General features: G+C 58.2%; 114 protein-coding genes, 1 tRNA gene and 3 pseudogenes (2 of these 118 running past the window's edge). 63 read left to right on the top strand and 55 right to left on the bottom strand.

The features are described 5' to 3' along the window. The 4 genes in view from TRM7615_RS19930 to TRM7615_RS19915 are tightly spaced (at most 5 nt apart) and all read left to right on the top strand, a layout consistent with a single transcriptional unit that may run on beyond the window. A protein-coding gene (locus TRM7615_RS19930) for an enoyl-CoA hydratase/isomerase family protein (RefSeq protein WP_108790999.1) crosses the window boundary here: on the top strand, positions 1-410 show its 3' portion. The gene continues 358 nt to the left of window position 1, outside the view; only the last 410 of its 768 coding nucleotides appear in the window; its start codon lies off the left edge, out of view; its stop codon occupies positions 408-410. A gap of 5 nt (positions 411-415) precedes the next feature. Next, the gene (locus TRM7615_RS19925) at positions 416-1,906 is read left to right on the top strand and encodes an AMP-binding protein (protein ID WP_108790997.1); all 1,491 of its coding nucleotides are present in this window, start codon (positions 416-418) and stop codon (positions 1,904-1,906) included. Beyond that, positions 1,899-2,255 (top strand): MaoC family dehydratase, encoded by a 357-nt coding sequence (locus tag TRM7615_RS19920; protein ID WP_108790995.1) that lies wholly within the window; start codon positions 1,899-1,901, stop codon positions 2,253-2,255. The genes TRM7615_RS19925 and TRM7615_RS19920 overlap by 8 nt, the downstream gene beginning before the upstream one ends. After that, positions 2,249-2,623 (top strand): hotdog family protein, encoded by a 375-nt coding sequence (locus TRM7615_RS19915; protein ID WP_108790993.1) that lies wholly within the window; start codon positions 2,249-2,251, stop codon positions 2,621-2,623. Before TRM7615_RS19920 ends, TRM7615_RS19915 begins: the two co-directional genes overlap by 7 nt. Positions 2,624-2,770: 147 nt before the next feature. On the opposite strand, the gene TRM7615_RS19910 is transcribed toward TRM7615_RS19915, so the two are convergent. From TRM7615_RS19910 to TRM7615_RS19865, 10 genes and pseudogenes are all read right to left on the bottom strand, one after another. Next, a complete protein-coding gene (locus tag TRM7615_RS19910) occupies positions 2,771-4,441 on the bottom strand; it encodes an amidohydrolase (protein ID WP_108790991.1) in 1,671 nt (556 codons plus the stop codon). A 31-nt stretch (positions 4,442-4,472) separates the two neighbouring features. Next, positions 4,473-5,693 carry a serine hydrolase domain-containing protein gene (locus tag TRM7615_RS19905; RefSeq protein ID WP_108790989.1) on the bottom strand — a complete coding sequence of 407 codons (1,221 nt, stop codon included), beginning with the start codon at positions 5,691-5,693 and terminating at the stop codon, positions 4,473-4,475. Between the two features lie 108 nt (positions 5,694-5,801). Further along, on the bottom strand, positions 5,802-6,833 hold the full coding sequence (locus TRM7615_RS19900; RefSeq protein WP_108790987.1) for an ABC transporter substrate-binding protein: 1,032 nt from the start codon (positions 6,831-6,833) through the stop codon (positions 5,802-5,804). A gap of 50 nt (positions 6,834-6,883) precedes the next feature. Further along, a complete protein-coding gene (locus tag TRM7615_RS19895; RefSeq protein ID WP_108790985.1) occupies positions 6,884-7,714 on the bottom strand; it encodes an ABC transporter permease in 831 nt (276 codons plus the stop codon). Then, positions 7,707-8,663 (bottom strand): ABC transporter permease, encoded by a 957-nt coding sequence (locus TRM7615_RS19890; protein ID WP_108790983.1) that lies wholly within the window; start codon positions 8,661-8,663, stop codon positions 7,707-7,709. Before TRM7615_RS19890 ends, TRM7615_RS19895 begins: the two co-directional genes overlap by 8 nt. Then, the gene (locus TRM7615_RS19885) at positions 8,663-9,724 is read right to left on the bottom strand and encodes an ABC transporter ATP-binding protein (RefSeq protein ID WP_108790981.1); all 1,062 of its coding nucleotides are present in this window, start codon (positions 9,722-9,724) and stop codon (positions 8,663-8,665) included. Before TRM7615_RS19885 ends, TRM7615_RS19890 begins: the two co-directional genes overlap by 1 nt. A gap of 114 nt (positions 9,725-9,838) precedes the next feature. Beyond that, positions 9,839-10,540: a helix-turn-helix transcriptional regulator gene (locus TRM7615_RS19880; RefSeq protein ID WP_165821483.1), complete on the bottom strand. Its 702-nt coding sequence runs from the start codon at positions 10,538-10,540 to the stop codon at positions 9,839-9,841. A gap of 432 nt (positions 10,541-10,972) precedes the next feature. Next, positions 10,973-11,587 (bottom strand): ferric reductase-like transmembrane domain-containing protein, encoded by a 615-nt coding sequence (locus TRM7615_RS19875; RefSeq protein ID WP_108790977.1) that lies wholly within the window; start codon positions 11,585-11,587, stop codon positions 10,973-10,975. Between the two features lie 2 nt (positions 11,588-11,589). Next, a complete protein-coding gene (locus TRM7615_RS19870; protein ID WP_108790975.1) occupies positions 11,590-12,078 on the bottom strand; it encodes a twin-arginine translocation pathway signal in 489 nt (162 codons plus the stop codon). Positions 12,079-12,237: 159 nt separating this feature from the next. Then, positions 12,238-12,321 (bottom strand): annotated as a pseudogene (locus TRM7615_RS19865) (IS5/IS1182 family transposase); the annotation flags it as partial. Positions 12,322-12,378: 57 nt separating this feature from the next. On the opposite strand from TRM7615_RS19865, the pseudogene TRM7615_RS19860 reads away from it, so the two are divergent. After that, positions 12,379-12,832: pseudogene (locus tag TRM7615_RS19860) on the top strand (IS3 family transposase); the annotation flags it as partial. Between the two features lie 267 nt (positions 12,833-13,099). Here the strand turns inward: TRM7615_RS19860 and TRM7615_RS19855 are convergent. From TRM7615_RS19855 to TRM7615_RS19825, 7 genes and pseudogenes are all read right to left on the bottom strand, one after another. Further along, positions 13,100-13,978 (bottom strand): annotated as a pseudogene (locus tag TRM7615_RS19855) (Na/Pi cotransporter family protein); the annotation flags it as partial. 47 nt (positions 13,979-14,025) lie between these two features. Continuing rightward, positions 14,026-14,826: a phosphodiesterase gene (locus tag TRM7615_RS19850; protein WP_108790972.1), complete on the bottom strand. Its 801-nt coding sequence runs from the start codon at positions 14,824-14,826 to the stop codon at positions 14,026-14,028. Next, positions 14,823-15,632, bottom strand: a complete 810-nt coding sequence (locus tag TRM7615_RS19845; RefSeq protein WP_108790970.1) for a carbohydrate ABC transporter permease — start codon at positions 15,630-15,632, stop codon at positions 14,823-14,825. The genes TRM7615_RS19850 and TRM7615_RS19845 overlap by 4 nt, the downstream gene beginning before the upstream one ends. Next, a complete protein-coding gene (locus tag TRM7615_RS19840; protein ID WP_108790968.1) occupies positions 15,629-16,522 on the bottom strand; it encodes a carbohydrate ABC transporter permease in 894 nt (297 codons plus the stop codon). Before TRM7615_RS19840 ends, TRM7615_RS19845 begins: the two co-directional genes overlap by 4 nt. 66 nt (positions 16,523-16,588) lie before the next feature. Further along, positions 16,589-17,857, bottom strand: a complete 1,269-nt coding sequence (locus TRM7615_RS19835) for an ABC transporter substrate-binding protein (protein WP_108790966.1) — start codon at positions 17,855-17,857, stop codon at positions 16,589-16,591. A gap of 47 nt (positions 17,858-17,904) precedes the next feature. After that, entirely contained in the window at positions 17,905-18,924 is a 1,020-nt protein-coding gene (locus TRM7615_RS19830; protein ID WP_108790964.1) for an ABC transporter ATP-binding protein, read from the bottom strand. Continuing rightward, positions 18,921-19,700 carry a DeoR/GlpR family DNA-binding transcription regulator gene (locus TRM7615_RS19825; RefSeq protein ID WP_108790962.1) on the bottom strand — a complete coding sequence of 260 codons (780 nt, stop codon included), beginning with the start codon at positions 19,698-19,700 and terminating at the stop codon, positions 18,921-18,923. Before TRM7615_RS19825 ends, TRM7615_RS19830 begins: the two co-directional genes overlap by 4 nt. A 237-nt stretch (positions 19,701-19,937) precedes the next feature. On the opposite strand from TRM7615_RS19825, the gene TRM7615_RS19820 reads away from it, so the two are divergent. The 7 genes from TRM7615_RS19820 to TRM7615_RS19785 all read left to right on the top strand — a co-directional run bounded on the left by TRM7615_RS19820 (position 19,938) and on the right by TRM7615_RS19785 (position 27,436). After that, on the top strand, positions 19,938-20,822 hold the full coding sequence (locus TRM7615_RS19820) for an HAD-IIA family hydrolase (RefSeq protein ID WP_108790960.1): 885 nt from the start codon (positions 19,938-19,940) through the stop codon (positions 20,820-20,822). Between the two features lie 498 nt (positions 20,823-21,320). Then, complete coding sequence (locus TRM7615_RS19815; protein ID WP_108790958.1) at positions 21,321-23,123, top strand: GAF domain-containing protein; 1,803 nt, start codon at positions 21,321-21,323, stop codon at positions 23,121-23,123. Between the two features lie 147 nt (positions 23,124-23,270). Then, the gene (locus tag TRM7615_RS19810; RefSeq protein WP_108790956.1) at positions 23,271-23,864 is read left to right on the top strand and encodes a tyrosine-type recombinase/integrase; all 594 of its coding nucleotides are present in this window, start codon (positions 23,271-23,273) and stop codon (positions 23,862-23,864) included. Positions 23,865-24,115: 251 nt separating this feature from the next. Next, the gene (locus TRM7615_RS19805; RefSeq protein WP_108790954.1) at positions 24,116-24,628 is read left to right on the top strand and encodes a GNAT family N-acetyltransferase; all 513 of its coding nucleotides are present in this window, start codon (positions 24,116-24,118) and stop codon (positions 24,626-24,628) included. A 586-nt stretch (positions 24,629-25,214) separates the two neighbouring features. Further along, positions 25,215-25,541 carry a hypothetical protein gene (locus TRM7615_RS19800; RefSeq protein WP_125133717.1) on the top strand — a complete coding sequence of 109 codons (327 nt, stop codon included), beginning with the start codon at positions 25,215-25,217 and terminating at the stop codon, positions 25,539-25,541. 395 nt (positions 25,542-25,936) lie between these two features. Further along, positions 25,937-26,158 (top strand): hypothetical protein, encoded by a 222-nt coding sequence (locus TRM7615_RS19790; protein ID WP_125133716.1) that lies wholly within the window; start codon positions 25,937-25,939, stop codon positions 26,156-26,158. 54 nt (positions 26,159-26,212) lie between these two features. Then, positions 26,213-27,436, top strand: coding sequence for a tyrosine-type recombinase/integrase (locus tag TRM7615_RS19785; RefSeq protein WP_235824147.1), 1,224 nt, complete (start codon positions 26,213-26,215; stop codon positions 27,434-27,436). 70 nt (positions 27,437-27,506) lie between these two features. Here the strand turns inward: TRM7615_RS19785 and TRM7615_RS19780 are convergent. Continuing rightward, positions 27,507-27,583 (bottom strand) — tRNA-Pro (locus TRM7615_RS19780). 127 nt (positions 27,584-27,710) lie between these two features. Here TRM7615_RS19780 and TRM7615_RS19775 point away from each other — a divergent pair. Next, the gene (locus TRM7615_RS19775) at positions 27,711-29,303 is read left to right on the top strand and encodes a Na/Pi cotransporter family protein (protein ID WP_108790946.1); all 1,593 of its coding nucleotides are present in this window, start codon (positions 27,711-27,713) and stop codon (positions 29,301-29,303) included. Positions 29,304-29,310: 7 nt separating this feature from the next. On the opposite strand, the gene leuB is transcribed toward TRM7615_RS19775, so the two are convergent. Continuing rightward, positions 29,311-30,414, bottom strand: a complete 1,104-nt coding sequence (leuB, locus tag TRM7615_RS19770; protein ID WP_108790944.1) for a 3-isopropylmalate dehydrogenase — start codon at positions 30,412-30,414, stop codon at positions 29,311-29,313. Positions 30,415-30,507: 93 nt separating this feature from the next. Here leuB and TRM7615_RS19765 point away from each other — a divergent pair, with 93 nt between their 5' ends. Beyond that, a complete protein-coding gene (locus TRM7615_RS19765) occupies positions 30,508-31,041 on the top strand; it encodes a redoxin domain-containing protein (protein ID WP_108790942.1) in 534 nt (177 codons plus the stop codon). Here TRM7615_RS19765 and TRM7615_RS19760 read toward each other — a convergent pair. Further along, complete coding sequence (locus TRM7615_RS19760; RefSeq protein WP_108790940.1) at positions 31,017-31,928, bottom strand: LysR family transcriptional regulator; 912 nt, start codon at positions 31,926-31,928, stop codon at positions 31,017-31,019. The two genes, TRM7615_RS19765 and TRM7615_RS19760, sit on opposite strands and share 25 nt — an antisense overlap. Before the next feature lie 88 nt (positions 31,929-32,016). Here TRM7615_RS19760 and TRM7615_RS19755 point away from each other — a divergent pair, with 88 nt between their 5' ends. Further along, positions 32,017-32,925, top strand: coding sequence for a Rossmann-fold NAD(P)-binding domain-containing protein (locus tag TRM7615_RS19755; RefSeq protein WP_108790938.1), 909 nt, complete (start codon positions 32,017-32,019; stop codon positions 32,923-32,925). Here the strand turns inward: TRM7615_RS19755 and TRM7615_RS19750 are convergent. The 7 genes from TRM7615_RS19750 to TRM7615_RS19720 all read right to left on the bottom strand — a co-directional run bounded on the left by TRM7615_RS19750 (position 32,872) and on the right by TRM7615_RS19720 (position 38,735). Beyond that, positions 32,872-33,945, bottom strand: a complete 1,074-nt coding sequence (locus tag TRM7615_RS19750) for an endonuclease/exonuclease/phosphatase family protein (RefSeq protein WP_108790936.1) — start codon at positions 33,943-33,945, stop codon at positions 32,872-32,874. The genes TRM7615_RS19755 and TRM7615_RS19750 overlap by 54 nt on opposite strands. Beyond that, on the bottom strand, positions 33,942-34,775 hold the full coding sequence (locus TRM7615_RS19745) for a hypothetical protein (RefSeq protein ID WP_108790934.1): 834 nt from the start codon (positions 34,773-34,775) through the stop codon (positions 33,942-33,944). Before TRM7615_RS19745 ends, TRM7615_RS19750 begins: the two co-directional genes overlap by 4 nt. A gap of 332 nt (positions 34,776-35,107) precedes the next feature. After that, positions 35,108-35,713, bottom strand: a complete 606-nt coding sequence (gene leuD / locus TRM7615_RS19740) for a 3-isopropylmalate dehydratase small subunit (protein WP_108790932.1) — start codon at positions 35,711-35,713, stop codon at positions 35,108-35,110. Next, positions 35,713-36,540 (bottom strand): hypothetical protein, encoded by an 828-nt coding sequence (locus TRM7615_RS19735; protein WP_108790930.1) that lies wholly within the window; start codon positions 36,538-36,540, stop codon positions 35,713-35,715. The genes leuD and TRM7615_RS19735 overlap by 1 nt, the downstream gene beginning before the upstream one ends. Before the next feature lie 64 nt (positions 36,541-36,604). Further along, positions 36,605-37,138, bottom strand: a complete 534-nt coding sequence (locus TRM7615_RS19730) for an HdeD family acid-resistance protein (protein WP_108790928.1) — start codon at positions 37,136-37,138, stop codon at positions 36,605-36,607. 38 nt (positions 37,139-37,176) lie between these two features. Beyond that, positions 37,177-38,583: a 3-isopropylmalate dehydratase large subunit gene (gene leuC / locus TRM7615_RS19725; RefSeq protein WP_108790926.1), complete on the bottom strand. Its 1,407-nt coding sequence runs from the start codon at positions 38,581-38,583 to the stop codon at positions 37,177-37,179. Between the two features lie 53 nt (positions 38,584-38,636). After that, positions 38,637-38,735 (bottom strand): isopropylmalate isomerase, encoded by a 99-nt coding sequence (locus TRM7615_RS19720; protein ID WP_235820224.1) that lies wholly within the window; start codon positions 38,733-38,735, stop codon positions 38,637-38,639. Positions 38,736-38,974: 239 nt separating this feature from the next. On the opposite strand from TRM7615_RS19720, the gene rsfS reads away from it, so the two are divergent. Both rsfS and rlmH read left to right on the top strand, forming a co-directional pair. Further along, complete coding sequence (gene rsfS / locus TRM7615_RS19715; protein WP_108790924.1) at positions 38,975-39,337, top strand: ribosome silencing factor; 363 nt, start codon at positions 38,975-38,977, stop codon at positions 39,335-39,337. Between the two features lie 40 nt (positions 39,338-39,377). Next, entirely contained in the window at positions 39,378-39,848 is a 471-nt protein-coding gene (gene rlmH / locus TRM7615_RS19710) for a 23S rRNA (pseudouridine(1915)-N(3))-methyltransferase RlmH (RefSeq protein ID WP_108790921.1), read from the top strand. A gap of 1 nt (position 39,849) precedes the next feature. On the opposite strand, the gene TRM7615_RS19705 is transcribed toward rlmH, so the two are convergent. Both TRM7615_RS19705 and TRM7615_RS19700 read right to left on the bottom strand, forming a co-directional pair. Then, positions 39,850-40,197 carry a hypothetical protein gene (locus tag TRM7615_RS19705; RefSeq protein WP_108790919.1) on the bottom strand — a complete coding sequence of 116 codons (348 nt, stop codon included), beginning with the start codon at positions 40,195-40,197 and terminating at the stop codon, positions 39,850-39,852. A gap of 36 nt (positions 40,198-40,233) precedes the next feature. Further along, positions 40,234-40,944 carry a DUF599 domain-containing protein gene (locus tag TRM7615_RS19700; RefSeq protein ID WP_108790917.1) on the bottom strand — a complete coding sequence of 237 codons (711 nt, stop codon included), beginning with the start codon at positions 40,942-40,944 and terminating at the stop codon, positions 40,234-40,236. Between the two features lie 80 nt (positions 40,945-41,024). Here TRM7615_RS19700 and TRM7615_RS19695 point away from each other — a divergent pair, with 80 nt between their 5' ends. The 7 genes from TRM7615_RS19695 to TRM7615_RS19665 all read left to right on the top strand — a co-directional run bounded on the left by TRM7615_RS19695 (position 41,025) and on the right by TRM7615_RS19665 (position 48,524). After that, a complete protein-coding gene (locus tag TRM7615_RS19695) occupies positions 41,025-42,473 on the top strand; it encodes an FAD-linked oxidase C-terminal domain-containing protein (RefSeq protein ID WP_108790915.1) in 1,449 nt (482 codons plus the stop codon). 58 nt (positions 42,474-42,531) lie between these two features. Further along, positions 42,532-43,617 carry an FAD-binding protein gene (locus TRM7615_RS19690; RefSeq protein ID WP_108790913.1) on the top strand — a complete coding sequence of 362 codons (1,086 nt, stop codon included), beginning with the start codon at positions 42,532-42,534 and terminating at the stop codon, positions 43,615-43,617. A gap of 3 nt (positions 43,618-43,620) precedes the next feature. Then, a complete protein-coding gene (glcF, locus tag TRM7615_RS19685; RefSeq protein ID WP_108790911.1) occupies positions 43,621-44,943 on the top strand; it encodes a glycolate oxidase subunit GlcF in 1,323 nt (440 codons plus the stop codon). A gap of 63 nt (positions 44,944-45,006) precedes the next feature. After that, the gene (locus TRM7615_RS19680; protein WP_108790909.1) at positions 45,007-46,200 is read left to right on the top strand and encodes an iron-containing alcohol dehydrogenase; all 1,194 of its coding nucleotides are present in this window, start codon (positions 45,007-45,009) and stop codon (positions 46,198-46,200) included. Positions 46,201-46,329: 129 nt separating this feature from the next. Further along, positions 46,330-47,109, top strand: a complete 780-nt coding sequence (locus TRM7615_RS19675) for a trypsin-like serine peptidase (RefSeq protein WP_108790907.1) — start codon at positions 46,330-46,332, stop codon at positions 47,107-47,109. Next, positions 47,106-47,909: a trypsin-like serine peptidase gene (locus TRM7615_RS19670; protein WP_108790905.1), complete on the top strand. Its 804-nt coding sequence runs from the start codon at positions 47,106-47,108 to the stop codon at positions 47,907-47,909. Before TRM7615_RS19675 ends, TRM7615_RS19670 begins: the two co-directional genes overlap by 4 nt. Positions 47,910-48,056: 147 nt before the next feature. Beyond that, a complete protein-coding gene (locus TRM7615_RS19665; RefSeq protein ID WP_108790903.1) occupies positions 48,057-48,524 on the top strand; it encodes an Hsp20 family protein in 468 nt (155 codons plus the stop codon). 230 nt (positions 48,525-48,754) lie between these two features. On the opposite strand, the gene TRM7615_RS19660 is transcribed toward TRM7615_RS19665, so the two are convergent. Both TRM7615_RS19660 and TRM7615_RS19655 read right to left on the bottom strand, forming a co-directional pair. Then, a complete protein-coding gene (locus tag TRM7615_RS19660; RefSeq protein ID WP_108790901.1) occupies positions 48,755-50,002 on the bottom strand; it encodes an Hsp70 family protein in 1,248 nt (415 codons plus the stop codon). Positions 50,003-50,096: 94 nt separating this feature from the next. Beyond that, on the bottom strand, positions 50,097-52,277 hold the full coding sequence (locus tag TRM7615_RS19655; RefSeq protein WP_108790899.1) for an esterase-like activity of phytase family protein: 2,181 nt from the start codon (positions 52,275-52,277) through the stop codon (positions 50,097-50,099). 167 nt (positions 52,278-52,444) lie between these two features. Here TRM7615_RS19655 and TRM7615_RS19650 point away from each other — a divergent pair, with 167 nt between their 5' ends. Next, the gene (locus TRM7615_RS19650; protein WP_165821482.1) at positions 52,445-52,861 is read left to right on the top strand and encodes a globin domain-containing protein; all 417 of its coding nucleotides are present in this window, start codon (positions 52,445-52,447) and stop codon (positions 52,859-52,861) included. Here TRM7615_RS19650 and TRM7615_RS19645 read toward each other — a convergent pair. Then, positions 52,858-54,333: an NAD-dependent succinate-semialdehyde dehydrogenase gene (locus tag TRM7615_RS19645; RefSeq protein WP_108790895.1), complete on the bottom strand. Its 1,476-nt coding sequence runs from the start codon at positions 54,331-54,333 to the stop codon at positions 52,858-52,860. The genes TRM7615_RS19650 and TRM7615_RS19645 overlap by 4 nt on opposite strands. Before the next feature lie 271 nt (positions 54,334-54,604). Between TRM7615_RS19645 and TRM7615_RS19640 the strand changes: the two genes are divergently transcribed. Further along, positions 54,605-55,822 (top strand): aminopeptidase P family protein, encoded by a 1,218-nt coding sequence (locus tag TRM7615_RS19640; RefSeq protein ID WP_108790893.1) that lies wholly within the window; start codon positions 54,605-54,607, stop codon positions 55,820-55,822. 48 nt (positions 55,823-55,870) lie between these two features. On the opposite strand, the gene TRM7615_RS19635 is transcribed toward TRM7615_RS19640, so the two are convergent. Together TRM7615_RS19635 and TRM7615_RS19630 are read right to left on the bottom strand one after the other, a co-directional pair. Further along, a complete protein-coding gene (locus TRM7615_RS19635; RefSeq protein ID WP_108790891.1) occupies positions 55,871-57,040 on the bottom strand; it encodes an amidohydrolase family protein in 1,170 nt (389 codons plus the stop codon). 225 nt (positions 57,041-57,265) lie between these two features. Continuing rightward, positions 57,266-58,387, bottom strand: coding sequence for a serine/threonine protein kinase (locus TRM7615_RS19630; RefSeq protein WP_108791065.1), 1,122 nt, complete (start codon positions 58,385-58,387; stop codon positions 57,266-57,268). Between the two features lie 302 nt (positions 58,388-58,689). Here TRM7615_RS19630 and TRM7615_RS19625 point away from each other — a divergent pair, with 302 nt between their 5' ends. The 9 genes from TRM7615_RS19625 (at position 58,690) to TRM7615_RS19580 (ending at position 67,466) form a co-directional block, all read left to right on the top strand. Continuing rightward, positions 58,690-59,769: a coiled-coil domain-containing protein gene (locus TRM7615_RS19625; protein ID WP_108790889.1), complete on the top strand. Its 1,080-nt coding sequence runs from the start codon at positions 58,690-58,692 to the stop codon at positions 59,767-59,769. A gap of 273 nt (positions 59,770-60,042) precedes the next feature. Further along, entirely contained in the window at positions 60,043-61,161 is a 1,119-nt protein-coding gene (locus TRM7615_RS19615; protein ID WP_108790884.1) for a hypothetical protein, read from the top strand. A 54-nt stretch (positions 61,162-61,215) separates the two neighbouring features. Continuing rightward, positions 61,216-63,150, top strand: coding sequence for an AAA family ATPase (locus tag TRM7615_RS19610; RefSeq protein WP_108790882.1), 1,935 nt, complete (start codon positions 61,216-61,218; stop codon positions 63,148-63,150). A 1-nt stretch (position 63,151) separates the two neighbouring features. Beyond that, entirely contained in the window at positions 63,152-63,487 is a 336-nt protein-coding gene (locus TRM7615_RS19605) for a hypothetical protein (RefSeq protein ID WP_108790880.1), read from the top strand. 141 nt (positions 63,488-63,628) lie between these two features. After that, positions 63,629-64,567 (top strand): hypothetical protein, encoded by a 939-nt coding sequence (locus TRM7615_RS19600; RefSeq protein ID WP_125133715.1) that lies wholly within the window; start codon positions 63,629-63,631, stop codon positions 64,565-64,567. Next, positions 64,564-65,901, top strand: coding sequence for a DUF6638 family protein (locus TRM7615_RS19595; protein ID WP_108790876.1), 1,338 nt, complete (start codon positions 64,564-64,566; stop codon positions 65,899-65,901). The genes TRM7615_RS19600 and TRM7615_RS19595 overlap by 4 nt, the downstream gene beginning before the upstream one ends. Continuing rightward, positions 65,902-66,168 carry a hypothetical protein gene (locus tag TRM7615_RS19590; RefSeq protein WP_108790874.1) on the top strand — a complete coding sequence of 89 codons (267 nt, stop codon included), beginning with the start codon at positions 65,902-65,904 and terminating at the stop codon, positions 66,166-66,168. An 11-nt stretch (positions 66,169-66,179) separates the two neighbouring features. Then, a complete protein-coding gene (locus TRM7615_RS19585) occupies positions 66,180-66,821 on the top strand; it encodes a DUF1523 family protein (protein WP_108790872.1) in 642 nt (213 codons plus the stop codon). Positions 66,822-66,947: 126 nt separating this feature from the next. Continuing rightward, positions 66,948-67,466, top strand: a complete 519-nt coding sequence (locus TRM7615_RS19580) for a hypothetical protein (protein WP_108790870.1) — start codon at positions 66,948-66,950, stop codon at positions 67,464-67,466. A 9-nt stretch (positions 67,467-67,475) separates the two neighbouring features. Here TRM7615_RS19580 and TRM7615_RS19575 read toward each other — a convergent pair whose 3' ends face one another. Beyond that, on the bottom strand, positions 67,476-69,053 hold the full coding sequence (locus TRM7615_RS19575; RefSeq protein ID WP_108790868.1) for a DUF5928 domain-containing protein: 1,578 nt from the start codon (positions 69,051-69,053) through the stop codon (positions 67,476-67,478). A 146-nt stretch (positions 69,054-69,199) separates the two neighbouring features. Here TRM7615_RS19575 and TRM7615_RS19570 point away from each other — a divergent pair, with 146 nt between their 5' ends. After that, entirely contained in the window at positions 69,200-70,015 is an 816-nt protein-coding gene (locus TRM7615_RS19570; RefSeq protein ID WP_108790866.1) for a sulfotransferase family protein, read from the top strand. A gap of 15 nt (positions 70,016-70,030) precedes the next feature. Here TRM7615_RS19570 and TRM7615_RS19565 read toward each other — a convergent pair whose 3' ends face one another. Continuing rightward, positions 70,031-70,669: a class I SAM-dependent methyltransferase gene (locus tag TRM7615_RS19565; RefSeq protein WP_108790864.1), complete on the bottom strand. Its 639-nt coding sequence runs from the start codon at positions 70,667-70,669 to the stop codon at positions 70,031-70,033. 86 nt (positions 70,670-70,755) lie between these two features. Between TRM7615_RS19565 and TRM7615_RS19560 the strand changes: the two genes are divergently transcribed. The 5 genes from TRM7615_RS19560 (at position 70,756) to TRM7615_RS19540 (ending at position 74,686) form a co-directional block, all read left to right on the top strand. Further along, positions 70,756-71,652, top strand: a complete 897-nt coding sequence (locus TRM7615_RS19560) for a LysR family transcriptional regulator (protein WP_108790862.1) — start codon at positions 70,756-70,758, stop codon at positions 71,650-71,652. Between the two features lie 69 nt (positions 71,653-71,721). Continuing rightward, on the top strand, positions 71,722-71,991 hold the full coding sequence (locus TRM7615_RS19555; RefSeq protein WP_108790860.1) for a CBU_0592 family membrane protein: 270 nt from the start codon (positions 71,722-71,724) through the stop codon (positions 71,989-71,991). Between the two features lie 56 nt (positions 71,992-72,047). Further along, positions 72,048-72,524 carry an SsrA-binding protein SmpB gene (gene smpB / locus TRM7615_RS19550; protein ID WP_108790858.1) on the top strand — a complete coding sequence of 159 codons (477 nt, stop codon included), beginning with the start codon at positions 72,048-72,050 and terminating at the stop codon, positions 72,522-72,524. 83 nt (positions 72,525-72,607) lie between these two features. After that, complete coding sequence (locus tag TRM7615_RS19545; RefSeq protein WP_108790856.1) at positions 72,608-74,308, top strand: hypothetical protein; 1,701 nt, start codon at positions 72,608-72,610, stop codon at positions 74,306-74,308. Positions 74,309-74,383: 75 nt separating this feature from the next. Then, positions 74,384-74,686, top strand: a complete 303-nt coding sequence (locus TRM7615_RS19540) for a CBU_0592 family membrane protein (RefSeq protein WP_125133714.1) — start codon at positions 74,384-74,386, stop codon at positions 74,684-74,686. Positions 74,687-74,731: 45 nt separating this feature from the next. On the opposite strand, the gene TRM7615_RS19535 is transcribed toward TRM7615_RS19540, so the two are convergent. The 3 genes from TRM7615_RS19535 to TRM7615_RS19525 are packed head-to-tail and all read right to left on the bottom strand — an operon-like array spanning position 74,732 to position 76,469. Then, on the bottom strand, positions 74,732-75,337 hold the full coding sequence (locus TRM7615_RS19535; RefSeq protein ID WP_108790852.1) for a transmembrane anchor protein: 606 nt from the start codon (positions 75,335-75,337) through the stop codon (positions 74,732-74,734). 20 nt (positions 75,338-75,357) lie between these two features. Then, positions 75,358-76,080: a HupE/UreJ family protein gene (locus TRM7615_RS19530; RefSeq protein ID WP_108790850.1), complete on the bottom strand. Its 723-nt coding sequence runs from the start codon at positions 76,078-76,080 to the stop codon at positions 75,358-75,360. A gap of 44 nt (positions 76,081-76,124) precedes the next feature. Continuing rightward, positions 76,125-76,469 carry a hypothetical protein gene (locus TRM7615_RS19525; protein WP_108790848.1) on the bottom strand — a complete coding sequence of 115 codons (345 nt, stop codon included), beginning with the start codon at positions 76,467-76,469 and terminating at the stop codon, positions 76,125-76,127. Between the two features lie 187 nt (positions 76,470-76,656). Between TRM7615_RS19525 and sseA the strand changes: the two genes are divergently transcribed. From sseA to TRM7615_RS19510, 3 genes are all read left to right on the top strand, one after another. Next, positions 76,657-77,511 (top strand): 3-mercaptopyruvate sulfurtransferase, encoded by an 855-nt coding sequence (sseA, locus tag TRM7615_RS19520; RefSeq protein ID WP_108790846.1) that lies wholly within the window; start codon positions 76,657-76,659, stop codon positions 77,509-77,511. Then, entirely contained in the window at positions 77,511-78,695 is a 1,185-nt protein-coding gene (locus TRM7615_RS19515; RefSeq protein WP_108790844.1) for an amino acid aminotransferase, read from the top strand. The genes sseA and TRM7615_RS19515 overlap by 1 nt, the downstream gene beginning before the upstream one ends. Positions 78,696-78,828: 133 nt before the next feature. Continuing rightward, positions 78,829-80,022 (top strand): patatin-like phospholipase family protein, encoded by a 1,194-nt coding sequence (locus TRM7615_RS19510; protein ID WP_108790842.1) that lies wholly within the window; start codon positions 78,829-78,831, stop codon positions 80,020-80,022. A gap of 59 nt (positions 80,023-80,081) precedes the next feature. On the opposite strand, the gene TRM7615_RS19505 is transcribed toward TRM7615_RS19510, so the two are convergent. Both TRM7615_RS19505 and TRM7615_RS19500 read right to left on the bottom strand, forming a co-directional pair. Then, positions 80,082-81,398, bottom strand: a complete 1,317-nt coding sequence (locus tag TRM7615_RS19505) for an ammonium transporter AmtB (protein ID WP_108790840.1) — start codon at positions 81,396-81,398, stop codon at positions 80,082-80,084. A 34-nt stretch (positions 81,399-81,432) separates the two neighbouring features. After that, the gene (locus tag TRM7615_RS19500; protein ID WP_085793953.1) at positions 81,433-81,771 is read right to left on the bottom strand and encodes a P-II family nitrogen regulator; all 339 of its coding nucleotides are present in this window, start codon (positions 81,769-81,771) and stop codon (positions 81,433-81,435) included. Positions 81,772-82,029: 258 nt separating this feature from the next. Between TRM7615_RS19500 and TRM7615_RS19495 the strand changes: the two genes are divergently transcribed. After that, on the top strand, positions 82,030-84,213 hold the full coding sequence (locus TRM7615_RS19495; protein ID WP_108790838.1) for a transglycosylase domain-containing protein: 2,184 nt from the start codon (positions 82,030-82,032) through the stop codon (positions 84,211-84,213). 200 nt (positions 84,214-84,413) lie between these two features. Here TRM7615_RS19495 and TRM7615_RS19490 read toward each other — a convergent pair whose 3' ends face one another. Next, positions 84,414-85,022, bottom strand: coding sequence for an MlaC/ttg2D family ABC transporter substrate-binding protein (locus TRM7615_RS19490; RefSeq protein WP_108790836.1), 609 nt, complete (start codon positions 85,020-85,022; stop codon positions 84,414-84,416). After that, entirely contained in the window at positions 85,012-85,815 is an 804-nt protein-coding gene (locus TRM7615_RS19485; protein ID WP_108790834.1) for an MlaA family lipoprotein, read from the bottom strand. Before TRM7615_RS19485 ends, TRM7615_RS19490 begins: the two co-directional genes overlap by 11 nt. A gap of 317 nt (positions 85,816-86,132) precedes the next feature. On the opposite strand from TRM7615_RS19485, the gene TRM7615_RS19475 reads away from it, so the two are divergent. The 4 genes from TRM7615_RS19475 to TRM7615_RS19460 are packed head-to-tail and all read left to right on the top strand — an operon-like array spanning position 86,133 to position 88,882. Further along, positions 86,133-86,591: a RidA family protein gene (locus TRM7615_RS19475; RefSeq protein ID WP_108790830.1), complete on the top strand. Its 459-nt coding sequence runs from the start codon at positions 86,133-86,135 to the stop codon at positions 86,589-86,591. Further along, entirely contained in the window at positions 86,588-87,358 is a 771-nt protein-coding gene (locus TRM7615_RS19470; protein ID WP_108790828.1) for a glycerophosphodiester phosphodiesterase family protein, read from the top strand. The genes TRM7615_RS19475 and TRM7615_RS19470 overlap by 4 nt, the downstream gene beginning before the upstream one ends. Positions 87,359-87,404: 46 nt before the next feature. Further along, a complete protein-coding gene (locus TRM7615_RS19465) occupies positions 87,405-88,592 on the top strand; it encodes a GNAT family N-acetyltransferase (RefSeq protein WP_108790826.1) in 1,188 nt (395 codons plus the stop codon). After that, positions 88,589-88,882: a 4a-hydroxytetrahydrobiopterin dehydratase gene (locus tag TRM7615_RS19460; RefSeq protein ID WP_108790824.1), complete on the top strand. Its 294-nt coding sequence runs from the start codon at positions 88,589-88,591 to the stop codon at positions 88,880-88,882. Before TRM7615_RS19465 ends, TRM7615_RS19460 begins: the two co-directional genes overlap by 4 nt. 147 nt (positions 88,883-89,029) lie before the next feature. On the opposite strand, the gene TRM7615_RS19455 is transcribed toward TRM7615_RS19460, so the two are convergent. Further along, positions 89,030-89,515 carry a peroxiredoxin gene (locus TRM7615_RS19455; RefSeq protein ID WP_108790822.1) on the bottom strand — a complete coding sequence of 162 codons (486 nt, stop codon included), beginning with the start codon at positions 89,513-89,515 and terminating at the stop codon, positions 89,030-89,032. A 97-nt stretch (positions 89,516-89,612) separates the two neighbouring features. Between TRM7615_RS19455 and TRM7615_RS19450 the strand changes: the two genes are divergently transcribed. The 4 genes from TRM7615_RS19450 (at position 89,613) to TRM7615_RS19435 (ending at position 92,315) form a co-directional block, all read left to right on the top strand. Continuing rightward, the gene (locus TRM7615_RS19450; protein WP_108790820.1) at positions 89,613-90,824 is read left to right on the top strand and encodes an NAD(P)/FAD-dependent oxidoreductase; all 1,212 of its coding nucleotides are present in this window, start codon (positions 89,613-89,615) and stop codon (positions 90,822-90,824) included. After that, positions 90,821-91,381 carry a 16S rRNA (guanine(966)-N(2))-methyltransferase RsmD gene (gene rsmD, locus TRM7615_RS19445; protein ID WP_108790818.1) on the top strand — a complete coding sequence of 187 codons (561 nt, stop codon included), beginning with the start codon at positions 90,821-90,823 and terminating at the stop codon, positions 91,379-91,381. The genes TRM7615_RS19450 and rsmD overlap by 4 nt, the downstream gene beginning before the upstream one ends. 91 nt (positions 91,382-91,472) lie before the next feature. Further along, positions 91,473-92,108, top strand: a complete 636-nt coding sequence (locus tag TRM7615_RS19440) for an HAD family hydrolase (protein ID WP_108790816.1) — start codon at positions 91,473-91,475, stop codon at positions 92,106-92,108. 36 nt (positions 92,109-92,144) lie between these two features. Further along, positions 92,145-92,315, top strand: coding sequence for a hypothetical protein (locus TRM7615_RS19435; RefSeq protein ID WP_165821481.1), 171 nt, complete (start codon positions 92,145-92,147; stop codon positions 92,313-92,315). Here TRM7615_RS19435 and map read toward each other — a convergent pair. After that, positions 92,309-93,115, bottom strand: a complete 807-nt coding sequence (gene map, locus TRM7615_RS19430) for a type I methionyl aminopeptidase (protein ID WP_108790812.1) — start codon at positions 93,113-93,115, stop codon at positions 92,309-92,311. The genes TRM7615_RS19435 and map overlap by 7 nt on opposite strands. Before the next feature lie 219 nt (positions 93,116-93,334). Between map and TRM7615_RS19425 the strand changes: the two genes are divergently transcribed. Beyond that, on the top strand, positions 93,335-93,706 hold the full coding sequence (locus TRM7615_RS19425) for a VOC family protein (protein WP_108790810.1): 372 nt from the start codon (positions 93,335-93,337) through the stop codon (positions 93,704-93,706). A gap of 40 nt (positions 93,707-93,746) precedes the next feature. Here the strand turns inward: TRM7615_RS19425 and TRM7615_RS19420 are convergent, their stop codons facing one another. From TRM7615_RS19420 to TRM7615_RS19410, 3 genes are read right to left on the bottom strand one after another with little or no spacing between them, the layout of a single operon-like run. Continuing rightward, complete coding sequence (locus TRM7615_RS19420) at positions 93,747-94,226, bottom strand: GNAT family N-acetyltransferase (RefSeq protein ID WP_108790808.1); 480 nt, start codon at positions 94,224-94,226, stop codon at positions 93,747-93,749. A 5-nt stretch (positions 94,227-94,231) separates the two neighbouring features. Then, entirely contained in the window at positions 94,232-94,939 is a 708-nt protein-coding gene (gene sfsA / locus TRM7615_RS19415) for a DNA/RNA nuclease SfsA (protein ID WP_108790806.1), read from the bottom strand. 41 nt (positions 94,940-94,980) lie between these two features. Further along, a complete protein-coding gene (locus TRM7615_RS19410) occupies positions 94,981-95,736 on the bottom strand; it encodes an SDR family NAD(P)-dependent oxidoreductase (protein WP_108790804.1) in 756 nt (251 codons plus the stop codon). 98 nt (positions 95,737-95,834) lie between these two features. Here TRM7615_RS19410 and TRM7615_RS19405 point away from each other — a divergent pair, with 98 nt between their 5' ends. From TRM7615_RS19405 to TRM7615_RS19380, 6 genes are all read left to right on the top strand, one after another. Further along, complete coding sequence (locus TRM7615_RS19405) at positions 95,835-96,374, top strand: TetR/AcrR family transcriptional regulator (protein WP_108790802.1); 540 nt, start codon at positions 95,835-95,837, stop codon at positions 96,372-96,374. A gap of 69 nt (positions 96,375-96,443) precedes the next feature. Then, the gene (locus TRM7615_RS19400; protein ID WP_108790800.1) at positions 96,444-97,166 is read left to right on the top strand and encodes a competence/damage-inducible protein A; all 723 of its coding nucleotides are present in this window, start codon (positions 96,444-96,446) and stop codon (positions 97,164-97,166) included. Next, positions 97,163-97,873, top strand: coding sequence for a GNAT family N-acetyltransferase (locus TRM7615_RS19395; RefSeq protein ID WP_108790798.1), 711 nt, complete (start codon positions 97,163-97,165; stop codon positions 97,871-97,873). Before TRM7615_RS19400 ends, TRM7615_RS19395 begins: the two co-directional genes overlap by 4 nt. 15 nt (positions 97,874-97,888) lie before the next feature. Then, complete coding sequence (locus TRM7615_RS19390) at positions 97,889-98,461, top strand: peroxidase-related enzyme (RefSeq protein WP_108790796.1); 573 nt, start codon at positions 97,889-97,891, stop codon at positions 98,459-98,461. Further along, on the top strand, positions 98,458-99,366 hold the full coding sequence (locus TRM7615_RS19385) for an OmpA family protein (protein WP_108790794.1): 909 nt from the start codon (positions 98,458-98,460) through the stop codon (positions 99,364-99,366). The genes TRM7615_RS19390 and TRM7615_RS19385 overlap by 4 nt, the downstream gene beginning before the upstream one ends. A 90-nt stretch (positions 99,367-99,456) precedes the next feature. After that, a complete protein-coding gene (locus TRM7615_RS19380) occupies positions 99,457-100,053 on the top strand; it encodes a pyridoxamine 5'-phosphate oxidase family protein (protein ID WP_108790792.1) in 597 nt (198 codons plus the stop codon). A gap of 76 nt (positions 100,054-100,129) precedes the next feature. Here TRM7615_RS19380 and TRM7615_RS19375 read toward each other — a convergent pair whose 3' ends face one another. Together TRM7615_RS19375 and TRM7615_RS19370 are read right to left on the bottom strand one after the other, a co-directional pair. Beyond that, complete coding sequence (locus TRM7615_RS19375) at positions 100,130-101,035, bottom strand: LysR family transcriptional regulator (protein WP_108790790.1); 906 nt, start codon at positions 101,033-101,035, stop codon at positions 100,130-100,132. Between the two features lie 268 nt (positions 101,036-101,303). Continuing rightward, positions 101,304-101,984 carry an ArsR/SmtB family transcription factor gene (locus tag TRM7615_RS19370; RefSeq protein WP_108790788.1) on the bottom strand — a complete coding sequence of 227 codons (681 nt, stop codon included), beginning with the start codon at positions 101,982-101,984 and terminating at the stop codon, positions 101,304-101,306. Between the two features lie 71 nt (positions 101,985-102,055). On the opposite strand from TRM7615_RS19370, the gene TRM7615_RS19365 reads away from it, so the two are divergent. After that, positions 102,056-102,388, top strand: a complete 333-nt coding sequence (locus tag TRM7615_RS19365) for an NIPSNAP family protein (protein ID WP_108790786.1) — start codon at positions 102,056-102,058, stop codon at positions 102,386-102,388. A 97-nt stretch (positions 102,389-102,485) separates the two neighbouring features. Further along, positions 102,486-102,926, top strand: a complete 441-nt coding sequence (locus TRM7615_RS19360; RefSeq protein WP_108790784.1) for a DUF4399 domain-containing protein — start codon at positions 102,486-102,488, stop codon at positions 102,924-102,926. A 15-nt stretch (positions 102,927-102,941) separates the two neighbouring features. Here the strand turns inward: TRM7615_RS19360 and TRM7615_RS19355 are convergent, their stop codons facing one another. Next, the gene (locus TRM7615_RS19355; RefSeq protein ID WP_108790782.1) at positions 102,942-104,462 is read right to left on the bottom strand and encodes a trimethylamine methyltransferase family protein; all 1,521 of its coding nucleotides are present in this window, start codon (positions 104,460-104,462) and stop codon (positions 102,942-102,944) included. A 116-nt stretch (positions 104,463-104,578) separates the two neighbouring features. After that, positions 104,579-106,606 (bottom strand): NADPH-dependent 2,4-dienoyl-CoA reductase, encoded by a 2,028-nt coding sequence (locus TRM7615_RS19350; protein WP_108790780.1) that lies wholly within the window; start codon positions 106,604-106,606, stop codon positions 104,579-104,581. 254 nt (positions 106,607-106,860) lie between these two features. On the opposite strand from TRM7615_RS19350, the gene TRM7615_RS19345 reads away from it, so the two are divergent. Further along, the gene (locus tag TRM7615_RS19345) at positions 106,861-107,346 is read left to right on the top strand and encodes an RNA pyrophosphohydrolase (RefSeq protein ID WP_108790778.1); all 486 of its coding nucleotides are present in this window, start codon (positions 106,861-106,863) and stop codon (positions 107,344-107,346) included. Positions 107,347-108,281: 935 nt separating this feature from the next. Here TRM7615_RS19345 and TRM7615_RS19335 read toward each other — a convergent pair. The 3 genes from TRM7615_RS19335 to TRM7615_RS19325 all read right to left on the bottom strand — a co-directional run. Next, positions 108,282-109,271 carry an adenosine kinase gene (locus TRM7615_RS19335; protein WP_108790774.1) on the bottom strand — a complete coding sequence of 330 codons (990 nt, stop codon included), beginning with the start codon at positions 109,269-109,271 and terminating at the stop codon, positions 108,282-108,284. Beyond that, positions 109,268-109,912 carry an endonuclease III gene (gene nth, locus TRM7615_RS19330; RefSeq protein WP_108790772.1) on the bottom strand — a complete coding sequence of 215 codons (645 nt, stop codon included), beginning with the start codon at positions 109,910-109,912 and terminating at the stop codon, positions 109,268-109,270. The genes TRM7615_RS19335 and nth overlap by 4 nt, the downstream gene beginning before the upstream one ends. Before the next feature lie 164 nt (positions 109,913-110,076). Further along, positions 110,077-110,303, bottom strand: partial view of a cysteine hydrolase family protein gene (locus TRM7615_RS19325; RefSeq protein WP_108790770.1) — the final stretch only. It continues 406 nt past the right edge of the window; the window shows 227 of its 633 coding nt (coding positions 407-633); its start codon lies off the right edge, out of view; its stop codon occupies positions 110,077-110,079.

The following is a 110,303-nucleotide window of genomic DNA, read 5'->3' as shown; positions in this document are numbered from 1 at the left end:
TGGTTTTTGCCTCTGATCTGGTGGTTGCGGCGCCTGACGCCTTTGTTCAACCCTACTACGGTGTGGTGGGGTTTGCCCCTGATGGCGGATGGACCGCCCTGTTGCCGGAGCTGATTGGCGGCGCAAACGCCCGGGGTTGGGTGATGGCCAATCATCGGCATGGGGCAGAGCAACTAACAAGTCTTGGGCTGGTTCAGGCCGTTGATCAGAACCCTGAAATGCGCGCCATGGCTTTGCTGACCGACATTGATATTGGGACAGCGATATCGACCAAATCCCTGTTCTGGAGGGATGCGGGTCGGGCGCATGTGAAAACTCGGCTCGATGCAGAGACCGAGGCCTTTCGCGCGCTCATAGGACGACCAGAAACCCTGACCAAGATGCAAGATTTCCTTCAACCCAGTGGATGAGAGAGATGTTTGAGCAGATCCCTGATATGGCAGCGAAACGGGCGGAACTCTCGCCCAATTCAGTGGCGTTTCACGACACTGCATCAGAGCGTGATTGGAGCTTTGCCCAAATAAACAGCGCGGCCAATGCAGTTGCTGCCGGGCTAACAGGCCAGGGGCTTGTACAAGATGATCGGGTGGGCATTCTCTGCCAAAACTGTGCCGAGTTTTTCATCACCCTGTTTGCCTGCCAAAAGACAGGTATCATCCTGTGCCCCCTGAATTGGCGCCAACCCGCGTCCGAGTTGATAGAGACATTGGAGCAAGTTGGCGTCTCGCTTTTGCTCACGGATGCCGAATTCCAGGAGGTGGCGACCAAAACAGCAATTGGGGTCGGCGCACCGCTTTTGACGATAGAAACCGATCTTTCGGGTTGGATAAAGGCAGGTGGTCCGGATGTCGCAGATCCGATCCCATCTGATCGTCCGTGGTATCTCCTCTTTACCTCTGGCACGACGGGTCTGCCCAAATCGGTCATCCAAACCGCCGGAATGTCATGGGCGAACACCATTAACATAGGGCAAGCCATCGATGTCGCTTCGACCGACCGTACGGCATGCTTTTTACCCTTGTTCCATACGGCGGGGATCAACCTTTACACGCTTCCCGTTTTTCTGTCTGGCGGGACAACGACGATCTTGCCAAAGTTCGATCCGGAAGAGGTGCGCGACCTGCTGGCCTCGGGCCGGATCAACCAGTTTTTCGCCGTGCCAGCGGTCTATCAGGCGCTGTCGCTCGCCCCGTGGATTGACGACCTGGACTGGAGCAATATCCGCTGCGGGTGTGGTGGAGCACCACTCGCGGAACCTTTGATCCAGTTTTTTGCACAACGCGGTGTGAAAGTTCTGAACGGCATGGGCATGACGGAAACGGGCCCGACCGTGTTCCTTATGGATCCTGCTCACGCCGAGCAAAAGATCGGCTCGGTCGGCAAACCACAAAGCCTGACACAAGTACGACTGTGCGGTGTCCCTGATGGCACAAAGGGCGTCGGTGAATTGCAAATCAAAGGCCCCGGTGTGACACCGGGCTATTTCGGAAACCCGGAAGCAACCGCAAAGTCATTCAGTGCAGACGGTTGGCTCAAAACCGGTGACGTCGCGCGGCGTGATGCAGACGGGTACTATTTCATCGTCGACCGTATCAAGGACATGTATATCTCGGGTGGCGAAAACGTTTATCCTGCTGAAGTTGAAAGGGTTTTGCATTCACATCCCGCCATTCTCGAAGCAGCCGTTATTGGTGTGCATGACGAAAAGTGGGGCGAGGTTGGCGCTGCATTCATTCTGCCGCGACCCGAAGAAACGCTTGATGTTGAAAGCCTGCGTCCATGGTGTCGCGAGCGTTTGGCGGGGTACAAAGTCCCGGCCCATGTCAAACTGGTTCAAGACTTCTCACGCACTGCTGCGGGCAAAATCCGCAAGCCCGATCTGCTGGAGACATTTGGCAATGATTGATCTCCGGGAACGCTGGACACCGACGCAAACTGAATTTGACGCATTTGCGCAAGTGTCCGGTGATGACAACGCAATCCACGTGGACCCAGAGTTCTGCGCCAATACGGCCTTTGGACGGACAGTCTCTCACGGCATGCTGCTTTACACCAAGCTTTGGGGCATGCTGAAGCAACATGATCCTTCTTTGAACACGTCGTCGCAGAGTCTGATGTTCCCAAATCCGGCCTTTGCCGAAGAACCTCTGGATTTGTCCATCACACAAGATGGCCAAGGCCGCCTGAATATGCTCGTCGTTCGGGTTGACGGAGGCGCAGAGTGTTTGATCGGAAAGGCTGACGTACAATGCTGAAAGTAGGACAATCCGCACAAATCGCCCGAGGATACAGCGAAGAGGATATCTCTGCCTTCTCCGCGCTCAGTGGGGGCAAATCGCATGGCGTCCCTGAACCTTTGATCTCGGCTTTGTTCTCCTACCTCCTTGGTGTCGAACTACCAGGTTCTGGCACGAATTATCTGAAGCAAGACCTGCAGTTCAAGAAAGTGGCACCATTGAACACGCTGCTGACTGCGAAAGTGACGATTACCGAATTGCGCCGCGAAAAACACTTGGTTGATCTTTGGGCAATTTGTACGGCTCCCGATGGCACCGTGATTTGCGAAGGACGCAGTTTGGTGAAAGCAAAGGACGTGCCAGGAGCCTTTTGCACCCCGTCGTAGATCCGGATAGGCGTTCTCCCTATGGGTCGTTTGAAACTCACTTTCCAAAGAACGCCTTTACGTATGTCTGCTTTGATGGACAATGCCGACAGTCGCCGGGGTTTAAATGAAACTTCCTAGGCACTGATGAAATCGCTGCTGGGCGTTTCAAGATCCATGTGAGACGACGCCTCTACAAATGGTCGTGGCAACGCGCGCATTTGCCAATTGGTCTTCGTCAATCGAAAACAAGTCCTGTTCGAGAATGGCAATGTCCGCCATATATCCAGGCCGCAGACGACCCTTGCGATGCTCGTTGAACTCTATCCATGCATTGTCATGCGAATACGCGGACAGAGTGGCCGTAAGGCTTTGCCGGTTGTCCTGCCAGGGCGATGGCAGCTCAGTGCAGTTTACCGCGCCAGCAACCGTCATCATTGTATCGACCGGAACGACTGGCCAATCCGTTGAAAAACAAATTTTGGCACCGCTCTCGCGTATCTTGTTCCAGGCAAAGGCAAAAGGGATTTGCTCGGCCGTCAGAATGTCTCCGGCAGGATAGGGCGAAAACAATCCTCCGGCGGGTGAGTGCAGGGGCTGGAGAGAGGCAACGACGTCGAGGCCAGCGAGCCGCGGCAAATCCAAGGGGTCAATAAGCTCGATGTGTTCGATGCGGTGTCGGGAATCCCGGGCGCCATTGGCGTTGCGCGCTGCCTCGTAACCGTCCAGCGTGCGGCGAACGGCACCGTCGCCTATTGCGTGCGTGCTGAGTTGCAACCCCATTGCGTCAGCACGAATGCAGGCTTCGTTGAAGTGTTCGGCACTGAATACGGCATCCCCCAGGCTATCTGGCTTCCCAGGATAGGGCGCAAGCATCAGCGCCGTGTAGCTGTCCAGCACGCCATCCATGAACATCTTTACGCGACCGGACCAAACCATATCTGACGTAAAGCGACGGCGCATTTCATCGGCCTCTTCCAGTCGATCCAGAGAGTCGGTGTTCTTGAGGTGCATAGGCACCTGAACCCGTATCGGAAGACGACCCTCTGCCTCAAGTTCGCTGAGCAACTCAAGTTGATAGAAGTTGCCATCCATGTTGTGCAAGCCCGTGATCCCGTGGGATGCACAGTGGTTCAGGCCACGCAGGATGACTTCTTTGTCAAACGCGCGTTCCTTGGGCGTTGCTGGTGGTTCGGGATCTGCTCCGGTGACATAGCCCAGCAGATCGCGACCTCCCAGTTGCGACAGGCGGAGAACCGGGCCAAATGCCCCGGTTTCGTTCAGCTGACCTTGAGCAGTGCCATCCCCGGCCATCACGATTTCCGAACCTGGGGGTACAACGGCGCCGTTAAGAATGCCCGCCTTCTGCAAGGCGATTGTATTCGCCCAGACCGTGTGATGGTCCGCCGACATCAGCGCAACCGGACGCTCAGACAGAATGCGATCCAGATCTTGCCGAGTGGTTTTGACGCCTGGTCCGAGAATTTCGTAATCGGCCGCAACGCCCATCAGCAAAGGTTCATCTGGGTGCTCAGCAGCATAAGTCCGCAACGCCTTGGTCAGGGCATCAGCGCCCACCGTTTCGCGCAGATCCAACATACCCAACTCGGCCGCTCCGCCAAAAAGGTGGACATGGCTGTCAATGAAACCGGGCATGACGGTGCCGCCCGCGGCGTCGATGATTTTGGTCCCATTCCCGGCCTGCGAGCGAATGTCATCTGTGTCCCCAACAGCCACAATTGTGCCGTCTTGAATGGCCAGTGCCGTGGCCCTTGGCGTGGCGTCGTCAAAGGTTAGAAGAGAACCGTTGAGGATAATCAGATCAGGTGTTGGAGACATGCGACCTCGTTCGTTTGGGATGGGCTTTGACCTAACCAAGCACACGGCTGATAGCCTCGCAGGCGCGCACGGCGTCGTGGCTATAGGACTGGATTAGATAGTCAGGCCAGCTGGACAACTTGACGATAACGACGTCGGCAGTTTGGTCAATGAAGATCAGTTGACCAAAAACCCCACGCGCCATGAACATACCCCGACCGGGGTCGTGAACCCACCAGAACCTCCGATATGCCCCTTGGGGAGACAGCACGTCATACGGGTCTCCGTGCTTTGAGGGATCTGCGCCAGAACATATCCCCGAAACCCAGCTTGCTGGCACCACTTGTTGGCCCCCAACCTTGCCACCATCGGCCATCATCCGGCCAAACCGTGCATAGTCGCGCAGAGTTGCATTGAACCCGCCGTCCGCGAGAGCGGTCTTGGCGTCGTCCACGGTGAAAAAGCCGGAATGCGCGCAGCCAATTTTCTGCCAGATGCGATTGGACAAGAGCGAGGCAAGGTCCTCCCCGCTCACACGTTCCAAAGCCCAGGCAATGACATCGGTCTCGATTGAGCGATAAGAAAACGCCTGCCCGTGCGGTCTTTCTTGGCGCAGAGTGAGAATGACGTCCCGGATGGTCGGCTTGATTTCGCCCTTGCGAACAGGCCGCCAGCCCGACGCCACATCAACCCGTGTCATGTCGCTGCCCAGAAGGCCATAATCCTCGGTGAAACGCACGCCGGACAGCATATCAAGCGCCTGATCCACGGTGCATCCGGCATAGCCTGTCGCGGCAAGTTCCGGGACGATGTTTTCAAGCGGTTCCAAGAGGTCGAGCTTGCCCTCACCATGGAGCACACCGGCCAGAGAACCAATCAGGGACTTGGAGACAGATTGCCCCAAATGCGTAGCGTCTGGAGTGAAATCGTTGGCGTAAATCTCGGCAATTATCTGGTCACCCTTCAGCACCAGGAAACCATCTGTGTAGCTTTCAGTCAGCCAGGCCGCGACGGAAAGGTGGCCTTCGTCAAAAGTTTGAAACTCGATCTCCAACAGGTCGCGGTGTGCCTGTTTAAACTCTCGGGTATCCGGTCCTGGACGCACATCTACCGTGGGAAACAGGCTTCGCATGTTCTGGAAAGTCCAGCGATTGAACGGAGCAAGGTCCCAGTTCTCAAGCGAAGGACGCTTCTCAGGCGGGGGCGGGAAACCCTGCATGATGCCGATCTCACGCGCCGTCTTGGGCCTGGTGCCGGATTTGCTGTTGTGCATTTTCCACGCTCCCGCAGGGCGACCCAACAGGGGTCGCAGTCAGGTTAAGAAACTTGGGAAAGTGACGGCCCGACCAAGGACGGGCCGTCATTCAGGAGGCTTCGAGACTTATTGCTTAAGGCGGGTCCAAACCTTGTTGTAAAGGTCAACGACATCCTGATCGCAGGGCTTCACGAAGTCCGGAACCGGCGCATCGACGGGCATTACGATCTCGGGCGCGCTGAGCATTTCCGGGTCCATAAAGGCCTCCGACCCTTTGATACCGTTAGCATAGCGCGCAAAGTTCGAGGTCATCGCCGCGTTTTCAGGATCCATCATGAAGTTCACAAAGAGCTTTGCGTTTTCCATGTTGGGCGCGTCAGCAAGAACGGCAACGTTGTCCATCCAGCCAGTGAAGCCCTCTTTGGGATAGGCGTATTGCAGCGAGGGGCGATCCGCCCGAGCGCGCATAGCGGCGCCGTTCCAGCTTTGCGACAGGTCCACGTCTTTTGAGGTCAGTTTCTCGATCACTGCATAGTCCATGGTGCGCCAGTCGCCCTTGGCCTTGGCGAGAAGCGCCATCAGCTCTTTCATCTGTTCGGGGTTCGAGTTGCAGCGCGGATACCCCAGGTACCGCAGGCCGGCATTGATCACATCGTTCATGTCATTGAGCATGTTGATGCGACCTTTGAGTTCTTCAGGCGTGTCAAAGATCAGACCAAGCGTGTTGATGTCGCCGCTGTAGATTGCGCTGTCGACTGTAAAGCTGGTGGTACCCCACTGGTAGGGAACCGAATACTTGCGACCCGGATCCCAGTAGACATCGACCCAGTTCGGATCCATGTTCTTGAAGTTCTCCATTTCGGACGCGTTGATCTCGGCCAGCAAACCTTCGCCAACCATGATCGCGATCATGTAGTCGCCTGGCACAACGACGTCATAGCCGGTGTTACCTTCCTTGACCTTGGCCAACATGGTTTCATTGCTGTCGTAACCATCCAGAGTGACTTCGACACCATACTGGGCTTCGAATTTCTCGATCATCTCGGGGTTTGTGTAGTTGCCCCAGTTGTAGATGTTCAGCTTGCCTTCGGCATGCGCCCCCATCGCGCTGAGAGCCAGGGTGGAAACAGCTGCGGCTTTGAGTAGTGAGTGCTTCATTTTGTCCTCCGTTGAGATTGATTGTGTCCCGAAGCGGTTCGGGCTTCTTGTTATTTTCGTTTGCGTTGCAGAAAGAAGGTGAGTGTGACCATGGCCACGGTCAGCCCGATCAGGATTGTCGAAATGGCGTTGACCTCTGGCGTTACACCACGCCGGATCTGGCCGAGGATGTAGATGGGCAAAGTTGTTTCGCCCGGGCCAGCCACCAGAAGCGTGATGATCACGTCATCAAGCGATACGACAAAGGCCAGCATTGCTCCTGCCATGACTCCGGGCATCAAGAGCGGCAGCGTCACATGGCGGAACGTCTGCCAAGGCGTTGCGTACAAGTCGGCGGCTGCCGCCTCATAGGTCACGGACATATCTGATAAACGTGCCCGGATCGGCATGTAGGCAAAGGGCACACAAAAAACCGTGTGGGCGAGGATCAGCCAGCCGATCCCAGTTACACCCGTGAGCTGGCGCAGGATCGAAAAGAAGGCCAGCGTGGCAATCGCCGTGACAATCTCGGGGATCATCAGGGGTTGGTTAATGAGCGCGATGGCCGCAGAGCGGCCGCGATAGACGCCCCCGCGCGTTGTTGCCAGTGCCGCCATGGTGGCAATGATGGTGGAAAACACGGTTGCCGTGAACGCAACCTGAATAGAGATCATCGCCGAACGCCGGATGTCGTCGTTTTCCAAGGCTGCCGCGTACCAGCGCAAGCTGAACTCTGTCCACCGCACAACGGAGCGGTTGTCGTTGAACGAGAACACGACCAGTACGGCAATTGGTGCGTAGAGGAACAACAGAACCAGCCAGGACATGCCAGTAAACAGGGGTTGCCTGCGCAACTCGCGAGAACCAGTCGACGGGCGGAAGATCGACAACAGTTTATCCATGTCCACCCTCCTTCGAAGCACCTGCCCGCAAGCTGACAAGGAGCGCGATCAAAACAATTGCCATCAGGATCAGTGCTGCAGCGGCCCCAAAGGGCCAATTGCGCCCCGACCCGAATTGCAAGGCAATCAGGTTGCCGATCATCAGTTTCTTGCCACCACCTAACAGTTCCGGCGTGATGTAGGCCCCAAGCGCCGGGATCAGGACCAGCACGCAGCCTGCAACTATGCCTGGACGGGTTATCGGGATGATGATGTGACGGAACACCTGCGTGCGTGTCGCAAAGAGATCATGTCCGGCCTCAAGCAGCGAAAAATCGAATTTCTCCAGCGACGCATAGATCGGGAGGATCATGAATGGCAGGTAGCTGTAGACCAGCCCGGCCAGTACCGCACCGTCGGTGTACAACATCTCAAGCGGTTCGCTGATCAGGCCGATTTTCATCAGCATCAAGTTCACAAAGCCCTCGTCCCGTACGATCAGAAGCATCGAGTAGGTACGGATCAAGAGGTTGGTCCAGAACGGCAGTGTGATGGCGAAGAGCCAGAAATTGCGTTGCTCCGGTGGACGGGCCGCGATGAAGTAAGCCACGGGAAACCCGAGGATCAGGGTTCCAATCATCGTGGTGATGGCGAGACCAAAGGAGCGCCCAAAGATTTGCAGATAGGCGCTGTTGAAGGCCAGCGTGTCATCGAAGATGTCGCGTTCAAACAGGAACTGCACATAAGCGTCGTAAGAGAACACCCATTCAACGCCGCCATAGGTCCCGGGCTCAAGAAACGAGTAGACCAGTGCAATCGAGAGCGGGAACAGACCAAAGATACCAATGATCCCAAGCGCCGGGGCTAGCAATAAGAGCCGCGTTCTGCGTCTTTGGCGCGCGCGTTCCTCCTGGGCCGCGCGCAATCTCGTTGCGGCGTCCGGCTGAGAGATATTTGCAGCAACACCCATCAGTCTTCCAGCACGTGCAGCATGGAGGTGTCACATTCGAGACCAACCCGCGATCCGACTGGGCGCGGGGTGGAAACCTGGACATGAACGCTGACGCCATCTTCCAGCCGCACAAGCATCTGTGACCCGGCCCCGAAATAAGTGCTGTCCACGACCTCACCTCGCAAGAGCGCCGTCTCCGCACTCTCATCAACCACGCGGATGGTTTCAGGGCGCAGAGCCACATGCACGGGGCCGGGTGCGAGCGAGGTGCTGGCTGTATGAACCGCGAGTGGTGTGCCCTCGCCAAACTGGATTTTTGCGGCATCTCCGTCAAAGCCAAGCAAAGTCGCATTTACGATATTGGTGTCGCCAATAAAGTCTGCGACGAACCTGCTTCGCGGAGCTGTGTAAATCTCTTCCGGTGTGCCAACCTGGCGTACCGAGCCCGCTGACATCACTGCGATCTGATCCGACATTGCCAGCGCTTCACCTTGGTCATGGGTGACAAAGACAAAGGTAATGCCTGTCTCATGCTGCAGCCGCTTCAACTCGCTCTGCATCCCTTTGCGAAGCTTCAGGTCCAGGGCCGACAGTGGCTCATCCAGAAGAAGAACCTTGGGGCGCGGCGCCAGCGCGCGCGCCAAAGCCACGCGTTGCTGTTGACCGCCTGACAACTGATCTACGCGGCGCGTTGCAAACTCTCCGAGCTGTACCAGATCCAGCATCTCGTTGATGGTGCCGTCGATTTCGGCCTTGGGCCTCTTCAGCATCTCTAGGCCAAACCCAACGTTGCGGGCCACGCTCATGTGCGGAAACAACGCATAGCTCTGGAACACTGTATTCACGGGGCGGTCGTTTGGAGCCAAATGTCCGATCGACTGGCCATCCAGTGCAATTTCGCCTTCGGTCGGAAGCTCGAATCCGGCAATCAGCCGCAAAAGCGTCGTCTTGCCACAACCTGACGGGCCCAAAAGCGTGAAAAAACTTCCTTCGGGAATTGTCAGCGACACGTCTCCCAGAGCCGTTACGGCCGCTTGGCCTTGGCCAAAGCGTTTTGTCACATTCCTTACGTCGATCATGGTCTGATCCAGACACCTGCACTTGTTGGTATGCAGAATCAGCTTAGAGCCAGGAGGCCGAACCTGTGAATACCTCCAAAGGGCGGGGTGATTTATACCCCCAAAGGGGTAGGCCTAGTCGTTGGTCGAATGCAAAAACACCGAAAACAGGGCAGATTGAGAGGATATGCCCAGCTTCCGGTAGATGTTTTTGCGATGCACTTTGATTGTCGCCGGGGAAACACCCAACAAAAGCGCTATGGACCGCGTCGAGTGCCCGCGCAAAAGGAATTGCACCACCTCGATCTCTCGCTGTGTCAAACCCTTGCATACCTTGTCGATGACCCCGTCGAAATCGACCTCGCTCTTTTCGAGCTGGCCTGACGAGGGGCTACGATGGAAGTGCTGCTCGCATAGCGCCGATATGATCGGATGCAGTTCTGTAAGCTTTTTGACATCCCGCCGCGTAAACCGGGTTGCTCCCTCCGAAGGGCCAAGGGAAAGAAACAATGTGCCGTTTGCTATCGTAACGAACACTCCGATTTCATCCTTCAGAAACAGGGTTTTGTAGTAGATGCGAAAGTAATCGGAATTGGCAAACCTGTCCGGCGCAACGTCTCTAAGTACCATCACGGGTTCATGGCGTTCACCGATGAAACGAACAACAAATGGGTCCAACAACCAAGCGCGATCCAGCCATCGGTCAACAACGACCGAGCGGCGTTCCGCACGTACATTGTCATAGACATGTTCGGGCGCTTTTCCGGCGTTCAGAAGGCTGACGAACGCGCCCTTGAACGAAGCTGCTCCGCGCATCAAGTTCAACAACTCCGGCATGAAGTTGGACGTTCCTACGGCCCTGATAGCGACGGCTACGTCTTCCGCGAAAGTTGGTTTTTCGGACTTTCCCAAGTATCCCATCTAGCTCCGAGGCGGTTCCAAACCAATGTGGCCAGCTGTATTTGACTTGGCAACCCTTACACACTGCAACCACCCCGGAAGTGCGCCTTTCCGCATGAATTTGCTGGGTCAAGGCTCGAAACCTATCTCAAGTCGCGTCGCATTTCGGCATTTTGGCGTCCTGTGTGTTTACTCGCAGTCGGGAGTTGGCTGTGCAGCACGCGTGTCTCCACAATTGTAAATTTCTTTGAGAACAATGGCGAAGAAGGTGATCACGACCAACGCCAAGAGCACTCAGGGCGAGCGTTTCGACATCAGTGCCGTCGAGTGCCCAAGAGCGCGCTGAACGTTGCCTGTGAGCGCCCCAGCCTATTTTTCTGCAGCTCTCCATACGCCGACCCACGGTCGCAGGCGACGTACTGTCAGGGCAAGCGCCCCGACCAACACGGTGCACATCAAGTTTTTGGAAAGTGTTCCCATCGTACCTTCGATCATGATCACATGGGCCACAGTTCCTGAAACGACAGCGATTGCGGATGAGGTGTGTGCAAGGCGCCAGACCTGTGGGCGAAACCGTAGTTTCCCACGAAATCCGGCCAAGAAGGCCGAAGTGACCAGTGCCCACATCGCCACAACTCCAAAAACCGAGAATGCTGTGGGTGCACGGAAAGTCATCGCATCGACCATGTCGGGCGGGCTGGTAATCCAAAGGCCAGAAACATGCACAGTGACTGCGAGCAACAATGCCACACCGACGCAGCGATGCATTCGTCGCTCGGATGACATCGATAGCCCTGGGAGATATCCGGAGGCGAGTAAAGGTTGAAACAACAGCAATACCAGTGCCATCACTCCAGCAAAGCCGGCCACAACATAGACGGCACCGCGGTATTGCAAGTACTCGCTCCCTGCTGTTTCTATGACCGCCGCCACAACGATGCCTGCAAGTGCAAGCCAGACCAGTATTGCTCGAAAAACAATCACCTTTAGGCAGGTTGCAGCACAAAATGTGCGCTGAGACTCTTATCCCGCGAACTTGCCATAACAGGGCGAAGAAACACCGTTTTGAACTCGCCACTATCATAGGCCAGGTGCCCATGCGGCTGTCCGAATGCCGGTACAATTTGCGGCATTTCGAGTTGGAAGACACCCTTCGCGTTGGTAAGGGTCGCTCCGTGGCTCCAAGGGTCCCGTTCATGCCCCTCGGTCGTGTGCGCCCAGATCTGGATACGTATACCTTCGAGCGGCGCGCCGTCATCCGCGCGATGTACGCTGCCAGACATCAAAAAGCCGCCGCCACCGATGCGCTCAACGATGGGGGCGCGAGGCAGGTAATTGTTTGACCCACCTCGCATTGATTTTGTTGGAGCCAGGGCTTGGGCGCGGACGGGAGACAACTGGCCTGTCCCAGTTAATAGCGCTGTGGTTGCGGCCATTGTGACAAAGCTGCGGCGGCCAATTGGTACTTGGGTCATAGGTAGGCATCCCATTAATCAACTCGCTTCAATATAGGCTGATATAGTAAAAGCCGAGTCATTACATCGAGAATGCCGCGCGCCTCGCGCACTGAGCGCCCATCGGAAATAGCGCAGTCTCATTAGCTGAGTCTAGGTAGGCTCCAGCCTCATTGAATTTCAGAGCCCGAAGATGACTGCGGCAGCGAGCGCGATGGCTGATAGGAACACCTTCGGACATCTGTCGTAGCGTGTTGCGACGCGGTGAGCCTCCCCAACTGAACTGGTCCCCCGCTATGTTTAGGAAACGAAGGACCGAGAATGGCAAACAAGCGACCGAAGCCCGAGGAGATTGTCTCGAAGTTACGGCAGGTTGAAGTATTGATGGGGCAAGGCATGCCTCGTCTGGATGCGATCAGACAGATTGGCGTTGTTGAACAGACCTATTCCCCCTGGCGCAAGCACGGAGCCTTGTTGCGCCATTGGTCCGAGCGACAATGGCGACGGGTGGAATGGGCGTTGATCAGTTGAAGGAATAGAAGCGACTACAGAAGGAGAACGATCGGCTGAGACGAGCTGTATCGGACCTGAGGCTCGACAAGTTGACCCTCACGGAAGCAGCAAAGGGAAACTTCTGAGCCCCGCTCGTCGTCGTGCTTGCATCGACTTCGTCCGCAGCCAGGTCAAAGTGTCTGAGCGCCGGGCCTGCCGTGTGCTGGGGCAACGTCGCTCGACACAGAGACATGTCCCGAGAGGCTGCGCCGATCAAGGTCGGTGAGTTGCCGACATGATTGAACTGGCCAGGCAGTATGTCCTGATCCACGATCAAGCTGGCGGTGGCGGTGTTCCACTGGTCGTAAAGGGGTTCGACCGTGATCAGCATCTGTTCAATCTTTTGGCCCATCCCCAGAAGTTCGCGCGCCGCACTGTCAATGGCACGTTGAGGGCGGTCCAGCAAAGCCGGATCAAGGGCGCTGGCGACCTCCAGTCCGCCGGGTTGGTCGGGTCTTTCAGGTATGAAAAATGACACCACGGCAGTAATCGGCCCCACGAATGGAAGCGCCACGAGCGCTAAGCCTACGTTAAACGCAAGGTGCAAATTAATAGCTTGCCGAGCGGGCGTCGTACCGAGCCCGGTCAACAGTTCTGGCATCGCAACGATCAAGAGGAGGACCAGTGCAGCACCGCCACCTCGTAGGATCAGATTGGCCATAATCATCCGTCGCGACGCGATCGGTGCAGAATAAGTAAGAACGAATGCGATAAACCCGCCGCCGAGGTTGGCCCCAAGGATCATGGCGGCGGCAGCAGGGGTTGGAAGGATGGATTGCCCTGCCAGTGTGACAAACAGCAAAACTGCCGCGACGCTTGAATGGACGCCCCATGCAAACACAGCGCCAATCACGAAAGCGGTTAGCAGATCGCTGCCCAGATAGGCCATGATGGCCTGCGTGCCAGGGTGGGATATCATCGGTTCGGTGGCACCCCGGATCATGTCCAGCGACACAAAGATCAGGGCAAGCCCGATCAAAATTCGGCCAATCTGCCGCGTGTTGCTGCCTTCGCCGCGCAGAAACACGGTGACCCCGATCACCAGCAGTAGCGGGATCAGGAGGGGCTGACGCACCATCAAAAGCTGCGTAACCACAGCTGATCCGACATCGGCCCCCAATAGGATCGCCAGCCCTGTCGCTGTCGCCAGCCCGCCCTTTGAGACAAAATTGGACACCAGAACAGCAACCGCAGTCGCGCTTTGCAGCAGCACCGCAGCACCCATCCCAGTCCCGGCCGCCAGCAATCGGTTCTTGGCGGAATGACGCAACCAGCTGCGCATGGGGGCGGCAAACCCACGCTCGACGCCAGTGCGCACAAGGCGCACGGCCCAAATCAACAGGGCCGCGGCGCCTGCGATTTGTATCACGATTTGAAGGGCGTGCGGTTCACTCACCGGTCCTGCTCTCCTGCTCTTCAGTCAATCTTGAAGGGAAAGGGACCGGCACCGTCATTTGGGCCGATGCGGATCGACTGAAAACCCCCATCCCATCGGTGCAGCAGACATCCGTCCTCCTGAGTGTGAAACCCAACCGGCGCATCGGGGCGCCTGTCATAGGCAAAGGTGCTGTTGGGCGATGGTGCGGAGACCGCGACCTGGCCTGCAACAGTATGGATCATCATGGCGTGGATATGCCCGCAGACAATCCGAAGCTCACCTGCATAGCCGCCAACGGCATCTGCGAAATCCTGTTGATTGGTCAAGCCGATGTCATCCATGAACCTGATCCCGCATGAAAAAGGCGGGTGATGCAACGCCAGCAAGACCGGGGCGCCATCCGCGCGGACCAATGCGTCCCGCAGAAAGGTCAGGGTCTCAACGGTCAGGGTTCCGTGCTTTTGCCCTTCGACCAATGTGTCTAGACCGATAAGACAAATCTCTCCGGTCCTATGGTCCCAGTTGATGGGACCCGCGCCCGGAATCTGATCAGCAAAGGCTGCACGCATCGGCGCTCGTGCATCATGATTACCGGGGATGACATGCAGCGGCACTTCAAGGGGGGTGATCAGCGTTTTGAAGTGGTCATAGCTTTGCGCGCTGCCATCATCGCTGAGATCACCGCTGACAAGGACTGCATCCAGCACCCCGATCTGGTGACGGATTGCACCGATCCGGGCGACTAGGCGATCCAGGGCATCTGCAGTGTCGAGCCGACCCGCGACAAGCCCACCAGGTGCCACGATATGCGTGTCGGAGATTTGTAGGATTGTTGTCATTTGATCCCTGCGCGCAGGAAGGCCTGGACGAATTGACGTTGGAAGATCAGAAAAGCGATCAGCAATGGCGCGACGGACATCAGTGTAGCGGCCGAAATGACGCTGATATCAACGCCGTTTTCTGGCGCGCCAAAGATTGACAGACCAACCGTCAGGGGGCGTGTTTCAGGAGAATTGGTGACGATCAATGGCCACAGAAAATTGTTCCAATGGGTTGAAACGGACACCAGCGCGTAGGCCAGATATGTTGGTTTTGCCAAGGGCACATAGACTCGCCAAAGAATGCCCAGCAATCCACAGCCTTCAATCCGCGCGGCCTCGTGCAGCTCAATCGGGACCCCTTTGAAGGCTTGGCGCATAAGGAATATCCCAAACGCGCTGGCCATGTAGGGCATGCCGACGCCAAGGATCGTATCGAATAGCCCAAGCCGCGAGATCATCGCATAGTTTTCCACGATCAGGACTTCGGGCAGGATGAAAAGCTGCATCAGCACCAAAATGAAGACGAAGTCCTTTCCGGGGAACTGCAACTGCGCAAAGGCAAAGCCCGCCAGTGTGGTCAGAAAGAACTGTCCAATCAGGATCACGGTCACCAACATGAAGGTGTTGATAAAATACTTCAGCCATGGCGCCCCCGCCCAAGCGACGCGAAAGTTATCCAAGGTCCAAGGCGAGAACACGTTCAGATTGACCGCATCTGACGTGGAATGTGTCGCGGCCCAAAAGGCGAACAGCAGGGGGGAAATCCAGATGATTGCCAAAAGGATCGCGCCAAAGCTGTCCATGAATTTGGTCAAGCTCTTCATTGGTAATGCGTCCTTTTGTCAAGGTAGAGAAACTGCACAGCCGCGACGATCCCCAACACACCGATGACCATCATCGTCATAGCCGCCGCACTTGGCGCATCAAAGAAGGCAAAGGCCATCTCGTAAATGTAATAGAGGATGAGTTTGGAGGCATCTGACGGCCCCCCTTTGGTCAGGATGAACAGATGGTCGATCAGCTTGACCGAGTTGATCATGGCGTTCACAGCAATGAACAGCGTCGTCGGCATCAACAGAGGCAACACGATGCGGCGCGTATAGGTCCAGCGGCTGGCCCCTTCGATATCAGCGGCTTCCTTAAGGTCTGCCGGGATCGTCTGCAGCGCGGCGAGGTAGAAGATCATGAAAAACCCCGCCTCTTTCCAGATCGTCACAATGATGATGGCCCAAAGCGCCGTTTCCGGCTGGCCCAGCCAGTTCACGGACGGCAAGCCGAACAGGCTGCCGATTTGGTCCAGCACCCCAAGGCCGGGGGTATAGAAGAAAAGCCATAGATTTGCAGCAGCGATCATCGGCAGAACGGTTGGCGTGAAATAGGCAGTGCGCACAAAGCCACGGGCGCGGATTTTCCCATTGGCCCAAAGCGCCATCGACAGCGCGATAAAGATCGACACCGGGATTGTGATGCCTGCATAAAGCAGGTTGTTCTTGACCACGATCCAGAAGGTCGGATCGGCAAATAGCTCGGCGTAGTTTTCGGTGCCTACGAATTCGGTGGGTTTGCGGCGGGTGCCGCGGGAAAACAGGCTCGACCAAAGGGTCGCGACCGACGGATAGAACGCAAACAGCGTCAGCAGAACAGCGGCAGGCGACAGCAAGAGCCAGCCATAAATGGCCTGTCTGCGGCGTTCAAGATTGGCGTGGGCTGACATGGCGCGTCTCCGCTGCGTGACAAAAGATGGGCCGGCACAAACAGCGCGCCGACCCTAATGGTATCGTTATTGGTAGTCTTTGAGCAGGCGCACAGCGGCGGCTTGTGCCTCGGCCAGCGCTTCAGCTGGTTCTTTCGCTCCGGTCAAAGCTGATTGGATCGCATTGTTCAGACCATCACGCACGCGGGCTGTCTCGAAGGTCGAGAATTCAGCCACAGCGTTTTCCAGCTGGTTGCGCGCCACCAAGGCAGGTGGGAATTCAGCCGTGTAGGCCTTCAACGCATCTGTCTCGTAGGCAGCGGATGACACGCCCATGTAGCCTGTGCCGATGGACCATGCTGCGGCCTGTTCGGGCGAGGTCATGAATTGCATCAGCTTGAGTGCTGCGGCGCGTTCTTCGTCTGTTGTGTCTTTGAACAGGTAAAAGTTGCCGCCACCCGTGGGGGAGCCTTTGCGCACATTGGCGGGCAGTTCGGCCACCCCAAAGTCAAAGCTTGCGCCTTTTTTTACCGCAGTCAGGTTGCCGGTTGAATGCCACATCATTGCGGTTTGGCCTTCAAGGAATGCCTGACGCAGTGTACCCCATTCAACTGTGCCTGTCGGCATGATGCCATGTTCGGCCGAAAGCGATTTCCAGAACTCCAGAGTTTCCACAACGGTTGGGTCGTCGAAATAAGTGGTCAGACCATCGTTGGACATGACCTCTTTGCCATTCTGGATCGCAAGAGCCTGGAACATCCAATAAGGATATCCGGTGGAGGGGATCATCAGGCCGTAAGTGTCGCCCTGGGTCAGGGTTTTGCCCATCGAGATCATTTCGTCCCAAGTCGTGGGCGGTGCTTCCGGGTCCAGACCTGCGGCGCGGAACAAGTCCTTGTTGTAATAGGCCACGATAGTTGAGCGCTGGAACGGGATGCCCCATGTCTGGCCTTCGATCTTACCATTGGCCATGAGCGCGGGATAGAATCCGTCCAGCCATTCTTTGTCCGCGTCCGTTGTTGCGACCTCCTCGAACGGGATAACCAATTCCTGTTCGATCAGGTCATAGGCATCGATGGAAAACATCACCGCCAATTGGGCAGGCTCTCCAGAGGCAAGTGCGGACAAGGCACGCACGCGCGTGTCATCGTAGTTGCCCGAATAGATCGCGTTCACCTTGATGTCAGGGTTTGCGGCTTCAAAGTCGGCAACTATGCTGTCCACCACTTCGGTCAATGCACCCCCGACAGCAATCGGGTAATACATCGTCAGTTCGGTTTCAGCACTTGCTGGTACGGCAAGACCAACGGCCATAGCCGTCGCCAGACCCAATCCTGTTGTCGAAAATAGTTTCATCTCTCTCTCCCATTGTTTTCGTTCATTGTCGTGTCGGCAAGTGGTTTTCACCCCGCCAGTCGTTGGCCCGCAGCGTCGAAGACGTGCAGATTTTCGTCGTGAAAGGAAATGTCGATCTCGTTGCCTTCGGCCATCATCGAAAGACCCGGCTTAAGCACGCAGAGCCCCGCAGCGCCCGCGTGATCCAGACCAATCAGTGTCTCCGCGCCCAGAAATTCACTTTCATTGACAGTGCAGCGCATCCGTCCTTCGCCCTTTGGCACAATCTGGATGTTCTCGGCTCTGATCCCGATTGTCTTGTCGTCGCCAAACCCGTCCAAAACGGACGACTGCAGCAATGCCATCGGCGGCGCGCCGACAAATTCGGCGACAAAGGTGTTGTTGGGCCTGCTGTACAAGTCCTCGGGCGAACCAACCTGCTGGATATGCCCGTCCTTCATCAGCACAACCGTGTCGGCCATACTCATCGCTTCTGTCTGGTCGTGGGTCACATAGACGACCGTGATGCCCAGATCTCGTTGCAATTTCTTGATGTCCTTGCGCACGGCGTTGCGCAGCTTGGCATCAAGATTGGACAGCGGTTCATCCATCAAGCAAAGGCGTTGCCCCGCCACGATGGCGCGGGCCAGGGCGACACGCTGGCGCTGACCACCCGACAATTCGCCGGGCTTGCGATCTTCAAGACCGAGCAGGCCGGTGATTTCCAAAGCACGGTGCAGCTTTTCCAGCCGCTCCTTCTTTGGGACGCGCCGGACCTTGAGGCCAAACATGACATTTTCGGCAACCGACAGATGAGGAAAAAGCGCGTAGGACTGGAACACCATCGACAGGTTTCGGTCCGATGCAGCACTTGTCGTCACGTCCTTGCCGTCGATCAGAATCTTACCCTCGTCGGGCAATTCCAGCCCCGCCAACAGGCGCAGCGTGGTAGACTTCCCGCACCCGGACGGGCCCAGAAGTGCGGTGAAGCTGCCCTCGGGAATATCCAGCTTGATGCCTTCAACGCCCAATTGGCCGTTCCAGCGCTTTGCCACGCCGTCGAGCTTCACAAACGGTGTTGTTGTCATGTTGCATGTCCTTCAGCCACAAGCAGGCGATCTTTGATATTGTCCAGCAAAGGCGCAAACTGCGCCCCCGGCCGTCGGTCGATGATGATCCGGTCCATGTCCGCAATATTGCCGCCCAATGCAGGGGCTTGCCGCCCGAACTTTGACCCGTCGATGACCAGAAGAGATTGTTTGGCATTCTCACAAATCTTTTGTGTCGCGCTTACTTCGGTTGTGTGAAATTCCAGCAACCCGCCGTCTTCCGCGATCCCGGCAGCACCAAACACAGCAAAATCCGCTCGGAAACGCCCAAAAAAGTCCAGGACTTCATTGCCCAGAATGTCACGATCCGGCAAACGCACCTCACCACCGGGCAGGATGATCCGGTTCGAGACTTCCTCGCTCAGCGCCATTGCGGCACTCAGGTTGTTCGTGATGACGGTCAGTCCCTTCCGGCGTCGTAATGCCTGTGCAACGCTCAGCGGCGTCGAGCCGATGGAAACGAACAAGGTGGAACCGTCAGGGATCAGCTCTGCAGTGGCCTCGCCGATAGCGCGCTTACCCATCAGGTTCGTGCCAGCACGTTGATCGAAGGGTGTATTGAGAAATTCTTCGCTCAGTTCGATGCGGCCATGGACGCGGTGCAGCATGTCGCCCTCACATAGGGTATCCACATCGCGCCGGATCGTCTGCATGGAAACATCAAACCGGTCAGCAAGTGAACCAACGGTCACAGCACCCTGTTCAAGAACCAAAGCCGAGATCGCCTCGCGCCGTCTTTGTTTTTTTGATGACATCCCACCCCCACATCCTTGCGTCTCTCGCAACGTTAATCCGCAAAAAGCAACAAAACAACATTTTGTTCCACGACCCGGCCTATGCACTCGAATATTTTGATCGGAAAATTATGAAAATAGGGGTACAGGCTGTCAGTGGCTCTCAAAAAATGTTGTTTTGTTGTTTTACCTTTCGCTTATGGAATTTTTCTTTAAGGTAATCCCCAAGTGCGCGATCAGAAGACGAAATGGGGAAGCATGCTGACAACGCAGTCGATTTTTGATCGTTACGAGGAAGTGCGGGCACGGTTTCCGAACGTCATCGCCCGCGAAGCCTCGCTTGGGATCACGTCATTGCTGGACATTGCCGATCAGGTCGATGCCTTTGTTTTTGACGCGTTTGGCGTATTGAACGTGGGCGAAACGATGATCCCCGGTGCAGATATGCGGCTGGATCAGCTGCGGGCAAGGGGCTGCGCCATCCGCATCCTTACCAATGCCGCCAGCTACGACCGAGAGGGTGCAAGCGCCAAATTCAAACGTCTTGGATTGCGTGTCGAGGACGACGAAATCATCACCAGCCGGGAAGCCGCCCTTCAAAACCTGGGCGAAGGCCATTGGGGTGTTATCGCCGCCGACACGGATCAGCTGAACGACCTGCCCGGCAACGTGACGCGCCTGAAAGACAACGCCGACGACTATGACACAGTCAAACAATTCCTGTTTCTGTCGACAGCTGACTGGACCACCTCGCGTCAAGATTTGTTGGTGTCAGCGATGCAGCAGCGCCCGCGAAAAGTATTGATCGCAAACGCAGATCTGGCCGCGCCTCGCGACAACGGATTTTCCATTGAACCAGGGCACTATGGCCACCAGATCGCTGACCAATTCCCAGGCTATGTACATTTCTTTGGAAAGCCTTTCCCAGAAGTTTATGATCTGATCGAGGCGTCACTGGGATCGCTGACCCCTGAGCGGATTGCCATGTGCGGCGATACTCTCCATACGGATATTCTGGGTGCCGCGGCACGTGGGTGGCGCACTGTACTGGTCACGCAAGATGGTTTGTTTGCGGGCTACGATACGCAGCCATTTTCAAAGCAAGCGCACCTTTTTGCAGATTGGCGCCTCAGCCGAATCTGATCGAGTGGATTTCAAGATGTTTGTGAGTTGAAGATTGGGTTTGTTGATGAGTTCTCGCCTCTCCAGACGGGCAATGGCAGCAAAGAGATTCATATGGTCACTTTCAAATCGTCTTCTGCCAAAGTCGCAAAACGAAAATTAACCTCTGGCGTAACTAAGCAGGGGTTGGTTTGGTCCGCAAATTAGCCTTGAGTGTATTGTTCTTACTGCGGCTCGCATGAATGCCCGGTTTTTCTGCCGCTCCGCGGCGTAGAAAATTGCGCATTTGCAGCAATATTCGTGCTGCGAGCACATGCGACGGGAATACCGAAATCACACAATGGGCTCACACACGCCATTCGCAGCACTCGCGAGCGTCAAATCCGCCCGAAGGTCTGCCAAGCGGGACAAGGCCGACCTTCGAATTTCGACCAAGGCTCAACGGTCTGGCAAGTTACCGCTGACACGTATAGCCTACCGCAAACGACCAAATGAACCTCAAGGTAGGTTGTATCCGGCATGGAGAATGACACAACACGGGATAGTCTTCTGACCGAACTGCACCGTGGTCTTCGACGCGAAGAAGCGACCCGGACCATCCTCCAAGTCATTCAAAAGTCTCGCGATGACGAAGGACCTGTGTTCGAAGCCATCCTCACACAGGCGGCGGTGTTATGTGAGGCAAGCCAAGCCTCTCTGCAACTCGCCAACACAGAGCGCACACAGTTCGAAATAGCCGCCTACTGGGGGTTTGAGGAAACAGCCTTCAACGTCGGGGGAACAGCGCCCTTAGACAGCGGCAGGCCGATTCCAGAAGCTATTCGATCTGGTCTTACCGTCAACATTGCCGATCTGAGCGAAACCGATTTCTATCGCAAAAAAGACCCCATCATCAGCCATGTAGTTGATGTTGAAGGAGTACGTTCTTGGCTAGTGGTGCCATTGCTTTCCGGACCGCAGGCGATTGGTGCGATAGCACTCAGCCGCAAAGAAGTAAGGCCGTTCATCGAAACCGAAATCCATTTGGTCGAGAGCTTCGCAGCTCAGGCGGTCATTGCCATTGAGAATGGGCGCCAGTTTCGGGAAGTAAGAACTCGGCTGGAACGGGAGCAGGCTTCGGCAGAAATTCTTAAGATCATTAGCCAGTCTAGGGACAACGAGCAGCCGGTTCTGGATGCTATCGTGTCAAACGCCGGACACCTCACCAACGCCCATCTCGCCGGGATCAGTTTGGTCAATTCAGAAGGCACCCATTTGGCGTATGCAGCGGCATTCGGCCCGATGTCGGAGCACTTCCCCAAGGGTACGGAGTTTGACCTGACCGGACAGTTGCAGATTGCGGTAACGGTTCGAGAGTCCCGCACGATTCAAACGCCCGATATGGCAAATGATCCACTGTACTTTGAAGGTGATCCAGTGCGGCGCAAGATCGTCGATGAGGTCGGGATCCGCACCTTTTTGACTATACCGCTGGTAAAGAACGCAATTGCATTCGGATGCCTGAATCTAAGCCGCAGAGAGGTTCGCCCTTTCACGACGGATGAAATTCGAATGGTCGAAACCTTTGCGGCGCAGGCGGTCATCGCGATAGAAAACGTTCGCCAATTCCGTGCATTAGAAACACTCAATGCCGAGCTTGAGGACAGGGTTAAGGACCAGGTGGGCGAGATCGAACGCATGGGCAAGCTCAAGCGTTTTCTACCTGCCGCCGTCGCGGACACCGTAATCTCATCCGGCTCCGAAAAGATGTTGGCGAGCCACCGCGCACTACTAGGGGTACTGTTCTGTGACATCCGTGGTTTCACAGCTTTCTGCGAGATCGCCGAACCGGAAGAAACCATCGAGGTGTTGCAAACCTATCACGAGGAAATGGGCAAGTTGATCAACGCCCATGGCGCGGGTGTTGATCATCGCATGGGCGATGGAATCATGGTGCTGTTCAACGATCCGATCCCTTGCTCGGATCCAGCCGGAGATGCTGTCCGACTTGCTGTCGCGATGCGCTCTCGCATGGATGAGTTGGCAAAACACTGGAAGCGTATGGGATTCCGACTGGGGTTTGGGGTCGGCGTGTCGCTGGGCTATGCCACCGTTGGCATGGTGGGTTACGAAGGGCGGTCCGAGTACACTGCATCAGGCACAGCGATCAACGTCGCTTCGCGTCTTTGCGAACTGGCTGAGGACGGCGAAATCCTACTGAGTACACGAGCTGCCGTTGCCGTGGAGGACGACTGTCCTTCGATCTCTTCTGGCGAGTTCACGCTCAAGGGCATACGCGAACCCATCGAGGTATTCAGGTTGGACCGCAGAGAAAACTCGTAGTGGGAAGTCTCTGACGAGAGCAAGCGTTGTATTTGGTACTTTGGGCTCTCACCTGACCTTCTCCGCAGGTGCACGCGAGTTTGTTATCTTGAGTTGCTAAAGTCTGGTTGGCGCTGTGGTGGATCGTGGTGGATGGGAGGAACCATCATGACCATTGCAAACTTACCTGCTATTCGAGCCTGCTGCCCTGCATCGAACAAAGGCCGCATCGTCGGACAAAAACGCCCGCTGATCGCCGAGAACCACCGTGATCTGGCTTTGTTCGACCTTGCCATCGACAGCAAGCTTCGCGGGTGTGACCTAGTAAAGCTGAAGGTTGCCGACATCTACGCCTCTGGCCAGGTCAAGGAACGGGCTTCGATTATCCAAAGCAAAACGCAGCGATCTGTGGGGTTTGAAATCACCGAGGGCACGCGCAAATCTATTCTGCGATGGATGGAGGAGCCGCTGATGGTTGGTTCGGAATACCTGTGGCCCGGACGTTTTCACGAACGGTTGCACATTTCGACCCGTCAATACGCACGCTTGGTTCGCGATTGGGTCAAATCCATCGGGCTTGATCCAACATCATTTGGCACGCATTCGATGCGGAGAACCAAGGTCGCGCACATCTATCGCAAGACTGGAAATTTGCGAGCGGTGCAGCTTTTGCTCGGCCACACGAAGATGGATAGCACCGTTCGATATCTTGGTGTCGAGCTCGAAGACGCGTTGACTATTTCGGAACCCGTTGAAACCTAACCACAAGGGCCGTCTTCACGGACGGCCCACACCTGCCGTTGGCCAGATGTCCATGCGCTGCGTTGCAGCTTCCCCGAACCAGCCGTTCGACACATTGTGCAGCATTTTTGTTGACCAGAAGGCAGCACTGCGGACAAAGCTACCCTACCTTTCCTTTCAATAGATGTCCGCTTGTGAGGCGCGGTTTGATTTGACTCCGCTCTCTTATTGGAGGAGCGTTGTAGGAATGACAAAGCAGGCAGGATGGTACGATGACTGAAATAGCCGTACGTTTGGCCCTTGATGACAGCGAAATTGAAGATGTCCGTGCGCTCTGCGAAGAGTGGTTGGATTGGCATTGGAAAGCCTATCCCAACGATTGGCCGACCGAAGGCAATCCGATGGACCCTCAGAAATTCCAAATGATCCTAAAGGACCTGCCGGAACTGCACGCAAGGCCGCGCGGCGGTATCATCATTGCTTCAGTGGACGGAAAACCTGCCGGTTGCGTGATGTACAACGAGGCTGAAGCGGGTACAGCAGAATTCAACCGAATGTTCGTGAGCGAAGGTGGCAGGGGTCATGGTCTGGGTCGGCTCATGCTGGAGAGAATGTTCGAACAGATGATTTCGGATGGCTATAAAAAGGTGGTCTTCTCGTCGGCGAAATTTCTGACCCACGCAAGAGCAATGTATGATAGCGCCGGTTTTGTAGATATGCCGCACCCCCAAGGCTTCCCTGACGCGTGGCGTAACTATGTTTACTTCATGGAGCGGGCTCTCTAGCCGTCGGAGTGAAAGCTATGCCCGGTCCCCTCGGGTCGCCCGACATAACAGTCATTCGCTACCTCACAGAAAATTGTTGGTCGGGGCTCGAAGCCGCCTTGCGGCAGTGCAGAGATGAACCGAGTTTGCTGCACACTTAGATGTCTGCTTCGGTTGAGAAACCTGACCACCTCGCGGTTGCAGCTAAGGTCCGGTGTCCGCCCATTTTTGCTGCCGTCCCAACAAAATGTTAACTTTTCAGACTTGCACTTGCACACCCTGATAGGCGCTGTGCGGCCGGAATTTCATGCCGGGTACCCCTCTTTGGGTCCCTCCGGTAGCCCTTTCCAATCTGGCAAAAAGTACTCGTTCTCTTACCGATTGATAACATCATGATCAGATCCAGCGAATCCGCTTTTTTCCGACCCATTAGGAAAGAAGGTGCCCCCCCATGCGAGATGGTGGGGGCAGGGGAATGCTCGATTTCGGTTGTTGCAATATGGTGGATTCCGTGGTTATGGCTTGCGATCCAGCCACTATTCGGTGGATATGGGCCTCAGTGTCACAGCACCGGACGTGTCGAAACAGATCAGACGAAGAGGACCAGTTGGAACCAGATCGTATTTCGCTCCTGAATGTTGCTCGTTCCTTGATCGATGATAGGCCGTTTGAATGCGACGTTGTCCTACCCCTCCCGAGCAATAAGTTCATCGAAGCCACCGATGTGCTGAAATCCCTTTTGTCGGCACTGAGTAGAGGAGAACTCGAAGCGAAGGGCGAGTTTGCTCGCGTTCGGCTGGATCACCCTGAAGCGGACCACACGACCGGGAATCCTAAACTGGTCGAGCTTTCGATGAAGTTCCGGGGCAACGAGGGGAGTGTTCTCGGTATTGGGGCTGAGCAGGAACCATCGAAGATTCCGGCTTCGGCATGATGGCATGACGGCGCAATCTGGGAGCAGTCGACTCTTTGGGTTGCTCACCGCGACGACTTTGGTGAGCAACGTTGGCGTCGACTCAAGATACAGCCCTCGGTCCCATTCATGCCTGAGCGCCCTTACGAATTCGAAGAGCTAATCTGCTTCCAAGAGGTTTCGCTTGCTGTGCAGGACGTCCGACGTTGGGCTGACGCCCATAATACCGAGACCTCTAAGAAGACGATACGTAATGAACGTGGTGCCGGTCGGAAGTCTGCCGAAGATTGGCTGGAGGTCGAGAAATACCTGCGGAATGCAATCGAACACGGCAGGGTTTGGTCTAATTTTTTGATATTAAATGTGAAAATTTGAAATTACTCAGACCCCATCGTTAATCAACTATGGAGTCTGAAATGACACTCGGTTCTGAGAACCACACCCACCTGGAATCCACCGTCAGCACGTCGGCGCTCGCAAGTACCCTCGGCGGTGGTGTTGACATCGTAACGACAGCCAAATGGAATGATGCCACCATCTATGGCGACATCCATTCCGAAAAAGCCCAGAAGGTACTAGACAGCGAGCTGGTTACCGGCTTCTCTACTCGTGCACCAAGAGTTGCGGGGGACAAGTGAATCCAGAAGAGATTCCGCCTGCGGGACGGTCTGGAGGCGCTAACGTGCCATCCGGTGCAGAAAAGTAAAGAAGGCACGGCACTGTTCTTCAACGAGACTGAGCTGACCGGTCGCGTCCTGACAACGAACGGCGAGAAGCAGGTCTTCACGTATCGCGGCAAAGCGTACGCAAAGTCGGTGACAGAGTTCGTGGCTGATATTGATGGGACTGACTTCATCGACCGGGTCCGCGATCGCATCTGCGAGATGGGTCACTTCGCGGTTCTCTATACAACCCATAGCTATACGCGCAAAAGATCCGAAAACGGCGATTTCTTCCGCATCATCGTTCCTCTGGAACGCCCGTTTCTTGTCGAGGAGCATGGTGGAAACCCGGGAGTTGCCGCAAGGCACTGGCTATCTCGATACGTGGGCCTCTCGAAAGTGCTTGGCATCGAAGATCTAGATCTGAGCGCGGCCAAGTTCGTGCAGATGAAGTACATGCCGCGACGTGCCAGTTCAGATGCGCAGTTCAAACACTACATGGTAGCAGGCCGAGCACTTTCAGTCGAAGAAATGCCTGTCGAGGAAAACCTGCTGGAGTTCAAGGTTGCCGGATCGACGGAGCGCACGTGTCGCCGACAAACTGGCCTTCAGGACGGCACGATCTGGACACAGCTCGGTAAGTTGATGACTTGTTTGAATTGGGCAGAGAAGACCGGTTTGATCGACAGGGCGCCCTACATCGAACGCCCCAGTAAACCGGCTCCCAATGAAAGATATCTGAATCGGCAGGAGATCGCACAACTCCTTGCGGTCGAATGCGCTCCTCATACCAAGCTAGCGATCCGGCTTATGTTATCGACGGCGGCTAGGGTGACGGCAGTGCTGGAGCTCACCTGGGATCGGGTGGACTTTGAGCGTGGTCAGGTCAACCTCCGCACTGGCGAGGGACAGAGGAAGGGTCGCGCTATTGTTCCCATAACTGAAAGTCTGCGCGTGGCACTCGTAGAAGCGCGAAAGGCCGCGTTGTCCGACTACGTCATTGAATGGGCAGGTGGCCCGGTGAAGTCCATCAAGAAGGGCTTCAGGGCGGCCGCAGTCGATGCTGGATTGCTAGATGTCTCGCCTCACGTGCTCAGGCACACGGCCGCTGTCCACATGGCCGAGGCGGGCATAGCGATAGAGGAGATCGCTCAGTTTCTGGGCCATTCGGATTCGCGGATCACGGCGTCCGTCTATGCGTGTTACAGCCCAGAGCACCTCCGCAAGGCCGCTCGCGCGTTGGAGTTCGACTAGACTAAGGTTCAATGAACCTAGGATCACTGTTTTACACACAACAAGGGCGCCCGTGGGCGCCTTGTTTTGTTGGTCGGAGTGAGAGGATTCGAACCTCCGACCCCTGCCTCCCGAAGACAGTGCTCTACCAGGCTGAGCTACACTCCGACCGTGGCGCGTGATCTATACCTGCAATCTGGGTTCCGCAAGGGGATTCGTAAAAGCGCTGGCGAAATTCGCGCCTCTTGCTCTCTGGCCTGCTGTTCGCAATTGTAGAGTGAAATGCGGAGTGCACATGAGCGGAAACCTCTATTTTCTGATTGGCGGTATCGGCATGTTTCTGGTCGGTATGGAGATCATGACTGCCGCGTTGAAATCTGCCGCTGGCAGCAACCTGCGCGAGGTTTTGACACGCTTCACCACGACGCCATTTCGAGGGGTGTGTACCGGAGCGCTGATGACAGCCATCGTGCAGTCTTCGAGCGCAACAACCGTCATGATTGTTGGGTTTGTTGGGGCCGGGCTGCTCAGTATGGCTCAGGCGTTGGGTGTGATTTACGGCGCCAACATAGGGACCACGGCCACGGGATGGTTGGTGTCTCTGTTAGGGTTGAAACTACAGCTGGGAACCATCGCCATGGCGGTTCTATTCCCGGCAGCCCTGGCCGATCTCTTGGGGCATGGCACTGTGGCGCGCGTCGGGCGGATTGTGTCTGGCCTATGTCTGGTGCTGATCGGCATCGACCTGATGCAGGCGGGCATGGGCGATCTGACCAAGCATCTGACCCCGGATATGTTGCCCGGCGCGAGCCTGGGCGGTCTGCTGACTTTGGCCGCGATCGGGGCGGGGATCACCATCTTGATGCAATCGTCGAGCGCGGCGATGGCTTTGGCGCTGGTTATGCTGTCGGCACAGGCAATCACGCTGGCGCAGGCTGCGACGATTGTCATTGGCATGAACATCGGAACGACCTTTACCGCTTTACTGGCCGCCTTGAGTGGGTCGACGTCCATGCGCCAGACGGCGCTGGCCAATCTGATTTTCAACATCGTGACCTCGGTCGTGGCCTTTCCTTTGTTGTTGATTGTGCAGGGTGGGTTGGCGCAATTGGCCGTTCAGACGGATGAAATGACGGCGCTTTTGGTGTTTCACACGGGGTTCAATCTGGTCGGGGCGGCTCTGTTTCTGCCAGTGACACCGCAGTTTGCAGCCTGGATCGCACGGCTCTTGCCTGAAAAACACCCTGAGCGGTTGTTTGAGCTGGACCGGCGGCTGCTCAGCGACGGGCGATCTGCACTGTTGGCGGCGCGCAGTGCGATGGCACTGATTGCTGAGCGTCAGTTTCGCGCCTTGGGCGCAGCAATGGCACCCGAGCCGGATTACCGACCACTTGCGGCCTTGCAGCCCTGTGCCGACGGTCTGGCAGATCTGCGAGAGTTCCTGTCGGATGTTCGGTTGCCCGAGGACAGCACCGAAGACGAGCTGGCCTATGCCGCGTTGCTGCACCAGTTGGATCACCTGTCTCGGCTGTTGGAGCGTAGTGCACAGAGCGAGCGGATTGCTGATCTGTTGGGGGACCCGATCCTGCGCCGTCCGGCCTTGGCCTCGGGCGCTTTGCTACGTCGGACAGCAGACAACATGGGGACGCCGCGCAATGTGCTTCGAACGGAAAGGCTGGCTCACCAAGTGGAGCAGCGCCGCAAGCGCCATCGCCGGGCGATGATGCAGGGCGAACATGCAGGGCTTTTTTCGTTGGATCAGATGTTTGCGCATACCGACGCCTTGCGTTGGTTGCAGCGGGTGCTTCACCACGTCGAGCGTGTATCGCATCACCACATGGTCGCGACAAGGGAGCTGCCCGCGCCAGATCCATCCGGCGCGGGCTGATGCCAAATTACAGGCTGTCGTTCAGGGCTGCCACGATGGTATCGCCCATTTCCGAGGTCGACAGCGGGGTCACGCCTTCTTCGCCCAGTAGGTCACCGGTGCGGGCACCGTCGGCCAGAACTTTTTCAATGGCCGCTTCCAGGCGATCTGCCTCGGCGCCATTATCGAAGGAATAGCGCAGCGCCATGGCAAAGCTGAGGATACAGGCGATCGGGTTCGCCTTGCCTTCGCCCGCGATGTCGGGGGCCGAGCCGTGTACCGGCTCGTACAGCGCCTTGGGACGTCCGTTGGACATAGGCGCACCCAGTGAGGCCGAGGGCAGCATGCCCAGCGAACCGGTCAGCATGGCGGCACAATCGGACAGGATATCGCCGAATAGATTGTCGGTCAGGATGACATCGAACTGCTTGGGCGCGCGAACCAGCTGCATGGCGCCGTTGTCGGCGTACATGTGACTGAGTTCCACTTCGGGGTAGTCGGCGTGCACGCGGGTCACAACCTCGCGCCACAGGATGCCGGATTCCATCACGTTGGCCTTCTCCATCGAGCAGACCTTTTTGCCCCGGCGCATCGCCAGTTCAAACGCCGAGCGGGCGGCGCGTTCGATTTCGGATTCGGTGTATCGCTGGGTGTTGATGCCCACGCGCTCGTTGCCTTCTTCAAAGATGCCGCGCGGCTCGCCAAAGTAGACGCCCGAGGTAAGCTCGCGCACGATCATGATGTCCAGACCGGCGACGATGTCTTTTTTCAGCGACGAGAAGTCGGCCAACGCGTCAAAGCACTGTGCCGGGCGCAGGTTGGAAAAGAGGTCCATTTCCTTGCGCAGGCGCAGCAGGCCGCGCTCGGGCTTCAGCGAGAAGTCCAGATCGTCATATTTGGGGCCACCCACGGCACCCAGCAGGACGGCGTCGGCCTCTTGCGCCTTGGCCATCGTCTCGTCCGACAGGGGCGCGCCGTGCGCGTCATAGGCTGCACCGCCGACCAGATCCTCGCTCACGTCAAATTGAAGACCACGGTTGTCGCCAAACCAAGTGATGATTTTGCGCACTTCGGCCATGACTTCTGGGCCAATTCCATCACCAGGAAGGATGAGGAGCGAGGGGTTGGACATCGGGGCTCTCCTTGCGTTCTGTCGCAATGGGCCTAGCGTGTGCAGCCAGAGGGGTCAATGTGACGATCCCGGCAAAAACAAGGGAAAATGACGATGCTGACACCAGGAAAACAGGTTCCTGCGCTAACAATCGAAACTTTGGGTCAGGGGACCTTTGATCTGGACAAGAATCATGGCGAGAACGGCACCGTCGTAATTGTCTACCGGGGCCTGCATTGTCCCATCTGCATCCGCCAGATGGCCGAGGTCGAGGCGGCTCTGGATGACTTCGCCGCTCAAGGGTTGGAGGTGATCATGATCAGCACCGACACCAAGGATCGCGCCGAGCAGACGGTTGAAAAGGCGGGTACATCGAAACTGCGCGTGGGATACGAGCTATCGCTCAAAGCCGCACATGACGATTGGGGTTTGTGGATTTCATCCAAGCGACCGGACTCGGCTGAGGCGGACCTGTTTGCCGAGCCGGGACATTTCTACATCGCGCCGGACCGGACGCTGTATTTCGGCTGGCAGCAGACGACGCCTTTTGCGCGGCCGTCGACGGCGGACATGTTGGGCGGCATCAAATGGGCGTTGGAGAACAACTATCCGCCACGTGGGGCTTACACCGGCGACTTGCCGTCCTGAACGGCCAATAGCTCTGTCACCAACAAATCCCAGACCCTGCGAATGCGCGGGGTCTGGTGCATAGCCTGGGGGGCGGCAAGCCAAACCTCGAGCGGGGGAATGCGCAGATCCAAGTCTAGCTTTACGACCCTCGGGTCGGCGTCGGCCACTGATGCCTGGCAGAACCCGATGCCACAGCCTGCCCGCACCAACTGCCAATAGGCGCTTTGGTTGTCGCAGCGCACCGGGAATTGTGAGCGGGTCACCGAATAACCCATGTTTTGCATCGTCTGGATGATCAGATCGTTGGCGTCATAGCCGACAATCTCGTGGTCAAACAGATCCTCGATTTTTGCTGGGTGCCCTTTGCGTTCAAGATAGCTGTGCGCGGCATAGGCGCCGAGTTCGATACTACCCACGCGTTGCGCAACGATGTCGAGCTGTCGGGGGCGGTACATGCGGATGGCGATATCGGCCTCACGGTAGAGCAGGTTTTCGGTGGCATCTGTTGGGACGATTTCCAGTTGGATTTGCGGTTCCGTTTGTCGGATGCGGGCCAGAATGTCAGGCAGCACATGGTGAGACATGAAGACCGAGGCGGTCAGGCGCACTGTGCCGCTCAGGTCCTTGGACTGTCCGGCAGCCGTCAGGGTTAGCGCCTGCATGGCGTCGTGCATCTGGTGCGCCAGCGGGAGCAGGCGGCTGCCGGTGTCACTCAAGCTCAGGCCACGGGCGTGGCGATCGAAAAGGGACACGCCAAGTGACGTCTCAAGCGCCTGAATTTGCCGCCCCAAAGTGGGTTGGCTGCGGCCCAAGGCGCGGGCCGCACCAGAGAGAGAGCCGTGTTCTGCGACGGCAACGAAGCTTTGTATCAGGGTCCAGTCGGTTGAGGTGAACGTATTATCCATTCACCAATGAATACATGATCTGCATCTTGAGGCAATTCATACTGCCAAAGTGAATGGATACCTTCGCGCCAAGCAAAGGAGGATTTCCATGACCAGAACCGCACTTATCCTGGGCGCTACCGGCCGATTTGGCCGCAATGCTGCCGAGCAATTTTGGACCGCCGGGTGGACCGTCAAACCCTTTGATCGCAAAAGCGATAGCCTTAACCTGGCTGCTCAAGGTGTCGATGTGATCGTGAACGGCTGGAACCCGGCCTATCCCGACTGGGCCAAGAGCGTGCCGGGTTTGCATGCGCAAGTGATCGAGGCGGCCCGGCTGAGCAATGCCACGGTGATTGTACCAGGCAATGTCTATGTCTTTGGCGCCGACACGCCCGCGCCCTGGTCTGAGGCAAGGCCGCATAAGGCGCAGAACCCCCTGGGGCGCATTCGGATCGAGATGGAGCGCGCCTATGCCGCGTCCGGCGTGCGGACAATCATCCTGCGCGCGGGGGATTTCATCGACACCCAAGCCTCAGGCAATTGGTTCGACATGATCATGGCGAAAAAGCTGTCCAGCGGGCGGTTCGTTTATCCGGGCGATCCCAGCATTGATCACAGCTGGGCCTATCTGCCGGATCTGTGTCGCGCTGCCGTGCAACTTGCCGAAATGCGGTATGATCTGCCCCGGTTCTGCGATGTGCCGTTTCCGGGTTACAACGCAAGTGGTTTGGAGCTGGCGCAGCATCTGAGCGTCCTCCTGGGTCGCGATGTGGCGATCAAGCGGATGAACTGGTTGCCGATCAAAATATTACAGCCGGTCTGGCCGATGGCGCGGTGCTTGGTCGAGATGAGCTATTTGTGGCGCACGGCTCACAGTCTGGATGGGACGCGGTTTCACGAGTTGTTGCCGGAGTTTCAAGAGACGCCGGTGGAGCAAGCATTGGCTTCGGCCATTCCGGCCTCACTCTTGCGGGATCAGGTCAACCCAAACCAAGCGGTGGCGGCTGGCACCTAGAGCGGTTTCATGGCCTGCCTCACCCTTGGCGGGCCAATATACGCCCGAGGCTTGCACAACCCAATCGCGGGAGGGCAGGACGTAATCGACCCGCAGTCGCCCAACGCCGTCCCACTCCACCGTGTCAGTGGCATTGGGGCTGCGGTGTCCTTGATCCGGGGCGGTGGTGGCCCCGTTGCTGGTGGGGGCAGGGTCTTGCAGGCGCGGGTCGTCAAGCAAACCCTGCACCACCTCGCCATAACCGTCGCTGTCCCACGGATCCAGATTGGTGCCACCCAACAAAACAAAGCGGTTCTGCGGGGTAGGGCCAAGCGTGCCGTCAAGAAACAGCGTCCAAAAGCGGTTTTCGTCCCGGTTGCGCAGCCCGTTGCGATCTTCGGGTCCGTCAAACACAGGCGGCCCGGCTTGCGATGTCAGCAGGTGGATGCGGCCCAAAGGGGTTTCAATTGGAACGACCCAATGCCCGGCAGAGGACAGGCGTTGTATGGCTTGCGCGGCGTGCGACGGGAAGGGGGCACCATCGCGTTCCGGAAGTTGCGCGTCGGGGAGGTCTTTCCACAAGAGCGTCGAGAAGTTCTGAACCTCGGCGCGAACGATTGGATAGCGAGACATGATAGCCATGCCATTCTGACCGGTGAATTCACCATATCCTTGGGCGTCTCCCGGTCCGCCTAAGCGGCCGTCACCGTCCAGATCCAGATCGGTCATCGTCCCGCTGTTGGGTTTCAACGCCAGACGGTGCGGGTAGGGGGAACCGGCATCGGCCAGAGTCCTGGCCAAAGCTTCCAACGTCAGCCCGTCATGATCCCAATCCACGCCCTGTAGGGCCAGAACATCGGGTGAGGTTTCGCCGATGACCGCCACAAAATCGGCAATCTGCTTGTCCTTGCCCCTTTGCAAATCGCGCAGCATCAGGCCGGGACCATCGCGGGACAGTTCTGTGTTGAAACTTGCGATACGCAGGGGCTCGGCTGTAGCTATGCCCGGCAACAACGCCAGTGCAAGCAGCAGCCATCTCATGCGGTTTGCACGGCCTCGGCGTTGGCATAAGCGCGGCGGCGCTTTTCCTCGATCAGGTCTGAAACCCGCAGCATCGCCATTCCGCGCATGATCATCGAGGCAGGCAGGAAAGCCCAGGCACTCATGGTCCAGATCAGTGTTTGCGGGTTGTCCAGCATGATCGGGTTGACCAGATCCGCGGTCGCTTTGACGACTGCGGGGATAAAGAACGGGAGCAGCACACCCAGAACCACGTTGATCCGCCCATCTCTTTGCAGGCGGGATACGACATCGCCGCCGGTCGTTGGGTCGAACAGCGGCAAGTTGATCCAGACGTTGAACGCGCCGTTTCCAATGGGCCAACCGCGCACCCGTACGGCAATGTAAAAGGCACCGACGGTCGCCAGGGCCACCACATACGACACGCCAGCTGCGATGCGGACCGAATTTACGGTGTCCAGCGTCGCATGATTGGGCAACATCAGAACAACCAAACGCACAGGCGAGAACGGGAAATCGACGAGATGTGCGATCAGAACACCCATCCCCGCGAACAGTGTGGTGACATTGGTGGGTGCATATTTGTGTTTGCAGATCAATGTCAGCAAAACCACCATTGTCATCAGCGCAATAAACCGCAGGCGGTTGAGGGGCGGGGCGTCGCGGAATTCGATAAAGCTGGGAAAGGTCGAGTTGTACTCGGCAAAGGTCAGCACGAATGCAAGGATCGCGAGCAGAACCACGATCTCAGGAGAATTCGTTGTGTAGCCCGGCAGATACAGCGCAGGCGTGACCACCATCAAGGCCACCAATATCCCGCGCAAAGCCGCGCCTGTGATGCGTGCAATCACTGTCCGATCCCTTCAAACTGGACAGGCCGATGCGTTGCCGAGCCTTTGTTCCAACTTGATCAAACCCCGAAGGGTCTGTGCCTCATTTTGGCCCCATTTGTGCCGCCATTTGGTCACCCGCTCAAGTCACCGACCCACGAAATACCTGATTTCAGGCGAAAAGATGGCGAGACTGGTGCGTCTTTGCATCATTGGTGGTGCAGAAATTGGGCGAAGCACCGGCGAGACACTAAATGTTGTGGAATTTGTGGCGGGGACCGCAAAACGCAAAAGGGCCACATCGAAATGTGGCCCAAGTGCTTGGAATCATTGATCTTGATTTGAGACTTGGATCAGACCCAGGGACGGGCCTGCGCGGCCTGTGCCTCAAAGCTGTCGATCGAGCCGGCTTTCTCCATCGTCAGGCCGATGTCATCGAGACCTTCGAGCAGGCAGTGCTTTTTGAAGGCGTCCACGTCAAAGGAGAACACCTGACCATCCGAGGTGGTGATCTCTTGCGCTTCAAGATCCACGGTCATGCGTGCGTTCTCGCCCTTTTCCGCGTCAGCCATCAGCACGTCCACTTGCTCCTGGGGCAGGACGATGGGCAGGATGCCGTTCTTGAAGCAGTTGTTGAAGAAGATGTCGGCAAAGCTGGTCGAGATCACACATTTGATGCCGAAATCAGCAATCGCCCAAGGCGCGTGCTCGCGCGACGAGCCGCAGCCAAAGTTGTCGCCCGCCACCAGAATCTCGGCGTTGCGGTACTGCGGCTTGTTCAGCACGAAATCGGGGATTTCAGTGCCGTCGCGGTTATAACGCATCTCGTCAAACAGGTTCACACCAAAGCCGGTGCGCTGAATCGACTTGAGGAACACCTTGGGGATGATCATGTCGGTGTCGATGTTGACGAGAGGCATCGGGGCCGCGATGCCGTGGAGCTTTTCAAACTTTTCCATTAGCGTTTTCCTAGTCTTTGGTGCTTCAACCCGCCGAGATCGAAACCGATCTGTTTTACGGTGCGAGCAATGAAGCTGTTGTCTTCGGGTCTGTGGGTTGCGTGGTAGCGGCGGATCATTGACGCATAGAGATGCACCGCCAGCGTGTTTTCGGTGAGCCAGTTGTCTTCTGTGCAATAGCCGCTGAACAGGACGTCAGTCATGACACCGCGAAGCGGATAAAAAGCTTCGGGACCATGGGCGTGTTTCATCTCGCCGCATTTGCGCAAGGTGTAGGTCAAGGCACGTGGCCCAACCGCAGGTCGCCTGAGTTCAAAGGCTCGCAGCAATCGCTTGCCCGGCGGGGCCTTGGCGATTTCTGCTTGATCCTTTTCGCCCAGCCAAGGGGTGATCCATTCGGGATCCTCGAACCAATCGATCAGCTTGTTCAGTGTCTTGGATGTCTGCGGCAGACGCAGAACGGCACCGTTGATCGCTCCGGTTGGTTCGAATCCCACCCGATAGTCGGCGACCGGCATGGGGCGCACTGCCAACATGTCGGTGTCAATCCAGACCATGTCCGTCTTTTTCAGCAGATAAAGGCGAAACAAGTCCGACAGCATGGATGCAGGCGCGCCTGCGTGACCGGCCGGAGCCGGGTCCCAGACGTCGGTGATCGGTGCCGTGCGAACGCCGGGCGGAACCGATGGGGCCGTGTCCGCCATAAAGAACAGCACGACCTCATGCCCATGATAGGCATAGCTGGCCAAGCAGAGTTTGTGCAGCCAGTTCAGCTCACCTCCAACCCACAGGCTGGCGACGGGCGGCAAGGATTTACTGAATGACATTCATTACCTTTTGCTTGCGTCAGCCTGCGGGTCTGGCCGGTAAACCGGTGACAGATCAGGCCAATCAGGTGTTCTCTTCGGCGCTGCGCATAAAGAGCGCGGCAAAGAGCAGACCAAAACCGTTGAACAGCATCTCGATCCCAAGAAGGATCCCGACCAGGTTCAAGAGCCACGCGGGTTCCGCCGCCGCATTGGTCCAGATGATACCGGCCAGCACGATGGACAGAACGCCCGAGATGAGTGTCGGCCAGAAATACGCAGTTCCGCGCATCTGGAACGACAGGATGACCCGGGCAATACCGCCTGCCATGAACAGGATCAGGATCAGCATCGCGAGCGAGATTGTGCCCTGTAGCGGATGAGCCAGGAATGACCAGCCTAGAAAGAGCATGATCGCGCCCATCAGGATGGACAGGATCTTGTTCCCTGTACCTTCAACCGTAAAGCCGCCAACCAATTGCAAGCCGCCGCTGATGAGCAGCAGAATGCCGGTGATCGCAGTCACCGCGATCGAGGCCACGACCGGCGCGCCCAGGATGAACACGCCAAATACGATGGATAGGAGCCCCAGAAGGAGCATTTTCAGCCAGTCACTCATGTCTCTATTCCTCTCAAATATTCATATTTGATTGGAGCTTACACCAGTTCACGTACGTCTGTCAGCCGTCCTGTAAGTGCCGCTGCGGCAGCCATGGCCGGGCTGACCAGATGGGTGCGGCCCTTATAGCCCTGACGCCCCTCGAAATTGCGGTTCGAGGTGGCAGCGCAACGCTCGCCTTCGGACAGCTGGTCGGGGTTCATCGCAAGGCACATCGAGCAGCCTGCCAGGCGCCATTCAAAGCCGGCCTCGCGGAAGATGTCGGCCAGGCCTTCTTCTTCGGCTTGCAGGCGAACCAGTCCCGAACCCGGAACGATCATGGCGCGCATACCGTCCTTGATCTTTTTGCCTTTGACCACTTCGGCCACGGCGCGGAAGTCTTCGATCCGGCCGTTGGTGCACGAGCCGATGAATACGGTGTCGATCTCGATGTCGGTGAGCTTCTGACCGGGGGTCAGGCCCATGTATTCGATCGAGCGGCGCGCAGCTTCGACCTTGCCACCCTCGAAATCCTCAGGCGAGGGGACAACACCGGTGATTGGCAGCACGTCCTCAGGCGATGTGCCCCAGGTGACGACGGGCTGGATGTCTTCGCCTTTCAGCGTGACAACCTTGTCGAAATGCGCACCCTCGTCGGTGAAGAGTGTCTTCCACCAGTCAAGTGCGGCTTCCCATTGAGCGCCCTTGGGGGCGTGGGGGCGACCTTGGACATAGTCGTATGTGGTCTGGTCAGGCGCGATCAGGCCGGCGCGTGCGCCGCCTTCGATGGCCATGTTGCAGACGGTCATGCGGCCTTCCATCGACAGATCGCGGATCGCTTCACCGCAGTATTCGATGACATAGCCGGTGCCGCCGCCAGTGCCGGTTTCACCGATCACAGCCAGAGTGATGTCCTTGGCGGTCACGCCCGGCTTCAATTTGCCAGTGATTTCCACCTTCATGTTCTTGGATTTTTTCTGGATCAGCGTCTGTGTGGCCAGAACGTGTTCAACCTCGGATGTGCCGATGCCGTGCGCCAATGCGCCAAAGGCACCGTGAGTCGCGGTGTGGCTGTCGCCGCAGACAACGGTCATGCCGGGCAGGGTCCAGCCCTGTTCGGGGCCAACGATGTGCACGATGCCCTGGCGGACGTCGTTCATCGGGTAATAGTGGATGCCGAATTCCTTGGCGTTGGTGTCAAGCGCCTGCACCTGAATGCGGCTTTCCTCGGTCATCTGCGTCGGGTCTTCGCGGCCTGCTGTGGTGGGCACGTTGTGATCCGGGACAGCGATGGTCTTTTCCGGTGCGCGTACCTTGCGGCCGGTCATACGCAGACCTTCGAACGCCTGCGGGCTGGTCACTTCGTGCACCAGGTGGCGGTCGATATAGAGCAGGGTTGTGCCGTCTTCGGCCTCATGCGCGACATGCGCATCCCAGATTTTGTCATAGAGTGTCTTGGGGGACATCGGTCCTCTCCCGTGGTTTGGAAATAGCTGGCAATGTGGTGGCTGGTCGCCGCTTATAGGCGAGCCAGAACCGTGCGGGCAGCCCCAAAGAACCGCTCGCGCAGGCGGGCGCGGTCTTGCAGGTAGATGCATGAGGCGTAAACGGGTGTCATGGCCCCCAGATACAGACGCAAAGTGAGTCTATCAAGGTCTGCTGTTTTCAGGTTGGATTCCGCCAAGTGCCGTAAGGGCACAGCTGCGTGAGGTTACATTGGCGATTCATTGAATTGTCATCTAGCCGTTGTTACTTTAAAGGCACCCCAGCGTCGGGGGGCTGTCGACGCGCAAAAAGGAGGACAATGTCCTGTCAACGCATACAGAGGTGGCTAAGTCCACCGACGGACGGGCCGCAATGATGGCTCAGTCTCAACTCACCAGCGAAAAGCTGCTTGAGCGTATTCTATCTTCTCTCAACGACGATAAGGCCGAAGATGTTGTGCAGATCGATCTGCGCGGCAAGACCGAGATCGGTGATTACATGATCATCGCATCGGGTCGTTCGACGCGTCAGGTGTCGTCGATGGCTGAGAAGCTGACAGACCGCATCAAGCAAGAGTTCGGGTTCACCTCGAAGGTCGAAGGCAAGGATGCCGGCGACTGGGTTCTGATCGACACGGGTGATGTGGTTGTACACATCTTCCGCCCAGAGGTGCGCGAATTCTATCAGCTGGAAAAGATGTGGCTGCCACAAGGTAGCAGCGCCTCAGCAAACTGAGGCGTTTTCGCCCCCGCTTTTCGGGGGTGCGTGACACATCATGCGTATCAGCATTTGCGTGGTCGGCCGCTTGCGGGCCGGACCCGAGAAAACCCTCATTGACGATTATCTGACCCGGTTCGACCGGACAGGGCGGGCGCTTGGCCTTGGCCCTGCGCGCGTGATTGAGGTTGAGGATAAGAAGAACGCGGGCATGGGTGCCGAGGCCGCGCTGCTGCGAAAGGCGCTGCCCAAGGGGGCAGTGATCTGTACGCTCGATGAGCGCGGCAAAGTGCTGTCATCGCCCGATTTTGCCGGACAGCTTGGCAAATGGCGCGACGCAGGGCGGCAGGATCTGGCGCTGGTCATCGGGGGGGCGGATGGCATCGACCCATCGCTGCGCGCCGAGGCAGATTTTTCGATTTCCTTTGGGAAAATGGTCTGGCCACACCTGCTGGTGCGGGTGATGCTGACCGAGCAGCTGTATCGTGCCGCCAATATCCTGGCCGGCGGGCCATATCACCGGGTGTGATTTACTCTAAATCGACAACGTAAGTGTCTGCGTTCCAGCCGTGGACCGAATCGCGGGCGCGAATCTGGACCTGCTTGGTGCCTGCCGGGATCTGAACGCCGCCCAGAGACCTGGTAAATGGCTGCTCGTTCTCGTGGGGGTGATGCAGGACGCGCATTCCCAACTCGTTGCCCTGCATGTCCAGCACCTGCCAGCCATCGGCGTAGTGATCCCAACCGGTGTCCGGGTGGCGGATGGTGACGTCGAATCGCCAGGTGTCGCCGCTGGCGCGGGCAGTGGCTTTTTCGATCAGTGGGGCGTCGGCCAGCGCAGGGGCGGCGAGGAACAGGAAGGGGATCAGGTATCTCATGAGCGGAGCCTATCGTGAATTCGATGAGGGTTCAGGTCACGACTCTGTGTTCGGAGGGAGCTTCAGCAAAACCCTGCGCGAATGCGAGGCAAACTCGCGCCGATAGAGGATCGCGAGCGTGACGGCGGTGGCCAAGAGAAGGGGCACGGGCCCGAGCATCCATGCGGTCGAGGCGAGCGCGAAATAGATTGTTCTGAGCGCCTTATTGAAGCTACGCGCGGCGGTAATTGAAATCTCGGCCGACTGTGAGGCACGAGGCGCGCAATGCGGGTCATCGGGGTCGTTGGGCACGGCGGCCATCAGTACGGCACAATAGCCAAACAGGCGGTGGGACCAGACGAATTTCAGAAACGCATTTGATAAAAGAAGTATTACGATCAGGATCTTGATCTCCCAAACCATTGCGGGTGCGCTACCGATGGCAAGGTCTTCCGCGACACCGGCCAGCCTCTCCGTGTTGCCGAACAAGGCCAGTCCACCCCCGATTGCGATCATCGAAGTGGAAGCAAAAAACGTTGTGCTTTGACGCATGTTCCCAACCAGCTGGGCATCGAATACGCGCGGCTGTCGGGTGATCATTTGGGTCATCCAGTCGTGGCGAAACTCGTCCATCAACGCCGAGACCGAAGGTTTGTTTGGCGCAGGGTTTTCAATCCGCCACCCGATCCAGAGCCATCCGGCAATCAGGCAGGTCACCGCCACATAATCCAGCGGTGAAAACAACAAGGCGCGGTCGATCCAGGTCATGCCCGCACTCTACGATTTACCAGTTGGGCTTGCCAGATCGTAAAATTGGTAATATTATTTTACCAACTGGAGGATCCCGTATGGAAATGCCCACACCCAACGCGGCCGTTTTGGCGCGCAAGGCAAGGTTGGTCGAGCGTCTGCAACGTGTGTTGCCAGAAGACGCTGTCATTCATGACGAGGCAGAGACGCGCGCCTATGAGTGCGATGCGCTGACGGCCTACAAATGCCCGCCGATGTTGGCGGTGCTTCCGGCCTCGACCCAAGAGGTATCGGACGTGCTGCGCATCTGCCACGAAGAAGGCGTGCCTGTGGTGCCGCGTGGCTCGGGCACCTCGCTGGCCGGAGGGGCGTTGCCGACGGCGGATAGTGTGATCCTGGGCGTGGCGCGGATGAATGACGTTCTGGAAACCGACTATGCCAACCGCATCATCCGGGTGCAGTCAGGGCGTACCAATCTGAGCGTGACCGGCGCAGTTGAAGAAGAGGATTTCTTTTACGCCCCCGATCCCTCGTCGCAGCTGGCCTGTGCGATTGCGGGGAATGTGGCGATGAACTCGGGTGGCGCGCATTGCCTGAAATACGGCGTGACCACCAACAACCTGCTGGGTGTGACCATGGTGATGATGGACGGCACCGTGGTTGAAATCGGTGGCGCGCATCTGGATGCGGGCGGTTTGGATCTGCTGGGTGTCATTTGCGGGTCCGAGGGGCAGTTGGGTGTCGTGACCGAGGCCACCTTACGGATTCTGCGAAAGCCCGAAGGTGCGCGTCCGGTGTTGATCGCGTTCGATGACAACGAGATCGCGGGTCATTGCGTCAGCGACATCATCAAGTCGGGCATCCTGCCGGTGGCGATCGAGTTTATGGATACGCTGTGCATCAAGGCCTGTGAGAACTTTTCCAAGGCGGGTTATCCCGATTGTCACGCCTTGTTGATTGTCGAGGTCGAGGGCTCTGAGGCCGAGATCGACTATCAGCTGGGCAAAATTGTTGAGATTGCCAAGCGCCACAACCCGGTCGAGCTGCGTGAAAGCCAGTCTGCGGACGAAAGTGCCAAGATCTGGTTGGGCCGCAAATCAGCCTTTGGCGCTATGGGGCAAATGAACGATTACATGTGTCTGGATGGTACCATCCCGGTGTCGTCGCTGCCCATGGTTTTGCGTCGGATTGGCGAACTGAGCGAACAGTATGGCTTGCCGGTGGGCAACGTTTTCCACGCGGGCGACGGCAACATGCACCCTCTGATCCTGTTTGATGCGAACAAGCCGGGTGATCTGGAACTGTGCGAAGAGTTCGGCGCAGAGATCTTGAAGCTTTGTGTCGATGCGGGCGGCTGTCTGACCGGCGAGCATGGGGTAGGCGTCGAAAAGCGCGATCTGATGCTGCATCAGTACACGGCCGAAGATCTGGAAGCGCAGATGGCGGTGAAGGATGTGTTCGATCCGGCCTGGCTGCTCAACCCGGCGAAGGTGTTCCCCCTGTCTGTGACGGAAACGCGGCGCGAGGCGAAAATCGCGGCTGAGTAATCAAGGTGTTAATGGGGGCTTTTCCCCCAAACCCCCAGAGTATTTTGGAAAAGATGAAATGAGACCAGAGACCGAGGGCCAATTGGCCGAGATCGTGGCCGGATTGAGTGAGCCTGTGCGGATTGTGGGCGGCGGCACGCGCGGTGTTGCCGGGCGAGGAGCCGAGTTGAGTGTGGTAGGGTTGAGCGGCATTGAGCTATATGAACCGGGCGCTTTGACACTGGTGGCGAAGGTCGGCACACCCGTGGCTGACATCGAAGCGGCTCTCGCCGTCGAAGGGCAACGGCTGGCGTTTGAGCCGATGGATCATCGCGGACTGTTGGGGACGACGGGTGAGCCGACGATTGGTGGGGTTGTGGCCGCCAATGTGTCGGGCCCGCGCCGGGTCCAGGCGGGGGCCTGTCGCGATTTCCTGTTGGGGGTGCGGTACGTCGATGGCCTGGGGCAGGTGATCAAGAATGGCGGGCGGGTGATGAAGAATGTCACCGGCTATGATCTGGTCAAGCTGATGGCGGGGTCCTGGGGTACTCTGGGTGTGTTGACCGAGGTGTCGTTGAAGGTGCTGCCGCTGGCCGAGGATGAAGAGACGGTGTTGGTTGCTGTTGATGGGGCGGCTCAGGCGGTTGAGGCGATGTCCGCGGCGCTGGGCTCTCCGTTCGAGGTGTCGGGGGCGGCTTATGATCCGGATGCCGGTCATGTTCTGCTGCGGATCGAGGGGTTTGCTGGGTCGGTCGCCTATCGGGTTGAGCAGCTGCGCGGTGTTGTAGGCGGCTTTGGTTCCGTAAGCATGGCGGATGACAGTGCCGGATTGTGGCGTGGCATTCGCGATGTGACGGCATTTCATGGTCAGGACGGCGATGTGTGGCGGATTTCGGTCAAGCCTTCGGATGCGCCTAGGTTGGCCGAGCAGTTAGGGGCGGATGGCCTGCTGTTTGACTGGGGAGGCGGGCTAATCTGGGCACGGGTGCTTGTGGGCACGGACCTGCGCGCGAAAATGGGTGATGTGTCGGGGCATATGACGCTGGTGCGAGGGACAGGGCAGGCGAAGTTTCAGCCCGAGCCCGCACCGGTTGCTTTGATCAGCGCACAGTTGCGACAGCGGTTCGATCCACGCGGGTTCTTTAATCCGGGACTGATGGGGTAAGACATGCAGACGACATTTACACCAGAGCAGCTGAAAGACCCGGCGATCCAACGGTCGAACGAGATCTTGCGGTCTTGTGTGCACTGCGGGTTTTGTACGGCGACGTGCCCCACCTATCAGGTGCTGGGGGATGAGTTGGACAGCCCGCGCGGGCGGATTTACCTGATCAAGGATATGTTGGAAAACAACCGCGTGCCGGATGAGAAGGTGGTCAAACATGTGGACCGCTGCCTGTCGTGCCTGGCGTGTATGAGCACCTGCCCGTCGGGTGTGCATTACATGCATCTGGTGGATCACGCGCGGGAATACATCGAGGACAATTACAAACGGCCCCTGTCGGACCGGGTGTTGCGGCGGGTGTTGGCGCAGATCCTGCCGTATCCCACGCGATTCCGGCTGGCCCTTTTGGGGGCCAAGATCGGGCGGCCATTCAAGTTTCTGATGCCGGATGCGCGGTTGCGGGCGATGCTGGACATGGCGCCCAAACATATCCCGCCGGTCAGTCGCAATGACGATCCGCAGAGTTTTGCTCCTGTGGTACCGCGCAAGAAGCGAGTCGCTCTGATGACGGGCTGTGCGCAAAAGGCGCTGAACACTGACATCAACGATGCCACGATCCGGCTGCTGACCCGGTTGGGGTGTGAGGTTGTGGTGGCCGAGGGTGCGGGGTGTTGTGGGGCGTTGACCCATCACATGGGCAAGACGGCTGAGAGCCATAAGACCGCAGCCAAGAACATTCACGCCTGGGTGGCTGAGATGGATGGCAAGGGGCTGGATGCGATTGTTATCAACACCTCGGGTTGCGGCACCACGGTCAAGGATTACGGCCATATGTTCCGCAATGACCTCCTGGCCGAAGATGCGGCACGGGTGTCGGGGATAGCGATGGACATCAGCGAGTTGCTTATGCAGCTGGACATGCCCGAAGGCGACGACAAAGGGTTGATTGTGGCCTATCACGCTGCATGTTCGCTGCAGCACGGGCAACAGATCAAGACGCATCCCAAGACCTTGCTCAAGCGGGCCGGGTTCAAAGTGGTGGAGCCTGCGGATTCGCATCTGTGTTGCGGCAGTGCAGGGACATACAACCTGATGCAGCCCGAGATATCGGGGAAGCTCAAAGCGCGCAAAGTACGGACGTTGGAAGCCAAGAAACCAGACCTGATCGCAGCTGGGAACATCGGCTGCATGATGCAGATCGGCTCGGGGACTGAGGTGCCGATTATGCATACCGTTGAGCTGCTGGATTGGGCGACCGGAGGGCCGCAACCGCCTGCACTGAACGCGCCGGGCAAACGTGTGCCCGAAGTGCCGATCTTGCGCTGACTTGCCGTGCTCTGCTGGGCTGCTAGGGTGCCCGGCAACAGCTCGTAACAAAGTGAGGCGCAGATGGGGAACTCGGCGGGAATTGACCAAGACAGACTGCTGCAGCCGCATGATTGGACGTTTCCCGTTCCAATCGCCTATGGACCTGGGCGTCTTGCCGAAATCGGTGCACGTTGCGCCGCGCTGGGCGTAAGCAACCCGTTGATCGTGACGGACCGGGGCAGTCGCAACCTGCCGTTCATTGCGGAATTGGGTGAATACCTTTCTGTTGCTGGTCTAGAGAGCCAGGTATTCTCCGAGGTCTCTCCCAACCCCCGTGATGACGAGATCGGCGCGGGGCGTAATGTCTTTCGCACTGGGCAACATGACGCCATCATCGCCATCGGCGGCGGCAGCGCGATGGATGGCGGCAAGGCGATTTGCCTGACCGCGAACAATGACATTGATCTTTGGGCGTTCGAATTTGAACAGCCCGTACCGGATGTGCCCACTGATCACCCCTTTCCAACGTTGATCACCATTCCGACAACCGCCGGAACTGGGGCCGAGACCGAGAGCACCGCGATGGTTACGCATGTCGACAAGGGCATGAAGTTCTGCATCTGGCACCCCGACTTGAAACCGGCGCTGGCCTTGTTGGACCCGGCTTTGACGGTTGGTTTGCCGCCGCATTTGACCGCCTGGACCGGGGTCGATGCCATGACCCACGCGATCGAGGCCTATTGCGTGCCTGAATTTCATCCGCTGTGCGATGGCCTGGCCTTGGAAGCGTTGGCCCTGATTTCGCAGTGGTTGCCTGTTGCCTACCGCGAGCCCGACAACATGGCAGCCCGGGGTGGGATGCTGGTGGGGTCATGCCTGGCGGGGATTTCGTTTTTGAAAGGGCTGGGGATGGTGCATGCGATCTCGCACATGGTGGGGGCCGAGTACGACACCCAACACGGCCTGACGAATGCGATCATCCTGCCTGTGGTGATGCGATTCAACTTGACCGATATGGAGGTCAAGGCGCGGCGTATGTCCGAGGCGATGCGGGTTGCCGATGACACCCAGGCCGGGTTGGTTAGAGCGGTCGAGCGCGTTTTGGACGATTTGGAGATCCCGAAATCCTTAGCCGAGATCGGTGTGCCCGAGGACTGCGTTGAAAGAATTGCGGAAAAATCGCTGCACGACAGTGCGGCTGGGACCAATCCAGTGACCGTTGACCTGAACACCGCATGCCAATTGGTCGAACAGGCGATCCAAAAGGCCAGATAAGCGCGCAAAAGCGATCCCAAGTTGCCGCAGGTGCGCCCTAATTTCGCCCCACGCCGCTCATACCAATCTGAGACAACTTAAGTCTCGGAGGTCTGCGTGCGCACCCTATTGAAAACCCTTGTTTTGGCCATGATGCCCTTTGTGGCAGCGGCTGAGGATGCGCATCTGCAGCGGTTGGACACCACCCATTCGGGACGCGACTGGGAGGCGGTTGGCCGTTTGGACATCAACGGCACCGGGTTCTGCACGGGCGCCCTGATCGCACCTGATCTGGTGCTGACGGCTGCACATTGTCTGTTCAACAAATCCACCAAGGCCCGCATCGACGCCGCACAGATCGAGTTTTTGGCTGGCTGGCGCAATGGCCGTGCCTCGGCCTATCGTTATGTGCGCCGCGCGGTGATCCATCCTGACTATGTCTATGACGGGGCGGTCTCGACTGAGCGTGTGCGCAACGATGTCGCCCTGCTCGAGCTGCAGCGCCCGATCCGCAACACTACCGTCGTACCATTCCAGACCGGCAAGCGCCCGACGCGGGGCGAGGACGTGGGCGTTGTGTCTTATGCGCAAAGCCGGTCCGAGGCGCCATCGTTGCAAGAGGTGTGCTCGGTCATGGCGCAGCAACAGGGCATTCTGGTGATGTCATGTGATGTGGATTTTGGATCCTCGGGTGCGCCGATCTTTTCGTTCTCGGGGCAGGAGCCGCGCATCGTGTCAGTTGTGTCGGCCAAAGCCGAGGTGCAGGGTGACCGGGTTGCCTTGGGCACGGCGCTTGAGGAATCGTTGGTTCTGCTGCGAGCGCAGTTGGCATCCGGACAGGGGTTCAACCAAGCCCCTCCGCCCTCGACCAACCGCATTCAGGTCGGGCAGGGGCGCCGAGAGATGGGCGCGAAGTTCGTGAAGCCATGAAGGGTTTGATCGCACTGATCCTTGGGTTGGTGTTGGGCGGAATGGCCCAGGCGCAGAGCTCGGGCTTGGTGCGGTTGACGGATCGCGAGGATGTTCTGGGTTGGGAGGCCGTTGGGCGTCTGGACTTGGCGGGCAAGGGGTTTTGTACTGGAACCCTGATTGCGCCGGATCTGGTTCTGACGGCAGCGCATTGCGCCTTCGATAAGGCGACAGGGGCGCACTACCCCGTGGATCAGATCGTATTTCGAGCAGGCTTGCGCGATGGTCAGGCAATTGCGGAACGTCGGGTGCGCCAGATTGCGACCCATCCCGATTTTGTGGCCAACCAACCACCGTCGGCCGAGCGTGTGCGCGTTGACGTTGCATTGATGCGATTGGCTGAACCGATCACGGTGGCGCAGGCCGATCCGTTCGTTTTGCATTCGGGAGATTTGGACGGGCTCGAAGTCAGCGTGTCGTCTTATGGTCGGGGGCGGGCCGAGGCCATTTCGCGGCAACGATCATGTCAGGTTCTGCATCGCGCCGAAGGGTTGTTGGCTTTTGACTGCAACGTCACCTTTGGGTCGTCCGGGTCGGCGGTTTTTGCGCAAGTTGGTAACCGGGGGCGTATTCTGTCTGTGGTGTCTGCCATGTCACAGGCTCAGGGACGCAAGGTGGCATGGGGTATGGAACTGCCTGATATGGTTTCATATTTGAAACAACGTCTGCGGGTTGAAGCCGCCGCGCCAAAGGCGACCGTACGGCGGGTGCAGGTCGGGTCGAGCCGCAATTCGACAGGCGCCAAATTCGTCCGACCCTAAGTTCGACGCTGGGTCTTGAAACCCGATTTCCAACATCCCATCTGAATTTTACCGGGCCGCCTGAGATAGGGGTTCGGTGGAAAACAAACGCCCGTCCAGTTGGAGGGCAACAGAGTTAAATCGCTCAAGAGATGAGGATAACGACCTATGCGTACATTTGATTTTGCACCGCTGCACCGTGCCAGCATCGGTTTTGACCAGATCGCAGACCTGATGGACCGGGTTCTGACCAACGACGTGGCGCAGCCCAGCTACCCCCCTTACAACATCGAGAAAACCGCTGCAGATGCTTATCGCATTTCGATTGCCGTGGCCGGGTTTTCGGATGCCGACCTGTCGGTCGAGATGAAAGAAAATTCACTGGTTGTTTCGGCCAAGAAGGCCGCGGACGAGACCGAGCGCACCTACCTGCATCGTGGCATCGCCACCCGCGCGTTTGAGCGTCGGTTCACCCTGGCAGACCATGTGCGCGTAACCGGTGCCAGCCACACGGACGGGATGCTGCACATCGAGTTGCAGCGCGAAGTGCCAGAAGCCCTGAAGCCGCGCCGGATCGAGATTGCATCCGGAAAAGCGGTTGAGCAGGACCTGGTGGACGCCAAGCCTGTCAACTAACGAAACCTCCCACCCCTCGCGTCCATTGCGGAATTTGGGCGCGAGGGGCCAAGACGGTAATCTTTCCCTCCCTCGGTTATCGTGCCGACCCCGTGCCACACTGGCGCGGGGTTTGGTGTATTCGAGGTTCGGGGGGCTCCCGCCCCTTTGGACCTTTCTGACGAAAGGCACCTCAGGGTTGGGCCGGGCGCCACGCTGGCGCGCGGCGCGGTTGCGTTGCGCCGCTGATGTCAGGGGCGGTTGCCTGAGATGGCGAGCCCGTCTGCGACGGCGGTGAAAACTTCGGTAAAGCTGTGTTCGGCGTCGGGGAAGAGGGCGTGCATCGCTTGAGGCACCAGCGACATCAGGCTGGAGCCGCCGACGTAAACAACGTGACGCACGGATTGCGGGGCGCAATCTGCCATTTGCAGGGTGTCGCGCGCGCCTGAGTGCAATTCCATTGCAAAGTTCGATAGGCTGCGCGCGATATCCAGGGCGTCCAGCGGAGCGGAGAGGCCGCGTTCGATCATGTCCAGTTGGATCCTGGCCTGTGCCGCGTCGGGCGCGTTGGCGGCGATCTTGCCGCGTTCCACGGCAAACGCCAAATCATGCCCCAGCTCGTCTTCGAGGACCGTTACAAGGCGCTGCAGTTTGACCGGCTCTTCTGCGAGCGTCAGCATGTCGGATGCCATGCGGCGGGTTTGGGCGGTGTAGAGAAAGGGGATCTTCTCCCACGTGGCGAGGTCGTTGAAGATGGCATTGGGCGTGGTCAAAAGACCCGTGCCAATGTCTTTGCGCAGCTGTGTGCCTTTGCCCAGCAGGGGCATAACCGTGTCGACGTTGATCGCGCGGTCGAAATCTGTCCCGCCGATGCGGATGCCGTGGTTGGCGAGGATGTTAACCTGCCCATCTGCCCTTGTTTCAAACAGCGAAAAGTCCGAGGTGCCACCGCCGATGTCGACGATCAGGCCACGCCCGTTTGTGGCGCCGCTGGCGATAGCTGCAGCTTCGGGTTCGGGCAAGAAGTTTACACCCTTGAACCCGGCGGCCAGATAGCATTGGCGCAGGTCATCCTCGGCCTGCGCTTCCCTTGCGTCACCGGGACCGTGAAAGTTGACCGGACGCCCCGAGAGGGCGGTGTCAAAACTCAGCCCTGTTTGCGCCTCGGCGCGGGTTTTGATGCGCGAGAGAAAGCGAGCGATGATGTCGACGAAGGTGACCCGTTCGTTCAGGATTTGGCGTTTCTCGTGCATCAAACCTGTGCCCAACACGCGTTTGAGCGCGCGCATGAACCGCCCCTCAAGCCCGTTGATCAGGGCGGCGTTGGCGGGAGAGCCGATCAGGGTTTGTCGCGAGTCGAAGTCGAAAAAAAACGTCGTGGGCAGGGTTTTCTGCCCTGGCTCGATCTCGATCAGATGTGGTTTGCCGTCCAGCAGGATGCCTGCCGCCGAGTTGGAGGTGCCAAAATCAATGCCCAAAACAGGGCTGCTCTGTGCCATGCCCGAACCCCTTTGCCTGAAACTGGAAAGCGGCTTGTCTAAGGGCGTGCAACAAGGGCGTCAAGCGAGGATCGCCTGACGCCCTGTCCCGTGTTTAGCTGCCGGTTGAAACGTTGCCGATGGGGAAGAACATTGTCTCACCCGAGGCGTCGTCGACGCCATCGTTGTCGGTGATAATCCAAGCCTGGCCCGAGGGCAGGATGGCCAGACCTTCGACCTTGTCGAGGACATAGCCGCCGGTCGACGTCAGGTCGGGGATCAGATCGCGGACCAGCTCTTTGCTGACGACAGGAAGCACGCCGCCCAGGGGTGCGGGCGTCATCTCGGCTAGCGGGATGCGATAGACCTTTTTGGTGACAGCGCGGTGGTCATGCTGGTTGTCGCGTTCGATGACATAGACATGATCGCCATGGGCCACGATTTCCGACAGGCCGACCCAGCCGGTTGCGGGTTCGGCTTTAGGGTAGTGCACGGCACCCCATTCCTTGGTTTCCAGGTTGTAGGCGACCAGTTTGACGTGGTTTGCCGGGTCGTCTTTCCATTCCCGCTGAACAGACATCCATAGGGTGTTACCGACCTTCGTGATCCCTTCGAACCCAAAGCGTTTCTCAACCGCCATCAACTCGGGAGGCAGGCCGATCTCGCCTTTCTTGGGTTTGATCGAGCCATCGGCTTGCACGTGGTAGACCGCATGGGGGATGACGCGGTCGGTGCGGCCCTCAGAGGCGACGTAGAATCCACCCTGGCCGTCCAGGGTGATCCCTTCGAGGTCGAGTTTCTGCGCGGGCATGCCGTTGCGGGTGATGCGGATCACGTCGGTGATGCGGGCGGGCGACTGGCTAGGGTCGATCTTGAAGATCGAGGGCTGGAAGCCATAAAAGCTGTCGTTGACCGCATAGATCATGCCGTCCTGATCCGCGACCAAACCGGACAAGGCACCCCAACCGATCAGTTCATCTGCGCCTTTGGATGTCAGGTGTGGGTAGGTTGCGGGGCCATCCTGGTATTCGAAGATCGAGACATGTGCTCGAGGGCCTTTGTCTTCGATCAGGTCCTTTTCGTTGGCCGCGACCAACAGGCCGCGTTTGGGGATGGCGACATATCCCTCAGGGCCGACGCCTGACGGCAACAGCTGTTTCAGGACTGGGTTCTTGGGATCGGTCGCGTCATAGACCCCGATAATCGAGGCGCGCTCGGCCCCGACAAAGATCATGGGAGTGTCACCGAAGGTGGCGGCGGTCACGCTTTCGGGTTCAACCCCTTTGCTGTCCGAGCGTTTGTCGGGGTAGTGGCCGATTTCAACGATGGCGTGTTCGAATGTGGTGCCGCTTTCGTAGACGACGGTGCCGTCCTTGGCAAAGATCGTCCAGCCGCGCGAGCCGCCTTGATAGTCGCCTTCGTTGGCGGTGGCGAAATGCTGATCGTCGATCCATTTGACCGCGTCAGGCTCTCGCAGACGGCCCTGTTGGCTCTCGGTGAAAATCAGCGCGCCGCGTTCGTCGGTGGCGTCAATACCATCCAGATCCACGGAACCGGCGGAGAAATGACTGATCACAGTGCCGTCTTTGCCCACTACAGCAATGTGATTGTTTTCCTGCAAGGTGATGACGGTTTCACCAAGGGCGTTGATGTCGACGAATTCCGGCTCGGGGTCTGTTGGGGCGACCGTGGCCAGGCCGGTGAGGTCGACCAGGTTCAGGCCGGTGCAATCCATGGCGCCATCTTTCAGCGGAACCATCGCCAGGTTGCCGGCGGGTAGCTGGGGGATGATGCCGTCGTTCAGGTCCTCGTCGCGCTCGTTTTCGATGGCGACCGAGATAAAGCTGCCATCTGGGGCGGCGGCGATGCTGTCGGGCTGACCGCCCAAGTCACAGGCAGCGGTCTGGGTTTTTCCGGTCAGGTCGATAGAGACCAGCTTGCCCGAAGGCGCGGTGTAGCTTTCGGAGGTGTTGACACCGACAAAGGCGGTCTGGCCGATGACGGCGACGGAAGTGGGCTCGCCGCCCATGTCCAGATTGCCCAGGGGCGCGGGGTTGGCCGGGTCGCTGATGTCGATCATGCCGATGCCGCCCAAGGGGCTGTCGGTGTAGACCAACGTCATACCATCGGCGGTGGCCGCAATGATTTCGGGCGAGGTTTCGCGGCTGGTGTCCTGACCTTCGGCCATGTTCTGGAACACGGGGAAGGTGGCGATCCGGTTGAAATTCATCTCGGCCATCGCCGAACCGGCGGTTAGGGCAAGGGCGGAGGTCAGACACATCAGGCGTGCGGTCATGCCAAAATCCTCAGTTCATTTGTCAGATGAAGGGGGGATGACCGTCAAAGTTGAAGGCTGTGCGACGGTTTTGAATCAGTTTTGTAAGAATGAAGTCCGGACACGGAAACCAAACCTTAACTGATCACCAAGATACTGCGGCTCTGCCCCGTAGAAGGCCCAGTTCAATGGACAGCTCTGATATCGCCCTGGTTCAATCCAGCTTTGCACGCGTCTTTGCCCGAAAGGCTGAGTTGACGGACAGGTTTTACAAGCACCTGTTTGCCTGCATGCCCGAGGTCGAGCCCCTGTTTCGTGGCGATTTCGTCAAGCAAAAAGAGATGTTTGCAACCATGCTGGCGTCAACTGTGCGCAGCTTGTCGAACTATCACTCGTTCACCCAATTGGCGCAAATCCTGGCCCAAAGCCACGCACGGTTTGAGTTGACCGAGGCGCAAATGACAAACGCGGCCCAATCGCTTATGGCCGCGTTGCATGATGTGATGGCGGGGAAGTTGACCCCCGAGGAAAAAGCGGCCTGGACCCGTGCCATCACCAAACTGACGTCGATGATGGTCACGCGCCCCGCCACAAATGCGGGTTAGACCGCCATGCAGATGTACTTCATCTCCAGGTAATCCTCGATGCCGTGGTGGCTGCCTTCACGGCCCAGGCCCGACTGCTTGATGCCGCCGAACGGTGCAACTTCGGTCGAGATGATGCCGGTGTTCACGCCAACGATGCCATATTCCAGCGCCTCTGCGACCTTGTACACGCGGCTCAGGTCCTTGGCGTAGAAGTATGAGGCCAGACCGAAGATGGTGTCGTTCGCCATGGCAATGACGTCATCTTCGTTTTCGAACTTGAAGAGTGGGGCCAGCGGGCCAAAGGTCTCGTCCTGTGCAACCATCATGTCCTGGGTCACGCCGGTGACGATGGTGGGCTGGAAGAAGGTGCCGCCCAGATCGTGCGGCAGGCCACCGCTCAGGACTGCGCCGCCTTTGTCGGTGACGTCCTTGATATGCTCTTCGACCTTGGCAACGGCCTCGGCGTTGATCAGCGGTCCGGTGGTGGTGCCATTGGCCAGGCCATCACCGATTTGAAGCGCCTCAACTGCGGCCTTCAGTTTGGCGGCGAATTCGTCATAGACACCCGCCTGAACATAGATGCGGTTGGCGCAGACACAGGTCTGTCCGTTGTTGCGGAACTTGCACATCATCGCGCCTTCAACGGCGGCGTCCAGATCGGCATCGTCGAATACGATGAAGGGTGCATTACCGCCAAGTTCCATCGAACATTTCATGACCTGATCGGCGGCCTGTTTCATCAGGATGCGACCCACTTCGGTCGAACCGGTGAAGGTCAGCTTGCGGATGCCGGGGTTTTCGCAGAATTCCTTGCCGATTTCCGAAGACGACGACGAGGGCACAACGTTGAACACACCGGCAGGGATTCCTGCACGTTCAGCCAGAACGCCCATGACGATGGCTGATAGTGGGGTTTCTTTGGCGGGGCGCGCCACGAAGGAGCAACCAGCCGCCAGCGCGGGCGCGGCCTTGCGGGTGATCATCGCGTTGGGGAAGTTCCAGGGCGTGATCGAGGCGGCAACGCCGATGGGTTGTTTCAGAACGGTGATGCGCTTGTCGCGCTGGTGACCGGGAATGGTTTCGCCATAGATGCGCTTGGCCTCTTCGCCAAAAAACTCGATGAACGATGCGCCATAGCCGATCTCGCCCACGGCCTCGGCCAAGGGTTTGCCTTGCTCGGCGGTCAGGATGGTGCCCAGATCCTGGGCATTTTCCGTCATCAGGTCGTACCAGCGGCGCAGGATCACGGCGCGTTCCTTGCCGGTCATCGCAGCCCATTCTTTCTGGGCGGCTTCGGCTTGGGCGATGGCACCAGCCACCTGCGCGCGGCTGAGATCCGCGACCTCTGCGATCACGTCACCGCGGGCGGGGTTTGTCACGGCAAAAGTGCCGTTGTCGCCATCGACCCACTGACCGCCAATATAGGCTTTGGTCGCCAAGAGCTCGGGGTCCTTGAGCAGCGATTTCAGATCGGTAGTTGCGTCCAGCATGGGTTGGCCTCCGGCTCAAAAGTCGTTTGTGTGCACACAATGCATCTGCGAGTGGGTTTGTCTAGTGCCAAGCCATAGAGGATGAGCAGTCCAGAGTAAAGTGAACGTTCACTAATGCCCTTGTCAGATCGTGTCACGAAAGGGGTTGCACGAGTCGGGGTATAAGGTCAATGTGCGCGCGGGCTCTGGCGATGGCGTCGCCTCATGCAGCATGCATGCGCCCGTGTTCTGTCCTGAACGCCAGGACCTTTCTGAAAAGGAGGGTCACACAATGACCATCACCACACCGCGTCCGGATTTCTACCGTTACCACAACGGGGTAAAAGCACCGCTTCCCTTTGCCGACAGCGAATATGAGGCGCGTCTTGCTGAGTTGCGCGAACGGATGGAGGCCGCTGGAGCCTCGGCTGCCGTGTTCACGTCGATGCACAATATCGCGTATTATTCGGGCTTCTTGTACTGCGCCTTTGGTCGTCCGTACGCTTTGGTTGTGACCGAAACTGAATGTGTCACGATCAGTGCAGGCATTGATGCGGGTCAGCCTTGGCGGCGTTCTTATGGCGACAACATCACCTATACCGACTGGCAGCGTGACAATTACTGGCGGGCGATTCTGTCGGTGACGGGCGAGGGGCAGGTCATTGGATATGAGGGCGATCATCTGACGCTGATGCAGCGCGACAAGATGGAGGATTTCCTGAAACCCATCACCATGGTTGATCTATTCGAGACGACCATGCGTCAGCGGATGCATAAATCGCCTGCCGAAATCGCCCTGATCCGCCACGGTGCCAATGTAGCCGACGTCGGAGGCTACGCGATCCGCGATGCGGTCAAGGCTGGTGTGCGCGAGATTGACGTGGCCATGGCCGGTCGTGATGCGATGGAGCTGGAGATCGCCAAGCGTTTCCCGGATGCAGAATACCGCGACACCTGGGTCTGGTTTCAATCTGGCATCAACACCGACGGCGCACACAACCCAGTGACGGGCCGTGTTCTGGAGCGTGGCGACATCCTGTCCCTCAACACTTTCCCGATGATCAGCGCCTACTACACTGCGCTTGAGCGTACGATGTTCGTCGAAGAAGTTGATCCGGCTTCGCTCAAGATCTGGGAGGCAAACGTGGGTGCCCATGAATATGGTATGTCGCTTCTGAAACCTGGTGTCAGCTGTGCGGACGTCACGCATAAGATCAATGAATTCTTCCAAGAACGCGATCTGCTGCAATACCGCACGTTTGGCTATGGTCATTCGTTTGGCGTGCTGTCGCATTTCTATGGCCGCGAAGCCGGGCTGGAGCTGCGCGAGGACATCGACACGGTGCTGGAGCCGGGGATGGTGATCTCGATGGAACCGATGCTGACGATCGCGGATGGTGAGCCGGGCGCGGGAGGTTATCGCGAGCATGATATCCTGGTGATCACCGAAGACGGCAACGAGAACATCACTGGCTATCCCTATGGGCCGGAGTTCAACGTGGTCGGGTAAAGAAAAAAGGCCGCATCATTTGATGCGGCCTTATTCGTTTCACTGCAATCAGAGAACGGGCACTCGCGCAGATGGTGGGGTCGATCGCGAGCGGCCGGTGCGCATTTTCCCGTCGATCATCACGGCCGCGATGCCGGGAATGTTGCCGACGGCCATACCGCCCAGAACGTCGTCCCCGTCCGAACCCATCGGGCGGTCCATGAATACCAGGTCAGCAGGGCGACCAGCCGCCACGATACCCTGTTCCAACCCGCGCCGTTTGGCCACGTTGCCGGTGCCACAGCACCAGGCTTGCTCGGCGGGAAGGCCACCAAAGCTGGCCAGCAGAGTTGCCATGCGCAGCATGCCGTTGGGTTGCACGCCAGACCCGGCGGGTGCATCCGTTCCGATCAGGAAGTCGGCCAGACGACCCTCGGCCATTGCGCCTTCCAACGCGACCAAAGCAGACTTTTCGTTGCCGTTGTGGACAGCCTCGAGCGCACCGTTTGCGTGACGACAGAGTTCGCGAATTTCCTCGTGCGGGATCGATGTGGGACCGCCGTTGATGTGGCTGACCACATCGGGCTGCGCCTCGATCACGTCGGCGGCGGTGACGTGGTGCGATCCGGCAATCGAGGGGCCGCCAGTGTGCATAATCGTCTCGATCCCCAACTCGCGGCACCACCCGGTGACACGGGCTGCATCGGGCCCTTTGGCAACCGTGCCCAGTCCGATCTCGCCGATGTGACGGATGCCGGCCTCTTTGATGCCGACATAGAAATCGCGGTCAAAGTCCAACTCGGGCACCGGCGCGCCGGCGATCACTTTGGCCCCGGCTGAGCGGAAGTTGGAAAAGCAGCGCTGCGCCACCATGGCCAATGCCTTGACCCCCTCGGCATCTTTGGGGCGGCCAGGCAGGTGCACTTCGCCGGCCGAAATAAAGCTGGTCACCGCGCCGTTCACGTTCATTTCGATCCAGCCGACTTGGTTTTGGCGCGGGGTCCAATCGCCAAAGACCGGGTGGCAGTGGCCGTCGATCAAGCCCGGCGCCAGGGCGCATCCAGCTGCGTCGATGACGCGGTCAGCGTCGCCCTCTTCAAAGCCCAGGATCACGCCATCTTCGATCATCAGGCAATCGCTGTCGGCCAGCGGCGCATCCAGATCGCCGGTTAAAAGGCGGCCAATGTTGCGGATAAGCGTGCGGCCTGGTTCCGGGGTGTCCTTTGCTACGTCAGCCATCTTGTCTCCTGTTGCTTTCTTTGGTCACGCAATGGCCCGTTGCTTTTCACGTGGGTCAAAAGGGGCAAAGTAAAGGGTCAATTACGTTAGTGTGCTAACGTTTTATAGCGCAGCTATTCGTGATTCACAACTGTTGTGTCAGGGCAAGTTTTGGGGGGCTTTGTCGTGGATCTGATTTGATCCGGAGCAGGGGGCCAGCGATCTGACCCCCTGAGATTGGTGCATCTATTGGTTGGGGAAGTAATCTTCGCACTCGCCGTCGCGGTAAACGTCCGCGGTGCAGCAGTGCAGGCCACCGCCAAAGGCATAAGCATCGCGCAACTCAACTTCGACCACTTCCATGCCCAGCTTGTCCATCTGCTCGGCCTGATAGACCTCGGACTTTTCGACGCAAACGGTTTTGGGGTCCAGCACCAACACGTTCATCGACAGCCAGGTCGAGGAATAGCACAGCGGCGGGGGGGTATTGTGGGCGGGTTGTGCCGCGTCCACGATTTCCCAACCGTTTTTATGGAACATCTCGCGCTGTTCTTCAGGCAGGCGGCGCTGGGGGTTGTTGACGATCAGACCCGGACGCAGTGGGGTGAATGTCGCGTCGATGTGGATCGGATAAGGGTCACCGGGGAAGTTCACCGTGTGCACGCGGTGATCGGGGAAGTGACGGCGCAGCCATTCGATGCCTTTGAGGTTGGTGGTGAAGCCATGCTGCACCACCAGGTCCTTGCCGAAACGCAACACGTCGGCAGCGTCGAACAACGGCTCTTCTTCTGTGGTGACAAAGAACTTTTCAGCGGCCCACTCCAGACGTTTGGCGTCGCCGATCTTTTCGCTCAGATAGTCCGGGTGATAATCCGCATCCGTCAGGCGCGGTTTTGGCGCGGCCTCGTGACGGAAGTTTGGATCTTCTTCCCAATATTGCTTCAGCAGCGGGCGGTAGTTCAGGTATTCGAACCAGCGACAGCGATAAGACATCGTCGCCTCAAGCATCTCGTGCCCCACAGTCAGCAGCACGTCGCGCGGCGGCATGCAGCCGAACTGGCTGTCGGTGTGGAAATCAGGCGTGGTCACGGGCTGAGAGTGGTCGATGGACACGGGGCGGTCGACGCGGACACCACGTTTGCGCAACTGATCGGCAAAGTTGTCCAGCAGTTCGTTGGCGCGGTCAATCGTCTCTTGCGGGCGGCGACCCCACTGACCGCGCATGTCGCTGTCTTCGGGCACCTTGGCGTCCAACGCGGGTTCTTCGGGGGGGATGTGGCAATCATCGGCCCGGCCCACGATTGCATGACGCAGGGTGTCCCATTCATTCCAGCTTTTGACTTCAGTTTTTTCAGGCGACCAGGCCATGGGTGCCTCCATCTTTTGGGGGAGGCATCAGGCGGGGCCCTCAATCTCCCGATTGAAAGTCCCGGCGTACAGGAGCGTGGGTGCGGGGCGAGAGATCGTCTCTGGCGACGCCATCGCCTGTGAGCCCTGTGGGCGATATAGCATTGGTGAAAAGCGCGGGGAAGACGGTTTCGCGCGCCATTCCCCTTTCAATTCCGATCCCGCTTTGCGAGACTTTCGCTGAATTCAGACTCGTGGGGGATGTAAATCATTGTAACATTCCCTATATACAATGGTATACAAACAAAAAGGGATAGAGCGGCATGTCGAATAGTGAATTTGAAACGATGATCCAGGAAACCCAGCGGCGCGTACGTGAAAGCCAGTCGCAGATCGAAGGGCTGACCAGCCGGATCGAGGCTGCGCGCGACAAGATCGGCACGGCCGAGGCGGACATCGACATTGAAAATGCCACTCTGGAAGACGTTCATGCCCACACCGAGGTGATGAATTCAAACATTGCCGAGCTGATCATGGGGCTGGACGATGTGACATCCGCCTTTTCCAAGGATTTCGACGAGATGCGCTCGAAAACCGGATGGGAGAGCTTTGTTGGCATCTTTGCCAAGGCCAAGTCGGAATCGATGCGGCAAGAGCGGATGCGCACGGCCAATATCGACGACAAATTGCAGGACCTGATCGCCAAGTCGGATGTGATCGTGCAATTGCTGCAAGGGCAGTTGGGTGTGCTCGAAGAGCAGCGCGAGAAGGTGGAAACCAACCTGACCTCGACGCTGGATGACCGTGAGTTCACGGTGCAAGAGCTGGAAGGTGTGCGGGCTGAGATATTGGGCATGGACCCCAAGATCATTGAGCTGGAAAACAAGATCAGCGTCGAACAGGACGCCGCGGCGCGCACCAAGCTGGAAACCGAGCTGGCTGATCTGAACAAAACCTACAACGCATTGGTGCAGGACGAGCAGGTGAAGCTTGCCAAAAGCCAGACCTTGGAGCGCTATATCGAAAAGGGCAAATCCTGGGTAGATTCATTGCAGAACCAGGCAGCGACGCAGATGGTGCTGATCAACAAGCTGCAGACAGACACGCAGCAGCGTGTGGTGCTCTATGATGCGCTGACCAAATCGTTGAAGACGGCGCAACAGCAGGATGTGGCGCACCGGATCAACGAGATCGGCGTGCAGACCGACCAAGAGGCGCAGACCGCCATGGCCGCCATCGGCACCGCGACCAATCAGAAGATGGCCGACATGCTGGAAGCGCATGAGGACCACATGGTATTTGCTCGCGACGTGTTGGAGAAGAAGGCCAAGGCGGATGAACGGTTCGCGCGCCGGTTCGCCTCGATCGTCGAGAAGCACGACAAGAACTTGTACGGCGGATGACTATTTCCGAAAGAACAATCCTAAAGCTGTTCTTTTGGGGCTGTGGCATCATTGGGGGGATGACTCTGGCCATAGGGCTTGGAGTCGAGAGTACGACGGCATCTGCTTTGGGAACTATGTTGCTCGCGTCGGCCCTTTTGGTGGGCTTCCTATGGAGCGTCCAGGCCTGCTTGAGTTTTTTGAGAGACTACGGTTTGGGCGAAGGTACTGCCCAACTTTACGGCGAAGCGCATGCAACGCGCATTTTTGGTGAAGACTATAGACGACCGACAGATGACTGACCCAGCCCGTGACCACGTCGGCCTGACCGACACATTTGCCTCGCGCCGGTATTTCCGCAAGTTCGAGGTGATCACTGTCCACCTGTTGCGTGTGGCGGCGAATATGCAGGCCGAGGGGGCGATCTCAAAAGAAGAGGTCAAGATCGTCTCGCGCTATCTGTCGGGGCTGCTTTACACCTTTCGCGCGCTCAGCATGAAATACCTGCTGGTTGGGCGCGATACGGGGCGGTTCTTTGGCTCTTTGGCGATGGACCGGCGCGATAGCGGCTTTCCGGTCGCGGCCGAGTTGATGACCATGGCCAATGACGCGCAGCAGGCGCAGCGGCATCTGGAAAACATGCCGTCCGAGGTGCAGTTGAAGCACGACATGGTGCGCCAGATCATCGGTGAACAGCAGGTGCCCACGCGGCTGCAATTCGCGCTGTCCCAGCGGCTCTACTACGAAGAGCTGTTGAAGGGAGAGCTGTTTTGGGCGCGAAATGACCCCGAAAGCATCTGGATTGGGACCACCGATGATCGGCGCAGGTTCATGCTCCATTGGGCGGTCTATGACAGTCAGATCAACCTGCCGGTGATTTATCTGATGGAGGTCGAAGACAGTGGCAAAACTGCGCTGCCCAAGGACGAACGCCGCTGGCCCGAGGTTCAGGCGCATCTGATGGCGCAATCCTTGGGTGGGCTGAAGCTGGTGACGATTGCCAAAGGGTTCGATCAGGACTTTGACGATCTACATCCCAAGCGGCTGAAACGGTTCCACGTGGGGCCGATGTATTCCTCGGCCTATACCGAGCAATCTGGCCCCTTGCGGCAGGTGCTGGAGGATGCCGGGGCACCCGAGGGCCAGGATTGGGCGCTAGCCTGGACCACCGAAGAGCTGGAAAGCGAAGATGTGGTCGAAGAGCGCGCCGGGTGGTTTTCCACCGTCGAGCGCGAAGTCTTTGCGCTTGATCCCTTTGGCGGGCGCGGGGCCGAAACCGGGGCTACGCATACACAACGCTCGATCATCCTGCCGCAACGCCCGTTTCAGGTGTTGGCTGAGCAAGATCCACCGGGGTTTGGCGACGTGCGCAAGTTCGTTGTCAGCACGTCAGGGCAGGTGTTGCGATATTGATTTTCATGCCTCCGGCAGCCGTATTTTGAACAAGAAGAAGAGTGGGTTGGTGAAATGAGTTTGACGTCAGACCAGATGGAATTGCGCGAAGAGGATATTCGCAAGCATTACCCCGCAGCGACCGCGTTGCTTGAGGGGTTCGATCATGCGCCCCGGATCGCCAAACCGGTCGCTGAAAACACGGCTCCTGAGCGCAGCCCCGGTGTGGGCACGCGGCGGCGGTTTCGCTCGACTACGCCGGGTCTGGCGACGCGCCGCACTGTGCGGGCTGATGGGGTGCATCTGATCGACCGGATCGAAGCGGCGGATGATGGGGATGCGCTGACCTCACCCTTGCAGGCGACGGTGCTGCATGGTTTGCGGCGGGCGGTTGCGATTTCTCTGGCGATGGGTGAGGTCTATTCGGACCAGACCGCGCTGGGCGATCTGAAGCGGGCCAATCTGGCTGGCGATCTGCCACCTGCGCGCAAGGCCGAGTTCTCTGAGTTGCTGACGGCTGAAGCGCTGATCACTGCTCATGTTTTTGGCAATGCGCTGGCGTACTTGATGTCGTCGCACCTGACCGAAATCACGGTGGATGTGGGCGAGGTTGAGGAGTTGTTGACCGACAATGGCCAGCTTGCCCTGCATGGCGCGCTGTGGGAGCTGGATCAGGTTCTCGCCACCAAGGCCCCCGACGACGCGCATCTGGTGGCCGCTGTCAGCGCCTATGCCGAAGGGCTGATGGAGAAGGCCGCGCAGCGCGCGCAGATGGCGCAGCATCTGGTGGGCTTTGCAGGCAGTGCATGGCGGGTCGAGGCGGATGATCTGACCTTGCGGGGATTCGAACCGGCGTCCAAGGCGAAATCCACCACGCTGACCATGACGTTCAAGAAGCCGACCGAGGTGGTGGGCAACCACATCGCCAAGTATCAGGCGCTGCGGCTATCCAAGATGCTGATGGCCTATGATTTTGACCGCCGCCTCAACCCCTTTGCTGAACTCGGCGGGTTCATCTTTACCTTCATGGGTGATGGCAAGCCGGGGACGGGCAAGACGACGCTGATCCAGATGATGGCGGGGTTGCTCAATGACTACTGCCAGGTCGCGGGCTATCCCTTCCGCTATCAGAACCTGAGCACCGACAATATCGACAGCTACCAGGGCAAATCAGGGCAGAACGCCAAGGCGTTCATCAACACGATCATCGACCCGTCCGTGATCGGTTTCGGCACCATCGATGACATCGACCAGCTCGCGGGTAAGCGGGGCGACCGGCAGTCCAGCGCCGGGCAGCTGGAAATCACGGCGGTTTTGATGGAGAGCTTTGCGGGTGCCAATACGGTCGTGCGCGGCAACTGCACCTTTGGCATGTTCTCGAACTACCCCGAGAATGTCGACGACGCCCTGCGCCAGCGGGCGGGCGCGCGGTTCCTGGTGGACGGCCCGCAGAGCCGCGAGGATTACATCGACATCCTGTCGCTGCTCATGGGTAAGAACCACGACATCCCCCTGGGGGATCATGCTCTGATGGCCGCACAAGAGATCAAACGCGCGGTGGCGGCGAGTTTTGAAGGCCATAATCGCCCCCATGAAGAGGGGCTGATGCGGGTGTTCGACCAGGTGTCGGACAAGATTGGGTCACTGGATACGATTGCCAAGCTGGGCACGTATCTGAAGGGCATCCAGCAGGCGGATGAGCGGTTCACGGGCCGCGCGATCAAGAACATATCCGACGCCGTGAAAGTCCGTGCGATGGACTTTGAGCTGCCGGATGAATGGATGGAGAACCCCGAGCTGTTCCTGTTCAAGGACTACGACACCAAAAAGGCGATGATTTCCGAGCTGCGCGTGCCGATTACGGTGGACATGGTGCTGCAAGAGATCAACCGCTACGCCGACAGCGAATTCCGCTATGCCGACAAGAGCGACGAGGTCGCGATCGAAGCCATGGTCCGCGACTTTGGCCGTCAGGAAGAGGCGAAGAAGCGGTATTTGGAGGGGAAGTAGGGTGCAGGTGCTGATTTACATCGTGACCTGTGCAATCTGCGCCTATCTGGGGAGTCGATTTGTTGTCTGGGTCGTCAAACGGAGCCTACCTGTGCCGTCGGGTGTATTGTCAGCGATCCGGTTTCTGTTTTGGTGGATGCTGAGCGTGTCGGTCAGCTTTGCCATCTATTTTTTGGTGTTATTCTTTGGGGTGGCTGCCTTGAGCCGTATCTGGACGATTCAGTCAGAGATTGGGGGAGGCGTCGCGCAGTTCGGGTTTCTGATCCTGTCCGTTCCGTATTGGGCGGGCCTATTCAAAGGCATCGACTTGCAACTGTCCACGAAGGCCGCGACATGATGTTGGCAACAAAGAAACGGACTAATATCGCCGACGTGAACACACAACAGATGTCTCCGCAGACCAGCGCGGCTCTGCCGCGCAGCCCCCTCCCTTCCCCCCATGGGGAGTGATCAGGCGGTGTGCTCAGGGAGTTTCTCTGTGAATCGGTTCGCTATTTGGCTGATCTACATTTGGTTGTGGTGGCGTCCTGGAACAAAGAGTGACACTGAGTTACGTCTCGCGGCTTGCCGCTATTGGATGCGGCTAGATTGGTTAATCCGCTTCGGGGTGCTAACGACAGCTATCCTGCTAGCTTCGGCGTTTTTGTTTTCTTTGTCCGAGACCTGCTCCATAGGTGCAGGTAATTCAGAACCTGTCTGTGAGATGCGACTGATTGCGTTTTGGTATGCACCTGCAAACGAAGTTGGGGATACACTAGCAGGCCTAGCTGGAGCGTTGGCTTTTCTTTGGTTGGTTTTGACGGTCTTTCTGCAGGGAAAGGAGCTGCGAGCGCAAAGACAAGAACTTCAACTAACACGAATCGAAATGAAGGGTCAGAGCGCAGCTACGCAAGATATGGCCGCAGCTATGAAGCAACAATCAGAGGCCGCACACGAGCAGATCGCTTATCTCCGGCTGCAAAACGAACGCGAAAAGAGGAAGGGTGCTTCCGAAGACTTCGATGGTCTTTGCAAGCTGGTTGAAAAAATACTCGGTTCTTCCGATTGGGAGAAGGTCCACTGGTTAGCTAGGGAATGGGGGGGAGACGGCGAAGTTGTTCAGGAATTTGGATTGGGTGGCCGAAGAGAGGTTTTCTCTGCTGATGACGCAGGAATAAGCAGATTGTATTCTCAAACGCTTAGTCTTGTTACACGTTTAGATGATGAAATCGTTGAGACGCAGTTACCCCCTAAGTACGCGTGTTTTCGGCGTCTGCTTGAGGCTGTCAAAGAGATAAACGATTTGCGACATGACTTGTCACCGGACCGACTGGCTGAGTTCAATGGGTGGAAACTGGATCGAGTGTTAGTGTTCCTTTTGAAGATTGATGAAGATCAGTACTGGTCTGGCATCTCGAGGAGAAAGAGGAAGAAATGAAACGCCTCATCCAAAAAGGCCTGATGTTTGGCAATCTGGTCCATATCTCCAGCCCGGCCCTGATCGAACGCTATAACCGCGCGCTTGGGCATCTGAGCGGCAAGGCCACGCAGTTGAGTGACTTTCACGTCGATATCTCGGGGTTTTCGCCGGAGGTGGGGGAGGAACTGGGTGACCCGCTCTACCTCAACCCCAATGGGGTCAATCGGCAGTTCATTCTGCTCACGACCGAGCAGAAGCGGGCGCCGCTCTTGAATGTGAAATTCTCGACCTCACGGGATATTCTGCGCCAGTTCATCGAGGACAACGAAAGCCAGCTGTTTGCCCTGACGGCCACGGATGCGGTGGCGGGTGAGCTGGTGAACTCGGTCTTCAAGATCCGATCGGCGCGGGATCTGTTTGATCTGAAAAGCGTGGAGGTTGAGGCCGACACCGTGGGTGGGACGCTCAAGACCGCGACGCAATTGGCGAATATGGTCGAGCGGTTCAAGACCGAGGAGGATGCCTGGTTCGATGATGTGCTGATTGCCGATATGATCGGGGCGGCCAAGCAGACCGGTGATGTGACGCGCAATCCGGTGCATCTGAGCCAGGGGACGTTTGAGCAGGGCGCGTTCTGGACGGCGCATTTTGGTGGCATGTATCTGTTCACCGATCTGGACCATCCGGCGGTGATCGTGAGCGGCGAGAAGCCTGACGAAGACCTGCCGATCAAGTATGTCTTTGACTTGAGCGACCGGAACCGGATTGCCAAGTTTCTGGACTACAACGAATTGGCCGAACCCATCGTCAAGGCGCGTGGCGTGGATGCGGCGGCGATCCTGCAGCAGAAGATGGATTTTATCACCATCGACACAGCGGCAAATGCAGGCATCGACCTGAGTGAACTGGGGCGCGGTGACATGCGGCGGCTGGCGCGGCGGCATGTGGATCAGCTGACCGAGGTGTATCATGGGCTTTCACAGCTGATGTCCTGGGCCAAGTCGGGGGGCAGCTGGCCGCGCATCAGCTCGGACCATCCGGCGTATTTCTATACTTTGCGTGCAGCCGACACACCGCACCGCGATCTGGTCAACATGCTGCTGGCGGAACTGTGCCCGCTGGACGTGCGCCAGTTGTTCATCTGCCACAAGGAGCTGTTCTATCGCACCTACGCGGGCTGGCCCGAGACCAAGAAGGCCTATGTTGCTGATTTCCTTGAGCAGGAGTATCAGGTGGACAAGGCAGGCGCGCGCGAGGCGCTGTTTGGCCACGAGCCGGATATGGATGGCGAGGCGCAAGTGGATGATCTGATCGAGCGCGTCGGACCCTGGGGCGCAGTAAGGAGGCCGTAAATGATCGTTATGTTGCGGTTGATGATCCCGCTGCTGATTGTCCTGACAGTGATCTACGTGATCGTGTCGATCTATTCCCGGCGCGTGCGGCGCGGCAAGCTGGAAGCGCATTGGGACAAGAAGGGCATGACCGGCGACCGCGAGGCGTTCATTCAGCGCGGGCTGAAGAAATACGATAGCTCGTTCCGGCGCAAACTGATCCTGGGTGTGTATGTTGTCCCGCTGGGGATCATCGCGTTCCTAGTTTATTATTCGAACTTTATGTGAGGGCCTGATCCATGGCTTACATCAAATGGGCGTTCATTATCCTGTTTTGGGGCACTGTGGTGGCTGTTCTGCACTACACCCTGCCGCAGCACGATATCGTCCGTGTTAGCGACACTTACGAAAAGCGGATCGATCCGGGGGAGAACAGCCTGTTCTGGGCCGCGCAGGATGTGGGCAGTGACACCACGACATCGAACCGGGACGTGTTTTTCATCCAGACCCGCAAAGCCAACGGCAAGGTCATGGTCTATCGCAACGAAGACACCGGCTGGGGTTGGCCGCCTTATTTCAAAGTGACATCGTCGAACCTGCAGGCCGAGGCGGCGGATTTGAAATCATCCGAGGCCGACCCGAAATGGGCTGTGATCCGTCATTATGGCTGGCGGAACGAGTTCATGTCGATCTTTCCCAATGCCGTCAAAATCTGGCGCGTGGATGGGCCCGAAGTGCGCATCATCCCGTGGTTCAACATCATCTTCCTGATCTTTTTTGCGGCCATCGGCTGGGCGCTTTATGTCCGCTGGCGGCGCTTCCGTCAGGCGCGGATCGACCCGATGGTCGAAAGCGTCGAGGATAGCCTTTACGCCGCTGGCGATGCCATCGACGAAAAGCGGGGCCGGTTCCGAAAATGGCTGGACAGTTGGAAGTCCTGACAGGTTGATCCCAAGCGCCACGGCCTTCCGTGGCGCTTTTTTCATGTCGGTGAGGTGGTTGAAACAGGTCGTGGCTTACATATCTTCTGTATATTGTCTCATATGACAGTAATTAGGAGAGTGATTATGCCCGTTTTGAGTTTCAACAAATCCATGCGTACCGTTTTTGCGGCTTCTGTGGGCGTGGCCCTGTCGGCGCAAGCGGTTCTTGCCGACAAGGTCGAGGATGCAAAGGCGTTGGTGGACAGCTTCTATTCGAACCTGATCCGCGAGAACTATCCACCGATGATCAACATGTTCATGCCAAATGCGACGGCCCAATACACGACCAAATACGGCTATGGGCTGCCTGACGACGTGTTCAACTTCACCCCTGAAGAAGTACAAGCCTATGCTGATATCGAGATTCCCGAAGAGTACCTGGAATACTTCAAGGACTACAACGAACTGGACCGCAGCTATTCCATTTTGAGTGTCCAAGAGAGCGGAGAAACCGTCACGATCACAGGTCAGGCCGTGCAAAGCTATGAGATGAAGAACTACAAAGGTCAGAACATTCAGACCGACACCTTTGTCGTCAAATTCCCCGAGGGCGTCGAAACGCCGTTGATCGCGGATTACAAGGGAGTGCTGACGTTCAAGTAGGGGTTTGGATCAGTCAGCAAACAAATGGTCGGTCTGCGCAAGGCGCAGTCCTTGCTCCCATGAGATCGACAAGAACTCGGACAGTTTTTCGGCGTTTTCCTCGGGTTGAGCTGACTCGCGCATGCGCACGTAGCGGGCAAAGCCTGCGTCGCGGATGCGGTCGCCCTCATATGCCAGATCGTTGCGGATCGTGGGCAGCAGACGTTCCAGCGTGGCTTGCGGGGTGCGTTCGCCTGCAAGCCCCACGCGGTGCGCATGACCGATCAGGTATTCGTCGGTGAACTTGCACTCGATCTCTAGCATGCGGGTGATCGATCGGTCCGAAAAGAAGTCGTGCATCAGGTCAAGGTTTGACGGATCCATGCAGATGATCAGCCGATCGGTGTCATAATATTCGAACAGCATCCGCATCAGTGCGCGGCGGTGACGGGTGCGCTTCTCCAACGTCGCCTGAATGCCGCCGAGGTCCGGTAACGGCGCGCTTTCTTCATTGAACAGATATTCGATGGTTGGCACATTCATTACATGCCGCATGTGTTCCAGCAGTCGCTTGGCCACGTGCCATTTCTTGCACACCACGATCATCAACTCGCGCTCTCGACCCAGAGAGCTTTCGGTCTCCCAAAACCGCATGCCGAACCGGCGGCCGATCCGGCCACGTCCGGTCAGGAACTTGAACAGGCTGCGCCCCTCGTTCGAGATCTGGAACTGCACGTCATAGGCCGCGTAAAGGCGACCCAGCCGCGATTTGAGCTCTTTTGCTTCGGGGCTGATCTTGCGTGCGAACAGGAAATCCTGACTGAGCAGCAGGTCGTAGTGGTCATTGTAAAAGGTGACCGGCATCCCGTAGTCAGAGAACATTAGAAAGGTCAGCGTGCGGCTGTCGATCTCGTCCTCGGGGATAAGGTGACGCACAAGGGTTTGAAAGAACGTCTCGTCCGGAATCCATGTGGTGGCAAAAAACCGCATGACATCACGGCGGGTTCGGGTGAACTCCAGAATCCATTCGACCGTGCGGCGGCGCAGACACCACCATTGGCTACCGATCATGATCTGGATGTCGTGGGGAATCTCGCGTGTCCAACCCAACCGCTTTTGCAGGTTGAACATGGCATAGAAACGCTTTTTCTGGGTCCGTTCGTTGAACCAATGGCGATAGATCAGCCGTTCTTCTTTCCAGCCGGTCTTGATCCAGTCGCTTTCAAAGTAGTCAAAGCTTTCGACAAAATCCTTGTCGTTGTTGTCCAGAAACTGATGCGCGTATTCGGCTGTCTTGATGGCCATGCAATCGCCCGATAGCATGTAGAAATGTGTGGCGCGTGGAAACTCGTCGGCTGCCGCCTCGATCGCATAGAGCGTGGCCTGAACAAGGGACCATTCCCCCCAACCGCATTTGATGCGCTTGCGGGCAAATGTGACATTTGGGTTGTCAGACAGGGCCGTTTTGATTTTGCGAAAATGCTCTGACTTGGCGCTGGCATCAAAGTGGATCGCCATGTAGTCGCCGGCCGCAGTGAGCCGCTCGGCCTGCATGATGATGGCATCCGGATCCTTGTGGCACAGCAAGATGTAGGCAATTTTTGCCATATTGGAAACGATGAACCCTTGTTTCTGCCCTTTGTTTACCCTGTTAAAGGTGAAGACCGATTGAATAAACAGGGTTTATTTGGTTTTTTGAGGCAAAGACGCCTGTGGCTTAAGCTAGGGCGAAACGGGGTACGGAGGCAAGGCAGATGGGTTTTCCAGGCACCTGGATGACGGAAAGTGAAAGTGTTGTGTATCGAGTGGTGCCAAAATGTGCCTGCTCGACCATTGGTCAGATCATGTATTACTCGGATCATGGCGAGTTCTTTGATGGGGACATTCATGACGCCAAAGGGGGAATGCACAAATGGGCATTGGACGAAAGCCAGGGGCCCATCACACGCAATGTACAGGCGCACAAGTCATACGCGTTCACCTGCGTGCGCAACCCCTACACACGGATTCTGTCGTCGTTCTTTGACAAGATTTGCGGCATCCAGCGCAACGGCAAGCGGTATCGTGGCAATCTGGTGCCTACGCTGATCTACAAATACGGAATCGAAGTTGGCGGCGACGACGGCAAGCAGGAGTTCGATCAGATCAAGAGCTTTCGCCGGTTCCTGCTCTTTGCCCGTGACACGATCCGCTGGCGCCGCCCGATGGACCCGGACATTCACTGGTCCGCGATGTCCGGCCATGTCTCGACCTTCATCGCCAATGGTGGTCGCTATGACAACATTGTTTGGACGGAACAGTTCAACGACGGCATGCAGGACGTGCTGAACCACATCGAAACCCCGGTGAAAGTGGATCTGGGGCAGATCCCCAGGTTCAACGAATCCGAAGGTCACGGACCCAAACGCGCTCACCCGGTCGAGGATTACTTCGACGACCTGTCGATGCATCTGGTGTACGAGATCTACAAACGGGATTTCGAGCTGTTCAAATACGACTTCGAAAATCCCGCCAACAAAATGCCGGTTGATCAAATCGACCTGGATGAGGTGCACGCCAAGCTGTCGTGACAGCTTGCGCCTGGATCAGACGCGCCGTGCCACCAGATATCGGCTGGGGGGCGCGGCCGGATAGTTGCCGGTTTCGATGATCTCGAACCCGGCGGCCGATACCTCGCGTTCCAGTTCTTCGATCGTAAGGGAGCGTACAAAAGGCGCTTTACCGATCATCTGCATCAGCGGAATGGCCAGTTTCATGATCCGCAGGCGCAGGGGCAGGCCCTTGGCGTTCAAGCAGACGGATTTCGAAATGAAAAGCCCACCCGGTTTGACCATCTGATGAATGCGCTTCAAGTCCTGGGTAAGATTGGGCAGCAGATGAAGCAGGTTCAGGGCCAGCACTGTATCATAAGACGCGCCCGCCAACTGCGGATCAGATACATCCGCTGCAATGAACTCCACATTGGTCACTCCTTGATCGGTGGCCTTGGTTCGGCCGATTTCGGTCATCTTCGGGGACAGATCGCTGGCGACGTAACGTGCAACGCTGGGGGCCAGCAGCAAGGCGGTTGATCCGGTGCCCGCGCCCAATTCCAGAACATTGTCTTCCGCGCTCAAATAGGACCGGGTGCGCTCCAGCGAGTATTCATAAGCTTCGACGTCTTTGATGGGGGATTTGGCATAGCGTTCGGCAATGCCATCCCAAAATGCAGTCGCTTGGGTCATAGTGCGATCTCCTTTGTGCGAGTGATAACTCATGCGAAAACCATTGGTGAATTGCCCAAAACCGTTCACCTGCTATACACAAACGCATGAATTGGCAGGGTGTCTCATTTGACTGGTCCCATGTGCGGGCCTTTCTCGCGACGGCGGAAGAGGGATCTTTGTCTGCCGCGGCACGTGTCTTGCGCCAAACTCAGCCCACTGTCGGGCGCCAGATTGCGGCTTTGGAACAAGCCTTGGGCGTGACGCTTTTTGAAAGGTCTGGCCGCTCGGTGGCGCTGACCGAGGCGGGGCGAGAGATGCTGAGCCACGCCAATTCCATGCGCGAGGCAGCGATGCACCTGTCATTGGTGGCCAGTGGTCAATCGCAGTCTATCGACGGCACCGTGCGCATCACCGCGTCCGAGGTGTTTTGCACCCATGTCATGCCTCACGTGTTACTGCGCCTGCGCGAGGTCGCCCCCAAGCTTGAGGTCGATGTGGTATCGGCGGATGACCTGCGAGACCTGCAGATGCGCGAGGCGGATATCGCCATCCGTCATGTCCGCCCCGAACAGCCCGAGCTCTTTGCGCGACTGGTAATAGAGACGACGGCGCACCTCTATGCCGCACCCGGTTATCTGGCCGAACGGGGACGACCCAATTCGGTTGCGGACCTCGCCCGTCACGATTTTATCTCATTCGGGGATATTTCGCGGATGATCGAGTTCTTTGCCGAGCAAGGTGTCCAGCTATCGTCCGAGAACTTTCGCATGGGGTCGACATCGGGCAGCGCCGCCTGGGCCATGGTCGAGCAGGGGTTGGGCCTTTCGCTGATGGCAGATCAGGTCGCGCGGCGCTGTCCTAGTGTAGAACGGGTGGTGAGCGCATTGGAGCCGGTGCGCTTTCCGATCTGGCTGGCCACCCACCGTGAGTTGCACACCTCGCGCCGCATACGGTTGGTGTTTGATCTGCTGGCTGATTTCCTGTCCAAGGACGCGGCGTAAATCGTCGTTCTCTTGTCAGCCCGGTCTGGGCGAGGTACGGCGCTTAGCAGATCAATCAGAGCAGTTATCATGTCCGAGTTCATTTCCACCCTCAGTTGGCCCGACGCCATTGGCACGCTTGGCACCCTGATCATTGCGTTTGCCTATTTCGCCACCCAGATGCGCTATTTGAACTCGGACGACCTGATGTTCCCGGTGGTCAACCTGTTGGGGGCGCTGTTGTTGATCTATTCGCTCAGCCACAACTTCAACCTCGCTTCAATATTGATGGAAGGGTTCTGGATCATCATCAGCGTCGTGGGAATTGTTCAGAACCTGCGCGCGCGCCGCTCAGGCTGATTTTCGGTGCAAGACCCGCTTGCGCCGGGACGCTTGCGCGCCTAAATCTGGCCCCCATGGCCAAACAAAAGACAGATCCGAACTACAAGGTGGTTGCCGAGAACCGGCGGGCCCGCTTCGACTATGCAATCGAGAGAGATCTCGAATGCGGCATCATGCTCGAAGGGTCCGAGGTCAAGTCGATGCGTGTCGGCGGAACCAATATTGCCGAAAGCTATGCCACGGTGGATGATGGCGAACTGTGGCTCGTGAATTCCTACATCGCGCCTTATGAGCAGGCCAAGATGTTCAAGCATGAGGAACGGCGGCGGCGTAAATTGCTCGTCTCGCGCAAGGAACTGTCGGATTTGTGGAATGCTACGCAGCGCAAAGGGATGACCCTGGTGCCACTGGTTCTGTATTTCAATCACCGCGGTCGGGCCAAGATCAAGATCGGCATCGCCAAGGGCAAGAAGAACCACGACAAGCGCGAAACCCAGGCCAAGCGCGATTGGTCGCGTCAGAAACAACGTCTGCTCAAGGATCACGGCTAACCGGCAAGACTGGCCGGGAATTCCGGACTTGTTTCGCCGCCTGGCCAAGGGCAGTGTACCTGCATTTTGCAGGTCATTTACTTATGCATATTTCCAACCGGGCAGAACCGTCACGGCCCCCGGATCAGGACGATGATGTTCTGGACCGAATTTATGACGTCGCCCTAAACCCCGACCGTTTCGAAGAACTGGTGGATTTCTGGCAATCCCACTTTGGCGCAGCAGCTGTTGCGATGGACGTCCCCTATTTGGGGCGGCACATGGACCGGGCCGAAGAGTTCCTGGAGCGTCTGGACGATCCGATGGGCGAACTGACCACCGTCCTGAGCCGTTTTGAGCAGGTCGCCGCATTTGCGATCGGCGCGGATCTCAGAGTGATGCAAGTCAATGAAGCAGCCCATCAAAAGTTTGCATTGACCATTGGGTCCAGTGTCAAGCAACTGCCGTTTCACATTGGTGATTGCGACGTGATTCAGCACCGGGTGCAGCGATTGTTCAAATCTGGTGACCCTCAGGGTTGTCTGTTGCGGGTGCGTGGGGCGGACAAGGGCCAGATTGTCGTCGTGCAGTTGGTTCCGATCCACACTGCGCAGCATGAGCAGTTGGCTCTGGTTACGACGACGATGCTGGCGTGGCCCATTGGCGTCGAACGTGCCCTGCGCGCGGCTTTTGGGCTAACCACGGCCGAGGTTGAAATTGCCCGGCACCTTACGATGACAACCAGCCTGCAAGAAGTCGCTGATTTGCGTGGACGGGCCATTGCGCTGGTGCGAACCCAGTTGAAGACGATTCTGCACAAGACCGAGACCAAATCTCAGGTCGAGCTGGTGCGGCTGGTTCTGCCCATAACGGCTTTGGCGCCGCCTGCATCGCCGACTTTGGAAACTAACCCGCAGTTCCAGATGCTCGCCCTGCCGGACGGGCGTCGGTTGCAATACCGGACGTTTGGCGCCCGCTCGGGTACGCCATTGGTCTTTTGGCCTTCGGACTACGGCTTTCACGTCTGGCCCAGCCAGGCCGAGGTGGCAGCGATCCGCATGGGGTTGCGGGTCATCGTCCCTGTTCGAGGGGGCTATGGCGCGTCTGACCCGATCCCTGCCGACGTGGATGTGACGCAGGCCATTGTTCAGGATGTGGCCCATCTGTTGGACGAGTTGCAGATCGACAAATGCGCGCATATGGCCATCGGTATCGACTTTGTGCTGGCACTGCGTTTTGCCGAGCAATTCCCGCACCGGTCACGCGCGATTGTCGCCTTTTCTGGGGTTTTGCCTGTGCATGGGGATATGCAATTGGCGCGCATGGACAAATGGCATCGCTTCATTCTGGCGACAGCGCATTTCTCGCCCCGATTGCTGCCGTTCATTGTCAAAGCGGGCTTCCTGATGGCGCGTCGTCAAGGCAAAGAGGCTTTTGTGCGCGCCGTGTTTGGTGGCTCGCGGGCTGATATGGACACGTTCGCCAATCCGGGCGTGCGGCAAGCGATCTTGCAGGGAACGGATTTGACCCTGTCCCAGGGTCATTCCGCGCATGAGATGTTCGCACGGCTGACGGCTTATCAGATGACCCAGGATTGGGGGCGATGGTTGACCTCTGTTCGCGGTACGGTTCCGATTTCGTTTCTATGCGGTCTGCAGGACACCCAGGTGCCGCGAGAAACCTTGGCCGAATATCAGCGGGCCTATCCTTGGATTGATTTCCAGCTTTTTCCTGATGCCGGACGTTTGGTGTTCTTTCGCCATTGGCGGGTGGCGCTTTCCAAGGTGGCGGCTTCCGAAAAGTGAGGCCCGTACCCCATTTGGGATATGCCAACTGACTTGGATTTTCGCAAGGTTGGCGGGCATTTTATAGGTATTGATATGATTGGCTTTGAATATTGGTTGGACGTCGACGTGCTGTGTCGCGTCGCCGGAGTTTTTGGATTTTTCAGCTACATCGGCGGATTTGCAGCGTTGCAACTGCAATGGATCAATGGCGAGGGGCTGCTCTATTCGGCAAGCAAGGTCGCAGGCGCGGTGCTGGTGCTGATCAGCCTGACGGTCGACTTCAACCTGTCTGCGGCGCTGATCCAGGTCAGCTTTCTGGGCATCGGCGTCGTGGGGCTGTGTTTGCGGTACCGACGTGCCACCAAACGGGATTGGTATGGGTCGGGGCAGCAATGATCTCCCAGTGGAAAGAGGGGCGGCAATTGGGCCGCCCCGCCGGTGTCAGAAGGTGCGCTTGATGTCGGTATAGGCCCCGCGCAGTTGCAGGGTCACCGTCAGTGGTGCACTGGTGCGATTGCGAAAGAACCAGCCGTGGTTGCCGGTAAAGGCGGCGTCGATGGTTCCTGTCTCACTCTCCACTCCGCGGCCCTTTTTGTACGAGATCGACTTGCCACTGCCATCGCCATGCAGGTCATAGTTCACGCGCCCGTCTGAGGTGTACCAGCGATATTCGGCACTTGCCCCTTGGTCCATCACCAGTTTCCATTCGGCGCCTTGGCCTGGCGTCAGCTCAAAGCTCAGCTCGTCCTGCCAAACCTCGGCCTCTTGCGCGTGGGCGGCAGAGATGAACACGTCTAATAGGTGCGATTGATCCTGCTCGGCGGCTTGACGGTCTTGCTCCGCTTCATCCGCCAGCTGTGATTTGATCTCTCCCATCTCGGTCAGGCCCAGAACACGCCCCAATCGGGTGAGGTCGATGCCGTATTCGGCAGGCAAGACGATGGCGATCAGGACGACTGCGGCCGCTGCTGCAGCGATGATGGTGGATTTCAGCAGTTGTGCGCTGCTTGGCAGCTCTGCGGGATTGGGTTTTTCTGCGTTGTACATTGGATATCTCGATGTTCGGGTTAGGAAGACAGGACAAGACCGGTGAGCTGGTAGCCCATCAGGACAAACCCGGCGGTCATCATCACGACGTTGGCGGTATAGGCATGGATCCAAAAGCTGGCACTGCGACGCCAGTAACCCATGACAATCAAGATCAGCGACAAGGCCAGAACCTGCCCGATCTCGACCCCTACGTTGAAGGCCAGCAGGTTGGGCAACAGCCCGTCCTGCGCGATGTCGTAGTCCAGGATTTTGGTGGCCAATCCCAGCCCGTGGAAAAAGCCGAAGATGAGCGTGGCCAACTTGGTGTTGGGCTGAAACCCAAACCAGCGCTGATAGGCGCCCAGGTTGTCCAGCGCTTTGTAGACGACAGACAGGCCGATGATGGCGTCGATCAGATAGGCGTTGACGTTCCAGCCGAACCAGACGCCCAACAGCATGGTTGTGGAATGCCCAAGGGCAAAGAGGCTGACATAGATGGCGACGTGCTGCATCCGATAAAGGAAGAAGACGACACCGAACAGAAACAGGATATGGTCGTATCCCGTCACCATATGTTTGGCGCCCAGATAGGCAAAGGGGATCAGTTTGACGCCCCAGATTTCCTGAATGTAACCGGCATCACCCGGGGTCACGTTATGGGCGGCGGCTGTGCTTGCGCTGATCCACAGCGCGGCCAAGCCCAGCAAGGTCGCAATGACGCGCGAACGCCATCCAACCCCACCAAGGGGAATAGAAGTCATGATATGCTCCAAGAGAGTGTGTTGAGGTTTCGATAAGGGAAACGTCAGGCTCTTGGAGGCCGCTCCAGCGTTGGCCGCAAGTTCCACGCCACCAGGGGCGGGGTCATCAGGGTTTCTTTGACACGGGGAGAGATGGGTGCAGACATGTCATCTAGGATGGCCATCACCGGGTTGTGGTCGTGATCGGCAACGTCATGGCTGTGACCGTGCGCCGACCACAGGATGTCTGCCACCGGGTCATGGGCATGTCCGTGATCTTTGATCTGCGCCGCGAGTTCGGGTTCGAATTGGGGCAGGTGCCTGGCAATTCCCGTCAGACCTTGCAGCAGAATCGCCACCGTCAGGACGGCGACAAACAGGAACTGCAACGTGTGGACGGGTCTGCCCATGACCGGATGCTCGATTGGGTTTTCCCTGACATATCCCCCCTGGGGGGATGAGGTCAAGAATGCAAAGGTCGCATTTTGGAGCAAAACCACGCCAGAGAGACGGTTCTCATGTCGCATCGTCCCGTGCTTGACTTGCGCCAGATTTCTTGTGGGTATACGGACAATCTAGCGCATAGGGGAGGCATGTATGACCGACGATCCGAAAACACTCGTATCTACAAGCTGGCTGGCCGATCATCTCAAGGATCCGGACCTGCGGGTGCTGGATGCATCCTGGTATCTGCCGACCGAAAACCGCGACCCGCATGCCGAGTATCAGGCTGCGCATATTCCCGGCGCCCGGTTCTTTGACATCGACGACATTTCCGACCGTCGCTCGGACCTGCCGCATATGGTGCCGCCGGTGGAAAAGTTCATGTCGCGGATGCGGGCCATGGGCGTGGGTGATGGGCATCAGGTCGTCGTCTATGATGGTGCTGGTCTGATGTCAGCCGCGCGCGTGTGGTGGCTGTTCAAGCTGATGGGCCAGGACAATGTTGCCGTTCTGGACGGCGGATTGCCCAAATGGCAAGTCGAGGGGAACGAGATCGAGGATCTGCCGCCGGTCGTTCGTGATCGCCACATGACCGTTCGAGTGCAAAACCATCTGGTCCGCGATGTGACGCAAGTGTCCTCTGCTGCCAAGCTGGACGATCATGAAATCATCGACGCGCGGTCAGCACCCCGGTTCCGAGGCGAAGCGGCTGAGCCGCGCGAAGGCTTGCGGTCGGGCCATATCCCTGGCTCGAAAAATGTGCCGTTCAATACGCTGTTGAACAAGAACGGGACGATGAAATCCCCCGATCAGTGCCGCGAGATTTTCGAGGCCGCCGGGGTCGATTTGTCGAAACCCGCCATCACCACCTGCGGATCAGGCGTGACTGCTGCCATTCTGGCACTGGCCCTGCACCGCTTGGGTAAATCCGATTACTCGCTTTATGACGGCTCCTGGGCTGAATGGGGTGCCTTCCCGACCCTGCCCGTCGCAACCGGAGAGAACTGATGTTCGAAAACCTCAAAGCGCAGCCAGCAGACAAGATCCTGGCGCTGATGCAAGCCTATCGCGAAGACCCGCGCGATACCAAGATCGACCTTGGCGTGGGTGTGTACAAGAACGCCGAGGGCGTCACACCGGTGATGCGTGCGGTCAAGGTGGCCGAGCAGAAGATCTGGGAAGAGCAGCAGTCCAAGTCTTATGTCGGCCTGGTAGGCGACCCGGCCTATTCGGACGCGATGATCAAACTGATCCTGGGCGATGCCGTCGCGCGTGAAAACGTGGGCGCAGCGGCGACCCCCGGTGGCACCGGTGCCTGCCGTCAGGCATTTGAACTGATCCAGATGGCCTCGCCCGAGGCGCGGGTGTTCGTGTCGAACCCGACCTGGCCGAACCACATCTCGATCCTGAACTACCTGGGTATGGAAACTGTGCCCTACCGCTATTTCGACAGCGAGACACGTGGCGTCGATTTCGACGGGATGATCGAGGATCTGAAGACCGCCAAGGCGGGCGATGTGGTACTGCTGCACGGCTGCTGTCATAACCCGACCGGCGCGAACCTGAACTTGGTGCAGTGGCAAGAGATCGTGAACCTGATCAACGCCCAAAACCTGGTTGCGATGGTCGACATTGCTTATCAGGGCTTTGGTGATGGTCTGGAAGAGGATGCGCAGGCCGTGCGTCTGGTGGCCTCGTCGGTCAAGGAATGCCTGATTGCGGCGTCCTGCTCCAAGAACTTCGGTGTCTATCGCGAGCGTACTGGCCTACTGATGGCTGTGTCGAACGATAGCAGTCAGACAGCACTGAACCAAGCGACGCTGGCATTCCTGAACCGCCAGAATTACTCCTTCCCGCCCGATCACGGTGCGCGGATCGTAACCACCATCCTGAACGACGATGCCCTGCGTGCCGACTGGATGGCCGAGCTGGAGGACGTGCGCGTCTCTATGCTGGGTCTGCGTCAGCAGCTTGCGGACGAACTGCAGCGTTTGAGTGGATCTGACCGCTTTAGTTTTATCGCGCAGCACCGCGGCATGTTCTCGCGTCTAGGCACCACGCCCGAGCTGGTCGAGAAGCTGCGCGCAGAGCACGCGATCTACATGGTGGGCGACAGCCGCATGAACATCGCAGGCCTGAACGCACAGACCGTACCGATCCTGGCCAAGGCCATTGTTGACGCTGGTATTTGATATTCGGCGACAACCGGCGTTAATTTGCCAAAAATGACGAAAAAGCCGCCTGTTTTTACACCAGGCGGCTTTTTTTGTTCCCCAATCTGTGGCAACGGCTGGCCATCGCTCCCTGATTTTCACGTGCCGCGCCATGACCAGTATCCGATTTGCCCTTTCGCTTGTGTTGAGCCTCGTTCTGGTCGCCTGCGCAAGCAGTTACGACCGCACAAATGTGACTCCGACCGCCGAGACCTATGAGCGGTTTTATCCGTCGGCAGCGTCATCCGACGTGCGTCAGTTCGAAGATGGCGGTCGCGAGGCGCTGGTGACGCTGCAAGAGCATCTAAAGCCAACATTGACACAGGTGCCACGCGGTCGCGGGTTGAATATCTTAGCGCTTTCGGGGGGTGGGCAGCACGGGGCATACGGCGCAGGTGTGCTGAACGGTTGGACGACTTCGGGGAAACGGCCAGACTTTGACATTGTCACTGGGATTTCAACAGGTTCCCTGATCGCTCCGTTTGCCTTTCTGGGCTCGGGTTACGATGCGCGGCTCAAGCGGTTCTACACTCAAACAACCACGCGAGACGTGGCTCGGCTGGATGTGGCGGGCGCGATCTTTGGGCGCGGGTTCCTGGGTAAGACGACCCCTTTGCGAGCGGCGATCGAGCGTGAACTGACGGATGATCTGATTACTGCCATTGGCGCCGAGCATCGCAAGGGTAGGCGCCTGTTGGTGGGCACGACCAACATCGACGCCGAGCGGCCGGTGCTTTGGGATATTGGCCAGATGGCGCAGATCGAAACGCCGCAGGCGCGCGCCCTGATCCGCGATGTCATCTTGGCCTCGGCCGCGATTCCGGTGGTTTTCCCGCCCATCACCATCGAAGTGACAGATGGCGACATCCGCCGTGAAGAGCTGCATGTGGATGGTGGGCTGACGCGCGAGGTGTTTGTCTATCCCCCCGGCCTTCCCATGGGGCAGATGTTGCGTCAGGCGGGGTTGACCGGACGAGACAACACCATCTGGCTGATCCACAACAAGACGCTGGAACCCACGTTCGAACCCTTGCCAGGTAACGCCACTGCCGTGGCTGATCGCGCGTTCGAGATGCTGATCCGCTCGCAGAGCATTGGGAACATTGAAAGCATCCTGTCGCTTGCCAAGCGGGACGGGCTGGGTGCCAACATCACCTATATTCCGCGCGACTTCACGCATAAGCCGGATGAGCCGTTTGATCGCGATTATATGAACGCTCTGTTCACCGTAGGCCATGCAGCGGGCAGCGCGTCAGAAGGGTGGCTGTATGACATTCAGGACTGGACGACCGACGACTTTGAGTAGAGCGCATGAAAAAGGCCCGAGCCGGGAGGCTCGGGCCGTTGGTTCAGATCGGCGTCGGATCAGCCGCGCGAGAATTCGGGATAGGCTTCCATCCCAAGTTCAGCCATGTCGAGACCGTTGACCTCATCCTCTTCGCTGACGCGGATGCCCAGGGTCGCTTTCAGGATGAACCACAGCACCAGGCTGACAGCGAAGGTGAAGACACCATAGGCCACGATGCCGGTCAGCTGTGTCATCAGGGTTGCGTCCGAGTTGTAGAAGATCACTGCGATGGTGCCCCAGATGCCGGCACAGAGGTGAACGGGGATCGCACCAACGACGTCGTCGATCTTCAGTTTGTCCAGGAAGGGCACGGCGAAGACCACGATCACACCACCCACTGCACCGATCCACAGCGAGCCGAACAGGGTCGGGGCCAACGGCTCGGCAGTGATCGACACCAGGCCAGCCAGGGCACCGTTCAGCACCATGGTCAGGTCAGGCTTCTTGAACATCACCTGTGTCAGGATCAGCGCGGTCACGGCGCCAGCGGCCGCAGCCATGTTGGTGTTGGCAAAGATGCGCGACACGTCCGACACGTCACCCACGGTGCCCATGGCCAGCTGCGAGCCGCCGTTGAAGCCGAACCAACCCAGCCACAGGATGAAGGTACCCAGAGTGGCCAGCGCCAGGTTCGAACCCGGGATAGGGATAACCTTGCCGTCTTTACCGTATTTACCGATACGCGGGCCCAGCACGATGGCACCTGCCAGAGCGGCCCAGCCACCGACCGAGTGTACAACGGTCGAACCGGCGAAGTCCTGGAAGCCCATGGCATCCAACCAGCCGCCGCCCCATTTCCACGAACCGGAGATGGGGTACATCAGACCAGTCAGAACCACGACGAAGATCAGGAAGGGCCAAAGCTTGATCCGCTCGGCCAATGCACCCGACACAATCGACGCGGTCGCTGCCACAAACACCAGCTGGAAGAAGAAGTCAGAGCCTACAGAGGCATAATCCAGCGCCGCGTCCGCTGCCGACACGCCAACCGCGTCCAGCACGGTCGGCCCGCCGATGGCGAAGAAGCCATTGAAATCGCCGGGGTACATCGTGTTGAAGCCCACAAACCAATACATGATCGCTGCAATCGAATAGAGCGCGATATTCTTGGTCATCTGCATGGTGACGTTCTTGGAACGCACCAGGCCACCTTCGAGCATGGCGAACCCTGCCGCCATGAAGAAGACCAGAAAGCCCGCCATGCAGAACAACAACGTGGTCATGATGTAGGGGCCGATTTCGTCAAAGCCGGGTGCGGCAGTATCCTGCGCCAGGGCCAGCGACGGCAGGGCAATCAGCGCGGCCGCAGCAGGAAGTGTCTTGAGAAGGTTCATTTCGATTTTCCCTTGGATAAGAGTGTGCGGGCGCTTAAAGCGCGTCGTCGTTGGTTTCCCCGGTGCGCACGCGCACGGCCTGCTCGACGTCCAGGACAAAGATCTTGCCGTCACCGATCTTGCCGGTGCGGGCGGTGCTGGATATGGTTTCGACGATCTGATCGACCATCGACGCGGCAACGACGATTTCCAGCTTGATCTTGGGGACAAAATTCACGGCGTATTCCGCGCCGCGGTAGATTTCGGTGTGGCCTGATTGTGATCCAAAGCCCTTGATCTCGGTGACCATCATGCCGCGAATGCCAGCCTCGGTCAGCGCTTCGCGGACCTCCTCCAGCTTGAACGGCTTAATCGTTGCGATGATGAGTTTCACTGTGTTCCCCTCGGTTGAGCAGGCGGTGCCCTGCGTGTCTTGATGACGTGATCAAGACCGTTGCTGCGATGCAGAGAAACCGTGGCGCAGCGGAAATCATGCGAAAATCTGGAAGATTTGCACATTTTTTGCACAAAATGTCGCTTTTGATTAAATCTTGGGCGAACGCGAAAGGGGAATTGAATGTGAATAACACCTCAACACCCAGCGCGCGCCGGGGTATTGTGCCCCAAAAGCCAAAGCCGGGCAGGGTAGAGCATGAGTGATTCAAAGCGGCGCAAACCGCCATTGGTTGCAGACAAAAGATACGGGTCTGCGACGCGGACAAAAGCGACCAAACCGAAATCCAAAGCAGCGCCCAAGAAGAATGCAGCCAACAAGAGAACGGCCAGCCGCAAGACCCGCAAGCCGACTCGCAAAAAGGGAGGCGGTGGTGGGATCATCGGCGCCTTGCGTCGGTTCATCGGTTGGGTGTTCGGTCTGATCTGGGGCTTCACTTGGCGTATCGGCATGATCGTCGCACTTCTGATCGGGCTGGCCGTCGGTTTGGTTTACACCACGCTGCCGGATGTGACCGCGTTGCTCGATGGCCGGGCGCGGGGGTCGGTGACTATGCTGGACAAGGACGGTAACGTTTTTGCCTGGCGTGGGGATCAGTTTGGCGGTGTTGTGACGACCGAAACTGTGTCGCCGCATCTTAAAAACGCGGTCATCGCGACTGAGGATAAGCGGTTCTATCGCCATTTTGGCATCAGCCCCCGTGGCGTTGCCAGTGCTGTGCGCATCAACCTGAGCGAGGGACGCGGGCCATTGTCGGGCCATGGTGGTTCGACAATCACCCAGCAGACTGCCAAGCTGTTGTGTCTGGGCGTGCCCTATGACGAGACGCAGTGGGACTCTGAGAAAGCCTATGAGGACGACTGCCGCCAGGGCTCGCTGTGGCGCAAGATCAAGGAAGCCGTCTATTCGATGGCGATGGAGGTGAAATACTCCAAGGATGAGATCCTGACCATCTATCTGAACCGTGCGTTTCTGGGTGCCGGTGCGCGTGGGTTCGAGGCCGCCAGCCAGCGCTACTTTGGCAAATCAGCGGCCGAGGTCGACCCGGCTCAGGCCGCGATGCTGGCGGGACTTCTGGTGGCGCCGACGCGCTATGCGCCGACCAACAACCTCAAGCGCTCGCAGGATCGCGCCCAGGTCATTGTGGGGCTGATGGAGGACCAAGGCTATCTGACCACGGCCGAAGCGAATGGTGCTCGTGCCAATCCGGCCGAGCTGTCGGCGGCGGCGGCGGCGCGAGCAGGGGGCTACTTTGCAGATTGGGTGATGTCGAGCGGACCCGAATATTTCACCCGCAATACAACCGAAGATGTGATCATTCGCACCACGCTGGATCAGCGCATTCAGACCTCGGCCGAAGAGGCGATGAACTTTGTGTTCCAGGAAAAGGTGCGCAAAGGGTCCAAAGCGCAGGCCGCGATTGTGGTCATGTCGGCGGACGGCGCCGTGCGCGGCATGGTGGGCGGTCGCAAGACCCGTGTGACGGGGGCGTTCAATCGGGCGACGCAAGCGTTGCGACAAACCGGATCGGCCTTCAAACCCTTTGTCTATGCCACCGCGCTTGAGCTGGGTCATTCCCCGCTCGATACGGTCGTGGACGCGCCATATTGCCTGAATATTCCGGGCTCGGGCGAATGGTGCCCCAAGAACTACACCAACAAGCATTATGGCCAGGTGACGCTGACACAGGCGCTCAAGGACTCGCTGAACATTCCAGCGGTGGAAGTCTCCGAAGCGGTGGGGCGCGATCTGGTGCGCAAGGTGGCTGCTGATTTTGGCATCGACAGCGATCTGGCAGCGGGTCCGGCGCTGGCCCTTGGCGCGTCCGAAAGCACGCTGCTGGAAATGACTGGCGCTTATGCTGGTATCCTGAACGGCGGTTCGTCGGTAACACCCTATGGTTTGATCGAACTGCAGTTGCTGGGCGATGACACGCCGCTGATGGGCACCGGTGGCGGCATCGGAGAGCGCGTCATTCAGACGGCTGCAGCGGAACAGTTGATCTGGATGATGGAAAAGGTCGTCTCTGAAGGGTCCGGTCGACGCGCGGCGCTGCCGGGTTGGCAGGCGGCGGGCAAGACCGGTACGACCCAAGCCGCCCGAGATGCATGGTTCATTGGCTTCACTGCGGATTATGTTACGGGCGTGTGGATGGGCTATGACGACAATACGCCCCTGTCCGGCGTGACGGGCGGTGGTCTGCCTGCCGAGATTTGGCATGAGACGATGGTGCGCGTACAGGACGGTCTGGCTCCGAAACCTCTGCCCATGCGTGCGCCAGTCCAGCCCACACGTATCCCCGAACCCAAACGTAACAAGGGCGGCGGCTTGGGGGATGCGGTCGACAAATTGCTCAAAGATATCTTTGGCGGTCGCAACTGATTTGCGACGGGTCACTGCGTTCTGCGGTACCGCGCCGAGCCGAAGGCGAGGCGCCCGGCCCAACGAGAGGAGGTGCCCGTCAAGGGCATCGACGACGGGCGGGAGTACCCCCGTTTTTTTGACAACGCGTCGTGATATACCTCAAAAAAAGGCCGCCCGAACTATCGGCGGCCTTTTACAGTCTTTTTTTCTGGAGCAGATCAGCCCGCCTTGGACAGATCCGAAATCAGCTTGTTCAGATCGCCTTTGCGCCGGTCCAGCATGGCGCCGATCTCGGTGCGTTCAGTCAACAGCAGGTTCACGCCTTCGATGAACATGTTGTAGAATTTGTCCTTGCCGGATTTGTCCGAAACCAGGAAGGTCACATCAAACGGGGCTGAACCCTGAAGTTTGACCAAGCTCTTGATCTCATAGCCTGCCTTGATCTTGCGGGCCGATCTGACGGTCACTTCGCCGCCGATGAATTCACGGAACCGACGGCCGTATTTGCGCGAGATATAACCCTGAAAGGCCTTGGTAAAGTTCCGCAATTGCGCTTGTGACGCAGACCGGGCATCCGCGCCCAGTGCATAGCGGGCCATGATCGGCACATCGGCATAGCGCACAAAGATCTTCTCGAAATCCCGCAGCATCGCCGACTCGGATTTGCCCGAAGCAATCACTTTGTTGATGTCGGAGACAACATTGTTCACCAGGGTGCGGGCCCCCGCTTCGGTCAGGGCCAGAGCAGGCAGCGGCAGCGCCGTCATCGAAAATCCGGCCACGGCAGATGCAACAAAGTTGCGACGGTTCAAAAGATCACTCAGCATAGGGGTCCTCGTAGGGGTCTGACGCATCTGAATACGGATCCGAGTAGGGATCGGCGTATAGGCCAAGATAGGCGTCCTCGTCATCGCCTGCCAGTTCGAACCTGCGATTTTGCAGATAAATCAGGCGCGCTTGGGCGTAACTGTCTGCGCTTTCATACAAAATCGAATCGACCGTGTCCGAAAACCGACCCCGGTCGCCCATGCGGCGCACGACTTCCGTGTACAGCCCAAGATTGTCGATCGGACGGGTCGGGGCAAAATCCAGGGGATTGGTGAACAGGTTGACAACAACTCCAACGGCGTCGCGAGTGGTCGATGGGCCGTAGAGGGGCAGTTCCAGATAGGGGCCTTCTCCTACACCCCAGACATGCAGGGTTTCGCCGAAATCGGTGTCGACCTGCGGCACCTTGAAGTCGGTTGCCGGGTCAGCAAGACCCGCAAAGCCCACGGTGGAGTTGATGAGGAACCGATAGAGCGTAATGGCGGTTTCCTTGGGCTTGCCTTGAAGCAGATAGTCAACGGCCTGGCCGGGCAAGGAGATGTTTTCAGCAAATGAGTTGAAGCTGGTCACCATCGGATCGGGAATGATACTGACATAGCCTTTGGACGCCGGCCGAAACAGGAACTTGTCGACGCCGAGGTTGAAGGAATGAACCGAACGGTTGCCGTTTTCATAGGGATCATAGAAGGCGCCGTTGGCTTGTTCGACAGTTGTCGTCTGGGCGCAACCGGCAACGACCAAGGCCAGAGCCATGATGCATAAGCGCAGAGCGGTTCCGGCGAAATTGGTCATTCTATTCGTAATCCATTCAACAAGTTCCGGCCAGATTGCCAAGCCTTGGATATAATCGCAACCAATGTCCCTGACACCAGCAGCGCAACAACGGGCTCGATGTGTGTCACTTATGGAACAGGGTTGCATTTAGCTTGCTAAGTGCACCGCGTAAAGCGGTCTTGCTTGTGTTCGGCGCGTTGGCGAGCATTTGCTGGGCTTTGACCGCGGGATCAGCGATCTGGGGGCTGTCGTGCAAAATCTGAGTTTCGGGCTTTTCGCGGCTCTTGATCCCGGCTAGCGTCCCCCCGATTGCGAATTTCGAAAGGACGCGTGCCATGAGCATCGAAGCGAAACTTGAAAGCCTGGGTGTGACCTTGCCGGACGCGCCTGCTCCAGCGGCCAACTACGTGCCCTTCGTGCAGGTGGGTGACATGGTCTATGTGTCGGGACAGATCTCGAACGACGAAAACGGCCTGATTCTGGGCAAACTGGGTGAGAACATGGATGTCGAGGCCGGTGCTGCCGCCGCGCGACGCTGCGCCATCAACCTGCTGGCCCAGGTCAAGGCGGCCTGTGGCGGTGATTTGGACCGCCTGGTGCGGGTTGTGAAGCTGACGGGCTTTGTGAACTCGACCGCTGACTTCACTGCGCAGCCACAGGTCATCAATGGTGCGTCCGACTTTATGGTCGAGGCCTTGGGCGACGCAGGTCGTCATTCGCGCTCGGCTGTCAGTGCTGCGGCGCTGCCCTTGGGCGTTGCGGTCGAGATCGAAGGCTTCTTTCAGATCAAATGATCCCGCGACTGCCCCAGGCCTTTCTGGATGCACCAATTGCACACCGTGGCCTGCATGATGTGACTGACGGTCGCCCCGAAAACAGCCGCGCGGCCATCCGCGCGGCGATGGATGCGGGGTATGGCATCGAGATTGATCTGCAGATGACATCCGACAGCCAAGCGATGGTGTTCCATGACTATGACATGGGGCGGCTCACCGGTACGCCGGGTGCCATTCGTCTAGTCTCGTCCGACCAGGCGCGCGCGACGACCCTTTTGGGGGGCAAGGATGAATACATTCCCAGCCTGTCCGAAGTGCTCGACATGGTGGGCGGGCGCGCTCCCTTACTGATCGAGCTCAAGGATCAGGACGGTGCCATGGGCACGGCCATCGGACCGTTGGAACATGCCACAGCCTCAGCGCTTGCCGGGTATCAGGGGCCGGTTGCGTTGATGTCCTTCAACCCGAACAGCGTTGAGTTGCTGGCTGATCTTCTGCCCGATGTCCCGCGTGGCATCGTGACCAGCGCCTATGACCCGGCTGAATGGCCGCTGTCGCAGGCGGTTTGTGATCATCTGCGGGGCATTCCCGACTATGACCGGACACGGTCGTCTTTCATCAGCCACAAGGTCGAGGATCTGACCCGCCCGCGTGTGGCCGAGCTCAAGGCCAGGGGTGCGGATATCCTGTGCTGGACCAGCAAGTCCACTGAACAGGATCGCGAAGCGCGGCGTGTTGCCCAGAACGTGACATTTGAAGGGTATCTTGCCCATGCGCCGGGTTGATCCCGGCGCCCCTGACCACAGATAAAGGGGCACAGCCGGAGGGGTCATGGATCAGGCGCAGATCGAAATTCAGGTTTTGGGATCGCTGTCGCAGATATCCGCGCAGGACTGGGACGCCTGTGCCTGTCCCGAGGCGGCAGATGGTGGGCGTCCAATGGATCCGTTCACGACGCACCGGTTTCTGAGTGCGCTGGAAGAGAGCGGTTCGGTTGGGGCGGGAACCGGATGGCAGCCGCAATATCTGACGGCGTATCTGGATGGCATGATGATTGCCGCCGCGCCGCTTTATGCCAAGTCACACAGCCAGGGCGAGTACATCTTCGACCACAATTGGGCCCATGCGTATGAGCATGCCGGTGGGCGCTATTACCCTAAGCTGCAGGTCGCGGTGCCCTTTACTCCGGCCACAGGTCGGCGGTTCCTGGTGCGCCCGGGGTACGAAGGGATCGGGCAATCGGCTCTGGTTCAAGGCATGGTACAACTGGCCGCCGACAACAATGTCTCAACCGTGCATGTCACTTTTTGCACCGAAGCTGAGGCCGAGGTGGGCCGAGAAATCGGCCTGATGCACCGCACGACGCAGCAGTTTCACTGGCTCAACGATAGCTACGCGGATTTCGACGATTTCCTGGCTGCGTTGTCCTCGCGCAAGCGCAAGACGCTGCGCAAAGAACGGCGGCAGGCCAATGACTTTGGCGGGACGATCCAGATGTTCACTGGGGATGAGCTACGCCCGGAGCATTGGGATGCTTTCTGGATGTTCTACCAGGACACTGGTGCACGTAAATGGGGGTCGCCTTACCTGACGCGACAGTTCTTTGAGATTGCACACGACACAATGGCTGATGACATGGCGCTGGTGCTGGCAGAACGCAATGGAGCTTATGTGGCCGGGGCGCTCAACTTCATCGGACGCGAGACGCTTTTTGGCCGTTATTGGGGCTGCATTGAACATCACGCCTGTTTGCACTTTGAACTATGCTATTATCGCGCCATCGATTTGGCGATCGCCGAAGGGCTGCACCGGGTTGAGGCGGGCGCACAGGGCGAACACAAGCTCGCACGCGGGTACATGCCGACGCAGACCCACAGCCTACATTGGGTGGGCGATCCCGGCTTTGCCGACGCCATCGCCCGCTACCTTGAGGCCGAGCGCGAGGCGATTGACCAGGAGATTGAGCTGTTGACGGACTATGGCCCCTTCAAGAAGGTGGATGTGGAGGAACAGCAATGACCGAGAAACTGTCAGACGCCACACGCGGCCCACTTTTGAGCCCGCTGTACGACAATGGCTGGACCATGGTCGAGGGGCGCGATGCGATCACCAAGACTTTTATCTTCGACAATTTCGTCGAGGCCTTTGGTTGGATGACCCGCGTCGCTATCTGGGCCGAGAAATGGAACCACCACCCAGAATGGAGCAACGTCTATCGCACGGTTGAAGTTGTGCTAAGCACCCATGATGTGGATGGGTTATCGGCGCTCGATGCCAAGCTGGCGCGCAAGATGGATTCGCTGCTTTGAGGCGAATCAAATGCGGTGAAATCCGTGATTTTGGGTGACGGTCGGGGAACAGTTCAGTTTCATCGGCGGATTTTTGCTTGTCCAAAATGACAGCAACCTCCTGTGCAGAAAAAGGCCCCGAAACCAGCAGTTTCGGGGCTCGGCATATCAGATGACGTCGAGCAGACCTTCACCCGCTGACAGCTCGCACATGCCGGGGTTCTCTTCGACATTCACGGCAACAACCTTGCCGTCTTCTACCAGCATCGCGTAGCGGATCGAACGGGCGATCAGGCCAGCCGGAGGGGCATCAAATCGCGCGCCGATGGCATCGGTGAAAGTGCATTCTGCGTCAGCAATCATGGTCAATCCGGCGGCCGAGGCACCAGTCGCTTCTCCCCAAGTGGACATCACGAAAGGGTCGTTGACAGACACGCAGATGATCTCGTCTACGCCTTTTGCGTCAAACTGATCCTTGGTGCGGATGAAGCTGGGCACATGGGCGGAATGACAGGTCGGAGTGAACGCTCCGGGCACCGCGAAAATCACAACTTTACGGCCTTTGGCCTTGTCGGCGATGTTAACTTGTTCGGGCCCCTTAGCGCCCATAAACGTCACTGTGGCGTCGGGAATTTGTTCGCCAACTGCAATCATACTTTGATACCTCGTTCTTGGATTTGCGGTTCTGTGCCCTTGGGCATATAGCTGTCGATCGAAAGATGACCATCATTTTTTAGTGAGGCAGGAAGAAATGAGCCATATCGTCGTGATCGGAGCCGGGCAGGCGGGATCGTCCCTTGTCGCGAAACTGCGCAAGGATGGGTTCGAAGGCGAGATTACTCTGATTGGGGCCGAGCCGGTTCTGCCGTATCAGCGCCCGCCGCTGTCCAAGGCTTATCTGCTGGGCGATATGGAGCTGGAGCGTCTGTTCCTGCGTCCTGCCTCTTTCTACGAAGAACAGAACATTACCGTGAAGCTGGGCTGCCGAGTGACGGCAATCGATGCGGCAGCCAAGACCGTGACTGTGGGCGACGAGGTGATCAGCTACGACCAACTCGCGCTGACCACCGGCTCGGACCCGCGCCGCTTGCCTGCCAAGATCGGCGGTGATCTGGGCAATGTGTTCCTGGTTCGCGATCTGGCTGATGCCGATGCAATGGCGCCCGAATTCAAAGATGGTGCGCGAGCGCTGATCATCGGCGGAGGCTACATCGGGCTTGAGGCGGCCGCGGTCTGTGCCAAACGCGGTGTGCAGGTGACTTTGGTCGAAATGGCCGACCGCATCCTGCAGCGTGTTGCTGCGCCTGAAACCAGCGACTATTTCCGCAGTCTGCACGGCAGCCATGGCGCGGACATCCGCGAAGGCGTGGGTCTGGATCACCTCGTTGGCACCGATGGCAAAGTGACCGGTGCCGTACTGACCGATGGCACCAAGTTGGAGATCGACTTTGCCGTGGTTGGCGTGGGCATTACGCCCGCAACCCAATTGGCGGAAATGGCCGAGGTCGAGTTGGACAATGGCATCAAGACCGATGCGCATGGCCGCACCTCTGATCCGTCGATCTGGGCTGCTGGTGACTGCGCCTCTTTCCCTTACAAGGGCGGGCGCATCCGTCTGGAAAGCGTTCCCAACGCCATCGACCAAGCCGAATTTGTCGCCCAGAACATGATGGGTGCCGACAAGGAGTACATCGCCACCCCATGGTTCTGGTCGGATCAGTATGACGTCAAACTGCAAATCGCGGGTCTGAACACAGGCTATGACCGCGTCGTGACCCGCAAGGGCGATGGGCTGACCAATTCGTTCTGGTACTACAAGGGCGATCAGCTGCTGGCCGTGGACGCGATGAACGACCCACGCGCCTACATGGTTGGTAAACGTCTGATTGATGGCGGCAAAAACGCTGATCCCGCAGTTGTGGGTGATCCCGAGGCGGACCTTAAGCCGCTCCTCAAAGCGTGAGGATCATCGCGGGCGACTTCCGGGGGCGGGCGTTGGCCTCAGTCGGCAAGGGGGATGCGGGTGCGCATCTGCGTCCCACCACGGACCGGGTTCGCGAAAGCCTGTTCAACGTGTTGATGCATACGGGAGCGATTCCCGACGCCCGTGTGCTGGACCTGTTTGCAGGCACCGGGGCGCTTGGGCTTGAGGCGTTGTCGCGTGGCGCTGCACATGTCAGCTTTGTTGATGACGGGCGTGTGGCGCAGGGGCTGATCCGCAAGAACATTGACCTGACCCGCAGCAAGGAGCGCACGGTAATGATCCGGCGCGATGCAACCCGACTGGGACCAAACCCGGATGCGCCTTATGATTTGGTGTTCCTTGATCCGCCGTACGGCAAGGACCTGGGGCAAAAGGCGCTGGATCTTGCCGTGGCTGGTGGATGGGTCGCGGATGATGCCCTGATCGTCTGGGAGGAAAGCGCCCCGATGGACACGCCCGAGGGGTTCGAACTGCACGACCGGCGCAAATACGGCGACACGCATGTCACGCTGTTGTGGCGCTCTGTTTCAGAGTGAAATGATGCGGGTGGGCGATCGCCGAACCTGGATTTGATCCCCCTGACGTTGACCGATAGTCCTGCCTGCAAAAGCGATTTGGAGCAGAGACGTGTTTGATTTGGTGATTTTCGATTGTGATGGTGTGCTTGTCGACAGCGAGGTGGTGTCGAACCAGGTGATGGTCGACAATCTGGCCCGCTACGGTGTGCAAATGACGCTGAAAGATTGCATGAGCCAGTTCGTCGGCACCACGATGACCGGCGGCATGCAGATGGCCCGCGACATGGGTGCGGATTTGCCCGACGACTGGATCGATGAAATCTATGCCGAGACTTACGCCGCGCTGGAGGGCGGCGTGCCTTTGGTGCGGGGTATTCCCGACGTGCTCGCACATCTGGACGCGAGTGGCATCCCGTATTGCGTCGCTTCAAACGGAAGTCGCGAGAAAATGCGGATCACTCTGGGCCAGAATGGCCTGTGGGAACGGTTCGAGACCGTCATGTTCTCGGCGCATGAGTTCGGTGTCGGCAAGCCTGAACCCGATCTGTTCCTGGCAGCCGCGCAGCATTTTGGGGCCAAGTCACCAGCCGTGATCGAAGACAGTCCAAGCGGCTCTCTTGCGGCGCAACGGGCAAGCATGCGGTGCTTTGGGTATGCCGAGCATGATGACGGTGCCCGATTGGCAGACCATGGCGCGCAGGTGTTCCACCACATGGCTGAATTGCCCGCGCTTTTGGAGCTGTGAGGCAATCGTGTTACCGTGCTCTACATGGATCGCACGATGACACAGGGCCTATGGGGGCCGTTTGAGCGTACAAAAGAAGCGACGGGACCGGAGCCCAAGCCGCGCCGGTCATCCGTGTTCATCCATGATGCAGTGACACCCGTCGGGGATACGACCTTGTTGCTGGCGCTTTGGCAGCACCAGCAGGCCAAGGAGGACGATCAGTAAGTCGGGTGGAACTTGTCGCCCGGCGACAGGGTAAAGATCTCGACGCCGTCTGCGGTCACACCCACCGAATGTTCGAACTGTGCTGACAGCGATTTGTCGCGGGTCACGGCGGTCCAGTCATCGGCCAACGTTTTGGTTTCGGGGCGGCCCAGGTTCACCATCGGTTCGATGGTGAAGAACATCCCCTCTTCCAGAACAGCGCCGGTGCCTGGGCGACCATAGTGCAGGACATTGGGCGGGGCGTGGAACACCTGACCCAGACCGTGGCCGCAGAAATCGCGGACAACGCTCATCCGGTGTGCTTCGACATAGGCCTGAATGGCGTGGCCGATGTCTCCAAAGGTGTTGCCCGGTTTCACCATCTCGATGCCCTTGAACAGCGCATCATGAGTCACCTGAATCAGACGCTCGGCCTTGCGGGGCAGTTTGCCGGCCACATACATCCGCGAGGTGTCGCCGAACCAGCCGTCGACAATGACGGTAACGTCGATGTTCAGGATATCGCCATCCTTGAGCCGCTTGTCACCGGGGATGCCGTGGCAGACCACATGGTTCACACTGATGCAGCTAGCGTGCTGATAGCCCTTGTACCCGATGGTGGCCGAGGTCGCGCCCGCGTCCTCAACCATCTGGGTGATCATGCCGTCGATGGCACCCGTAGTCTGGCCCGGGAACACATGCTGTGCGATGTCGTCCAGAATCTGCGCCGCAAGCGCCCCTGCGGCGTGCATGCCGGCAAAGTCACCTTCTTCGTAAATGCGGATGCCGTCCTTGGTCAGGCGGCCACGATGTTCTTTCATCAACGCGGGGCTCCATTCGTTGCGCGCTTGGCCCTTATTTAGTCTGCTTAAGGGAAAAGGGCCAGAGGGCGTTCAGTTGCTGGCCTTTGGCCCATACTCGATTGAGACGCAAGGTCCTTTGCTGTTTGCCGGGACATATCGGTTTCGTGATTTGATAATCCTTTGGGCTTGGCCGAGCGTTCGGCCCAACCAAGAACCTCAACAGAACAGGACAATCAGATGATCGGTTATGTCACCGTCGGCGTGTCGGATATGGACCGCGCCAAGAGCTTTTACACGGATCTTTTTGCGGACAAGGGTGCAAAGGTCATGATCGACGCAGGTCGTATCGCATTTATCGGGGTGGATCCCACGCAGCCTATGGTCGCCGTATGTACGCCCTATGACGGCGAGGACTGCCACCGCGGCAACGGTGGCATGATTGCCTTTGCCGCTGACAGCAAGGACGCGGCCAAAGCGCTTTATGATCGTGCGATCAGCCTGGGTGCCACTTGCGAAGGCGAGCCGGGTCAGCGGATCCCTGACCGTTTTTATGGCGCTTATGTACGCGATCCCGACGGTAATAAGCTTTGCTTCTACGTCTTCGGCTAAATCGTTAAGGTCAGCCTCGGGCTGGCCTTTTCTCCTCGGGTCAGGTCAGCGGTTTTTCGAACCGCCAGATGTTCAGCGGATAGGTCCCATCGCCCGCTTCAAAGCGCAAAGTTTCGGTGCGCGTGTTCACCCAGCCACGCTTTTCATAGAATCGCGCTGCTCGGTCATTGCCGACGGCACAGGCCAACCAGGCGATCGTGTGGCCGCCCGCTTGAATGCGCTGCTCCCCATCTTTGATCAGGTCGGCTGCCAACCCTGTGCCGCGTGCCTGGGCCGAGACATACATCTGATTGATCTCGTCCTTCAGAACCACGCACAAACCCAGGATCTGGCCATCGTGAATCGCGATGCAGGTCGTTGCTGCGTATTTCTTCAGCCGTGTTGCGAAGCTGTCCAGAGTGCGCAGCTCGGTCAGATCGTTAGGGACAATGGCAGCATGCGCTTCGTGCCAGCCAGCGTGCCACATCTCGGCCGCTTGTGGAATCAGGTCAGTGCTAAGCTCGGTAATCTCAATACTCATAACAGTTACTCAGGTTGCAAAATTCGGGACGTGTCGACGGTGACACCGGTGGGAGAGATCTGCGTCGCATAGACCAGCCGTTCGACACCGTTTTGATGCGCGGCATCAAACGCCGCTGCATAGGCCGGGTCAATGTCTGCGGCCAGGGCAAAGCGGTCACAATCGGTCCGTTGCACCAGATAGAGCATGATGGCGCGGTGACCTTGCTTGACCATCGAAGCCAGTTCATTCAGGTGCTTGGTACCGCGTGCCGTCACGCTGTCGGGAAACTCGGCCAAACCAGGTCGGCGTGACAGGGTCACGCTTTTGACTTCGACATAGGCATCCGGCAATCCGGGGCCCGAGAGAAGAAAGTCGATCCGGCTTTTCTCGCCATACTTCACCTCGGCCCTGACGGTGTCATAGACGGCAAGTTCGGGGATCTCTCGCGCTTCAAGCGTCGCGCGCAAGGCCCGGTTGGGAACCGAAGTGTCGACACCGGTGAAATGTCCGTTCTCGTGATCGACCAGCCGCCAGCCGAATTTCAGCTTTTTCTTGGGGTCATCGTTGGGTTCCAGCCAGATTTTCGATCCCGGTTCAGCCAACCCCATCATCGAACCGGGGTTGGCGCAGTGCGCCGTTACTTCGCGCCCGTCCTCTAGCATGCAATCGGCCAGAAAGCGTTTGTAGCGGCGGATCAGGCGGGCGGGGATCAAGGGCGTGGGGAAGTTCATGCCCCTTGCCTAGCGCAGCCCTGCCCGTGGGAAAAGAGGGATCAGGCCACGCCGGCCATCACTCCCCCGTCCACGTCCCAAATCGCACCCGTCACCCATGTCGCTCGGTCCGACAGAAGATGCACGACCGTCTCGGCCACATCCTGCGCCTGACCGACCCGGCCAATGGGGTGGAAGGTGTCGAAGCCGTCGGTCAGGGTCGCCTCGATCTCGTCGGGATTGATGAAGGCGCCATAGATGGGCGTGACGACGACCGCGGGCGAAACTGCGTTGACCCGGATGTTGCGCGGGGCGAGTTCCATCGCGAGGTGCTGGGTCAGCGAGTGCAGCCCGGCCTTGGCCATGGAGTAAGCGGATGAAGGCGTCGCCTTGATCGCCTGTTTCGCCCACATCGACCCGATGTTCACAATCGCGCCGCTGCCGTGCTTGACCATGTTGCGGGCGACGGCCTGCGTCGCAAAGAAGGTCGCGCGGTTCAGATCCATGTAGCTGTCATAGTCCTGCGCGTCATGGTCCAGGAACGGTTTGGGGGCAAAGGTTCCGGCGGCGTTGACCAGACCGGTGATGTGCCGGGGATCGGCGTCGATAGACTGGATCAAGCGGCTCACATGTGCCGCGTCGCGAAGATCCGCCTGCAGTGTATCGACCGCCTCGCCCAAGTCGGCTTGCGCGGCTTGCAACTTGTCCTTGGACGAGCCGACGAGCGTCACATGCTGTCCGGCATCGACGAGAATGCGCGCTGAGGCGAGGCCCATACCGCTCGATCCGCCGATGATGAATGTCGTTATCTGTGTCATGAAGTGATTCCCTATCTACTGATAGGTAGGTAGATTGTAGATTGCGTTTCCAATTTCAACCCCTATCTACTGATAGGTAGAAAATTTGGTGAAACCACATGGCACAACCCGATACTGTTACCCGCATTCTGGACATTGCCGAGCGCATGGCGCGGCAGGGCGGTTACAACTCGTTCAGCTTCCGCGACATCGCGGGTGAGATCGGGATCAAGGCTGCAAGCGTGCACTACCACTTTGCCAACAAAGAGGCGCTTGGGGCCGCGATTGCCGACCGCTACACAGAGAATTTCCTAGCTGCTTTAGGAGAGCCGGTGGAAGCGGCTCCGGACGAAATGATCCAACGCTACGTGGCGGCCTATCGCAGTGCGCTGCTGGACGACGGGCTGATGTGTCTGTGCGGTATGTTCGGCGCAGAAATCAGTGATCTCCCTGCTCCGGTCGCCGCTAAAACCCGCTCGTTTTTCGAACGCAATATGGACTGGCTGAGCAATGTTTATGTCGCCAAAGGCCTCGAAGCGGGCAACGCGCGCGTCAAGGCGGGCGCTTTGATCGCACAGCTTGAGGGCGCGATGATCCTGGCCCGCAGCCTGGATGACATGGCGCTTTTTGACCGGATATCTGCGACACCTGCGCCTTAGACGCTTTCTGCCCTTGCGGGGCAGGGCAGGACAGATATCTTGCAAGCGCGTTTCACAGGAGGCCGACCCATGTCGAACCCAAAGGCTGCCATGCTTGTCATCGGGGATGAGATCCTTTCGGGGCGGACCCGTGATGCCAACATGTTTCACCTAGCAGGGGAGCTGACGAAACACGGCATCGACCTGTCTGAGGTGCGGATCGTCAGTGACGATGAAACAGCCATTGAGCAGGCGGTCAAAGCACTTTCGGCGGCCAATGACCATGTGTTCACCAGCGGTGGCATCGGTCCCACGCACGACGATATCACCGCCGACTGCATCGCGCGCGCCTTTGGCAAGCACATCGACGTACGCCCTGACGCCCGCGCCCTGCTTGAGGCGCATTATGAGGCAACAGGGCTGGAGCTGAACGAGGCCCGCCTGCGCATGGCGCGCATCCCGGACGACGCCATTCTGATCGAAAATCCGGTCTCGACCGCACCCGGATTTACGCTGGAGAACGTCCATGTAATGGCCGGCGTCCCCAGCGTGTTCCGCGCCATGGTCGCCAGCGTCCTGCCCACATTGACCGGTGGTGCGCCGCTTCTGTCGCAAACCCTGCGAGTCAATCGCGGCGAAGGTGACATCGCCTCGACCCTTTCGACGTTGGCCGAGGATTTCGCGGATCTGTCGATTGGCTGTTACCCGTTTCAAAAGGACGGCGTGTTTGGCGCCAATGTGGTGGTGCGGGGCACTGACGGGGCGCGTATCGACGCCGCCGTCACCCGTCTGGCGCGGGAGTTGGAGCTATGACCACGAACTGGTTTGATGTCATCGACCAGACCTGGCCCGCTGCAGCACGGCATGCCGTTGGTCCTTTTGTCTTGCGAGAGGGGCAGGGCGGTGGCAGCCGCGTGTCTGCAGCCACGGCAGATATTCCCGTGACCGAAGCTGAGATTGAATCAGTCGAGGCCGCAATGCGCGATTTGGGGCAAAAACAGATATTCATGATCCGCCCCGGTGATGAGGCATTGGACGCACAATTGGATGCGCGCGGGTATCAGGTTGTCGATGCGGTCACGATATATGCCTGTCCGGTGGCGCAGCTGACTGATCTGGCTATCCCGCGTGTCACCGTATTTACCATCTGGGGGCCATTGGCGATCATGCGCGAGATCTGGGCCGAAGGTGGCATTGGTCCTGCACGGCTGGCTGTGATGGATCGTGCCACAGGGCCCAAGACCGGCATCCTGATGCGTTTCAATGACAAACCCGGTGGGGCCGCCTATGCCGCCATTCATGACGGCGTTGCCATGGTTCACGCCGTCGAAGTCGTCCCGTTCCAGCGCAAGCAGGGCTTGGGAAAATGGGCCATGCGCGGCGCGGCGTTTTGGGCATTGGAAAACGGTGCCGACACTTTGAGTGTGATGTGCACCGATGCGAACGAAGGCGCCAACGCGCTTTACCGCTCGCTGGGAATGCAGCCGGTCAGTAAGTATCATTACCGCCATCTTGTCTAGGGGAGAGAGACAGACGTGACCAACGAAACCCAACCCACCGCCTTGGACCTGCCCATGGTCGATCCGCTGCCTGAAGAGACGCAGCGCTACTTCGATATCTGCGTCGAAAAGCTGGGCATGGTGCCCAACGTGCTCAAGGCCAACGCTTTTGACATCGACAAGCTGAACGCGTTTACGAACATGTACAACGACCTGATGCTGGCCCCCAGCGGGCTGAGCAAGCTGGAGCGCGAGATGGTCGCCGTCGTGGTCTCGTCGATCAACAAGTGCTTCTATTGCTTGGTGGCGCATGGTGCGGCTGTGCGGCAATTGTCGGGCGATCCCAAACTGGGTGAGATGTTGGTGATGAACTATCGCGTCGCACCCTTGGATGCGCGCCAACGCGCGATGTTGGATTTTGCAGAGAAGGTCACCAAGGAGAGCGCCACCGTGGAAGAGGCTGACCGCCAAACCCTGCGAGACGTGGGATTGAGCGATCGCGACATCTGGGACCTGGCCAACGTAATCGGCTTCTTCAACATGTCCAACCGCGTGGCCAGCGCAACCGCCATGGTGCCCAACGACGAGTATCACAGCCAGTTCCGATGATCAGAACGCTTGCCTTCTGCGCCGCACTTGCGGCTGTGCCTGCCGCGGCGCAGGAGCTGGCTTTGCCATCCGAGGCCCGGCAGTTGACCAACAGGGTCAACCCGTTGGACAGCTATGACCTGCCGATTGCGATTTGGGATGGATCAAGGGTGCCCACACGCGAGGTGCAGGGCAGGGTCGTCAAACAGACCTGGCGTATCTCGGTTGGATCCAAGACGACCCTGCAGGTGTTTGCCTCCTTGCGGGACCAAATCGAGGCGCAAGGCTATGACGTGCTGTTGGATTGCCCTGGCGAGACTTGCGGCGGTTTCGATTTCCGGTTCGGGACCGAAGTGGTGCCATCGCCGGACATGTACGTGTCGATCCGCGACTACCGGTTTTTGTCTGCCATCCGTGGCGACGATGTACTCAGCCTGTTGGTCAGTCGCAATCCGCCGGATGCCTACGTGCAGATCATCACAGTCACACCACCGAACGCTGCTCCAATGGAGGTCGCCCCAGAAGGTGAACCTGTATCAGTCGAGGCATCAGGATCTGTAAGTGGGCTTGATGTGGCTGGACATGTGGTTCTGGGTGATTTGGAGTTTGAAACTGGCGCAGATGCTCTGGGGACAGGCCCATTCGACTCGCTTTCGGCCTTGGCCGAATGGCTGAACCAGGAAGCCACGCGCCGCGTGGCTCTGGTTGGGCATACGGACAACATCGGGGTGCTGGAAAGCAATATCTCTTTGGGGCAACGTCGGGCCGAGGCGGTCAAGGCCCGGCTGGTTGAAGAATTTGGAGTGACCCCGGATCAATTGGAAACCGCAGGCGCCGGATACTTGGCCCCTGTCGCTTCGAACGCAACGCCCCAGGGCCGCGAGGCCAACCGCCGCGTCGAAGCTGTTGTACTGCCAGCGCGGTAAAGCCAAAAATTTCTAGTTGGCATGATTGATAGGGTTGGGGCGGTTTCGTCGGCAACCGGATGTTTATGGAACTCAAAACGGAGCAGGATTTTGACCCCTCAACGGCTCAGAGAACTTTATGGTGATGCATCCCCGCACGCTGCGGCAAAGGTCATCTCACATTTCGACCACCATTGCCGCACGTTCCTGGAGCATGCTTCGTTCCTGATCTTGGCGACCTCGGATGGGACGAATCTTGACGTCTCGCCAAAGGGTGACCCGGCTGGATTTGTCCAAGTCGAGACGGACAAAACGCTTCTGATCCCGGATCGCCCTGGCAACAACCGTATCGATGGCCTCATGAACATCCTTGCTCATCCCAAAGTGGCACTGCTGTTCATGATCCCATCGGTGTCCGAGACGCTGCGTGTGAATGGCACGGCAGAAATTCATGAAGATCTCGAGTTGTGTGATCAGTTTCAGGTGAAGGGTCGAAGCCCCAAGACGGTTCTTCGCGTCAAAGCTGACGAGATCTTCCTGCACTGTGGCAAGGCACCGCTGCGCTCGGGGTTGTGGAAGCCGGACGCTTGGCCTGCAGAGCGACCTGTCGCAACGCTCTATGAAATGGTGCGGGACCACTCGGAATTGGAGGTTGCGTCAACGGATCAATCCTACACCGAACAGCGCTATCAAGAGACGTTGTACTGAGAGTAATCAAGGAAAAGCCCCGTACACCAGAGGTGCACGGGGTTCAGTTGGTCTGCCAAGGGAAGCAAGATTGGGGTTACCAGTCCATTGGGCCCTTTTCGGAAAAGGCGTGGACTAGGAAATCAATGAAAGCGCGGACTTTGGGCTGAGTGAAACGTCCAGGCGGGTAGACAGCATAGATGCCTTGGGTCTCGTCCGGTAGGGACGGCATGGCATCCTCGACCAGGCCCTGTTCCAGCGCATCAGCATAGAGGTAGCTGGGCAGATAGGCGATTCCCAGACCCGAGATTGCCGCGTTGAGCAGCGACTGCCCGTCATTGACGCTCAGCCAGCCGGCGGTGCGCACCTGACGTTTTTCACCCGAAGGGGCAGTCAGTTTCCAGACGTTGCCACTGGACTGGTTGGAATAATGCAGCAGCTTGTGTTCGTTCAAATCGTCGATCTTTTGCGGGCGGCCGTATTTTTCGAAGTATTCGGGGCTCGCGATCATGCGTTTGGTGGTCTCGGTCAATTTGCGGGCACGCAGGGTGCTGTCTTCAAGCTCGCCAATGCGCAAAGCCATGTCGAAACCTTCGGAAATCAGCTCGACGTAGCGGTTGTTGAGCACCATGTTCACCGTGATGTCGGGGAAATCCGACAAGAAGTCCGACAGGACGGGTGACAGGTGATTGACGCCGAAGTCGGTGGCCACGCTGATCCGCAACAGGCCCGAGGGCGCAGATTGCATCGAGGTGACAAGCGCATCCGCTTCGCCAGCATCGTTCAGAACACGGCGGGCTCGGTCGTAATAGGCCAGACCGATCTCGGTCGGGCTGACACGGCGCGTGGTGCGGTTCAAAAGGCGCGCTCCCAAGCGGGCCTCCAGGCTAGAGACGTGCTTGGAGACGGCCGATTTTGAGATGCCCATTTTCTTGGCGGCATCAGTAAAGCCACCTTGGTCCACCACATTGGCAAAGGCTTCCATTTCGGTCAGTCGATCCATGCTCGGTTCCTCAGCTTATTCAGCGTTTCGAGGATTGGTTATGCTGGTCAATCTGGGCGAGAACGGGGCAGAGGTGGGATAATATCAGGGTTTTGTCGCGGATCGTTTGCGACATGGAAACGAAGAAACAATCGTTTCCAACAGTGTTTCATCACCGTCTGCGTGACCTGCGGTCTTACGTGCTGCCGGGCCCAACGGGAGGAGAGGCTCCGCTGAGGAACCTTGACGACGGGCGGGAGTGTTTGTTTTGCGTACAGGGAAATTCTGCTCAAACAGGAAACCATTGCTCGAACATTTCCTGACCCAACGCAGAAAATTGCACGTGCCGAGAGCCAATCCCGCGGGTGATCCAATCCCGGTCTTCCATATGCGCAAACATCGCACGCCCCAGCCGGCCTGCAAGATGGGTTTCCCGTGCGCTCCAGTCCAGACAGCCAAGACACAGCGGCGCCTTGCTGCGGGTGGGGGCTGATAGATCGATACCAAAGCTGGAGATGAAGCCGTGACCGCGGTCGGTCAATGTCACATGGTCACCGGCTTCGCTCAGTAGCTCGCGCTGAATCATAGAGCGGTACATCTGCACCCCTCGTGTTCCGGCCAGATGATTGTAGCACACGCGGGCCTCACGCAATTTGGCATCCTTGGGGCCGGTCCGTGTTCGCAAGTGCCCATGACCCGCAGCCAACCCCATCAGGCTTTCCAACGTAGCGGCGACGTCGGGTCCCGAGAGCGAATAGTACCGATGGCGTCCTTGTCCGCGCAAGCGCAACAGACCGCCATCCAAAAGCCGTTTGAGGTGCGAGCTGGCAGTTTGCGCCGTGACACCGGCTTCGGACGCGAGCTCGGTCGCGGTGAGCGCCTTGCCAGCCATCAGGGCTGTCAGAATGTTGGCGCGCGCCGGATCGCCGATCAAGGCGGCCACGCGTGCGATATCCGGTCCATTTTTCATCCTTCGATCATAGTCGAAGCATTGGCGTAGCGAAAGTGATTAGACCAACGCTACTGACACAGGAGATCCACATGCTGACATGTTTCATTCGCTACCACATCGACCCGACAAAGACCGAGCAGTTCGCTGAATATGCACGCAACTGGGGGCAGGCCATTCCCAGATGCGGCGCAGATCTGATTGGCTATTTCGCTCCGCACGAGGGGTCATCCACCTTGGCTTACGGGGTCTACAACATCCCCAACCTGGCCGAGTACGAGGCTTATCGATTGCGCTTGGCGGCGGATCCTTTGGGTCAGGAGAACTGTGAATTTGCGCAACGGGAGAAGTTCCTACTGCGCGAGGATCGCACCTGGGTGAAATGTGTTTCCACGCCACATGGCAAAAAACACGCCTTGGAATGAAACGGGGCAGCGGCGATTGACACGGCCAAATTCGAAAACCAGGCCCGCTGTGCTATCGTTCGTACATGTCGAAAGACATTTTGGAGGAGAGAGATAGATGAAACACCTTGCTGCCGTTCTGGCACTGACCTTGCTCGCTGCGCCTGCTTGGGCTGGCGGGGAAACGCCGTCCAGCCCCGACGCACGTGTCTACTTTGCCAACTTAACCGATGGGGACACCGTTTCCTCGCCCGTGACGGTTGTCTTTGGCCTCAGCGGTATGGGCGTGGCACCTTCGGGTACAGAGAAGGAAAACACGGGCCATCACCACCTGCTCATCGACCGCCCGCCATTGGGTGAGGGCGAGGATGGTGCAGATGAATTGTCAAACGGTATTCCGGCAGACGACAACCATCTGCACTTCGGCGGCGGCCAAACCGAAGTGACCCTCGACCTGTCGCCGGGACAACATACGCTGCAATTGGTGTTGGGTGACTATGGACATGTGCCCCATTCCACGCCGGTAGTGTCCGACGTGATCTCCATCACGGTTGAGTAAGGTGCGCCATACGACCTAGTGCCAAAGGTCCGGTAGGGTGGCTTTTTTACAATCCATGAAGTCCCTCAGGCTTTCGTCAATGGCTGCATCTAGCGGAGGGGCTTCGTACCGCTGCAGGTCTTCTTTCCACTTTCGATTGGCGCGCCGCACCGAATCTGCGCTGCCCCGTTCTGACCACGTTTCGAACGATTGGGTGTCGGACAGCTCGGCGTCATAGAACGCGGTTTCATAGTTGCGCATGGTGTGGCCACAGCCGAAGAAGTGACCGCCGGGGCCGACCTCGGCAAAGGCGTCCATGGCAAAGGCTTCGTCGTCCAGTGACAGGCCGCCCAGGAACCTATGCATGGCGCCCAAATAATCCGCGTCCATGGCCAGTTTCTCATAGGACATGGTCAGTGCGCCCTCCAACCAACCCGCCGATTGCAGCACAAAGTTGGCCCCGCTCAGGACAGCAGCGTGCAGGGCGGTGACGCTTTCCATCATGGCCTGTCCGTCCGGCACCTTGGAACTGGTGAAGGCCCCCGAGCAGCGGATGGGTAGTCCGACCCGGCGCGCCAGTTGCCCGGCGACGTAAGAGGCGAGAGCGGATTCCGGTGTGCCGAACGAGGGCGAGCCGGATTTGAGATCTACTGTGGTCACGAAGTTGCCAAAGACCACTGGTGCGCCGGGGCGGACCAATTGTGCCAACGCACATCCCACCAGAACCTCGGAATAGGCTTGGGTGACGGCGGCGATCATTGACACCGGAGCGGTCGCGCCACCCAGGACAAAGGGGACGATGACGGGACATTGGTTGGCGGCGGCATAGGTGCGGATGGCCCCGGACATGGCATAGTCAAAAACCAGCGGCGAGTTCATGTTGATGTTGGCCATGATCACGCAGTTTTGGTCAACAAAATCCGCCCCAAATGCAAGGCGGGCCATTTCGATGCTGTCTTCGGCCCGTTCCGGGGCCGTGACCGAACCCATGAAGGGCTTGTCGCTCCATTTCAGGTGGGCATAGACCATGTCCAGATGGCGCTTATTCACCGGCAGGTCGGTGGGCTCGCAGGTGGTACCGCCCGAATGATGCAGCCAGGGCGACATGTAGACGAGCTTGGTTAGGTTTTCGAAATCGCGAATTGTTCCATACCGCCGACCGCCATCCAGATCGCTGACAAAGGGCATGCCATAGCCGGGCCCAAAGACAACATTCTTGCCGCCCAGATCGATTGTACGCTCGGGGTTGCGGGCGTGCTGGCGAAAAGTCTTGGGTGCGGTTTCCAGCGCCTTCCGAAGTAACCGCGGCGGGAACCGGACCCGGTCGCCTTGGACCTCGGCGCCTGCCTCGTGAAACAGGCTGAGGGCTTCGGGGTCTTCGACAAAGCGGACACCGATCTGTTGGAGCAATTGCTCCGATCGCGCCTCGATCTGCTCCAGGCCTTCGGTGCTGATCAAGTCATAGGTGGGGATGTTTCGGCGCGCGCTGGTAATGATCTGCGGTGAAATTGCACCAGCGGGTCTATGAGCGCGGCGGCGACGGACTGGACGTGTCATGATCCCTCTCTCGGCGGTTGGTTTGAAAACCGTGAGTGGGATATGGGGAGCGATTCTGTCCCGGAAACGACAAAGCGTCGGTCCCGGGGCAGGTGTCACAGGGTTGTGTTGGCGCGTTAGATAGACGCGGCCAGACGTGTGCCCTGGTTGATGGCGCGTTTGGCGTCTAGTTCAGCAGCTACATCGGCACCGCCGATCACATGGCAGTTTACGCCTTTGGCTTCCAACGCATCCGCAAGGCTGCGGTCCGAGAGTTGCCCGGCGCAAAGCACAACGGTGTCGCATTCGATGACCGTCGGGTCCGCGCGTTCCTCGCCAAAACTGACATGCAGGCCCTGGTCGTCGATCCGTTCATAGTTCACGCCGCCGACAAAGTTCACGTCCTTCATCTTGAGCGTGGCACGGTGAATCCAACCGGTGGTCTTGCCCAGGCCCTTGCCGTGCGCCTGCTTCTTGCGCTGAAGCAGGGTCACCTGACGGGCAGGTGCATGCGGTTGGGGACCTTCTGGAGCCAGACCCGAGCGGTGCTCGGCCGGGTCGGTCACACCCCATTCCTTCATCCACAGTGGCAGGTTTTCGGTTGGGCTGTCGCCGTCGTGCAGCAGGAATTCCGAGACATCGAAACCAATGCCACCTGCGCCAATCACCGCCACGCGGTCGCCCACGGGTGCCTTGTGGCGCAGCACGTCGATGTAGTTGAGGACGTTGTCGCGGTCCTGACCAGGGATACCGGGGTCGCGCGGGGTAACACCGGTTGCGATGATCACCTCGTCAAAGCCGGTAAGGTCGTCTGCGCCGACCTCGCGCCCCAGTTCGACGCTGATGCTCAGATCGGCCATCATGGTGCGGTACCAATCCACAAGGCCCCAGAACTCTTCCTTGCCGGGCACCTGCTTGGCCATGTTGAGCTGCCCGCCGATCTCATCAGCGCGGTCGAACACAGTTACGGTGTGCCCCCGTTCAGCAGCGGCCATTGCGGTGGACAGCCCCGCCGGACCAGCACCGACGATGGCGATGGATTTGGCGGTTTCCGCCTTTTCGATCACCAGTTCTGTCTCGTGGCAGGCACGGGGATTCACCAGACAAGATGTCAGCTTGCCGCCAAAGGTGTGATCAAGGCAGGCCTGATTGCAGGCAATACAGGGCGCGATCTTGGCCGCGTCCCCTGCTATGGCTTTGTTGACGAAATCTGCATCAGCCAGCATCGGACGCGCGAGCGAGACCATATCGGCGCATCCGGTGGACAGAACCTCTTCGGCCACTTCGGGTGTGTTGATGCGGTTCGAGGTGATGACCGGGATCGACACCTTGCCCATCAGCTTTTTGGTGACCCAGGCAAATGCCGCACGTGGGACCGATGTGGCGATTGTGGGAATGCGAGCCTCGTGCCAGCCGATGCCGGTGTTCAGGATCGTGGCGCCCGCTTTTTCGATCTCTTGCGCCAGTTGCACCACTTCGTCGTGGGTCGAACCGTTGGGGATGAGGTCAATCATCGACAGGCGGTAGATGATGATGAAATCCGTTCCGACAGCCTCACGCGTGCGGCGCACCACTTCGATGGCTAGGCGCATGCGGTTTTCATAAGAACCGCCCCAGCGATCTTCACGCTTGTTGGTGTGGGTGACCAGGAACTGGTTGATGAAATACCCTTCGGATCCCATGATCTCGACCCCGTCATAGCCCGCTTTCTGGGCCAGAACCGAGGCGTTCACGATGTCGGCGATCTGCTTTTCGATCCCGTCTTCATCCAACTCATTTGGTGGGAACGGAGAGATCGGAGATTTGACCGGACTGGGAGCCACGCATTTGGGGCCATAGGCATAGCGACCCGCATGCAGGATCTGCATCGCAATTTTGCCGCCAGCCTGATGCACGCGGTCTGTGACGATGGAGTGGTTGGCCACATCCTCGTCCGTGGTCATCATCGCAGCACCCGGCAGGACCGAGCCTTCGAGGTTCGGACCAATGCCACCGGTCACCATAAGTGCCACGCCGCCGCGCGCGCGATCAGCATAGAATTCGGCCACCCGGTTCCAGTCACGGGTTTCTTCCAATCCAGTATGCATGGAACCCATCAGCACCCGGTTTTTCAAAGTGGTAAACCCCAGATCCAGCGGCGCCAGCATGTTTGGGTACGCAGTCATTGGCAAACTCTCCCTAATTTGATGCGCAGGATCGCTGCACTGCCGCAGCGAGTCACGTGAAACCTGACGTCAACCGCCCGCCACGTAAACCAGAGGCGCTCCCGCCCCCGCTTCATGCCCTGACGGGCCCTCGCGGCGTTGGGCCGGGCGCCTCGCCTTCGGCTCGGCGCGGCACCGCAGTACGACAGGGCATTGCCTTTGGCCGCGTTCCCGGTCATTTGCTAGACTGACTTTCGAGTAACGAAGAGGCAGCCATGACCCCCGACGAAATCGCCAAACTTCCCTATCGACCCTGCGTCGGGCTGATGTTGATGAATGTCGACGGCAAAGTCTTTGTCGGGCAGCGTAGCGATCGGTACAAGGACGCTTGGCAGATGCCCCAAGGTGGTGTGGACACGGGCGAAGATCCCCGCGATGCGGCCCTGCGAGAGCTGTGGGAAGAGACAGGTGTGACGGCGGATCTGGTCGAGGTGGTGTCCGAGACCGACGGTTGGCTGCCCTATGACCTGCCTCATGACATCGTGCCCAAGATCTGGAAAGGCAAATATCGCGGGCAAGAGCAGAAGTGGTTCCTGCTGCGCTTTACGGGTACCGACGATCAGGTCAATATCCAAACCGAGCACCCGGAATTCACCGAATGGAAATGGCAAGAACCCGACCATTTGATTGATGAGATCGTGCCGTTCAAGCGCGAGGTCTATGCCCAAGTACTCGAGCTTTTTGCAGATCACCTCAAGTGATGCCGCAATATGTGCGCAGATCAAAGAAGCATTGAAAGAGTTAACCCTGATTGAGCTTGCGATTTGGCTAGGCGCGCGCTTTACCGAAACTCAAACCGCAGAAAAAGGGATGCTGGGCTGAAGCTGCTCGGCCGCTTGGTCGTGCAGAGGATCATCAGCCTTTGTCAGCGTTTCCGATACGTCAGATACATATCGATCGGCAAAGTGCAGACCATGTAGTCCTGTGCCTGTCGCCGCAGTTGACCAGGGCGTGCATGATCGCCCATCCGATCGATTTGCAATAGGTTGAGACGTACAGGCTCGACCGTGACTAAGAGCAGCCTCACGGGACCAACAATTGCGACGCGGGGGTCGTGATTCTGGTGATGGCACTTTTTCGTGGCCGCAATCTGCGACTCCAAGGCGCGGGTTTTGTTGATCGTGCCTTGTATTCGTCCGCTTGGGTGCCTTTTGGGGCATATCCTTGGGCTCAACGACATTGGGTACGGGATTTCTGGCCAAACTTCGTTTTGACGAACCCCGCGTAAACTGTGGGCCTAAAGCGCGTTGCTCCAACGTCAGGTTATGGGGCTGGCCGACCTCGATTTTGGGCGCTGATGTGGCAGGTGCGGAACGCGCAAGTGTTCGAAATCCACTTGGAGTACGGTTCGACGCGAAGGGGCAGGTGATTGTATCTGGATTCGTCGCCCGAGTTGGAGCGAATTTCGCGGCTTCACCGGTGAGTGTGCTGGACTACTTGCGCTTAATTGCGATCCAGATCTCAGCGTGCGCTTGGCCCGGGTGTGGTGCGTTCCAAGAAAAGACGAGAATTGAGTCCACTGACATCATCAATTGGGGGCAACCGCGCTGCGGGGGGCAGTAGCCCCGCGCAGCGCCGGCCCAACCAGAGGAGATGCCCCGTGAGGGGCATCGACGATGGGCGGGTGCACCCCCAGTTACAGCAGGCCTGCGTCGCGCAGCAGGTCTTGCATGTTGGCTTCGGGGCGGGGCCCGATGTGGCTGATGACTTCTCGCGCGCAGACGCAACCGATCTTGGCACAGGTTTCCAGATCGCGTCCCGTGGCCAAGCCGAACAGGAACCCTGCCGCAAATTGATCCCCTGCGCCCGTGGCATCGACAGGAACGATCTTTTCAACCGGCACGTCGATCCGCTGACCGTCGCTCAACACCGATACGCCATCGCCCGAACGGGTGCAGACCACCAGCGGGCAGATTTCGGCGGTCTTGGCCAGCGCTGCCTCCAGGTCGTCTGTTTCAAACAGTGACTTGATCTCGTCCTCGTTGCCGATCACGAAATCCAGTTCGTTTTCGATCAGCGACAGGAAATCGGCGCGGTGACGTTCGACACAGAAGGGATCGGAAATGGCTATGCCCGTTTTGCCGCCGCCCTCGTGGCAGTCCCGTGCCGCTTCGAGAAACGCGGTTTTGCCCTTGTCCTTGTCGAACAGGTAGCCTTCTAGGAACATGATCTGCGACTTGCCCGCCACATCCTTGGACACGTCATCGGAACTCAGCTCGGACGAGATGCCCAGATAGGTGTTCATCGACCGCTCACCATCGGGCGAGACAAAAATCATCGAACGCGACGTAGGCAACTCACCGCCCGGCACTGGCGGGTTGACGAAATCGACGCCATCCTCGTTCATCGCATCGGCATAGAAACGCCCCAGAGCATCGTCATGCACCCGGCCGATGAATGCTGCATCCAGCCCAAGCGCACCGGCGCCCGCGATAGTGTTGGCGACCGAGCCACCCGGCGTCTGAACCCGGTTTGCCATCGCTGCATAGAGAACTTCGCCGCGCTCACGTTCGATCAACTGCATGATCCCCTTCTCGATCCCCATGTGATCAAGAAAGCTGTCATCGGATTGGCTGATTACGTCCACAACGGCATTACCGATCCCGACGAGTTGATAGGTCTTCATAGGTTCTTGTCCTCGAACATGCACAAGTCGCGGATCAGGCAGGTGCCACACATCGGCTTGCGCGCTTTACAGTGATACCGGCCATGCAAAATCAGCCAGTGATGGGCGTGAAGCTGAAAGTCAGCTGGAATGTTGTCTTCGACGGCGCGTTCCACGGCATCGACGTCTTTTCCCGGCGCGATACCAGATCGGTTGCCGACGCGAAAGATATGAGTGTCCACGGCTTGCGCAGGTTGATGCCACCACATGTTCAAAACAACATTGGCCGTCTTGCGGCCCACCCCCGGCAGCGATTGTAGCGCCGCGCGGGAATTGGGCACTTCACCGCCGTATTCCTCAACCAGAATGCGGCTCAGCTTGATCACGTTCTTGGCCTTTTGGCGAAACAGACCAATGGTCTTGATATGCTCGGTCAGACCCTCTTCGCCCAGGTCGAGCATCTTTTGCGGTGTATCCGCGATCTTGAACAGTTCCCGCGTTGCCTTGTTCACACCTGCGTCCGTCGCCTGCGCACTCAGCGCTACCGCAACGACCAGGGTGTAGACGTTCACATGTTCCAGCTCCCCTTTGGGCTCTGGCTCTGCTGCCTGGAACCGAGAGAAAATTTCGCGGATCGTATGATAATCAAGTTGCTTTGCCATGATGGCCTTAATGCCGTGGGTGGCGCTTTGGGTAAAGCCGTTCAGGCGGACATCGCATAAAAGAACCCTGAACCCTGCGGCAGGAAGAACACGGCTGGTCCCTGTGCTTGCCGAAATGAAAGTGTTGGGCTGTTCTGGCGCTCAAGTCGTTTTGGTTGGGTCGGTTACAAGAACTCGACGCCTGCGGTCGAAAGATCGTCTTTCACTTTCGACCACTGTTTCGGGTTGGCGGCCAACACGGCTGCGGGATCGATCGAGACCTGATACCCGCGGTTCCGCGCGCCTTGTGCGGTCTTGTTGACGCAATGGCAGCCATCCAGCCCCGTCAGGATCAAATGCCCGACATTATGCTCGGCCAGGTATCGGTCAAGCTCAGGTACAGAAAACGCAT

It is taken from the genome of Falsiruegeria mediterranea M17 (assembly GCF_900302455.1).
In the GTDB taxonomy this organism is placed as follows: Bacteria; Pseudomonadota; Alphaproteobacteria; order Rhodobacterales; family Rhodobacteraceae; genus Falsiruegeria; species Falsiruegeria mediterranea.
Note: the sequence above shows the minus strand (reverse complement) of the source record. Positions and strands in the feature narration are given on the sequence as shown.

What these genes read in the sequence shown, in the direction of transcription:
- TRM7615_RS19925 (WP_108790997.1), top strand. Translation starts at nt 416, where the DNA reads ATGTTTGAGCAGATCCCTGATATGGCAGCGAAACGGGCGGAACTCTCG.
- TRM7615_RS19920 (WP_108790995.1), top strand. Translation starts at nt 1,899, where the DNA reads ATGATTGATCTCCGGGAACGCTGGACACCGACGCAAACTGAATTTGAC.
- TRM7615_RS19915 (WP_108790993.1), top strand. Translation starts at nt 2,249, where the DNA reads ATGCTGAAAGTAGGACAATCCGCACAAATCGCCCGAGGATACAGCGAA.
- TRM7615_RS19910 (WP_108790991.1), bottom strand. Translation starts at nt 4,441, where the DNA reads ATGTCTCCAACACCTGATCTGATTATCCTCAACGGTTCTCTTCTAACC.
- TRM7615_RS19905 (WP_108790989.1), bottom strand. Translation starts at nt 5,693, where the DNA reads ATGCACAACAGCAAATCCGGCACCAGGCCCAAGACGGCGCGTGAGATC.
- TRM7615_RS19900 (WP_108790987.1), bottom strand. Translation starts at nt 6,833, where the DNA reads ATGAAGCACTCACTACTCAAAGCCGCAGCTGTTTCCACCCTGGCTCTC.
- TRM7615_RS19895 (WP_108790985.1), bottom strand. Translation starts at nt 7,714, where the DNA reads ATGGATAAACTGTTGTCGATCTTCCGCCCGTCGACTGGTTCTCGCGAG.
- TRM7615_RS19890 (WP_108790983.1), bottom strand. Translation starts at nt 8,663, where the DNA reads ATGGGTGTTGCTGCAAATATCTCTCAGCCGGACGCCGCAACGAGATTG.
- TRM7615_RS19885 (WP_108790981.1), bottom strand. Translation starts at nt 9,724, where the DNA reads ATGATCGACGTAAGGAATGTGACAAAACGCTTTGGCCAAGGCCAAGCG.
- TRM7615_RS19880 (WP_165821483.1), bottom strand. Translation starts at nt 10,540, where the DNA reads ATGCCGGAGTTGTTGAACTTGATGCGCGGAGCAGCTTCGTTCAAGGGC.
- TRM7615_RS19870 (WP_108790975.1), bottom strand. Translation starts at nt 12,078, where the DNA reads ATGACCCAAGTACCAATTGGCCGCCGCAGCTTTGTCACAATGGCCGCA.
- TRM7615_RS19850 (WP_108790972.1), bottom strand. Translation starts at nt 14,826, where the DNA reads ATGACAACAATCCTACAAATCTCCGACACGCATATCGTGGCACCTGGT.
- TRM7615_RS19845 (WP_108790970.1), bottom strand. Translation starts at nt 15,632, where the DNA reads ATGAAGAGCTTGACCAAATTCATGGACAGCTTTGGCGCGATCCTTTTG.
- TRM7615_RS19840 (WP_108790968.1), bottom strand. Translation starts at nt 16,522, where the DNA reads ATGTCAGCCCACGCCAATCTTGAACGCCGCAGACAGGCCATTTATGGC.
- TRM7615_RS19835 (WP_108790966.1), bottom strand. Translation starts at nt 17,857, where the DNA reads ATGAAACTATTTTCGACAACAGGATTGGGTCTGGCGACGGCTATGGCC.
- TRM7615_RS19830 (WP_108790964.1), bottom strand. Translation starts at nt 18,924, where the DNA reads ATGACAACAACACCGTTTGTGAAGCTCGACGGCGTGGCAAAGCGCTGG.
- TRM7615_RS19825 (WP_108790962.1), bottom strand. Translation starts at nt 19,700, where the DNA reads ATGTCATCAAAAAAACAAAGACGGCGCGAGGCGATCTCGGCTTTGGTT.
- TRM7615_RS19820 (WP_108790960.1), top strand. Translation starts at nt 19,938, where the DNA reads ATGCTGACAACGCAGTCGATTTTTGATCGTTACGAGGAAGTGCGGGCA.
- TRM7615_RS19815 (WP_108790958.1), top strand. Translation starts at nt 21,321, where the DNA reads ATGGAGAATGACACAACACGGGATAGTCTTCTGACCGAACTGCACCGT.
- TRM7615_RS19810 (WP_108790956.1), top strand. Translation starts at nt 23,271, where the DNA reads ATGACCATTGCAAACTTACCTGCTATTCGAGCCTGCTGCCCTGCATCG.
- TRM7615_RS19805 (WP_108790954.1), top strand. Translation starts at nt 24,116, where the DNA reads ATGACTGAAATAGCCGTACGTTTGGCCCTTGATGACAGCGAAATTGAA.
- TRM7615_RS19790 (WP_125133716.1), top strand. Translation starts at nt 25,937, where the DNA reads ATGACACTCGGTTCTGAGAACCACACCCACCTGGAATCCACCGTCAGC.
- TRM7615_RS19775 (WP_108790946.1), top strand. Translation starts at nt 27,711, where the DNA reads ATGAGCGGAAACCTCTATTTTCTGATTGGCGGTATCGGCATGTTTCTG.
- leuB (WP_108790944.1), bottom strand. Translation starts at nt 30,414, where the DNA reads ATGTCCAACCCCTCGCTCCTCATCCTTCCTGGTGATGGAATTGGCCCA.
- TRM7615_RS19765 (WP_108790942.1), top strand. Translation starts at nt 30,508, where the DNA reads ATGCTGACACCAGGAAAACAGGTTCCTGCGCTAACAATCGAAACTTTG.
- TRM7615_RS19760 (WP_108790940.1), bottom strand. Translation starts at nt 31,928, where the DNA reads ATGGATAATACGTTCACCTCAACCGACTGGACCCTGATACAAAGCTTC.
- TRM7615_RS19755 (WP_108790938.1), top strand. Translation starts at nt 32,017, where the DNA reads ATGACCAGAACCGCACTTATCCTGGGCGCTACCGGCCGATTTGGCCGC.
- TRM7615_RS19750 (WP_108790936.1), bottom strand. Translation starts at nt 33,945, where the DNA reads ATGAGATGGCTGCTGCTTGCACTGGCGTTGTTGCCGGGCATAGCTACA.
- leuD (WP_108790932.1), bottom strand. Translation starts at nt 35,713, where the DNA reads ATGGAAAAGTTTGAAAAGCTCCACGGCATCGCGGCCCCGATGCCTCTC.
- TRM7615_RS19735 (WP_108790930.1), bottom strand. Translation starts at nt 36,540, where the DNA reads ATGTCATTCAGTAAATCCTTGCCGCCCGTCGCCAGCCTGTGGGTTGGA.
- TRM7615_RS19730 (WP_108790928.1), bottom strand. Translation starts at nt 37,138, where the DNA reads ATGAGTGACTGGCTGAAAATGCTCCTTCTGGGGCTCCTATCCATCGTA.
- leuC (WP_108790926.1), bottom strand. Translation starts at nt 38,583, where the DNA reads ATGTCCCCCAAGACACTCTATGACAAAATCTGGGATGCGCATGTCGCG.
- TRM7615_RS19720 (WP_235820224.1), bottom strand. Translation starts at nt 38,735, where the DNA reads ATGACACCCGTTTACGCCTCATGCATCTACCTGCAAGACCGCGCCCGC.
- rsfS (WP_108790924.1), top strand. Translation starts at nt 38,975, where the DNA reads ATGATGGCTCAGTCTCAACTCACCAGCGAAAAGCTGCTTGAGCGTATT.
- rlmH (WP_108790921.1), top strand. Translation starts at nt 39,378, where the DNA reads ATGCGTATCAGCATTTGCGTGGTCGGCCGCTTGCGGGCCGGACCCGAG.
- TRM7615_RS19705 (WP_108790919.1), bottom strand. Translation starts at nt 40,197, where the DNA reads ATGAGATACCTGATCCCCTTCCTGTTCCTCGCCGCCCCTGCGCTGGCC.
- TRM7615_RS19700 (WP_108790917.1), bottom strand. Translation starts at nt 40,944, where the DNA reads ATGACCTGGATCGACCGCGCCTTGTTGTTTTCACCGCTGGATTATGTG.
- TRM7615_RS19695 (WP_108790915.1), top strand. Translation starts at nt 41,025, where the DNA reads ATGGAAATGCCCACACCCAACGCGGCCGTTTTGGCGCGCAAGGCAAGG.
- TRM7615_RS19690 (WP_108790913.1), top strand. Translation starts at nt 42,532, where the DNA reads ATGAGACCAGAGACCGAGGGCCAATTGGCCGAGATCGTGGCCGGATTG.
- glcF (WP_108790911.1), top strand. Translation starts at nt 43,621, where the DNA reads ATGCAGACGACATTTACACCAGAGCAGCTGAAAGACCCGGCGATCCAA.
- TRM7615_RS19680 (WP_108790909.1), top strand. Translation starts at nt 45,007, where the DNA reads ATGGGGAACTCGGCGGGAATTGACCAAGACAGACTGCTGCAGCCGCAT.
- TRM7615_RS19675 (WP_108790907.1), top strand. Translation starts at nt 46,330, where the DNA reads ATGATGCCCTTTGTGGCAGCGGCTGAGGATGCGCATCTGCAGCGGTTG.
- TRM7615_RS19670 (WP_108790905.1), top strand. Translation starts at nt 47,106, where the DNA reads ATGAAGGGTTTGATCGCACTGATCCTTGGGTTGGTGTTGGGCGGAATG.
- TRM7615_RS19665 (WP_108790903.1), top strand. Translation starts at nt 48,057, where the DNA reads ATGCGTACATTTGATTTTGCACCGCTGCACCGTGCCAGCATCGGTTTT.
- TRM7615_RS19660 (WP_108790901.1), bottom strand. Translation starts at nt 50,002, where the DNA reads ATGGCACAGAGCAGCCCTGTTTTGGGCATTGATTTTGGCACCTCCAAC.
- TRM7615_RS19655 (WP_108790899.1), bottom strand. Translation starts at nt 52,277, where the DNA reads ATGACCGCACGCCTGATGTGTCTGACCTCCGCCCTTGCCCTAACCGCC.
- TRM7615_RS19650 (WP_165821482.1), top strand. Translation starts at nt 52,445, where the DNA reads ATGGACAGCTCTGATATCGCCCTGGTTCAATCCAGCTTTGCACGCGTC.
- TRM7615_RS19645 (WP_108790895.1), bottom strand. Translation starts at nt 54,333, where the DNA reads ATGCTGGACGCAACTACCGATCTGAAATCGCTGCTCAAGGACCCCGAG.
- TRM7615_RS19640 (WP_108790893.1), top strand. Translation starts at nt 54,605, where the DNA reads ATGACCATCACCACACCGCGTCCGGATTTCTACCGTTACCACAACGGG.
- TRM7615_RS19635 (WP_108790891.1), bottom strand. Translation starts at nt 57,040, where the DNA reads ATGGCTGACGTAGCAAAGGACACCCCGGAACCAGGCCGCACGCTTATC.
- TRM7615_RS19630 (WP_108791065.1), bottom strand. Translation starts at nt 58,387, where the DNA reads ATGGCCTGGTCGCCTGAAAAAACTGAAGTCAAAAGCTGGAATGAATGG.
- TRM7615_RS19625 (WP_108790889.1), top strand. Translation starts at nt 58,690, where the DNA reads ATGTCGAATAGTGAATTTGAAACGATGATCCAGGAAACCCAGCGGCGC.
- TRM7615_RS19615 (WP_108790884.1), top strand. Translation starts at nt 60,043, where the DNA reads ATGACTGACCCAGCCCGTGACCACGTCGGCCTGACCGACACATTTGCC.
- TRM7615_RS19610 (WP_108790882.1), top strand. Translation starts at nt 61,216, where the DNA reads ATGAGTTTGACGTCAGACCAGATGGAATTGCGCGAAGAGGATATTCGC.
- TRM7615_RS19595 (WP_108790876.1), top strand. Translation starts at nt 64,564, where the DNA reads ATGAAACGCCTCATCCAAAAAGGCCTGATGTTTGGCAATCTGGTCCAT.
- TRM7615_RS19590 (WP_108790874.1), top strand. Translation starts at nt 65,902, where the DNA reads ATGATCGTTATGTTGCGGTTGATGATCCCGCTGCTGATTGTCCTGACA.
- TRM7615_RS19585 (WP_108790872.1), top strand. Translation starts at nt 66,180, where the DNA reads ATGGCTTACATCAAATGGGCGTTCATTATCCTGTTTTGGGGCACTGTG.
- TRM7615_RS19580 (WP_108790870.1), top strand. Translation starts at nt 66,948, where the DNA reads ATGCCCGTTTTGAGTTTCAACAAATCCATGCGTACCGTTTTTGCGGCT.
- TRM7615_RS19575 (WP_108790868.1), bottom strand. Translation starts at nt 69,053, where the DNA reads ATGGCAAAAATTGCCTACATCTTGCTGTGCCACAAGGATCCGGATGCC.
- TRM7615_RS19570 (WP_108790866.1), top strand. Translation starts at nt 69,200, where the DNA reads ATGGGTTTTCCAGGCACCTGGATGACGGAAAGTGAAAGTGTTGTGTAT.
- TRM7615_RS19565 (WP_108790864.1), bottom strand. Translation starts at nt 70,669, where the DNA reads ATGACCCAAGCGACTGCATTTTGGGATGGCATTGCCGAACGCTATGCC.
- TRM7615_RS19560 (WP_108790862.1), top strand. Translation starts at nt 70,756, where the DNA reads ATGAATTGGCAGGGTGTCTCATTTGACTGGTCCCATGTGCGGGCCTTT.
- TRM7615_RS19555 (WP_108790860.1), top strand. Translation starts at nt 71,722, where the DNA reads ATGTCCGAGTTCATTTCCACCCTCAGTTGGCCCGACGCCATTGGCACG.
- smpB (WP_108790858.1), top strand. Translation starts at nt 72,048, where the DNA reads ATGGCCAAACAAAAGACAGATCCGAACTACAAGGTGGTTGCCGAGAAC.
- TRM7615_RS19545 (WP_108790856.1), top strand. Translation starts at nt 72,608, where the DNA reads ATGCATATTTCCAACCGGGCAGAACCGTCACGGCCCCCGGATCAGGAC.
- TRM7615_RS19540 (WP_125133714.1), top strand. Translation starts at nt 74,384, where the DNA reads ATGATTGGCTTTGAATATTGGTTGGACGTCGACGTGCTGTGTCGCGTC.
- TRM7615_RS19535 (WP_108790852.1), bottom strand. Translation starts at nt 75,337, where the DNA reads ATGTACAACGCAGAAAAACCCAATCCCGCAGAGCTGCCAAGCAGCGCA.
- TRM7615_RS19530 (WP_108790850.1), bottom strand. Translation starts at nt 76,080, where the DNA reads ATGACTTCTATTCCCCTTGGTGGGGTTGGATGGCGTTCGCGCGTCATT.
- TRM7615_RS19525 (WP_108790848.1), bottom strand. Translation starts at nt 76,469, where the DNA reads ATGGGCAGACCCGTCCACACGTTGCAGTTCCTGTTTGTCGCCGTCCTG.
- sseA (WP_108790846.1), top strand. Translation starts at nt 76,657, where the DNA reads ATGACCGACGATCCGAAAACACTCGTATCTACAAGCTGGCTGGCCGAT.
- TRM7615_RS19515 (WP_108790844.1), top strand. Translation starts at nt 77,511, where the DNA reads ATGTTCGAAAACCTCAAAGCGCAGCCAGCAGACAAGATCCTGGCGCTG.
- TRM7615_RS19510 (WP_108790842.1), top strand. Translation starts at nt 78,829, where the DNA reads ATGACCAGTATCCGATTTGCCCTTTCGCTTGTGTTGAGCCTCGTTCTG.
- TRM7615_RS19505 (WP_108790840.1), bottom strand. Translation starts at nt 81,398, where the DNA reads ATGAACCTTCTCAAGACACTTCCTGCTGCGGCCGCGCTGATTGCCCTG.
- TRM7615_RS19495 (WP_108790838.1), top strand. Translation starts at nt 82,030, where the DNA reads ATGAGTGATTCAAAGCGGCGCAAACCGCCATTGGTTGCAGACAAAAGA.
- TRM7615_RS19490 (WP_108790836.1), bottom strand. Translation starts at nt 85,022, where the DNA reads ATGCTGAGTGATCTTTTGAACCGTCGCAACTTTGTTGCATCTGCCGTG.
- TRM7615_RS19485 (WP_108790834.1), bottom strand. Translation starts at nt 85,815, where the DNA reads ATGACCAATTTCGCCGGAACCGCTCTGCGCTTATGCATCATGGCTCTG.
- TRM7615_RS19475 (WP_108790830.1), top strand. Translation starts at nt 86,133, where the DNA reads ATGAGCATCGAAGCGAAACTTGAAAGCCTGGGTGTGACCTTGCCGGAC.
- TRM7615_RS19470 (WP_108790828.1), top strand. Translation starts at nt 86,588, where the DNA reads ATGATCCCGCGACTGCCCCAGGCCTTTCTGGATGCACCAATTGCACAC.
- TRM7615_RS19465 (WP_108790826.1), top strand. Translation starts at nt 87,405, where the DNA reads ATGGATCAGGCGCAGATCGAAATTCAGGTTTTGGGATCGCTGTCGCAG.
- TRM7615_RS19460 (WP_108790824.1), top strand. Translation starts at nt 88,589, where the DNA reads ATGACCGAGAAACTGTCAGACGCCACACGCGGCCCACTTTTGAGCCCG.
- TRM7615_RS19455 (WP_108790822.1), bottom strand. Translation starts at nt 89,515, where the DNA reads ATGATTGCAGTTGGCGAACAAATTCCCGACGCCACAGTGACGTTTATG.
- TRM7615_RS19450 (WP_108790820.1), top strand. Translation starts at nt 89,613, where the DNA reads ATGAGCCATATCGTCGTGATCGGAGCCGGGCAGGCGGGATCGTCCCTT.
- TRM7615_RS19435 (WP_165821481.1), top strand. Translation starts at nt 92,145, where the DNA reads ATGACACAGGGCCTATGGGGGCCGTTTGAGCGTACAAAAGAAGCGACG.
- map (WP_108790812.1), bottom strand. Translation starts at nt 93,115, where the DNA reads ATGAAAGAACATCGTGGCCGCCTGACCAAGGACGGCATCCGCATTTAC.
- TRM7615_RS19425 (WP_108790810.1), top strand. Translation starts at nt 93,335, where the DNA reads ATGATCGGTTATGTCACCGTCGGCGTGTCGGATATGGACCGCGCCAAG.
- TRM7615_RS19420 (WP_108790808.1), bottom strand. Translation starts at nt 94,226, where the DNA reads ATGAGTATTGAGATTACCGAGCTTAGCACTGACCTGATTCCACAAGCG.
- sfsA (WP_108790806.1), bottom strand. Translation starts at nt 94,939, where the DNA reads ATGAACTTCCCCACGCCCTTGATCCCCGCCCGCCTGATCCGCCGCTAC.
- TRM7615_RS19410 (WP_108790804.1), bottom strand. Translation starts at nt 95,736, where the DNA reads ATGACACAGATAACGACATTCATCATCGGCGGATCGAGCGGTATGGGC.
- TRM7615_RS19405 (WP_108790802.1), top strand. Translation starts at nt 95,835, where the DNA reads ATGGCACAACCCGATACTGTTACCCGCATTCTGGACATTGCCGAGCGC.
- TRM7615_RS19400 (WP_108790800.1), top strand. Translation starts at nt 96,444, where the DNA reads ATGTCGAACCCAAAGGCTGCCATGCTTGTCATCGGGGATGAGATCCTT.
- TRM7615_RS19395 (WP_108790798.1), top strand. Translation starts at nt 97,163, where the DNA reads ATGACCACGAACTGGTTTGATGTCATCGACCAGACCTGGCCCGCTGCA.
- TRM7615_RS19385 (WP_108790794.1), top strand. Translation starts at nt 98,458, where the DNA reads ATGATCAGAACGCTTGCCTTCTGCGCCGCACTTGCGGCTGTGCCTGCC.
- TRM7615_RS19375 (WP_108790790.1), bottom strand. Translation starts at nt 101,035, where the DNA reads ATGGATCGACTGACCGAAATGGAAGCCTTTGCCAATGTGGTGGACCAA.
- TRM7615_RS19370 (WP_108790788.1), bottom strand. Translation starts at nt 101,984, where the DNA reads ATGAAAAATGGACCGGATATCGCACGCGTGGCCGCCTTGATCGGCGAT.
- TRM7615_RS19365 (WP_108790786.1), top strand. Translation starts at nt 102,056, where the DNA reads ATGCTGACATGTTTCATTCGCTACCACATCGACCCGACAAAGACCGAG.
- TRM7615_RS19360 (WP_108790784.1), top strand. Translation starts at nt 102,486, where the DNA reads ATGAAACACCTTGCTGCCGTTCTGGCACTGACCTTGCTCGCTGCGCCT.
- TRM7615_RS19355 (WP_108790782.1), bottom strand. Translation starts at nt 104,462, where the DNA reads ATGACACGTCCAGTCCGTCGCCGCCGCGCTCATAGACCCGCTGGTGCA.
- TRM7615_RS19350 (WP_108790780.1), bottom strand. Translation starts at nt 106,606, where the DNA reads ATGACTGCGTACCCAAACATGCTGGCGCCGCTGGATCTGGGGTTTACC.
- TRM7615_RS19345 (WP_108790778.1), top strand. Translation starts at nt 106,861, where the DNA reads ATGACCCCCGACGAAATCGCCAAACTTCCCTATCGACCCTGCGTCGGG.
- TRM7615_RS19335 (WP_108790774.1), bottom strand. Translation starts at nt 109,271, where the DNA reads ATGAAGACCTATCAACTCGTCGGGATCGGTAATGCCGTTGTGGACGTA.
- nth (WP_108790772.1), bottom strand. Translation starts at nt 109,912, where the DNA reads ATGGCAAAGCAACTTGATTATCATACGATCCGCGAAATTTTCTCTCGG.